General features: G+C 61.3%; 94 protein-coding genes and 10 pseudogenes (2 of these 104 only partly in view). 47 read left to right on the forward strand and 57 right to left on the reverse strand.

The window, feature by feature from the left end; translation table 11 throughout:
* A protein-coding gene (locus tag P5W98_RS26350; RefSeq protein WP_421027691.1) for an electron transfer flavoprotein subunit alpha/FixB family protein crosses the window boundary here: on the forward strand, positions 1-457 show its final stretch. 488 nt of this gene lie to the left of the window's left edge; 457 of the gene's 945 nt are visible here — the last part of the coding sequence; its start codon lies off the left edge, out of view; its stop codon occupies positions 455-457.
* A gap of 126 nt (positions 458-583) precedes the next feature.
* Here P5W98_RS26350 and P5W98_RS26355 read toward each other — a convergent pair whose 3' ends face one another.
* Positions 584-1918: a sensor histidine kinase gene (locus tag P5W98_RS26355; RefSeq protein WP_421027692.1), complete on the reverse strand. Its 1335-nt coding sequence runs from the start codon at positions 1916-1918 to the stop codon at positions 584-586.
* Between the two features lie 2 nt (positions 1919-1920).
* On the reverse strand, positions 1921-2580 hold the full coding sequence (locus P5W98_RS26360) for a response regulator (protein ID WP_421027693.1): 660 nt from the start codon (positions 2578-2580) through the stop codon (positions 1921-1923).
* A 143-nt stretch (positions 2581-2723) separates the two neighbouring features.
* Between P5W98_RS26360 and P5W98_RS26365 the strand changes: the two genes are divergently transcribed.
* From P5W98_RS26365 to P5W98_RS26380, 4 genes are all read left to right on the forward strand, one after another.
* Positions 2724-3173 (forward strand): PepSY domain-containing protein, encoded by a 450-nt coding sequence (locus tag P5W98_RS26365; protein WP_421028035.1) that lies wholly within the window; start codon positions 2724-2726, stop codon positions 3171-3173.
* Positions 3174-3237: 64 nt separating this feature from the next.
* Positions 3238-3705 (forward strand): DUF2271 domain-containing protein, encoded by a 468-nt coding sequence (locus tag P5W98_RS26370; RefSeq protein ID WP_421027694.1) that lies wholly within the window; start codon positions 3238-3240, stop codon positions 3703-3705.
* 12 nt (positions 3706-3717) lie between these two features.
* Entirely contained in the window at positions 3718-5940 is a 2223-nt protein-coding gene (locus tag P5W98_RS26375; protein WP_421027695.1) for a PepSY domain-containing protein, read from the forward strand.
* Positions 5921-6904, forward strand: a complete 984-nt coding sequence (locus tag P5W98_RS26380; protein WP_421027696.1) for an FAD:protein FMN transferase — start codon at positions 5921-5923, stop codon at positions 6902-6904. The genes P5W98_RS26375 and P5W98_RS26380 overlap by 20 nt, the downstream gene beginning before the upstream one ends.
* 122 nt (positions 6905-7026) lie before the next feature.
* Here the strand turns inward: P5W98_RS26380 and P5W98_RS26385 are convergent, their stop codons facing one another.
* The gene (locus tag P5W98_RS26385; RefSeq protein WP_421027697.1) at positions 7027-8097 is read right to left on the reverse strand and encodes an MBL fold metallo-hydrolase; all 1071 of its coding nucleotides are present in this window, start codon (positions 8095-8097) and stop codon (positions 7027-7029) included.
* 437 nt (positions 8098-8534) lie between these two features.
* On the reverse strand, positions 8535-9674 hold the full coding sequence (locus tag P5W98_RS26390; RefSeq protein ID WP_421027698.1) for an acyl-CoA dehydrogenase family protein: 1140 nt from the start codon (positions 9672-9674) through the stop codon (positions 8535-8537).
* A gap of 372 nt (positions 9675-10046) precedes the next feature.
* Between P5W98_RS26390 and P5W98_RS26395 the strand changes: the two genes are divergently transcribed.
* Together P5W98_RS26395 and P5W98_RS26400 are read left to right on the forward strand one after the other, a co-directional pair.
* Positions 10047-11273, forward strand: a complete 1227-nt coding sequence (locus tag P5W98_RS26395; protein WP_421027699.1) for a porin — start codon at positions 10047-10049, stop codon at positions 11271-11273.
* 94 nt (positions 11274-11367) lie between these two features.
* Entirely contained in the window at positions 11368-11733 is a 366-nt protein-coding gene (locus P5W98_RS26400) for a BON domain-containing protein (RefSeq protein ID WP_421027700.1), read from the forward strand.
* A 107-nt stretch (positions 11734-11840) separates the two neighbouring features.
* Here the strand turns inward: P5W98_RS26400 and P5W98_RS26405 are convergent, their stop codons facing one another.
* Entirely contained in the window at positions 11841-13178 is a 1338-nt protein-coding gene (locus P5W98_RS26405; RefSeq protein ID WP_421027701.1) for an MFS transporter, read from the reverse strand.
* 274 nt (positions 13179-13452) lie between these two features.
* On the opposite strand from P5W98_RS26405, the gene P5W98_RS26410 reads away from it, so the two are divergent.
* Both P5W98_RS26410 and P5W98_RS26415 read left to right on the forward strand, forming a co-directional pair.
* A complete protein-coding gene (locus P5W98_RS26410) occupies positions 13453-14814 on the forward strand; it encodes an amino acid permease (protein ID WP_421027702.1) in 1362 nt (453 codons plus the stop codon).
* Positions 14815-15027: 213 nt separating this feature from the next.
* Positions 15028-15195: pseudogene (locus tag P5W98_RS26415) on the forward strand (IS6 family transposase); the annotation flags it as partial.
* Between the two features lie 7 nt (positions 15196-15202).
* On the opposite strand, the pseudogene P5W98_RS26420 reads toward P5W98_RS26415, so the two are convergent.
* Positions 15203-15262: pseudogene (locus P5W98_RS26420) on the reverse strand (hypothetical protein); the annotation flags it as partial.
* Positions 15263-15855: 593 nt separating this feature from the next.
* On the opposite strand from P5W98_RS26420, the gene P5W98_RS26425 reads away from it, so the two are divergent.
* The gene (locus P5W98_RS26425; protein ID WP_421027703.1) at positions 15856-16494 is read left to right on the forward strand and encodes a hypothetical protein; all 639 of its coding nucleotides are present in this window, start codon (positions 15856-15858) and stop codon (positions 16492-16494) included.
* Positions 16494-17132 carry an RES family NAD+ phosphorylase gene (locus P5W98_RS26430; protein ID WP_421027704.1) on the forward strand — a complete coding sequence of 213 codons (639 nt, stop codon included), beginning with the start codon at positions 16494-16496 and terminating at the stop codon, positions 17130-17132. Before P5W98_RS26425 ends, P5W98_RS26430 begins: the two co-directional genes overlap by 1 nt.
* 337 nt (positions 17133-17469) lie before the next feature.
* On the opposite strand, the gene P5W98_RS26435 is transcribed toward P5W98_RS26430, so the two are convergent.
* Positions 17470-18072 carry a TetR/AcrR family transcriptional regulator gene (locus tag P5W98_RS26435; protein WP_421027705.1) on the reverse strand — a complete coding sequence of 201 codons (603 nt, stop codon included), beginning with the start codon at positions 18070-18072 and terminating at the stop codon, positions 17470-17472.
* 184 nt (positions 18073-18256) lie between these two features.
* Here P5W98_RS26435 and P5W98_RS26440 point away from each other — a divergent pair, with 184 nt between their 5' ends.
* From P5W98_RS26440 to P5W98_RS26455, 4 genes are all read left to right on the forward strand, one after another.
* Positions 18257-18970, forward strand: a complete 714-nt coding sequence (locus tag P5W98_RS26440) for a hypothetical protein (RefSeq protein WP_421027706.1) — start codon at positions 18257-18259, stop codon at positions 18968-18970.
* 72 nt (positions 18971-19042) lie between these two features.
* On the forward strand, positions 19043-19972 hold the full coding sequence (locus tag P5W98_RS26445; RefSeq protein ID WP_421027707.1) for a 3-keto-5-aminohexanoate cleavage protein: 930 nt from the start codon (positions 19043-19045) through the stop codon (positions 19970-19972).
* Positions 19973-20010: 38 nt separating this feature from the next.
* Positions 20011-20784 carry a cyclase family protein gene (locus P5W98_RS26450; RefSeq protein ID WP_421027708.1) on the forward strand — a complete coding sequence of 258 codons (774 nt, stop codon included), beginning with the start codon at positions 20011-20013 and terminating at the stop codon, positions 20782-20784.
* A 724-nt stretch (positions 20785-21508) separates the two neighbouring features.
* Positions 21509-22585, forward strand: coding sequence for a porin (locus P5W98_RS26455; protein ID WP_421073380.1), 1077 nt, complete (start codon positions 21509-21511; stop codon positions 22583-22585).
* 631 nt (positions 22586-23216) lie between these two features.
* Here P5W98_RS26455 and P5W98_RS26460 read toward each other — a convergent pair.
* The 4 genes from P5W98_RS26460 to P5W98_RS26475 all read right to left on the reverse strand — a co-directional run bounded on the left by P5W98_RS26460 (position 23217) and on the right by P5W98_RS26475 (position 27593).
* Entirely contained in the window at positions 23217-24488 is a 1272-nt protein-coding gene (locus tag P5W98_RS26460) for an IS256 family transposase (protein WP_421025294.1), read from the reverse strand.
* Positions 24489-24854: 366 nt separating this feature from the next.
* Positions 24855-25751: an amidohydrolase family protein gene (locus P5W98_RS26465; protein ID WP_421027710.1), complete on the reverse strand. Its 897-nt coding sequence runs from the start codon at positions 25749-25751 to the stop codon at positions 24855-24857.
* A 78-nt stretch (positions 25752-25829) separates the two neighbouring features.
* A complete protein-coding gene (locus P5W98_RS26470; protein WP_421073381.1) occupies positions 25830-26849 on the reverse strand; it encodes a substrate-binding domain-containing protein in 1020 nt (339 codons plus the stop codon).
* 30 nt (positions 26850-26879) lie between these two features.
* Positions 26880-27593, reverse strand: coding sequence for an ABC transporter permease (locus tag P5W98_RS26475; protein WP_421027712.1), 714 nt, complete (start codon positions 27591-27593; stop codon positions 26880-26882).
* 60 nt (positions 27594-27653) lie between these two features.
* Here P5W98_RS26475 and P5W98_RS26480 point away from each other — a divergent pair, with 60 nt between their 5' ends.
* Complete coding sequence (locus P5W98_RS26480; protein ID WP_421025294.1) at positions 27654-28925, forward strand: IS256 family transposase; 1272 nt, start codon at positions 27654-27656, stop codon at positions 28923-28925.
* Between the two features lie 8 nt (positions 28926-28933).
* Here the strand turns inward: P5W98_RS26480 and P5W98_RS26485 are convergent, their stop codons facing one another.
* Positions 28934-29254 carry a hypothetical protein gene (locus tag P5W98_RS26485; RefSeq protein ID WP_421027713.1) on the reverse strand — a complete coding sequence of 107 codons (321 nt, stop codon included), beginning with the start codon at positions 29252-29254 and terminating at the stop codon, positions 28934-28936.
* Between the two features lie 46 nt (positions 29255-29300).
* A complete protein-coding gene (locus P5W98_RS26490; RefSeq protein WP_421027714.1) occupies positions 29301-30833 on the reverse strand; it encodes a sugar ABC transporter ATP-binding protein in 1533 nt (510 codons plus the stop codon).
* A gap of 397 nt (positions 30834-31230) precedes the next feature.
* Here P5W98_RS26490 and P5W98_RS26495 point away from each other — a divergent pair, with 397 nt between their 5' ends.
* The 6 genes from P5W98_RS26495 to P5W98_RS26520 all read left to right on the forward strand — a co-directional run bounded on the left by P5W98_RS26495 (position 31231) and on the right by P5W98_RS26520 (position 37852).
* The gene (locus P5W98_RS26495) at positions 31231-32133 is read left to right on the forward strand and encodes a LysR substrate-binding domain-containing protein (protein ID WP_421028036.1); all 903 of its coding nucleotides are present in this window, start codon (positions 31231-31233) and stop codon (positions 32131-32133) included.
* Positions 32134-32242: 109 nt separating this feature from the next.
* The gene (locus P5W98_RS26500) at positions 32243-32992 is read left to right on the forward strand and encodes an SDR family NAD(P)-dependent oxidoreductase (RefSeq protein WP_421027715.1); all 750 of its coding nucleotides are present in this window, start codon (positions 32243-32245) and stop codon (positions 32990-32992) included.
* A 141-nt stretch (positions 32993-33133) separates the two neighbouring features.
* On the forward strand, positions 33134-34462 hold the full coding sequence (locus P5W98_RS26505; protein WP_421027716.1) for an MFS transporter: 1329 nt from the start codon (positions 33134-33136) through the stop codon (positions 34460-34462).
* Positions 34463-34488: 26 nt separating this feature from the next.
* Entirely contained in the window at positions 34489-35340 is an 852-nt protein-coding gene (locus tag P5W98_RS26510; protein ID WP_421027717.1) for a transketolase, read from the forward strand.
* Positions 35337-36338 carry a transketolase family protein gene (locus P5W98_RS26515; protein WP_421027718.1) on the forward strand — a complete coding sequence of 334 codons (1002 nt, stop codon included), beginning with the start codon at positions 35337-35339 and terminating at the stop codon, positions 36336-36338. Before P5W98_RS26510 ends, P5W98_RS26515 begins: the two co-directional genes overlap by 4 nt.
* 793 nt (positions 36339-37131) lie before the next feature.
* A protein-coding gene (locus tag P5W98_RS26520; RefSeq protein ID WP_421027719.1) for an IS6 family transposase occupies positions 37132-37852 on the forward strand; the annotation gives its coding sequence in 2 pieces (ribosomal slippage) (positions 37132-37398 and positions 37400-37852; 720 coding nt in all).
* Between the two features lie 169 nt (positions 37853-38021).
* Here P5W98_RS26520 and P5W98_RS26525 read toward each other — a convergent pair.
* On the reverse strand, positions 38022-38213 hold the full coding sequence (locus tag P5W98_RS26525; protein WP_421028058.1) for a hypothetical protein: 192 nt from the start codon (positions 38211-38213) through the stop codon (positions 38022-38024).
* On the opposite strand from P5W98_RS26525, the pseudogene P5W98_RS26530 reads away from it, so the two are divergent.
* Together P5W98_RS26530 and P5W98_RS26535 are read left to right on the forward strand one after the other, a co-directional pair.
* Positions 38155-38287: pseudogene (locus tag P5W98_RS26530) on the forward strand (DDE-type integrase/transposase/recombinase); the annotation flags it as partial. The gene P5W98_RS26525 and the pseudogene P5W98_RS26530 sit on opposite strands and share 59 nt — an antisense overlap.
* Before the next feature lie 288 nt (positions 38288-38575).
* Positions 38576-38791 (forward strand): annotated as a pseudogene (locus tag P5W98_RS26535) (glycoside hydrolase family 68 protein); the annotation flags it as partial.
* Between the two features lie 119 nt (positions 38792-38910).
* Here the strand turns inward: P5W98_RS26535 and P5W98_RS26540 are convergent.
* The 4 genes from P5W98_RS26540 to P5W98_RS26555 form a co-directional block, all read right to left on the reverse strand.
* Positions 38911-39483 carry a hypothetical protein gene (locus P5W98_RS26540; RefSeq protein ID WP_007180433.1) on the reverse strand — a complete coding sequence of 191 codons (573 nt, stop codon included), beginning with the start codon at positions 39481-39483 and terminating at the stop codon, positions 38911-38913.
* Between the two features lie 76 nt (positions 39484-39559).
* Positions 39560-39823: a hypothetical protein gene (locus tag P5W98_RS26545; RefSeq protein WP_007180432.1), complete on the reverse strand. Its 264-nt coding sequence runs from the start codon at positions 39821-39823 to the stop codon at positions 39560-39562.
* On the reverse strand, positions 39820-40182 hold the full coding sequence (locus tag P5W98_RS26550) for a hypothetical protein (protein ID WP_156903410.1): 363 nt from the start codon (positions 40180-40182) through the stop codon (positions 39820-39822). Before P5W98_RS26550 ends, P5W98_RS26545 begins: the two co-directional genes overlap by 4 nt.
* On the reverse strand, positions 40179-43205 hold the full coding sequence (locus P5W98_RS26555; protein WP_007181927.1) for a Tn3 family transposase: 3027 nt from the start codon (positions 43203-43205) through the stop codon (positions 40179-40181). Before P5W98_RS26555 ends, P5W98_RS26550 begins: the two co-directional genes overlap by 4 nt.
* Before the next feature lie 143 nt (positions 43206-43348).
* On the opposite strand from P5W98_RS26555, the gene P5W98_RS26560 reads away from it, so the two are divergent.
* From P5W98_RS26560 to P5W98_RS26575, 4 genes and pseudogenes are all read left to right on the forward strand, one after another.
* The gene (locus P5W98_RS26560) at positions 43349-45040 is read left to right on the forward strand and encodes a site-specific integrase (protein WP_007180429.1); all 1692 of its coding nucleotides are present in this window, start codon (positions 43349-43351) and stop codon (positions 45038-45040) included.
* An 81-nt stretch (positions 45041-45121) separates the two neighbouring features.
* Positions 45122-46501: pseudogene (locus P5W98_RS26565) on the forward strand (glycoside hydrolase family 68 protein); the annotation flags it as partial.
* A 100-nt stretch (positions 46502-46601) separates the two neighbouring features.
* A complete protein-coding gene (locus tag P5W98_RS26570) occupies positions 46602-46853 on the forward strand; it encodes a GntR family transcriptional regulator (protein WP_421027721.1) in 252 nt (83 codons plus the stop codon).
* A gap of 304 nt (positions 46854-47157) precedes the next feature.
* Complete coding sequence (locus tag P5W98_RS26575; protein ID WP_421027722.1) at positions 47158-48789, forward strand: glycoside hydrolase family 32 protein; 1632 nt, start codon at positions 47158-47160, stop codon at positions 48787-48789.
* A 556-nt stretch (positions 48790-49345) separates the two neighbouring features.
* Here the strand turns inward: P5W98_RS26575 and P5W98_RS26580 are convergent.
* Complete coding sequence (locus P5W98_RS26580; RefSeq protein WP_421027723.1) at positions 49346-50356, reverse strand: substrate-binding domain-containing protein; 1011 nt, start codon at positions 50354-50356, stop codon at positions 49346-49348.
* 193 nt (positions 50357-50549) lie between these two features.
* Between P5W98_RS26580 and P5W98_RS26585 the strand changes: the two genes are divergently transcribed.
* Positions 50550-50807 (forward strand): TetR/AcrR family transcriptional regulator, encoded by a 258-nt coding sequence (locus P5W98_RS26585; protein WP_421027724.1) that lies wholly within the window; start codon positions 50550-50552, stop codon positions 50805-50807.
* A gap of 60 nt (positions 50808-50867) precedes the next feature.
* Here the strand turns inward: P5W98_RS26585 and P5W98_RS26590 are convergent.
* Positions 50868-51098 (reverse strand): annotated as a pseudogene (locus tag P5W98_RS26590) (DDE-type integrase/transposase/recombinase); the annotation flags it as partial.
* A 198-nt stretch (positions 51099-51296) separates the two neighbouring features.
* On the opposite strand from P5W98_RS26590, the gene P5W98_RS26595 reads away from it, so the two are divergent.
* Positions 51297-52427, forward strand: coding sequence for an IS110 family transposase (locus P5W98_RS26595; RefSeq protein ID WP_421027725.1), 1131 nt, complete (start codon positions 51297-51299; stop codon positions 52425-52427).
* Positions 52428-52712: 285 nt separating this feature from the next.
* Here the strand turns inward: P5W98_RS26595 and P5W98_RS26600 are convergent.
* A pseudogene (locus tag P5W98_RS26600) lies at positions 52713-53138 on the reverse strand (IS6 family transposase); the annotation flags it as partial.
* Between the two features lie 69 nt (positions 53139-53207).
* Here P5W98_RS26600 and P5W98_RS26605 point away from each other — a divergent pair.
* Positions 53208-53645 carry a hypothetical protein gene (locus P5W98_RS26605; protein ID WP_421073382.1) on the forward strand — a complete coding sequence of 146 codons (438 nt, stop codon included), beginning with the start codon at positions 53208-53210 and terminating at the stop codon, positions 53643-53645.
* An 18-nt stretch (positions 53646-53663) separates the two neighbouring features.
* Here the strand turns inward: P5W98_RS26605 and P5W98_RS26610 are convergent, their stop codons facing one another.
* Positions 53664-56507 carry an AMP-binding protein gene (locus tag P5W98_RS26610; RefSeq protein ID WP_421027727.1) on the reverse strand — a complete coding sequence of 948 codons (2844 nt, stop codon included), beginning with the start codon at positions 56505-56507 and terminating at the stop codon, positions 53664-53666.
* 68 nt (positions 56508-56575) lie between these two features.
* The gene (locus tag P5W98_RS26615) at positions 56576-58234 is read right to left on the reverse strand and encodes an AMP-binding protein (protein ID WP_421027728.1); all 1659 of its coding nucleotides are present in this window, start codon (positions 58232-58234) and stop codon (positions 56576-56578) included.
* A 476-nt stretch (positions 58235-58710) separates the two neighbouring features.
* On the opposite strand from P5W98_RS26615, the gene P5W98_RS26620 reads away from it, so the two are divergent.
* Together P5W98_RS26620 and P5W98_RS26625 are read left to right on the forward strand one after the other, a co-directional pair.
* Entirely contained in the window at positions 58711-59049 is a 339-nt protein-coding gene (locus P5W98_RS26620) for a cupin domain-containing protein (RefSeq protein WP_421027729.1), read from the forward strand.
* A 102-nt stretch (positions 59050-59151) separates the two neighbouring features.
* Positions 59152-59562 (forward strand): hypothetical protein, encoded by a 411-nt coding sequence (locus P5W98_RS26625; protein WP_421027730.1) that lies wholly within the window; start codon positions 59152-59154, stop codon positions 59560-59562.
* A 304-nt stretch (positions 59563-59866) separates the two neighbouring features.
* Here the strand turns inward: P5W98_RS26625 and P5W98_RS26630 are convergent, their stop codons facing one another.
* From P5W98_RS26630 to P5W98_RS26645, 4 genes are all read right to left on the reverse strand, one after another.
* Complete coding sequence (locus P5W98_RS26630) at positions 59867-61378, reverse strand: CoA-acylating methylmalonate-semialdehyde dehydrogenase (protein WP_421027731.1); 1512 nt, start codon at positions 61376-61378, stop codon at positions 59867-59869.
* A 766-nt stretch (positions 61379-62144) separates the two neighbouring features.
* A complete protein-coding gene (locus P5W98_RS26635) occupies positions 62145-62690 on the reverse strand; it encodes a hypothetical protein (protein ID WP_421027732.1) in 546 nt (181 codons plus the stop codon).
* A gap of 192 nt (positions 62691-62882) precedes the next feature.
* Positions 62883-63596, reverse strand: a complete 714-nt coding sequence (locus P5W98_RS26640) for a hypothetical protein (RefSeq protein WP_421027733.1) — start codon at positions 63594-63596, stop codon at positions 62883-62885.
* Positions 63597-63851: 255 nt separating this feature from the next.
* Entirely contained in the window at positions 63852-64013 is a 162-nt protein-coding gene (locus P5W98_RS26645) for a DUF3563 family protein (RefSeq protein ID WP_421027734.1), read from the reverse strand.
* 185 nt (positions 64014-64198) lie between these two features.
* On the opposite strand from P5W98_RS26645, the gene P5W98_RS26650 reads away from it, so the two are divergent.
* Positions 64199-65086 (forward strand): LysR family transcriptional regulator, encoded by an 888-nt coding sequence (locus tag P5W98_RS26650; RefSeq protein ID WP_421027735.1) that lies wholly within the window; start codon positions 64199-64201, stop codon positions 65084-65086.
* A gap of 307 nt (positions 65087-65393) precedes the next feature.
* Here P5W98_RS26650 and P5W98_RS26655 read toward each other — a convergent pair.
* The 6 genes and pseudogenes from P5W98_RS26655 to sdhC all read right to left on the reverse strand — a co-directional run.
* Positions 65394-65585, reverse strand: a pseudogene (locus P5W98_RS26655) (IS6 family transposase); the annotation flags it as partial.
* 44 nt (positions 65586-65629) lie between these two features.
* Positions 65630-65869 (reverse strand): succinate dehydrogenase assembly factor 2, encoded by a 240-nt coding sequence (locus tag P5W98_RS26660; RefSeq protein WP_421027736.1) that lies wholly within the window; start codon positions 65867-65869, stop codon positions 65630-65632.
* A 24-nt stretch (positions 65870-65893) separates the two neighbouring features.
* Positions 65894-66595, reverse strand: a complete 702-nt coding sequence (locus tag P5W98_RS26665; RefSeq protein ID WP_035531265.1) for a succinate dehydrogenase iron-sulfur subunit — start codon at positions 66593-66595, stop codon at positions 65894-65896.
* 29 nt (positions 66596-66624) lie between these two features.
* A complete protein-coding gene (gene sdhA / locus P5W98_RS26670) occupies positions 66625-68400 on the reverse strand; it encodes a succinate dehydrogenase flavoprotein subunit (RefSeq protein ID WP_035531261.1) in 1776 nt (591 codons plus the stop codon).
* Positions 68401-68404: 4 nt separating this feature from the next.
* Positions 68405-68773 (reverse strand): succinate dehydrogenase, hydrophobic membrane anchor protein, encoded by a 369-nt coding sequence (gene sdhD, locus P5W98_RS26675; protein WP_035531259.1) that lies wholly within the window; start codon positions 68771-68773, stop codon positions 68405-68407.
* Positions 68774-68775: 2 nt separating this feature from the next.
* On the reverse strand, positions 68776-69192 hold the full coding sequence (gene sdhC / locus P5W98_RS26680) for a succinate dehydrogenase, cytochrome b556 subunit (RefSeq protein WP_421026021.1): 417 nt from the start codon (positions 69190-69192) through the stop codon (positions 68776-68778).
* A gap of 229 nt (positions 69193-69421) precedes the next feature.
* Between sdhC and P5W98_RS26685 the strand changes: the two genes are divergently transcribed.
* Positions 69422-70321, forward strand: a complete 900-nt coding sequence (locus tag P5W98_RS26685) for a LysR substrate-binding domain-containing protein (protein WP_421027737.1) — start codon at positions 69422-69424, stop codon at positions 70319-70321.
* Positions 70322-70741: 420 nt separating this feature from the next.
* On the opposite strand, the gene P5W98_RS26690 is transcribed toward P5W98_RS26685, so the two are convergent.
* The gene (locus tag P5W98_RS26690) at positions 70742-71029 is read right to left on the reverse strand and encodes a hypothetical protein (RefSeq protein ID WP_421027738.1); all 288 of its coding nucleotides are present in this window, start codon (positions 71027-71029) and stop codon (positions 70742-70744) included.
* A 464-nt stretch (positions 71030-71493) separates the two neighbouring features.
* Between P5W98_RS26690 and P5W98_RS26695 the strand changes: the two genes are divergently transcribed.
* Positions 71494-74853: an SNF2-related protein gene (locus P5W98_RS26695; RefSeq protein WP_421027739.1), complete on the forward strand. Its 3360-nt coding sequence runs from the start codon at positions 71494-71496 to the stop codon at positions 74851-74853.
* Between the two features lie 89 nt (positions 74854-74942).
* Here the strand turns inward: P5W98_RS26695 and P5W98_RS26700 are convergent, their stop codons facing one another.
* Positions 74943-75302 (reverse strand): type II toxin-antitoxin system HicB family antitoxin, encoded by a 360-nt coding sequence (locus P5W98_RS26700; protein WP_134759963.1) that lies wholly within the window; start codon positions 75300-75302, stop codon positions 74943-74945.
* Positions 75299-75553 carry a type II toxin-antitoxin system HicA family toxin gene (locus P5W98_RS26705; RefSeq protein WP_421027740.1) on the reverse strand — a complete coding sequence of 85 codons (255 nt, stop codon included), beginning with the start codon at positions 75551-75553 and terminating at the stop codon, positions 75299-75301. Before P5W98_RS26705 ends, P5W98_RS26700 begins: the two co-directional genes overlap by 4 nt.
* Positions 75554-75989: 436 nt before the next feature.
* On the opposite strand from P5W98_RS26705, the gene P5W98_RS26710 reads away from it, so the two are divergent.
* From P5W98_RS26710 to P5W98_RS26720, 3 genes and pseudogenes are all read left to right on the forward strand, one after another.
* The gene (locus P5W98_RS26710) at positions 75990-77189 is read left to right on the forward strand and encodes a tyrosine-type recombinase/integrase (protein ID WP_421027741.1); all 1200 of its coding nucleotides are present in this window, start codon (positions 75990-75992) and stop codon (positions 77187-77189) included.
* Positions 77190-77554: 365 nt separating this feature from the next.
* Complete coding sequence (locus tag P5W98_RS26715; protein WP_421027742.1) at positions 77555-78853, forward strand: collagen-like triple helix repeat-containing protein; 1299 nt, start codon at positions 77555-77557, stop codon at positions 78851-78853.
* Between the two features lie 160 nt (positions 78854-79013).
* A pseudogene (locus P5W98_RS26720) lies at positions 79014-80638 on the forward strand (ShlB/FhaC/HecB family hemolysin secretion/activation protein).
* 397 nt (positions 80639-81035) lie between these two features.
* Here the strand turns inward: P5W98_RS26720 and P5W98_RS26725 are convergent.
* The 4 genes and pseudogenes from P5W98_RS26725 to P5W98_RS26740 form a co-directional block, all read right to left on the reverse strand.
* A complete protein-coding gene (locus tag P5W98_RS26725; RefSeq protein ID WP_421027743.1) occupies positions 81036-81242 on the reverse strand; it encodes a transporter substrate-binding domain-containing protein in 207 nt (68 codons plus the stop codon).
* A gap of 141 nt (positions 81243-81383) precedes the next feature.
* Positions 81384-81665, reverse strand: a complete 282-nt coding sequence (locus P5W98_RS26730; RefSeq protein ID WP_421027744.1) for a hypothetical protein — start codon at positions 81663-81665, stop codon at positions 81384-81386.
* A gap of 213 nt (positions 81666-81878) precedes the next feature.
* A pseudogene (locus tag P5W98_RS26735) lies at positions 81879-82858 on the reverse strand (hypothetical protein).
* Positions 82859-83030: 172 nt separating this feature from the next.
* Complete coding sequence (locus P5W98_RS26740; protein WP_421027745.1) at positions 83031-84437, reverse strand: PLP-dependent aminotransferase family protein; 1407 nt, start codon at positions 84435-84437, stop codon at positions 83031-83033.
* 94 nt (positions 84438-84531) lie between these two features.
* On the opposite strand from P5W98_RS26740, the gene P5W98_RS26745 reads away from it, so the two are divergent.
* From P5W98_RS26745 to P5W98_RS26760, 4 genes are all read left to right on the forward strand, one after another.
* On the forward strand, positions 84532-84948 hold the full coding sequence (locus P5W98_RS26745; RefSeq protein ID WP_421027746.1) for a cupin domain-containing protein: 417 nt from the start codon (positions 84532-84534) through the stop codon (positions 84946-84948).
* Positions 84949-84977: 29 nt separating this feature from the next.
* Positions 84978-85433 carry a carboxymuconolactone decarboxylase family protein gene (locus P5W98_RS26750; RefSeq protein WP_421027747.1) on the forward strand — a complete coding sequence of 152 codons (456 nt, stop codon included), beginning with the start codon at positions 84978-84980 and terminating at the stop codon, positions 85431-85433.
* A 507-nt stretch (positions 85434-85940) separates the two neighbouring features.
* On the forward strand, positions 85941-87101 hold the full coding sequence (locus P5W98_RS26755) for a porin (protein ID WP_421027748.1): 1161 nt from the start codon (positions 85941-85943) through the stop codon (positions 87099-87101).
* A gap of 207 nt (positions 87102-87308) precedes the next feature.
* Positions 87309-89678 (forward strand): carbohydrate-binding family V/XII, encoded by a 2370-nt coding sequence (locus P5W98_RS26760; RefSeq protein ID WP_421027749.1) that lies wholly within the window; start codon positions 87309-87311, stop codon positions 89676-89678.
* A gap of 136 nt (positions 89679-89814) precedes the next feature.
* On the opposite strand, the gene P5W98_RS26765 is transcribed toward P5W98_RS26760, so the two are convergent.
* The 3 genes from P5W98_RS26765 to hpnI all read right to left on the reverse strand — a co-directional run bounded on the left by P5W98_RS26765 (position 89815) and on the right by hpnI (position 93987).
* Complete coding sequence (locus P5W98_RS26765) at positions 89815-91464, reverse strand: acyl-CoA dehydrogenase family protein (RefSeq protein ID WP_421027750.1); 1650 nt, start codon at positions 91462-91464, stop codon at positions 89815-89817.
* 285 nt (positions 91465-91749) lie between these two features.
* Positions 91750-92739, reverse strand: a complete 990-nt coding sequence (locus P5W98_RS26770; RefSeq protein ID WP_421027751.1) for a lysylphosphatidylglycerol synthase domain-containing protein — start codon at positions 92737-92739, stop codon at positions 91750-91752.
* Positions 92740-92760: 21 nt separating this feature from the next.
* A complete protein-coding gene (gene hpnI / locus P5W98_RS26775) occupies positions 92761-93987 on the reverse strand; it encodes a bacteriohopanetetrol glucosamine biosynthesis glycosyltransferase HpnI (protein WP_421027752.1) in 1227 nt (408 codons plus the stop codon).
* Between the two features lie 272 nt (positions 93988-94259).
* Here hpnI and P5W98_RS26780 point away from each other — a divergent pair, with 272 nt between their 5' ends.
* Complete coding sequence (locus P5W98_RS26780) at positions 94260-94793, forward strand: cytochrome b (RefSeq protein WP_421027753.1); 534 nt, start codon at positions 94260-94262, stop codon at positions 94791-94793.
* Positions 94794-94809: 16 nt separating this feature from the next.
* Here P5W98_RS26780 and P5W98_RS26785 read toward each other — a convergent pair whose 3' ends face one another.
* From P5W98_RS26785 to P5W98_RS26795, 3 genes are read right to left on the reverse strand one after another with little or no spacing between them, the layout of a single operon-like run.
* Complete coding sequence (locus P5W98_RS26785; protein WP_421027754.1) at positions 94810-95850, reverse strand: FAD-binding oxidoreductase; 1041 nt, start codon at positions 95848-95850, stop codon at positions 94810-94812.
* Entirely contained in the window at positions 95756-96247 is a 492-nt protein-coding gene (locus P5W98_RS26790; RefSeq protein WP_421027755.1) for a Rieske 2Fe-2S domain-containing protein, read from the reverse strand. The genes P5W98_RS26785 and P5W98_RS26790 overlap by 95 nt, the downstream gene beginning before the upstream one ends.
* A gap of 9 nt (positions 96248-96256) precedes the next feature.
* Entirely contained in the window at positions 96257-97135 is an 879-nt protein-coding gene (locus P5W98_RS26795; RefSeq protein ID WP_421027756.1) for an aromatic ring-hydroxylating dioxygenase subunit alpha, read from the reverse strand.
* 345 nt (positions 97136-97480) lie between these two features.
* Here P5W98_RS26795 and P5W98_RS26800 point away from each other — a divergent pair, with 345 nt between their 5' ends.
* Entirely contained in the window at positions 97481-97843 is a 363-nt protein-coding gene (locus tag P5W98_RS26800; RefSeq protein WP_421027757.1) for a COG4315 family predicted lipoprotein, read from the forward strand.
* Positions 97844-98022: 179 nt separating this feature from the next.
* On the opposite strand, the gene P5W98_RS26805 is transcribed toward P5W98_RS26800, so the two are convergent.
* The 3 genes from P5W98_RS26805 to P5W98_RS26815 are packed head-to-tail and all read right to left on the reverse strand — an operon-like array spanning position 98023 to position 101081.
* Positions 98023-99294 carry a Zn-dependent hydrolase gene (locus tag P5W98_RS26805; protein WP_421027758.1) on the reverse strand — a complete coding sequence of 424 codons (1272 nt, stop codon included), beginning with the start codon at positions 99292-99294 and terminating at the stop codon, positions 98023-98025.
* Positions 99287-99856, reverse strand: coding sequence for an L-2-amino-thiazoline-4-carboxylic acid hydrolase (locus P5W98_RS26810; RefSeq protein WP_421027759.1), 570 nt, complete (start codon positions 99854-99856; stop codon positions 99287-99289). Before P5W98_RS26810 ends, P5W98_RS26805 begins: the two co-directional genes overlap by 8 nt.
* 43 nt (positions 99857-99899) lie before the next feature.
* Positions 99900-101081, reverse strand: a complete 1182-nt coding sequence (locus P5W98_RS26815) for a branched-chain amino acid ABC transporter substrate-binding protein (protein WP_421027760.1) — start codon at positions 101079-101081, stop codon at positions 99900-99902.
* Between the two features lie 239 nt (positions 101082-101320).
* Here P5W98_RS26815 and P5W98_RS26820 point away from each other — a divergent pair, with 239 nt between their 5' ends.
* The gene (locus P5W98_RS26820; RefSeq protein WP_421027761.1) at positions 101321-102220 is read left to right on the forward strand and encodes a LysR substrate-binding domain-containing protein; all 900 of its coding nucleotides are present in this window, start codon (positions 101321-101323) and stop codon (positions 102218-102220) included.
* Positions 102221-102450: 230 nt separating this feature from the next.
* On the opposite strand, the gene P5W98_RS26825 is transcribed toward P5W98_RS26820, so the two are convergent.
* The 7 genes from P5W98_RS26825 to P5W98_RS26855 all read right to left on the reverse strand — a co-directional run bounded on the left by P5W98_RS26825 (position 102451) and on the right by P5W98_RS26855 (position 111986).
* Positions 102451-103098: a hypothetical protein gene (locus P5W98_RS26825; RefSeq protein ID WP_421027762.1), complete on the reverse strand. Its 648-nt coding sequence runs from the start codon at positions 103096-103098 to the stop codon at positions 102451-102453.
* Position 103099: 1 nt separating this feature from the next.
* The gene (locus P5W98_RS26830) at positions 103100-104299 is read right to left on the reverse strand and encodes a hypothetical protein (RefSeq protein ID WP_421027763.1); all 1200 of its coding nucleotides are present in this window, start codon (positions 104297-104299) and stop codon (positions 103100-103102) included.
* The gene (locus P5W98_RS26835) at positions 104296-107136 is read right to left on the reverse strand and encodes a type VI secretion system Vgr family protein (RefSeq protein ID WP_421027764.1); all 2841 of its coding nucleotides are present in this window, start codon (positions 107134-107136) and stop codon (positions 104296-104298) included. Before P5W98_RS26835 ends, P5W98_RS26830 begins: the two co-directional genes overlap by 4 nt.
* Positions 107137-107138: 2 nt before the next feature.
* The gene (locus tag P5W98_RS26840) at positions 107139-107396 is read right to left on the reverse strand and encodes a PAAR domain-containing protein (protein WP_421027765.1); all 258 of its coding nucleotides are present in this window, start codon (positions 107394-107396) and stop codon (positions 107139-107141) included.
* Positions 107397-107699: 303 nt separating this feature from the next.
* Positions 107700-109913: a penicillin-binding protein 1A gene (locus tag P5W98_RS26845; protein ID WP_421027766.1), complete on the reverse strand. Its 2214-nt coding sequence runs from the start codon at positions 109911-109913 to the stop codon at positions 107700-107702.
* A gap of 530 nt (positions 109914-110443) precedes the next feature.
* Complete coding sequence (locus P5W98_RS26850; RefSeq protein WP_421027767.1) at positions 110444-111526, reverse strand: TIGR03118 family protein; 1083 nt, start codon at positions 111524-111526, stop codon at positions 110444-110446.
* A gap of 43 nt (positions 111527-111569) precedes the next feature.
* Complete coding sequence (locus P5W98_RS26855) at positions 111570-111986, reverse strand: cupredoxin domain-containing protein (protein WP_421027768.1); 417 nt, start codon at positions 111984-111986, stop codon at positions 111570-111572.
* A gap of 355 nt (positions 111987-112341) precedes the next feature.
* Between P5W98_RS26855 and P5W98_RS26860 the strand changes: the two genes are divergently transcribed.
* Complete coding sequence (locus P5W98_RS26860) at positions 112342-113046, forward strand: glycine zipper 2TM domain-containing protein (RefSeq protein WP_421027769.1); 705 nt, start codon at positions 112342-112344, stop codon at positions 113044-113046.
* Between the two features lie 36 nt (positions 113047-113082).
* Here the strand turns inward: P5W98_RS26860 and dmeF are convergent, their stop codons facing one another.
* Positions 113083-114023: the 3' portion of a CDF family Co(II)/Ni(II) efflux transporter DmeF gene (gene dmeF / locus P5W98_RS26865; protein WP_421027770.1), read on the reverse strand. It continues 349 nt past the right edge of the window; only the last 941 of its 1290 coding nucleotides appear in the window; its start codon lies off the right edge, out of view — the gene reads right to left on this strand; it ends in the stop codon at positions 113083-113085.

The raw sequence follows: 114023 nt of genomic DNA on the forward strand, positions 1-114023 counted from the left end.
CGGCGCGGCAGCGGTGGAGCAGGTGGCTGCCGTGGCGGATACGGGCCTTGCGAGCTTTGTCGGGCGCGTGGTTGCGAGGAGCGACCGTCCGGAGCTTGCCGATGCCCGCATCATCGTGAGCGGCGGCCGCGCCATGGGCAGCAGCGAGCGGTTCAACGAAGTGCTCACTCCGCTTGCCGACAAGCTGGGCGCGGCGCTTGGCGCATCGCGCGCGGCAGTGGATGCGGGCTTTGCGCCGAACGACTGGCAGGTCGGGCAGACCGGCAAGATCGTCGCGCCCGAGCTTTATGTGGCATGCGGCATTTCGGGGGCGATCCAGCACCTTGCGGGGATGAAGGATTCCAAGGTGATCGTCGCCATCAACAAGGATGGTGAAGCACCGATATTTAGCGTTGCTGATTATGGGCTCGAGGCCGATCTTTTCTCGGCGGTGCCCGAGTTGATCGCCGCGATATAAGGTTCCGCCTGCTTCGTGCAATGGCTTCGTGAAACTGGCCGGCGCGCTCTTCAGGCGTGCCGGCCTTGTGCTTTTATCGCCCTGCCTTTGCATGCCACGTCGCGCCATCGTCGCGCAGCGCTCTCGCTAACTTAGCCCGAGCGTCAGTCCTTTGATCTCCACCTGAAAGCCGTCTGGCCATTCCGGTGCGGGCGAGCGCAGCGTGAGCGTCGCGCCTGCGGCTTTCACAATGGCATCGACGATCGCCAGCCCTAGCCCGCTGCCTTTCGCCACCGCTGCGCCACGCTCGAAGGGCGTAGTCAAACGTTCCAGCGTGTCGCCTTGTATTACAGGTCCACGATTCGCCACGCTGAACGTGCCATCGGACGACAGCGACACCCGTATGGATTCTTCCTGCGCGCCGTACTTCAGCGCGTTCTCGATCAGATTGCGCGCGACGATCGCGAACGCGTCCGGATCGATTCGTGAGCGCAGCGGATGCACCGGCAGGTCGAGCACGATTGCGTTCGCCCGCACGCCGCGTCGAAAGTCGTCGACGACGAGTGAGACGATGGGCCGCAAGTCCTGCGGCGTGTCCGCGAGCACGCGCCCGTCCTCGGCTCTTGCAAGCTGCATCAGCTTCTCGCTGATTCGCGACAAGGCGTGCAACGCGCTTTCCACATTGAGGGCGCGCTCACGCAGCGCTGCCGACGGTGCTTCGGCGATCAAACGTTGAGTCTGCGCGAGGGCGGCAGCAATCGGCGTACGAAGCTCATGCGCGCTGTTCGCAGTGATGCTGCGTTCGGCGGCCAGTGCGCGCTCGAGGCGTGCCATCAGATCGTTGACAGCGCTTGCAACCGGGACGATCTCGGTGGGCAGCGCACGCCTGTCGAGCGGTGACAAGTCGTTCTGGCCGCGTGCCGCGATGCTGCGGCAGAACCGGCGTATCGGTGTGAGCCCCGTGCGCACGATCAGCCAGATGCCAATGAGGCCGAGCGGCAGGAATACCGCAACGGCTCTGCCGACCGCCAGCGCGGCCTTGATTTGAGCGTGACGTCGCGCCGTGAGCGGTTCGGCCACCAGCAGCGACATCGTGCCCTGCAGCCCGGTTTCCGCGTAGACGCGATGCGTTGCGGTCGAGACGAACCCGGCCTTCAGGTTCGGAGGGAAAACCGTTTCGTCTGCGTCGTGCGAGCGCAGCAGTGTCTTGCCCGTTCCGTCGCGCACGACGTAAGTGAGCAGTTCGACGTGCGGGCGCACCGCAGCGGTGCGGTGGTTCTCGTCGCCATCGGAGTCGCGCCCGAGAATATCCACGACCGCGAGCGGCAGCAGACGTTGTGCGGTTTCCTGCAGCGCGCTGTCCGACATGCGGTCGATTTCCTTGCTCAGCACGTGAAACGCAGCGCCCGCAGCGGCAAGCGACAACCCGACGAGCCCCGTCACGAGCGCGCAGGCGAGGCGGCCCTGAAGGCTTTTCAGCATCGCTATTCCTGCTTGAGGCGATAACCGAGGCCGCGCACGGTCTCGATCAATTCGGCGCCGAGCTTCTTGCGCAAGCGGCTCATATGTACCTCGATCGTGTTGCTTCCGATTTCGTCGTTGAATGAATACAGACTTCCTTCGAGCTGCGATTTCGACACGATCACGCCACGACGCTGGATCAGTGCTTCCAGTATTGCCCATTCGCTCGCGGTCAGGTCGATGCGCACGCCTTCACGCATCACGTTGCGTGTAGCCGTATCGATGCGCAGGTCGCCGAGTTTCACCAGCGGATTCGGATTGCCCGCGTATCGGCGCGCGACCGCATTCACCCGAGCCGACAGCTCGGCAAGATCGAAGGGCTTCACGAGATAGTCGTCCGCGCCGGCGTTAAGCCCGGCGATCCGATTCGCCACCTGGTCGAGCGCAGTGAGGATGATGACCGACACCGTTGAGCCCGCCGCCCGCAGCTCGCGCAGAAAATCAAGCCCACGGCCGTCCGGAAGCAGTAAATCGAGCAGGACCAGGTCGTAGTTCGCGGCCACCAGATGGCGGCGTGCGTCGGCCAGCGTGCCGACGAAATCGGTCGGGTGACCATCCTTTTCGATCTGGTCGCGTACAGCTTCTCCGAGCCACCGGTCATCCTCGACAAGCAGAACTCTCATGGAATAGCCCTGGTAAACGTCCTCGACGATTTTGCCACGTCAACCTGAAGCGAACATGACGGAAATTCTGCATGTCTGCAAGCTTCACTTCAGGTTCAGCAGGCATCGTAGAGCGCAACTACCCGAACGAGAGAGGTCATGCAATGAATCGTTCCCGATTTGCGAAACGCTGCGCCCTGGCATTTTTCGTACTTGGCAGCGCGGCCGGCATTGGCGCTGCTTCGGCAGGCGAAAGTTGCAGCAAGCTGCTTGCCGACTGGAAGCCGGTCGATGCCGTCTACGCAATGGCAGGGCAAAAACGCTGGCACATCGACAAGCTGAAGGTCGACGACGGCTGCTACCAGATCAAAGGCTCCGACGCCGACGGTCGACGATTCAAGGCGAAGCTCGACCCCGTCACGCTTGACGTGGTTCGCATCAAGCGCGAAGGCGATCACGACGACGAGGGCAAAGGGCATGACGACGACAAACATCGTCAGCGCCGCGAGACACCCGACAGTGCAGCCAGTGCCGTTGCAGCGCCGCCGTCGGCTGGTGCGCCAAGCGGCGGATTATTGACGCCCGGATCGAAGCCCGACGTGCAAATTCGTTAAGCCAGGACAGGCTGCGGAAAGACGTTTACTCATGTCAACCGCCGCCATAACCAGGAGGTCACCAATGAAACAGACATTGCCGATTGCTGCGCTCGCAGGCGCGCTGGCCGCACCGTTGCCGGCGTTCGCCCGCCAGGTCACGTTCGAAACCCAACTCACCAACTACGGCGGCGACGGTGCGTATGTCGTGATGTACGTCACCGACCAGGCGGGCCGCTATCAGGGAACGCTCTGGATGGCGGGCCGCGAAGCCAAATACTACAGGCATCTCGGCGATTGGCATCGCGCCACGGGAGGAACAGCGCGCCTGGACGGGATCACGGGCGCCAGCGTCGGCTCAGGCAAGACGCTGCGCGCGACACTCGACCTGTCCGACGCACTGCTCGATGCCGGCTATCAGATTCGCATTGACACGGCGGTCGAGGATATGAATGCCAACCCGTCCGAAGTCATCGTGCCGCTGACCAGATCGGGGGCGGGCACGGCAACGAAAGGGCGTGGCTACGTGAAGACGTTCCGCTATTCGCTCTGATGGAGAGAGAAGGTGCTGCGCAAACTTCATTCGATTCCCGGTCTGATCGCGGCGCTGCTGTTCACGGTGATCACGTTGACGGGCGCGGCACTGTCGGTGATTCCCGCGCTCGAGCGTGCCAACGTCGCCGGCACGGCACATGCGCCAATGGATGTGGCGACACTCGCCGAGCGCACAAGCTCGCACGTGAAGGGGCTCACCAGGCTCGTGCGGCGGCCGTCGGGAGAATTCGTCGCCTATCACGAACTCGACGGCGAGCCGCAAGCGTCGGTCATCGACCCGTCGACGGGCCGCGCCATCGGCCCCTACCAGCCGTCGCCCGCAGTCCGCTGGCTCACGAACCTGCATCGCAAGCTATTGCTCGGTGACGCCGGCCGGATTGCCACGGGCGTAGCATCCGCCGCGATGCTGTTCGTCGGGTTGTCTGGCCTCGCCCTGCTGGCGCGCCGAATGGGCGGATGGAAACATCTGGGTGGACGGATTCGAGGCGATGCTTTGCAGCGCCTGCACAACGAAACGGCGCGAGTCGCCCTTGCGGGATTGACGCTTTCGTCCCTGACCGGGCTCGTGCTGTCGTTGACTACGTTTGGTGTGATCTCCGAGGGGGGCTCGACGAGTCCCGGGCTCGTCGCGCCGGCGCGTATCGTAGGCACGCAGCCGCCGTCACTCGGGCGGCTCGCAGCGCTCAAGGCCATCGACGTGTCCACGCTGCGCGAACTGACGCTTGCTGCGCCAGCCGAACCGGATGACGCCATCGCAGTCGCGACGACGCGAGGGGCGGGCCAGGTCGATCGATTCTCGGGTAAATGGCTCGTCTGGCACGCTGCGGATGGGTGGCAACGCCTGCACGGGCTGGTGCGGATGCTGCATACGGGGCAGGGATTGTGGTGGCTCGGACTCATTCTCGGCGCGTCGTCGCTGTCTGTACCCCTGCTTGCGGTGACAGGCGTCATGCTCTGGGCGCGCCGGCGGCGTGCGATGCCCCGGTTTGCCGGAGCCGTGTCGGCTCGGGAGGCGGACACCGTGCTGCTGGTCGGTAGCGAAGGCAACAGCACATGGCGCTTTGCGCTGGCTTTGCATCGAGCATTGACACAAGCAGGATTGCGCGTGCACGTTTCGGCGATGAACGACGTGTCGAATACTTATCGCGCTGCAAAGCGCCTTCTCGTGCTCACGGCCACCTACGGCGATGGCGGTGCGCCAGCGAGTGCCGCGCAGTTTCTGTCAAAATTTTCGCAGTTCTACGGAATGCACGATATTTCGTTTGCAGTGCTTGGATTTGGCGATCGACAGTTTCCCCAATTCTGCGGATATGCGCGGACGGTTCAGGACGCATTCGCTGCGAAGGGCCTCGATGAACTGCTCGAGATGGGCATGGTGGACCGGCAATCCGAGTCCGAGTTTCGCTCGTGGTGTGCGCGTCTCGGTGACGCGCTCGCTGTCGACCTCGATATCCACTACACGCCTTCGCTGCCGCGCACGATACTGCTCGAACTGATTGCTCGCGAGGATTACGGCATGGACCCGCAAACGGCGACATCGGTGCTGCGCTTTGTGCGCCCGGCATGCACCTCGATGCCGCGGGCGATGCTCGGGAGGCCCAGGCTACCGACATTCGAAACGGGCGATCTTCTTGGCATCGTGCCGCCGGGCGAAGCGGCGCCGCGCTACTACTCGCTTGCGAGCGCATCGTCGGACGCCGTCGTTGAGATCTGCGTGCGACGCCATCCCCACGGCGTGTGCTCGAACTATCTGACCGGTCTGAGCCCGGGGCAGACGATCGAAGCATTTTTCCGCCCGCACCCGCAGTTTCGGCCAGGCGAGGGCAGCACGCCCGTGATCCTGATCGGCGCCGGTACCGGCATTGGCCCCCTGATCGGCTTTGCGCGCCACAACGCCCGTTGCCGTCCGATGTACCTGTACTTCGGCGCACGCGACGAGGACGACGGCTTCCTCTATCGTGACGAATTCCCCGGTCTCATTCGCGACCGGCGGCTGTACGCGTTGAAGACAGCCTTCTCGCGCGCGGAACGGCGGGCATACGTGCAGGACCGCCTCATCGACGACGCGCAGCATCTCCTTGATCTCATCGCCCAGGGCGCGCAGATCGTGGTGTGCGGCGGGCGCGCGATGGCCCAGGGCGTCGCACACGCGTGGGAACGAATTCTGGACGGTTCCGATTTGTCCGTTTCACAACTGAGAGAGCAGGGACGCTATGTCGAAGATGTCTATTGAATGGTCGCCGGGCTCGCTGCTGAACCGATGCCGCGTCAGCGGAGCGACGATGGGGACTCGCTATGATGTGCAGTTCTACGCGCCCTTGCACACGGACCTGAAAACGCTCGCGGCAGAACTCGATGCGGCAGTCAGCGCAGTGGACGAGCAGATGTCGAACTGGAAGACGGACTCGAATCTGTCGCGGCTGAATCGGGCAGAGCCGGGCTGTTGGGTGCCCGTTTCGGCCAATCTCGCCGCAGTGCTGGTTCGTGCGCTGGAAATCGGTCGTGAAACGGATAACGCATTCAACATCGGCATAGGCGAACTGGTCCAGGCATGGGGCTTTGGTCCGGCGTCGCCGCTTCACGCCGACCATGGAGATGCCCGTGGCGCAGCGCCACTGCTTCCCGTCGGCGATCTGCTCGAGGTCGATGTGCAGCACGGCCATGCCCGAAAGCGTGCGAGCGTCGCGTTCGATCTGTGTGGCATCGCTAAGGGATTCGGCGTGGACGAGCTCGCACGCGTGCTCGATCGGCATCGTATCGGCGCCTGGCTCGTCGGTATAGATGGCGAGATGCGCTCCCGCGGCCGGAAGGCCGACGGGTCTGCGTGGGCAATCGCCGTGGAGGCGCCCGATGACGAGCGGCGCGATATATTCAGCGTGATCGAGCTGGGCGATGCGGCCGTGGCGACGTCAGGCGACTATCGGCATTGGAGAAACGTCGGTGGCACGCGTGTCTCGCATACGATGGACCCGCGCGCCGGCTTGCCGCTGTGCGGCGAGATCGCGTCGGTCACCGTCATCGCGCCTACTTGCATGGATGCGGACGCTTATGCGACGGCGTTGATGGTCCTGGGCATAGAGGCTGGAAGCGATTTTGCCCGGCGGCACAACCTCGACGCGTTCTTCATCGTGCGCGACGGCGACGCGTTTCGCGGAATCGGCACCGGCTGCTTTCTGGAAATGCAGCCAGCCGCCTGATTGACGGCGCGGATGTCATGCCGGCGTCGAAAGTTTCAGGCGCGCGTCCGGTCCTGATTGCGTACGACGTGCCGTTAGCGGACGGGGGCGATGTTCCACTTGCAACGCCGAAGTCCGGATTTTTATCGCCCCGCCATCGCATACCACATCGCGCCATCGTCGCGCAGCTCTCTCGTCACCTCCCCGCGGTGCATCAAGTAGTTCAGGCAAGCAAAACTCTCACCCGTTGCCAGGCCCATCTCGCCGATCTGCGCTTCGCCAATCGGCCGCGCGAACAGCGTCGGGAAGACATCCACCGCGCGCCTGGGCTCCGTCAGGCTGCGCCGCAACCGTTCGAGACTGCGTTGCTGCCCACGCTCCAGCCGATCGAGCCGCGCATGCAAGCCGCGAAAACAGTCGTTATGCGCCGGCAGCACCAGCACATCGTCAGGCACGTGCGCCTTGAACTTTTCGATCGACGCAAACCAGTCGGCCATCGGGTCGGCGTCCGGCTCGATGGGATATACCGAAACGTTCGATGAAATGCGAGGCAACACCTGGTCGCCCGAAATCACGAGATTGAGTTCGGGGCAGTAAAAACACGCATGTTCGGGCGAGTGCCCTGAGCCCGTGATCACGCGCCAGACATGCGCGCCGATTCTGATTTCCTCACCGTCGCGAAGGCGCCGGAAGCTCGCCGGCAGCGCGTGAACATGCTGGCCGAAGCGGCCAAAGCGCGCCCGATAGAGATCGATCGCGCGATTGCTCCATCCCGCTTGCCGATAAAAGCGGATCGCGTCGTCGGGCGCTTCGAGGCCTGTGTCGGCCATCGTCACTCTGCAGTTGTAGTACTCGCCGCGCGTCATCCAGAGGCGGCAGTCGTTCGTGCGCGTGAGCCACCCGGCCATGCCCACGTGGTCAGGATGCATGTGCGTGACGAACACACGCGTCACACGGCGTCGCTCGCCGCTGCGCTGGAGCCACTCGTTCCAGATGGCAGCGGCGGGGTCGGTGCGCAAGCCGGTGTCGACCACGGCCCACCCGCCATCCTCCGCGATCGCCCAGACATTGATGTGATCGAGCTCGTAAGGCATCGGCATGCGGATCCAGTGCACGCCGGGCGCGACTTCGAGCGTGCCGCCCGGCGCGGGCGGAGCGTCGAACGGATAGACGAGGGCGCCGGGCGCCGTGGGCGAAGCGGTATCGTCGTTCATCGCATGGTCATGATGGTTGTACGCGCATCGATCTGGAGCGTCCCGCAACAAGCCGGCAGACATCACGAGAACGGCCCGTGCAAGAACGCGGGAACATCCTTGCACGGGCCGGTTCACCGCCACGGGTCGCGAACCGCGTCGCGCCAGAAGGCGTGGAAGCGCGCCGAAACTTTACTGCACGTTGCCGGCCACGGCAATCGTCTGTGCGTGGAGGGCGTTCGACTCGGTCGTGCCTCCGCGGCAGGGCCACGCCATCGTGAGCATGCCGTGCGCAATCATGCCGGGCATGTTGAGCGCCGCATAGGCCAGCGGCTGCTGCGCCCATCGCGTCGCTGGTTTCGCTGGCGCCCGGCTTCCTGAACGGAATCATCCCGCCGGCAACGAAAACATTCCGGCCCATGCGCTGCCTACTTGATCAGTTATGCAGACATTTTGAATCAGAGCTTGCGTGAGATGAGGTCGCGCATCACTTCGCTCGTGCCGCCATAGATGCGGGTGACACGGGCGTCGGCGAACGCGCGGGCCACGTGATATTCGAGCATGTAGCCGTAGCCGCCGTGCAACTGCACCATCTCGTCGAGCGCCTTGCCGAGCGTTTCCGTGGCAAAGAGCTTGGCCACGGCTGCTTCTTCGAGGGTGAGGCGGCGGCTCATATGCTCGGCCAGATAGTGATCGACCATGAGGCGCACGGCGATGGCCTGGGCCTTGATGTCGGCCAGCTTGAATTTGGTGTTCTGGAAGTCCCACACGGTCTGGTTGAACGCGCGACGGTCCTTCACGTAGTGGATCGTGTGCTCGAGGCTCGCTTCGAGGCGCGCGGCCGCGCCGATCGCAATCGACAGACGCTCCTGCGGCAGCTCGCCCATCAGATAGGCGAAGCCCATGCCTTCTTCGCCGAGACGGTTCGAGACCGGCACGCGCACGTCATCGAAGAAGAGCTCGGCCGTGTCCTGCGCATGCTGGCCTACCTTTTCGAGCTTGCGTCCACGGCGGAAGCCCGCGCGGTTCCCTTCCACCACGATCAGGCTCACACCTTTCGCGCCGGCGTTGGGATCGGTCTTGCAAACGACGATGATCAGGTCGGCGTTCAGGCCGTTGCTGATGAAGGTCTTGCTGCCATTGATGACGTATTCGTCGCCATCGCGGATCGCGGTCGTGCGGACCGCTTTCAGGTCACTGCCAGTGCCGGGCTCGGTCATGGCGATCGCGAGAATGGTTTCGCCGCTGCAACAGCCGGGAAGCCACTTCTGCTTCTGCTCCTCGTTGCCGATGCGCGCGATGTACGGGGCGATGATGTCCGAGTGCACGCCAAAGCCGAGCCCGGAGAGGTTGAGCCGGTTGACTTCCTCGTTCATGACTGCGGCATGGCCGTAGTCGCCGCCGCCACCGCCGTACTCGGTGGGCAGCGTCAGGCACAGCAGGCCCTCGCGGCCGGCCTTCAGCCACGTTTCGCGGTCGACCTTGCCGGCCTTGTCCCATTCAGCCTGTTTCGGCAGGCATTCCTTTTCCAGAAAGCGGCGCGCAGTGGTGCGCAGCATTTCATGATCGTCACGAAAAACGGTACGGGTAATGTGCATTGCGGATGTCCTGAAGATTGGGCCAGCGTTCGTTCGCGCGGGGGCGCAGCCGCCTGCCTGCCCGGCTCGAACCCCATGAGCCAAGAATAGAGACTCTCAATCGGCCCAGGCACCACCCGCGCAAGGGGGGGAGTGCGCGCCCGAGAAGGGTGCGGGGTCCTTCATATCAAGCACGCACGCCGTTTCGCACGCGTTTATCGGGGTATTCCCGTCCCACTCCGGGTGGGGAGGTGTATCGCTGCCCGTCACCGGCACCATGAGGAAACCGACCAATTCATTCGGACAGGCCGACGAGCCGTGGGAGGGGGCTGCACTGGCCAGGTTTGACATTCCGCGTCCACTGGATGCGGCAAACATAATGAGGAGACGTGCATGCGGTTTGTAACCAGGAGCATTTACGGCGCTGCGCTGATACTGGCGGCGGGCAGCGCATCGGCACAGTCGAGCGTGACGCTGTACGGCGTCGTCGATGCGTTCGTGCAGTACTCGATGAACGGCTCCGGCACCAAAGGCGGCCCCGGCACGGCCTATGTGCCGGGCAGTCATACATACTCGGAGCGAAGCGGCGGCCAGAACCTGTCGATGTTCGGGCTCAAAGGCACCGAAGATCTCGGCGGCGGCCTGAAAGCCATCTTCGATGTGGAAAATGGCTTCAACGTCAACAACGGGACGTTCTTTGCCGACTCGACAGCGCTGTTCTATCGTCAGTCGTGGATCGGGCTCAAGGACGACGCCTGGGGGCAGCTTACGTTCGGCCGGCAATATCAGCCGAGCTTCATCGCGATCTATCCGTCTGATCCGTTCCGCGCCAACGAGCTCATTTCGCCGATCTCGGCCGTCGTCCTCGCTGGCGCGCGCGACCGGGCGACGCTCGCCACGCAATACGTGACGGGCCGCACCAGCAATTCGATCGTCTATCAGTCGCCGGATTGGCGCGGGTTGCGCTTCTACGGCATGTACGGGCTCGCCACCACGGTGACGCAGCCGATTGTGATGCGAACCGGCAACATGCTCGACCTCGCGGCCACGTATTCCGGATACGGGCTCTTCGTCGGCCTTGGCTACCAGTTCCAGCACGGCGGCCAGGAAACCGCTTCGCTTGGGACGTTCCCGGCCGGCACGCCGCTGGCCGGCCAGCCGCTGCCCGCGAGCACCTTCGATCTCGTCTCGACCGCGCACTATTCCGCAGCCATCGCGTATCGCATCGGCATCGTGAACCTGCAGTTCAACTACAGCTACAACAGCCCGAGCGATCCGCCGGCCGGCTCCCGCGTCACCGCGCCAGGCGTGGGCACGATCGCGCCGCTTGCCGCGCTGGTCCATCCGTACAGCATCATGGAGGCGGGCGCGACCATTCAGGCCACGCCGGTCGACGTGATCGAGATCGCCGGAATTTACCGCAACGTGCGAGGCGTGGACGACAACACGCCCGGCTTCGAGATCGGCGCGGAACACTTCTTGTCCAAGCGCACGAGCGTGTACATGCGCGCCGGATACATAAAGAACAACGGCATCGCGAATGTGAGCTGGCCCACGATCGCGGCCGCGAGCGGCTCGAAGCAGGTGCTCGCCTTGATGGGCATGACACACCGGTTCTGATACGGCGGCTGACGCGCGCGGCATGCTTCACGCGATGCCGCGCGCCACCTGCCGAGATGCGCGTTGCCGGACCCAACGACAATGGAGGACAACAATGAAGACAAATCATATGAAATATCTGGTTGCGGGATTTTTAATCGCGCTGACGTCGATTGGCGCCAATGCGCAAGACGGCGACACCGCGTCCCCGGCGACGGGGCCCGCTTCGGGAGCAGGGGCCGTCAGCGATGCCAAGGCCGCAAAGGCTGCCGACCGCGCGTTGCAGAAGGCCGTGATGCGCGCGCTGAGCAAGACCAAAGGCCTGCGTGTATCCACGATTTCGGTGCGCGCGCGCAACGGCATCGTGACGCTCGAAGGCCAGGTGCCCGAGCAATCGCAGGCCGAGCTGGCGACCAAGGTGGCCGAAGGCGTGCAGGGCGTCAAGCAGGTGAAGAATGCGCTTACGCTCTCGTCGATATAAGGGCGTTTCAGCGGTGGTGAGGTGAACTGAATGGAGGGATGAACGGGAACGTTCATCCCTCCATTTCTATGGGGCGATGAGTTGATGCGTGGCGCTCGGGTTGTGGCTCAAGCCGTAACAGCCGCCGCGGCGTCCTTCAATGCGTGTTGCGCACGCGCCGGGTGTAGCCACCTGAGCGCGCAGAGCGAAACCCCGATCATCAAGGCCGCGCCTACGACGAAACCGATCTCATAGGCGTGACTGGTCCCGCTGCCATACGCCTGCACGATGCGTCCCATGACACCGGGGCTGATGGCTGCACCAAGGCTCGCAACGGCGGTGTTGATGGCCACCATCGAAGCCCGTTGAGCCGTGGGCACCATTTCCGCGAGTAGAGCCGGCGTAACCGAGAGGCAGACGGCGGGCAGCGCGCCGGCCACGGCATACAGCACCACCTTCGCCGCAGCGGAAAGATCGACGAGCATGAGAGCGATCAGGAGCAGTGCGGCGACAATCATCGCTACGCAGATCAGTTGCACGCGCGCCTGACGCGAGGTCGCGCCGCCATTGAGCATCCGTTGCGAAAGCCAGCTCAAGCCGATATTGCCCATGGCAATGGCGAGGATCACCAGCGCGAAGCAGCGGCCAGCCGTAACGCCACTGAAGCCGAGCCCTTTTTCGAACCACGTGGGAAGCCACGTGATGGTCTGGCCCAGCAGCCAGTAGGCCGCAAAGCAGAGCAGAAAGACGCACAGCACGGAACGATCGGTGAGCATCCTGAGATAGGGCTGCCGTTGCGCGTCAGGCACGCCGGCCGCTTCGGCTTCGGCTTTGGTTTTGACTTTTGTGGCGGCTGCGGCGCCTGGCGCGCGCGGCGCGTCGTCGAGCGTGCCTTCGCGCCCGAAGCAGAGCCATAGCACACTCCACATCACGCCGATGGCGGTAAGCAGGAAGAAGTTCATGCGCCAGCCCCAGTGTTTCGTGATGAGCGGAATGGCCAGGCCCGCGAGGATCATGCCCATGGCCGCGCCCTGGTTGATGATCGCCACGGGCAGGTTGCGGTGCCGGTCCGGGAACCACTTGAAGATCGCATGCACCGAGGTCGGAAACGACGGCCCCTCGGCAGCGCCCAGCACCACACGGCAGACAAGCAACGCCACGGCGCTGCTTGCGAATGCCTGGGGCAATTGCAGCACGGCCCAGCTAACGCCCATGGCAAGCAGAATCCAGCGCGTGGGAAAACGGTTGGCGAGAAAGCCGACCAGGATAGCCGATACGGAGAACAACCAGAAGAAGCTGCCGGCCACTAAACCGAATTCCGCCGGAGACAAATGCAATTCGGCGATCAATGGCACGGCGACCATGCCAATCACGATCTTGTCGAGGAAGTTGATCATGGCGAGGGCGGTCAGCAGCGCGGTCATGATCCATGCGGACTTCGGGTTGTAGCGAGTGTGAATGGTCATCGAGAGCCTCGGTGGCATCGGATGTTATAGCGCGGAAAACGCCGGGATTGCCGCTCGAACGGCCGGATGCGATCACGGTACGGTGGCGGGAAACGGCGGGTACCACCCACACGGGGTGGGCAGGGAAATCCTGAGTCAGAGAGGGTTTCCGTGAGCTGCGCGCGCGCTGCGCGTAACGGATGGTGCGGGCCCGCCGCATCGCGCACACCAGTGTTTGCTCATGCGCCCTGCGATGCGGTAGGGCGCAGGTTTGTCTTCGCGAAAACGGTTGTCCATGAACACGACCGGATCGCGCAAGCTCTCAGACGGACTGAAGCAACGGCACGTAGTCACGCTCTCGATTGGCGGAAGCATTGGCGCGGGCCTGTTCGTTGGCTCGGGCCATGCCATCGCGGAAGCCGGGCCTGCCGCGGTGCTTGCGTATATCTTCGCGAGCCTGCTCGTCGTCACGGTCATGCGCATGCTTGGGGAGATGGCCTGCGCAATGCCCGATTCAGGCTCGTTTTCAACCTACGCGGACAAGGCCATTGGCCCTTGGGCCGGCTTTACGATCGGCTGGATGTACTGGTGGTTCTGGGTCCTCGTCGTCCCGCTCGAAGCGACTGCCGCCGCCAATATCCTGAACGGATGGCTCCCCCAGATCCCCATTTGGGAGCTTTCATTGTTCGTGACCGCTGTGCTCACGGTTGCGAATCTCGCTAGCGTGAAAAACTACGGCGAGCTGGAATTCTGGTTTGCCATTATCAAGGTGACGGGCATTCTGATGTTCATTGGATGCGGGGTCGCGGCGATGTCTGGGTGGATTCCGTCCGTGCACCTTACGCCCTGGCGCACGCTTACCGAACACGGAGGATTCGCCCCGCGTGGTATGGCACCGATCGCTGGCGCGCTGCTCACCACGATGTTTACCTTCCTGGGCACGGAAGTGGTGACGATCGCGGCAGCAGAGTCGGAAAACCCCGCAAGGGAGATCGGACGCGCGATCCCCTCCGTCGTCTGGCGTATTTCGCTTTTCTACATTGGTTCCATCGTGGTTATCATTTGCGTGATTCCGTGGAACGATCCTGATCTCACGCGTCTCGGCGCTTATCAAGCTGTACTTCGGGTATTTCATGTTCCCTATGCGCGCGTTATCACTGACGGCCTCATTCTTGTCGCAGTCGGAAGCTACCTGAATTCCGCGCTTTATACGGCATCGAGAATGATGTACTCGCTTGGCACAAGAGTTCAGGCTCCGGCTTTGGTGACGCGGACCACTTCGAGCGGTGTGCCGGCCAATGCGGTGATTGTGTCGAGTTGCGTCGCTTTTCTTGCCTGCGCTTCAAATTACCTTGCGCCAAAGTATGTTTTCGACGCCTTGCTGGCTACCACCGGCGCAATCGCGTTGCTCGTCTATCTTGTCATTACCGTGAGTCAACTGCGGCTACACAAGATGCTCGCCGCCAAGGGCCGCCTGAAGGTGAAAATGTGGCTGCATCCGGTCCTTGGAATCGTTGTGGTGGCGCTGATTGCGGGTGCGTTTGCCGTCATGATGTGTAGCCAGGATCATCGTCGCGAAGTCGTTGCCACGCTGGGCTCCGGAGCTGCACTCGCTGCTTTGGGCTATGTTCGTCAGCAGCGGTGTCGCGTGAAGTAGCACGTGGCGGGAGCGGGCGTTCGTGGCAGGACTTGACGTTGACGTCTACTCAGCCGACTGCGACGGCGAGCGGGGCGCCGCAATCATCGCCGCGAGTCGCCGGCCTATTGGGCTTCTCTGGAACAACGCATACGAGACAGCCACGCCGAGCACGGTTTTGTCGCGATAAGGCGAGCTGTTATGCTGGCAGCGTAAAGGCAAACGCTTTGATCGATGAAACGGAACCTGAATCCGGCCGTTGCAAAAGTGCTCAAGCGCTTGCACTACCCGCTCGACGTCATCTTGCTCTGCGTGCGGTGGTATGTGGCGTATCCGCTGAGCCTGCGCCATCTTGAACAAATGATGGCGGGCTGCAAAGCAACTCGTAGCGGCCGTCACCGGAGCCGCAGTGTATCGTGTCCCAGGGCGGCGTCAGGGTGCCACATTGTTCGCAACGCTCGTGTGCCATGTCGTGTTTGCTGTATCGGTGCTTCCTGCGATCGCGGGGGAGATGATGCCATCAGGTTGCCGGGAGCTGGTCATCGCACGCTGACGGCTATGAATTCATGTTGCCGTGGGTGAAAGCCGGGAGACCTGCCGCCATTGTGACACCCACTAGCCGGGTTGCAATCCAGCGATACGTGCGTGACACGGGGCTCCTGGACGTGCCGGTAGCGACTCGCTCGCCGATGAACATGGCGGCGAGGTTGTCGCCGGGCGCGGCGGAGAGTCGGACAGCCCCCCGCGCCGGCGCAATCTGCACACGTACTGGGGAGGTCAAAGCGCAGCGCAGAGGCCGCGCTTGCCCCGTCCCGGTGCTTCGGGCGGAGGTCCACCGCAGGGGAGCGTGGCGGGGCGCGAGACCCTGGAGCACGGCAGGTTCGCCCGTGCCGCCTGAGACGCTCATCTGCGCCTCGATGCGACGGGACCGTGGCAGGTTAATGGGACCACATATTGCCCTGGAGGACTCTCCATTGTTTCGCGGCTGGCCGAGCCCCCAAATTGCGATTTTGCCGATATTGTCTATAATGTTGGCAGATTCGCAAGCTGCAGGAGGAGGTCATGATTCAGGTTCATGGTGACGCAAACACAGATGTCGTGTTGAATTTGCCGCTCCCGCGGGGAACCGATCCGGCCGTCGCTTCCACCCTTAAAAAGGGCATGCAGGAGTTGCTGACCGTTCTTCTGGCCACGCCCCAGTGGGAGACACAGGTGTTCCTGCGCGCGGATGATCTTGCGCGTGCGATCACTGGCCTGGCAGCGCCGACGCCCGCGTTGATCGAGGAGCGCATCCGGCGCCAGAAGACCATGCGCGACGTTTTTGCGCGAGGCGACTGGCTGACGGCGGAGGAAATCAACCGGCTCCAGGTAACGCCGCCCACCAACAAGGCTCAGCCTGCGAGCGACTGGAAGCGCCGGGGGCGGATCTTCAGCGTGGCATTCAACGGCAAGGAATACTACGCAGGCTACCAGTTCGACGCGATGTTCCAGCCGCTGCCCGTTATCAAGGACATCCTCGAGGCGCTGGGCCCGGTCGCAGACAGCTGGAAGATTGCGGCCTGGTTTCATTTTCCGAACGGATGGATCGCAGGCACTGGCGACCAGGAGGCTGAACCTGTGGCTCCACGGGATGCCCTTGACCGGCACGACGAGGTGGTCGACGCGGCGGCGCGCCACGCCAGTCACGGGTACGTCGCCTGATGGCCGGTCCGCACTTGCCTGGCGGCGCGGAAGCCTTCACCGTCGTGTCCGTCACGTGGGAAGACGTGCCGGTCTGGTATCACGCGTACTGCACGCACCCCCATGCAACGACCGCGACGACCTTCGCGCAAGGCTGGGGCAATACCCGCTTTGCGCCGATTTCCTGTCCGGATGGCTCGCCGGTCCATACGTACTATGCGGCGAGCTCATTCGCCAGCGCTGTCATGGAGTCGCTGTTCCATGACTTGCCGTTGCGTCCGCCGGGCGTCTTTGACCTCGACCGGCTGAAGCACTTCCGGCTCGCGAGGCTCACCATTCCGGATCCGATCCAGTGCGTCAGTTTTCACACGCCACACCTTCCGGCCCTGGACCTCACACGGGCGGACCTGATAGACAGCCTGCCGGCCGTCTACGACTCGACACGGAAATGGTCTCAGGCGGCATACGACCAGTGCCCGGGCGCGCAGGCCATTGCCTACGGCTCGCGCAGGGATGATTCGGGCCGTTGCGTGATGCTGTTCGGCCAGCGGCTCCCATCCTCACGCCTCACTGTCGTCAGCGACGAGTCGATGGCTGTCGATCCGTTACGGACGAAGGTGCTGCAACTTGCAGATAGCCTGAGGCTTAACGTCATCTGATCTGACGACGCGTCCGGCGCTGGGCGGATATGCTCGTCGTACGACCAAATCGACGTTAGGATACATTTCATAAACTTCGATAATTATGCGGGGTTCTGTCAAATGATCCTCGGGGCGTGGTCAGCCGTCAGAAAGCAACTAACGGTCTAAAGTGCTCAGCACACCCAAGATGTCTTCAGGCGACGCAAGGGCTGTTGCCCATGCGAATGAAGGCGATGACCTCGGCTTGGCGCCTTTCAAGTTGACGTTACGTGCTGCGACTGCATCATCGCGGCCGTGCTTGTATGGTTGCGTGATACGTAGCGTGGCACAACGCGAAGGCCATGCCGGCGCACGTTCAGACTTCTCGCCCGCGAAGTAGCCAGACGGCCAGCTCCCGAAGCTGATGGGTCGTGAGGCGTTCGCGCAGCATAAACGTTCGCAGATAGATGGCACCAATGAGGCAGTGGAGCATCGGCATGGGATCCGCGCTCGGCGGCCATTCACCTCGTTGCGTGGCGCGTTCGAAAACGGGCTGGACCGACGAGAAACGGTCCGTCCACAACTTGCGCAATTCATCCGTCACGCCCGGGTCGCCATACGTGGCTAGCACGAACTGAATGGCGGCCCTGCCCACGCCCGTGCGCAAGTAGCGCGCAGTCGCTGACATGAGTGCGACGAGATCTGACTGTAGCGAGCCTCGATTGGGAATCGCGATGTTCTCGGCGAAGAGCTCGAAGACGGCCTCCATCATCAGCCCTTCCTTGCTCTTCCAGCGGCGGTAGATCGAAGTCTCGTTCACACCGGCGAGTTCGGCGACTGCCGCAATGGTGAGCCCCTCGAAACCCACCTCCTGCAACTGGGTAATCGTGGCCGATACCACCGCATCACGGACGCGGGCACTGCGGCCGCCCAGGCGGCGGCGCGGCGGCGGCGATTCTTGTTCGACTGACTTTGGCATAGGCCGATTTTACACGCGGAACCGGCGCCGGCCGGCCTGATCATCGGGGCCGATCTCGAATCAGGGGCTGCCCCGGCGACGAGTTCCGGGCAGGTACGTGGTAAACGCTAATGCAAGTATACTTGCGTTAGCGAGATGGATGAGGAACCATAGCGACTCGATCAATAGCCCTGTGGAGGCTCCAATGAAATCAGTGACGTTTTTCCGCTCCGGGACCGAAGTGGCCAGCCATGAGATTCTTCAGATCGAGGTAAAAAGGGCGCGGTACATGATGGCCATGCTGATGGAGAAACTGGGCGCCGAGGGCATGGCGGAATTGTTCGCGCCGGAGATTGCCGCGCACGAATCGGAAACGAAGGAATGGGCGCTGCGCGCGGATGGCCGTTTTACGCAGTCCGTTGCGCAAGCGCACATCGCGGCGGGAAACGGCGCCGAGTTCATCGACTGGTTCTGGAGTGCGTATGCCGGCCCGGACGGCCTCGCCATGCTGCGCGCGCACCCCGAGCACCTGGGGGCGCTATTGCTGCCCGATGGCCGCGTGGGCATTCTGGAGGTGCCGGGCCATACCACGTCGCCCGCGCTCCTGAGACTGCGCCGTCTCGATGAATGGAATGGCATCCCGATTGAGCTGGATTCCGGAATGCCGCATCGCATGATGGGGCGTGTTGAATCGGCAGACGGCGAGACCCTCGGATATTTGCTGCATCAGTTCAGGGACACGTCGGCAGGATTCGACGCGAAGCTCGAGATTTATTGGCCGTCGAGCGCGCCGGCGCAACTCATACGCGGCCACTCCGATCACCTGATCGTCGAGTGGAACAACTGGTTCGAACTGTACGTTCTCTCGAGAACACGCAAGACTGACCTGATGTCGCTGGCGCTCTGCGTCAACACATAACGGCGTGCGGCATCGTGGCTCACGCGAGTACGCCAATCAATTAGTAGTCCATTAAGTTGAGGAATTCTTTCAATGTCCAGAAAAGTCATCATCACATGTGCCGTGACCGGCGCTGTGCATACGCCGAGCATGTCGCCGCATCTTCCCCTGACGCCCGATCAGATCGCACAGGAGGCCATCGAGGCGGCCGAGGCGGGCGCGGCCATTCTTCACCTGCACGCGCGCGACCCGGCCGACGGCCGCCCACGCGCTGACCCGGACGTTTTCATGCAGTTTCTCCCGCAGATCAAGGCGCGCACGAACGCGATCATCAACCTGACTTCCGGCGGCAGTACGAAGATGACCCTCGAAGAGCGCCTGGCGCCGCCGCTGAGGGCGAGACCCGAGATGGCGTCGCTGAACATGGGGTCGATGAACTTCTCGATTCATACGGCGGCGCGCAAGATCGACACCTGGACGTACGACTGGGAAAAGCCCTATGTGGAGGGCACCGAGGACACGATCTTCAGAAACACGTTCAAGGACATCGCGCGGATCCTGAAGGAACTGGGCGAGGGCTGCGGGACGCGCTTCGAATTCGAGTGCTACGACGTGGGCCACCTGTACAACCTGGCTCACTTTGTCGACGCCGGCCTGGTGAAGCCGCCATTCCTGATTCAGACGATCTGCGGCATCCTCGGTGGCATCGGGCCCGAGCCGGACAACGTCGCCTATATGCGGCAAACGGCGAACCGCCTGTTCGGCAGGGACTATCACTGGTCGGTGCTGGGCGCGGGACGTCACCAGATGCCGCTGGCGACATACGGCGCGATCATGGGCGCGAACGTGCGCGTTGGGCTCGAGGACAGCCTGTTCCTTGCGCGCGGCGAACTGGCGAGGAGCAATGCCGATCAGGTCGGCAAAATCCGGCGCGTGCTCGACGAATTGTCGCTGGACATTGCAACACCTGAGGACGCACGGGCCATGCTCGGGCTCAAGGGTGCCCACGCCGTCGCATTCTGAGCGTGTTGCGCTTTACACAAAGAGGACGGATAGCTGCCATGAACAGGATAGTCGACCTTTCGATCTTTCTGGAAAACGACGTGGTGTCTGACCCGCCCGCGTTCGCGCCCAGGATTACGTATTTCGATCACCACGCGACCACGGGGCAGTTGCTGCCGTTTTTTCCGGGCCTCACTGAGCGCGATCTGCCCGATGGCGAAGCGTGGTCGATCGAGAAAGTCGAACTGGTTACGCACAATGGCACGCACCTGGACGCACCTTACCATTTTCATTCGACCATGAACAAGGGCGAGCGAGCCACCACGATCGACGAGGTGCCGCTCGACTGGTGTTTCCGGCCGGGCGTAAAACTGGACTTCAGGCATCTTCCGGACGGGCATGTCGTCAGCGCTGCAGAAGTGGAGGCTGAGATCGAACGGATCGGATACACGCTCAAGCCGCTCGATATCGTCGTCGTAAACACGCGTGCAGGCGCGCGGTATGGGGAGGACGATTACGTCGCCTCCGGGTGCGGGATGGGTTATGAGGCGACCCTGTACCTGCTCGAGCGCGGTGTGCGGCTGACGGGTACCGACGCCTGGAGCTGGGATGCACCCTTCGTTCATACGGCCAGGAAATACAGCGAGACGGGCAACGCGAGCCTGATTTGGGAAGGGCACAAGGCGGGGCGCGATATCGGTTACTTCCATCTGGAGAAGCTGCACGATCTCGAATCGCTGCCATCACATGGTTTTCGCATCGCCTGTTTCCCGGTGAAGATCCGGGGTGCTTCGGCCGGATGGACGCGCGCGGTGGCGATCTTCGACGAATGATCCGCGGTATCTGAGCCTGTTGTTGCGGCACGCTTCCCGAACACATGGAATCCGACAGAGGTTCCGGAATATCGATGAACAATGGGGTGCGCCAGCGGGATCGCGCTGTGCACAGCCCGAAGCGGGAATTGAAGTTGTTTGTCGCCGAAAAAGGCGTCTTTTATAAGAGCCGGCTCAAAAATCCCGCTCTGTACGCCTGTAGATGTTCCAGCAGACAAGAGAGTAGCCGAGTTTCGAAAGCGCTCCATGTATGTGTGCGCCCAGCTCGGGCTGGTGTGTTCAGCAGGAGTTAGTCCTGCCGGGGTAATAAGTCAGGCGACCCGTAGCCTGGATAGCAGGGCGGTGGGAAACCACGACCCTGAAGCCTATCGAAAAGTGGGACTTACACTGCGGTAATTTGTAAATTTGTAAAGTCAACATCGATCAATTCAACAATCAGGATACTGAGAATATGGATGCACAAATCGATCACGCAGCCGGGATGCCGATTGGCTTGCTCGACGAACTCCCACCGCGGGTTGATGCTACCGAGTCGCTATTTTCCGCACTACAACAACTGCTGACACAGGAAAATCCCTACAGGAGTAGTACTGGGTAACCTCCCCTCGGAGGGTGTGAACCGAGCTCCAGGTAAATGATGTCATTGAAGTCGGAGGGTATTCTTCATAGATTCAACCTAGAACGTTAGAATTCCGAAATTACAGGAAATGAGAGGAGACATAGGATGCGCTGGAAAGGGAAAATTGTCTGCAGGTTGAGCCTGTGTATGGCGAGCGTACTGTCGATGGGTGTCGTACATGCGCAGAGTGGCGTCACGCTCTATGGTCTGATGGATGGCGGGTTGTTATACACCAGCAAGACGGCTGGCGCGGGCGGTCAGAACGAAGGGCACCAGTTTTCGGCGATCGATTCAGGGGCGGAGCCGACGCAGTTTGGCCTCTATGGCACCGAAGACCTTGGTGGTGGTCTCAAAGCGAAGTTCAGGCTCGAAAGCGGCGTGAGCGTAATGAATGGAGCGTTCAACGATTCGAACGGCAACCTGTTCGGACGTCAGGCGTACGTCGCACTTTCTGGTCCGTATGGCGAGGCCACCATCGGCCTGCAGTTCTCTCCGTTTTTTCTTGCGCTTTACGAGACCGACGCGCGTGGCTTTTCCCAGTTTGGAAGTGGTGTCATCAATTATGCGGATGGCGTGCTCGCCACAGGAATATTCAATTCGAACGGCATTGCTTATACGAGCCCACGGATTTACGGGTTCCAGGGGAGTGCGCTATTTGCATTCGGCGGCAGGTCCGGCGATTTTCAGGCGGGGCGGCAATACTCAGCGAAACTCGAGTATGAGAACGGCACGCTGCTACTCAACGCCGCAGTTTATTCCGGCAATGGAGGTGGAGCGGTTCAGACGCCGGTTCCTTCCAATGTCGAATTCTGGGGGCGCACGTTCGGCGCGACCTGGAAGTTCGGCGTGGTTACGGCGAAGGTGCAGTTCGTAAACTACAAGGTGGCGCAATCGTTTAATTCCAATGTCTACAGCGGTGGTCTCGACTGGTATGCCGCGCCGCAGTTGGACGTGAACGGTGGCGTCTGGTACACGAGCGACCGAAACTACACTGAGAATCACTCGCTAATGGGCGCGGTCGGGGCGACGTATTTTGTTTCCAAACGTACGGCGCTATACGCGCAGGTGGCGGTCGTTAATAACCACGGTGCGATGGATACCGGTCTCTCGCTCAATGGTGCGCTGTATGGTGTTCGGGGCACCACGGCTGGCGCGAACATCGGCATGCGGCAAACCTTCTGACGGTTATGGTGCATGCAGTTATTTGATCTGCCCAAACGAACTATTGCTCGACATTTCGATGATTGGATATATGCCGTCTGTCCGCCGGTACGGTGGGCGCCCGGCGCTGACACGCAACTGACGGTTGCAGCAGGCCGTAAGGGAAAAACGCCGCCGCACATTAATGCGGCGGCTCGAATCCACGGGTGTTTGCGGTACTTCAAGCGAGAAGAACAGCTGACCAGAAGCCGTCGCGTCTTCGGGTAGCAGGAAAGAACCAATGGTGACTAAAATTTCGAATCACATAATGTTTCGTTATACTATATATGACGCAGTGATCTCGAAGGACTTTTTCCGGTACTAGGCTGATGTGATACGAACACTTATCATTACCGCATCGTTGCATGTCGGAGTCTCGGGAAAACTCGAGCGCATCGCGTAATCAACTTGGGAATCGAAGCATGTTGTATGGTCAAGCCCAGGATGCAAGGTTGGCGGCCCTGATTGATCAGGGCAAATCCGGTCCGGTTGGCAAACACGTGACAGACCTTACGCATATGCATTGCTGGTGCGCTATCTCGAAGCGAGACTCGCGCATGCCTGCACGCGGAACCTGTCCGCATTTTTGTGGGCGAGGCGGTTAAAGGAATCGTTACCCGCGCGCCTGCGTGAATCGATCACCAAACAGGATAGCAAACTGGTTCATGGCCGACTTCCAATCGAAGGCAGCGCGAACAGATTTTGCCAGGACATTGCGTAGCGCCAGCCAGAGCAGCTTGATGGCAGCCTCGTCGTTCGGGAAGTGGCCGCGGGTCTTGATGATCTTGCGTAGCTGCATGTTCAGACTCTCAATGGCGTTCGTTGTGTACACAACGCGCCGGATCTCCGGCGGAAACGCGAAGAACGGCGTGACGTGCTCCCACGCGCGCTGCCACGACTGCACGATCATCGGGTATCTGAGGCCCCAGGGACCATCAGCAAACGCCTGCAGCGCCTGCTGCGCGGCCTGCTCGCTGGCGGCGGAGTAGACCGGTCGCAGCGCCGCCGCAAGGGCCTTGCGGTCCTTGTAGCTGGCATAATCCAGGCTGTTGCGGATCAGGTGCACGATGCAGGTCTGCACGGCCGTGCGGGGGTAAGCGGTGCCGATTGCGTCGGCCAGTCCCTTCAGGCCGTCAACCACCGCAATCAGGATGTCCTGGCAGCCACGGGCCTTCAGTTCGTTGAACACCTTGAGCCAGAACTTCGCGCCTTCGGTCTGCTCGATCCACAGGCCCAGTACATCGCGCTGGCCATCGGCCTGAATGCCCAGTGCCAGATAGACCGCCTTGTTGCTGACCACGCCGTCGTCGCGGATCTTGACGCGCAGGGCGTCGAAGAACACCACCGGGTACATCGCATCGAGCGGACGGTTCTGCCAGGCCAGCGTTTCGGCCATCACCTCGTCGGTGACCGAGCTGATGAAATCAGGCGACACCTCGGTGCCGTAGCTTTCGGCCAGAAAGGCCTGAATCTCGCGCACGCTCATACCGCGCGCGTACATCGCGATGATGCGCTCGTCGAATCCGGTGAAGCGGCGTTCGTGTTTGGGGATCAGGATGGGTTCGAAGCTGCCGTCACGGTCGCGAGGCACCTCGACGCGCACGGGGCCGCGATCGGTGATGACTGTCTTGCCACTGGCGCCGTTGCGCTCGTTGGCTTGCCCGGCCGGTTTGGACTGGCCCGGTGGGTAGCCCAGATGCAGGTTCATCTCTGCACCCATTGCCCGCTCGATAACTGCCTTGTTGAACGCCAGCATCAGGTCCTGCACCTCGGCCGGCGTCATCGGCCCCTTGACCAGCTCGTCCAGCAGCGCCTTGGGCAGTTCAGGCAGCGGCCCTCGGGCCGCTGCCTGAGACGCCACCGTACGTTTCTTTTTCATTGGCATATCCATGACTTTTACCTCTCATGATATGCCTCACCCACAAAATGCCGGATAGGTCCGGAGGGGACGGCGATCGCCGTTTCCTACCCCTATCCCGCGAGCGCAAAGCGGTCATACTGTTGCCAGCCCACTGCCGCAGGAATCTTAGCCGTTCGGATTTATCGGCGACGGGGGGCGTTGTGAGGCGTGAAATCGAGTATGCTGCACCGGCAGTTGCGTGTGCATATTCTGCAGATCCTTGGCACGACGGTAGGCTGCAGCACATAATCCATCAACGTGCCTATAAGAAAGCGCCGGAACGTCTTTTTCTTCCACAAGAATGCGCCTACTCGACGCTCCCGACCGGGAGATACCATTAGCGTTCGAGCATCAAAGCCTGTAGACGCGCTCCGCATTGTCATGGAATAGCGCACGACGCTCAGATCCGGTGAACTCCTTCGTAATTGCCTTGAACGCGTCGAAGATTGCGTCGTAAGTGCTGAACAACTTGTCCACCGGGAAATTACTGGCGAACATGCATCGTCCGACGCCGAATGCATCGATTGCATCGAGTACGAACGGCCGAATGCTGTCGACCGTCCATTTCCAGTCCGCCATGCCAAGACCTGAAATCTTGCATGAAACATTTGGGGCAGAGGCCAGTAGTTTCATTCCTTTTCTCCAACCTTCTATTTCGGCAGGCGTGCGATCCACCGGCATGCCAGTATGGTTGAGAATGACAGGAGTATCGGGATAAGCCTGGGCCAGCGCCGTCGCTTCTTCCATCTGGGTGCAGTACAGTTGTAAGTCGAAAGACAGGTCGTACCGCCGGAGAAGGGAGTAGCCTGATCGCCATTGCGGGTCGCTCATGAGATGCGGATTGTCAATGAACGTCTTGACGGGGTCCCGATGGAAGTTAAGACACTGGCGAATTCCACGTACGTTAGGATACTCGAGGTGTGCTTCCAATACCTCCTGCACCTTCGGTGATGACAGGTCCGCAAAGCCGACAATTCCATGCGGGTACCCATGCTTGTCCGCAACGCTCTGTAGCCAACGCGTTTCCGCAACTGGGTCATTGTGATCATATTCAACCTGAAGATGAACCGTCTTGACGACATTCTGGTTCCTTATGTCCGCCAGGAAGTTTTCAATCAGATAGTCTTCGCGTATCGCCGAGTAATCACCGAAAACTCGCTCAAGCATGGGCCCCTGAAGCCACGGATAGTTGCCGTCCTTCAGGTCATAGAGGTGGTGGTGAGGGTCAATGATAGGGAGCTTTTCCACGATGTCTCCGGATGCTTTCAAGTTGAAGCACCAGGCCGCCGGCGCATCTGCAGGCGGCCTTGGCGCGCGCGATTGAGCTTAGTAGCTGCCTGCCGACGGCGGATACACGCGCTTCACGATACCCTGAGTCTCGGGCTGGTCAATCGTTTCCTTCGTCACGAGCGGCTCTTTGAGCGCCAACTCCTGAGTCGTCGGCTTTTTGTTCAATGCATTGTTCACTTGTGTTGTCGCGTCGATTCCCTGGCCGACGGCTTCCTGCAGGAAAATGCCCTGAATCGCGCCGTCACGCAGCAGTTTGATGGTGGTCGGGCTTCCATCAGCAGTCACAACGGCAACCTTCCCGGTGAGGCCGCGTGTCTGAAGCGCTTTGGCTGCGCCCGTAGCAGCTTCATCGTACATGCCGTAGATGGCCTTGACGTCCGGGTGGGCGGTCAGGATGTCGTTTGCCTGCGAAACAGCCTCATTGACAGTCAGACCGTGGGTCTCGAGAACCTGAACCAGGTCACAACCGTTCGCAGCGAACGACTCTTTCGCGCCTTTCATATATTTTTGCGCGTTCTCCCGGTCCTGCGGAAGTGACAGCATCGCAATCTTGTTACCACCGCGCTCCTTTGCAAGCTTGCAGACATATGTGCCCTGCGCCTTGCCGGTTTCGTAATTGTTGGCCGTGACCGCCGATGTGTAGTCTGTCTGCCCCGCCTGCGGACCGATACCAGCAAACGCGATAGGAACAGATTTATCCTTGAGCAGCCTCAATACAGGAGGCGTGCTCGTCGAGCTGACAGGCCCCATGACGATGGCAGAGACGCCTCGCGTCAGTGCCGTCTTCACATTGTCCATCTGCTTCGCGGGAGAATTCTCGGAGGTGAATTCCACGTAGTTCATGCCCAGTTCTTTTGCGCGTTCCTTGACCCCGTACGCAACCCATTGCCAGTACGAGATGTCCAGCGACGGCGCGATATAGGCAACCGTCTGCTTCGCCTGCGCGAGTGCCGGCTGTGAGACCATGGCGACGCAAGCCAGCGCGCTACACACGGCCATCGTGGTCAACGGCGTTCCACGGCGGCGGAATTTGGCGAATCGAAAAGCGTTCATCATTGTCTCCATGCTGGGTGTTGTAATGCCGGCTTATCGCCGTGCTTTGGTGACGCGGTCGACAAGGACCGCGATGAGAATCACGACACCTGTCACGGTGCCTTGCCAGAAACTGTTCACGCCAATGAGGTTTGCGCCGTTCTGGATAATCGTTATCATCAGTGCGCCGAGCAGCGCACCGATGGCCGAGCCGGTTCCACCGAAGAGGCTTGCGCCGCCGATAACCACCGCCGCGATTGCTTGCAGCATCAAGCTCGAGCCGGCCGTTGCTTCTGCGTTGCTGATGTACGAGATGCTTACGATGCCGGCGAATGACGCGAGTAATCCCGAAATGACATAAGCGGTTAAACGAACGCTGTTGACGGGGATGCCGATGACACGAGCCGAAGAGCTGCTGCTGCCCACCGCGTACAGCCATCTGCCGGCCACGACTTTGCGCAGACAGAACTCGATGACAATCAGAAGCAGCACGCACCAGAGCACGTAGTTGATGACACCGGGAATCAGCGTTCCGGAGTTGAGAAGCCAATAGTTCGGGTCGTTGACAGGAAGTGAGTGGCCGTCGGTGACGATGAACGACAGACTTCCAGCAATGGCATATGTACTGAGGGTCACGACGAATGGCGCGAGACCTACGAACGTCACCAGCGCACCATTAATCGAACCGATGATGAAACCGATAGCCAGGCCGGCGAGACTGCTCACAATGGCGCCATAACCATGCGACATAGCGAGTCCAGTCACCATGCCAGGACCTATCCGGCATTTTGTGGGTGAGGCATATCATGAGAGGTAAAAGTCATGGATATGCCAATGAAAAAGAAACGTACGGTGGCGTCTCAGGCAGCGGCCCGAGGGCCGCTGCCTGAACTGCCCAAGGCGCTGCTGGACGAGCTGGTCAAGGGGCCGATGACGCCGGCCGAGGTGCAGGACCTGATGCTGGCGTTCAACAAGGCAGTTATCGAGCGGGCAATGGGTGCAGAGATGAACCTGCATCTGGGCTACCCACCGGGCCAGTCCAAACCGGCCGGGCAAGCCAACGAGCGCAACGGCGCCAGTGGCAAGACAGTCATCACCGATCGCGGCCCCGTGCGCGTCGAGGTGCCTCGCGACCGTGACGGCAGCTTCGAACCCATCCTGATCCCCAAACACGAACGCCGCTTCACCGGATTCGACGAGCGCATCATCGCGATGTACGCGCGCGGTATGAGCGTGCGCGAGATTCAGGCCTTTCTGGCCGAAAGCTACGGCACCGAGGTGTCGCCTGATTTCATCAGCTCGGTCACCGACGAGGTGATGGCCGAAACGCTGGCCTGGCAGAACCGTCCGCTCGATGCGATGTACCCGGTGGTGTTCTTCGACGCCCTGCGCGTCAAGATCCGCGACGACGGCGTGGTCAGCAACAAGGCGGTCTATCTGGCACTGGGCATTCAGGCCGATGGCCAGCGCGATGTACTGGGCCTGTGGATCGAGCAGACCGAAGGCGCGAAGTTCTGGCTCAAGGTGTTCAACGAACTGAAGGCCCGTGGCTGCCAGGACATCCTGATTGCGGTGGTTGACGGCCTGAAGGGACTGGCCGACGCAATCGGCACCGCTTACCCCCGCACGGCCGTGCAGACCTGCATCGTGCACCTGATCCGCAACAGCCTGGATTATGCCAGCTACAAGGACCGCAAGGCCCTTGCGGCGGCGCTGCGACCGGTCTACTCCGCCGCCAGCGAGCAGGCCGCGCAGCAGGCGCTGCAGGCGTTTGCTGATGGTCCCTGGGGCCTCAGATACCCGATGATCGTGCAGTCGTGGCAGCGCGCGTGGGAGCACGTCACGCCGTTCTTCGCGTTTCCGCCGGAGATCCGGCGCGTTGTGTACACAACGAACGCCATTGAGAGTCTGAACATGCAGCTACGCAAGATCATCAAGACCCGCGGCCACTTCCCGAACGACGAGGCTGCCATCAAGCTGCTCTGGCTGGCGCTACGCAATGTCCTGGCAAAATCTGTTCGCGCTGCCTTCGATTGGAAGTCGGCCATGAACCAGTTTGCTATCCTGTTTGGTGATCGATTCACGCAGGCGCGCGGGTAACGATTCCTTTAACCGCCTCGCCCACAAAAATGCGGACAGGTTCCCATGCCAGTCAGGGAAAAGACTGAGCCGACTGACAGATCGATTCCACCCGTAATAATCACGAGTAGTACACCGAACGCCATGATGACCAGCGGCGCGGCGGCCTGGGTAACGTTCGCGAGATTTCCAATCGACAGCGCAGCGGGAACGACCATTCCGACGGCGAGTTCGATGACGACAATCGCAATAGCGATTGCAATTTCGGTACGATACGTTGACAGCAGGCGTCGAATACCACCGCCTGACTCCTTCGAGCTGCTCTGTATTGAGTGCGTCGCTGCTTTCATGCTCTGTCTCCTGGCTTAATCTTCGATTTCCGAAACGTCATGCGTTTCAGGCGGCCATCCCTGTAGCGCTGGCAAGGCTCTCCTCATTAACGTCTGAGTGACGAAGAATGCCGGTCGGCCGCCCGGAAAGGTCAAATGCGAGCACCGTGTCACAGAGTTCGACCAGTTCCACGTACTCGGTCGACCACCAGACGACTGCCGTACCCTGCCTGGCGAGCTTGCGAATGAGCGCGTAGATTTCCCGCTTTGTCCGAATGTCGACGCCGCGCGTGGGTTCTTCGAGCACCAGCAGTTGCGGTCTCAGATTCAGCCAGCGCGCAACTAGAATTTTCTGCTGCGTACCACCGCTCAAAGTTGAGGGGAGGTGCCATAGGGAACCGGCACGTATCTTGAGCGCGTCGAGGAGGGCTTGCCCATGCCGAAGCTCTTCGTCACGAGCTATCTTTTTTCGCTCGACGATGCGCCGCGCCGCCATCAGGTTGTCGATGATGGGAAGCGTTGCAAGAATGCCTTTGTTTGCACGGTCGCCAGATATGTAGCCGACCCCGGCGCGAGCTGCGCCTGACGGACCGCGATGCTTGACCTGCACCCCGGCGCGCTCGATATTCCATCGAGATTTTGTCCCGAGTCCCGTGAGTGCCTCAATGAGAGCCAGAGGGCCGGTCGGTGCGCCCGCGAGTCCGATAATGGCCCCCGGACGTATTTCGAGCTCGATATCGTCGAGGCGGACAACGATAGGCTTTTCCGCGGTGCTACCGTTGTCGTGACGCGCGTCGTGACCTTCCCGCAAATCCGATGCAGCTTCCAGGCTGACCTCGGGTTGCTGGTCTGGCTCGACGGATTGCCCCATATAGTCGACGATTTCGCGGTCCGTGATGGCATTGAGCGGCGCACGGTCGATGGCTGTTTTCCCGTCGCGAATGATGGTGCAGACGTCAGCAATCTGACGTATCTCGCGCATGCGATGGGATACGAACAGGACGGCGAGACTTGTCTCCGCGACCAGCCTTCGAATGACCGCAAACAGACGCCCGGTCTCGGCAGCAGTGAGATTCGCTGTCGGCTCGTCAAGCAGTAGCAGCCTCGCGCCAGAGCGGAGTGCTCGAGCGATTTCCACGAGCTGCCGCTCGTGAAGCGATAGCTCGCCCACCAGACGACTAACCGATTCCCGGGCGAACTGCGAGTCAATCAACGATAGAGCGTCAATCGCGAGCGCACGTGATACCCGCTCGCTATAGGTCCCGAGCGCGCGATGCATCCGGGGTATTGCGATATTTTCCGCGACCGACAGATGAGGCAACAGTGCCAGCTCCTGGTTCACAACCGCAATCTCTCCTGTGTCAGCGGGTGATGCTGAGGAGCCACCGAGGTCCCGTCCGGCAAACTGAAGCGTGCCCCCGTCCCGTTGATGCTGGCCAGAGATAATCTTGATGAACGTCGACTTCCCGGCTCCATTGCCACCAAGGAACGCGTGAACCTCTCCCGGACGGACAGACAGGTCGAAGCCCTTGAGGACGCTGGTAGCACCGAAACTTTTGACGATTGACTTCGCGAGCAACAACGCAGGTTGTTCAGACATAGCAAATCTCCGTCGCGAAAACTGCGAACGAACGTCTCCAACCGCAGGCCACAAGAGCCGCCTGCGGCGTGTCACATTTTCCGAAGGCTTAACCGGGTGGCAGCAAATACGACGCGCCGAATCCGGTGACGGCCGGTCGCCTTAGCGCTGGACGACCTTGTAGCGACGGGTGGATTGTTTGCGGGAAGGGGAGGTCAGGTTATCCATCAATGTCTCCTGTGCGGTTGCTGCACCGCGCAATCTTTATATGAGGCAAGACTTTAGGCCACCAGGCGGCCTGACACGGGGTAACATTTCGTCTGTTTTCGTGTCCGTATCGCTTGACGTCGAGGATGGCAGCGAGCACCGTCCGAAGGCAATGCAGTTTTGTTCAATCGCGACTGAAAAAAATTTGATCATGCGAATTCCTCCGTTGAAGGCCATCATTGCGTTCGAGTGCATTGCACGCACGAAGAGTGTGAATCGAGCAGCAGAAGAGCTCGACCTCACGGCTTCGGCAGTCAGCCATCAGCTAAGCAACCTCGAATCGATGATTGGCCAATCGCTGTTTCAACGGACTGGGCGTGGTCTCGTCCTGACGCCAACCGGTGAGCGCTATCTGGCGGATGTCACGGGGTCGCTGGCAGACCTCAGTCGGGCAACCGAGCGAGCCTCAAGCCAGAAAGAAGTCGACATCCTGCGCGTGCACTCGAGCCCGAGTTTCGGCCTGATGTGGCTATTGCCCCGGCTATCCTCGTTTCAGGAAGCAAATGGTGACGTTCAGCTGAACGTCGCCTGTTCGTACGAGAACGTTTCGTTTTCGAACGGGTATTACGACATCGACATTCGTCACGGCTATGGAGAATGGAGCAACCTTGAAGTACGTACGGTCCGGGGTGAATTCATTGCCCCGCTGGCGTCGCCGGCCTACCTCGAGCGGCATCCGGTGAAGACGCCGGAAGACCTTCTGGCGCAGCGGCTCATCTATTCGGAGACGCCGCTCGTTCAGTGGCGGCAATGGTTCGGACGGGTCGGGGTTGCCGGTGCGAACAAGACGTTCGATTTTTCATTCGACCGCTCGTACATGTCCATTGAGACAGCTTCGTTAGGGCTCGGAATTGCACTGGAAAGCGTAATGATGGCTTCGCAGAAAATAAAGGACGGCGCCCTCGTGCAGGTCTTCGACGATAGTCATTCGGTCGAGGTTGGGGCGCATCACATCGTTTACCCGAGCCAGAACGCTGAATTGCCTCGGGTTGCAAAGTTTTTGTCCTGGATTGAAGAAGAAATCGAGCGCTGCAAGCCGCGTACACAGGGATAACCCTGGGGGCTGAAAATTTCTCAGCTACGGTTGAAAGGAACTGCGTTGATGCAAGGCGCGCCGGCGGACAAACTTCGCCTACACCTAGTTCATCAACGGAGACACCCACATGTTGCTCGAGAATCAAGTCGTTATCGTCACGGGCGCGGCATCGGCGCGCGGCATCGGTAAAGCGACAGCAAAGGCGATGGCAGCGCAAGGAGCGCGCATCGCCATTCTGGACCTGAACCTGGCGGACGCGGAAAGCGCTGCGCGTGACCTAGGGGAAGGTCATCTTGGTCTGGCGTGCGACGTTACCGACAAGGAAGCCTGCGTCGCCGCAGCAGATGCAGTCGCTGCTAAATACGGCCGAATCGACGCGTTGATAAACAACGCGGGAATTACGCAGCCCATCAAGACACTCGAAATCTCCAAGAATAACTTCGACGCGGTTGTCGGCGTCAGCCTTCTGGGCACCCTGTACATGTCGCAGGCGGTCATTCCCCACATGAAAAAGCAGCAACGGGGCAGCATCGTGTGCATGTCATCCGTTTCCGCGCAACGCGGCGGCGGCATCTTTGGCGGCCCGCACTACAGCGCCGCAAAGGCAGGCGTTCTCGGCCTCGCGAAAGCTATGGCCCGTGAATTCGGCGGCGATCATATCCGCGTCAATTCCATTACGCCGGGTCTCATCCAGACGGACATCACGGGTGACAAGCTGACGCCCGAGATGCGTGCGGACATTATCAAGGGCATTCCGCTCGGGCGCCTCGGCGAGGCAAACGACATCGCCAATGCCTGCCTGTTCCTGGCAAGCGACCTCTCGTCGTACCTGACTGGCATTACGCTTGACGTCAACGGCGGCATGCTGATTCATTGAAGTGACGTGCCCGCGTTCGCTTCCGACATTGCATAACATACGACGCACTTGGACCAGCCGCGGCGTCTTGCAGCCAAAGCGGCACAGAGACATGGCACTGTGCCCGTCGCCGTGACGGGCTCAGATGACAGGAGACACCCCATGAAATCCAGACTGGCCACACCGGGAATCGGTGCAGACCTCTCGGCTTCGAGCGACTCATCAGACTTCGAAGCGCGAACCTACGCAAGAGTCGCTCGTCGCCTCATTCCCTTTCTGATGCTTTGTTACCTCGGCGCGTATCTCGACCGGGTGAACGTGGGCTTCGCAAAGCTGCAGATGCTCAACGACCTGCACTTCTCCGAAACCATTTATGGCATCGGTGCAGGAATTTTCTTCCTGGGTTACTTCCTCTTCGAAGTCCCAAGCAATCTCATTCTGCACAAAGTCGGCGCGCGAAATTGGCTCGCGCGAATCATGCTGACCTGGGCGGTTATTTCCGCGAGCTTTGTGTTCGTGAAGACGCCAACCACGTTTTATGTTCTGCGCTTTCTGCTCGGCGTTGCGGAAGCGGGCTTCGCCCCGGGCGTGATTCTGTACCTGACCTACTGGTTCCCGGCCGCCCGACGCGCAAAAGCGCTCTCGATGTTTTTCATGGCTATTCCGATGGCTGGCATCCTCGGCGGCCCGCTTTCCGGCTGGATTATGCATTCCTTCCAGGGCGCCCACGGACTTGCAGGATGGAAGTGGCTTTTCATGCTGGAGGCACTGCCGTCGTTGCTCCTGGGTGTCGCAATTTTTCTGTATCTCGACAATGGCATCGCCAGCGCCAAATGGCTCTCAGACGACGAAAAGGCGCTCCTCAAGCGCAACGTGGAAAGCGACCGTACAGCGACCACCGAACACGTGTCGATCCGTGCCTTCGTCCGCGACCGCCGTCTCTGGCTGATGGCTGGAATTTACTTTTGTGTCGTTCTCGGTCAATACGGCCTTACGTTCTGGCTGCCGACAATCATCCGCCGCACTGGTGTCGCCGACCCGCTGTGGGTGGGTGTCCTGACCGCGATTCCGTACATTTGCGCCATCGTCGCGTTGCCCTTGCTCGGAAGCAGCGCCGATAAGCGCCGCGAACGCCGTTTGCATCTCGCGATTCCGATGCTGGTTTCTGCCGCGGCATTCGCAACGCTGCCGACGCTGGGAAGCGTGGGTGCATCGATTATCTGCGTGAGCATCGCTGCTGCCGGCATCCTCGCCTCGTCGTCATTGTTCTGGGCGCTTCCCACGGCCGTTCTCAGCGGCATGTCCGCCGCGGCCGGAATCGCTGCGGTGAACTGCTTCGCCAATCTGGCCGGCTTTTTCTCGCCCGCCATCGTCGGGTGGCTGAATGACCTCACCGGCAAGGCGACAGCAGGCCTCATCTTCATTTCGACGGCCGTCGTGCTGGGCGCGGTGCTGGTGTTCTTCGTGCCCGCAAAGACGGTCAATCGCTGAACGAACTCTTTCAAGGAGACGAGTAAATGAGTACAACCGTCATCGAGGATGTGTCGCTCGCCGAGCGCGCATACCGCATCCGCCGCAACGCCCTGCTGATGGGCGAAGTACAGGGCCAAGGTTATATCGGACAGGCGCTCGACATCGCTGACGTTCTCGCTGTTTCGTATTTCAGCGCCATGAATTACCGCGCGGCCGAGCCAGACTGGGAGGACCGGGACCGCTTCCTGTTGTCGAACGGTCACTACGCTATCGCGCTATACGCCGCACTGTTCGAAGCCGGTATCCTTCCCGAAGAGGAGCTTGAGACCTACGGCAGCGACGACAGCCGTCTGCCGATGTCCGGGATGGCGAGCTACACACCGGGGATGGAGATGTCCGGCGGGTCGCTCGGCCAGGGGCTAACGATTGCTGTGGGCCGGTGTCTCGGACTCAAGCGCAAAGGCTCCAGGTCGTTCGTGTACACGCTCTTCTCGGACGGCGAACTCGACGAAGGCGCCATCTGGGAAGGTCTTCTCTCAGCGGCACACTGGACGCTGGACAACCTGATTGCGATGGTCGACGTCAATAACCAGCAGGCCGACGGCCCGTCGACGCAAATCATGGCCTTCGAGCCGCTCGTTCCGAAGCTCGAAGCGTTCGGCTGGTACGTGCAACGCGTGAACGGAAACGACATCGATGCCGTGAAGACGGCCTTCGACAACGCCCGCAACCTGAAGGAGCCGAAGCCCCGAATCATCGTGTGCGACACGAAGATGGGCTGTGGCGTGCCTTTCCTCGAGCAACGGGAAAAGAACCACTTCATCCGGGTGGACGCTCATGAATGGAAGCTGGCGCTGGATGCACTTGATGAAACTTTTGCAGGGATCAAAGCATGAACCCGGTAGTCGATAAAAAGCCGCGCCTGAAGACCTCCGCAATGATTGCGTCCATCGCCGGCGAAGGTCAGGTAACCCGCTCCGCTCCGTTCGGACATGCACTCGTCGAATTGGCTCGAGCGAAGACCAATGTCATTGGCATGACGGCCGACCTTGGCAAGTACACCGACCTTCATATCTTCTCGAAGGAATTTCCAGAGCGGTACTACCAGATGGGCATGGCAGAGCAACTTCTGATGGGCGCCGCTGCTGGCTTCGCCCACGAAGGAGCGCAGCCGTTCGTCACCACCTATGCAGTGTTCGCGACGCGGCGGGCGTACGACTTCATTCATCAGACCATCGCTGAGGACAACCTCGATGTCAAAATCGTTTGCGCCCTCCCGGGCCTGACGACCGGCTATGGGCCAAGCCACCAGGCCGCTGAAGACCTCGCGCTCATGCGCGCAATGCCGAACATGACGGTAATTGACCCGTGCGATGCGCTCGATATTGAACAGATGGTACCAGCCATCGCGGCGCATAAGGGTCCGGTCTATGCACGCCTTCTGCGTGGCAACGTTCCCGCGGTGCTCGACGAGTACAACTATCAGTTCGAACTCGGCAAAGCAAAAATGCTGCGCGATGGCAACGACGTTCTCATCATCGCGTCCGGCCTCATGACCATGAGGGCGCTGGAAACTGCGAAAGTGCTGGCGTCCGACAAGGTGGACGTCGCAGTGTTGCATGTTCCGACCATCAAGCCGCTCGATACAGAGACCATCATCCGCGAGGCAAAGCGGACGGGGCGCATGGTCGTCGTCGCTGAGAACCATACGGTTATCGGCGGTTTGGGTGAAGCTGTCGCAACCACGCTCTTGAGCGCCGGCGTTTCGTGTACGTTCAAACAGGTAGCGCTGCCCGACGAGTTTCTCGATGCAGGTGCACTGCCGACGCTCCACGACCGCTATGGTATTTCGACAAATGTCATGGCGGCCAACATCAAGCAGTGGCTGGCTTAAGCATCGGCTGGTCAACTGGCGTTCGCATGTAGAAGATGCGTACGCCAGCGACACTCCTTGGGCTGGCGCTACGCAAAGTCCTGGCAAAATCTGTTCGCGCTGCCTTCGACTGGAAGTCGGCCATGAACCAGTTTGCTATTCTGTTTGGTGATCGATTCACGCAGGCGCGCGGGTAACGATTCCTTTAACCGCCTCGCCCACAAAAATGCGGACAGGTTCGTACGCATCTGCTGCCAGTGAGACCCGACATTCACGGTCGTTGAGGTTCGATCGACGGGAGTACGACCTTAAGCTGCCTCATAAAGGGCGACACCTGAGCGTCAGCAATGGCCGATTGTGGGCGCAGCATCTCCTTCTGGTTGCGGAGTATTGCTGCCGTTCCAGCTGAAGTTTCCCGCTCGCTGAACGGCAGCTATGGACGTTTGTTCGACGAAAGCACCGGCTGTCTTGCTCCTCCCCAGCTATCCGCGGAACAAGATGCGGCTAGATCGTCAAAGCGTCTTTTGCTATCGACGTTACCCTTGGTCGAAACACGTGCTCGCTCAATACTCGGCCTCCAGGAGGCGAAGATAGCGGGGCGTTACGGGTTCATAGTTCGACGCGGACAGCCAGGCGCGCCCACCAGTGGCATTTGCGGCAGCGTAAGCCCATGCCGCGACGCGATTCGCTGTGATCCTGTCATTTGCCAGGCCCGCTAAAACGCCGATTTCGTTGAGTGCATCAGACGGTTGTGGTGAAAATAGCGATCGACGATTCGGTTAGAGTGGCGGGCTGACCAATTTGAGGGCCCGCGATGAGCAAACTGAAGAATCTGGACGGGCTGTTCGCTGGCCGTCACTTTGACCGTGACGTGATCATTCTTTGCGTGCGCTGGTATCTGCGCTACAAACTCAGCCTGCGCGATTTCGTCGAGATGATGGCTGAGCGAGGGTTGTCGCTTGCTCACACGACGATCCTGCGTTGGGTGCGGCGCTATACGCCCGAGTTCGTCAAGCGCTGGAACCACTTCGCCATGTCTGCGGGGCGGTCTTGGCGGGTTGACGAGACGTATCTCAAGATCCGGGGGTGAATGGGTTTATCTATATCGAGCGGTGGATCGGAGCGGCCAGACGGTAGACTTCATGCTCAGGGCAAAGCGCGATGTGGCTGCGGCAAAAGCCTTTTTCAGCAAGGCTATCAAGCATCAGAGGCGGCCACCGGAGACGCTCACGCTCGATGGGTATGCCGCGTCGCATCGAGCCGTGCGTGAGATGAAAATTGACGGCCTGCTTCCCGAGGACACGAAGGTGCGCTCCTCGAAGTACCTCAACAATCTGATCGAACAGGACCATCGCCACATCAAGTCCAGAACGAACGTGATGCTCGGGTTCAAACGATTCAGAAGTGCAGCGACCACGATTTCAGGCATCGAGTTGATGCATCGCATTCGCAAGGGGCAATTCGACCTATCCGCTATCGCGCGTGAGGACATCACTGCTTCCTCTGTCTGGAGTGCTGTCCTTTTCACTCGATAAGGTATCCATATTTATACGATGGATCGCAGACTTGCCATCTATTTGCACCAGATCCCCATGCATCTGGTTGATCGTTCTCGTACGGTCCCGCACCATCGATTCACGTACGCGGTGCGGTTGTTTCTCGATAGCGGAGTGGGCGAATAATGATCTAGTTAATCAGGATTCGTTATTTTGCAAGCGAGTAAAATTGCTCAGCGACGCTGCGACTATTATCTCCCTTCACCTGACCTTTGCGGATCATGTGCATGATCTCGATACCGGAGAGGATGATACGCGCACATCGGAAATCCTTGAAACCCATCATCGACCAGGACCATCGCGCGATCAAGCGACGCACGCGTCCCATGCTGGAGTTCAAGACTTTTCGGTGCGCCCGGATCCTCTCTGGCCGGCATTGAAGTGATGCACATGATCGAGAAAGGACAGATGAAGCGTGCTCGCGGACCTGGATTCTGGCTCAAAGAGGGAATGCGCCTCCAGGCGCACCGTCACGACCGTCCATTTGCGGACCGTGCAGCGCACTGGACGAAGCCGAGTGGGCATCAGAATCGGTCGTGGCCGTAATGCAAGTGTAATTCTCCGTCACGAAAGCATCATTTGTTTCCAAACCGGTTTTGGACTAGAATCCAAACCGGTTTGGAAGTGCTACTCCTACCTTTCCCACACTCACTGTGACATGGGGTTCGAATGCAAAATTTAAATTTCTCTCGTTCACGATTTATGCGCAAACGTTTGACGGCTGGGCTCGCTGCGGTTTGTGCAGTCGGCGCCTTGCCGGTTCATGCACAAACTTCGTCAGCGGGATCGGGTTTCCCCGCTCCAACTGCGCATACACAGCAGGCCTACGATCCCGAGGCCAACTTCACGATGCGCTGGACGCGAGCGGACATCCGGCAGATCCTCGCACAGTCCCATACTGGGGATCTACGCCGGAACCCCAGAAAATTCCGTCGTTCCACATTGTGAACATTAATCGGCTTATTCCAGCCGAAGAATGTTGGAGCGACGTCCGGTGAGTGACATGACGGTCTCGGTCACACGGACCATCAGGACCGTTACGCGGGGCCCAGTTCGATTACATTGTGGGACAGGTCGAGACAATCTTCGCAGTCCCGGCAAACCCAGTGCAGCATCGGCCCGACCGGATCTGGATGGTCGCTGAACGTTGTCAGCGCCGCGTCGTACTGAGCATCGGACGTGCTCGAGCGCAGTATCCGCTCGAGATTAGACTCGATGCTGTCCAGGCTGCATTCACCGATGCCGGACTTGAACACCGTCACACCGCCTGACGGGTTGACCGCGAAGAAGAAAAACGCCTTCGTGTCGACCATGTGCGACAGGATTGTCCTGGCGATGAAGTTGCTCGGATTGATCAGCGCATTGAAGATGCGGTAGCCGTAAAACTCTAAGCCGAAGTGTACGACCTCGAAGTCGTCGGTGCCGCGTATCGAGTGGCCAAAGTTGAAACCGCTGCGTGTTACGTCGTTCGGAATGTCATCCACCGGCCGCAGTGCCAGGCAAGCATAGTGCGTCTGGCCCTCGGCCACGAGTCCCATCGCAAAGCAGGGCGCGCGCTCGGCCAGCAAGGCCTCGACAAAATTCCGGTTCATGCGGAGCGTTGGCAGCATCGGGCATCCTTCATCGTGAATCAAATCAACATTTGCCGACCTGGCTGTGCGGTGCGTCGACGTCGAACATCAAAGGCTATACATCGTCGAGCTCGAACAGCGCGCGATCGGCGGGCCGCGACAGATAATCGTCCATCATCGCGCGGAAATCGGCTTCATCCCACTCGCCGCGATCGACACGCCGCAGCAACGCCTCGCCGGCCAGCATGATCTTTCGCTCGCGATCCGCGCGCGTTTGCTTGACCTGCTGGCGCTGCGCCTTAGCTGCCGCTTTGCGGGCTGTTTTCAGCTCCTGCAGCTTTTCGTCTGTCGCATCGAGACGACGTTTCAGCATGTTCATTCTGGCGTCCTGTTCGAAGAAGCGGTTTGCGCGGGAAACCGGCGCGCCGGCGTGCGCCGGTTCGTTACATTCGCGCCGTACTGTCGCGCCCAGGTGCGTACCGAGGGAGCGATATCGACTAACGTCGGCGGCATGTTCGGCAACACATCCATCGTCCAGCCACCCAGCCGCTTTGGCGCAATATACGCCGGTCGCCAGCTGCCGTCGGCCAGGATATCGATCACGAACAGCGACGTGCCGACGCTCAGTCGCCAGGTGTTGACCACGGCTGGGGGTAAAGGATTACCTGGTTGTGGCATCGTATTCCACCGTAACAGGAATAAGGGATTCCAAGCCAGAACCGCCGAAAATTCGATCACTCCAATTCGAGCCCTGCAATGAGCGCGTCCAGGTCGATTTTGTTGTCGCTTTGAAAAGTGTAGTGCCCGTTCAAAAGGATATGCCGCCAGGCTGCCGGTGATATCTGCGTAAGCCGCGCCAGCGCCTTGGCGTTGCCACTGGCCTCCCATTTCGTCAGTAGATGCGACAGAATCGCCGAGTTGTAAAAAATGATGACGTTGGCGATCAGCCGGGCGCACTGGTTGCTGATCTCGATTTCGATGTCGGTGCGGCCGGTCAATTCCTTCTTGCCGCCGACCTGGGCGATGGTCGAACGAAGCTGATGGTAAGACTCGAGGCGGTTTTGGGAGCGATGCACGTTTCGCTCGAGCTGCGGGTCGCGCAGGTAACGCAACGTGTAGATGGTACGAATGAGCTTATCGAACTCAAAAATCGCGCGACGTGTCGGGTTTTCCTGCGAGTACGTACATAGTTTGCGGATCAGCGAGCCCTGCGTGATCTCTTTGAGGCCCAGCGTGGCGACGATCTGATCGATATTTGTCTTCTCACTGGTGATGAGCTGCCGATCGATTTGTCCGATCGGCTGAATCAGGCATTTCTCGTACAGCGCCGGGTCGTCGATACAATACAATTCCTGCAACTGGTCATCGAGGTTTGTGAAGCGAGGCTCGAAGCGCAACCCGAACCAATACAGGATAGCGAAGTTGGCTTTGTTGATGCTGTGCATGTCGCCGGTGATCGCAGTCGGCACTATATCCGACGTGTTGCGATACCAGATGTCGAACACGTGATGCGCCTCGTACTCGTGCGCGCCGATTAGGTAGCCGTTCAACGGGACATGATTGCACAGCAGCGTGTAGGCGACGACGCCTTTGCCTCGTCCGAAGTATTTGCGCGAGTAACGCGCCTTCACGGTCGGTCGCTCGACGCCGAATTTCTGCCCATCGACGGCGCTGTACAGCGCATCGAGATCGAACGAGTAGTACGGGAAGATCGGCAGCGCGGCGATGGCGTTGCTGATGCAGTCGTTGGCCGCATGCAGCGTCGCCTGACGCAGATACTGCTGGTAGGTGCTATCCAGAACGTGGTACGGAATGTCGCTGGTGCGCGCCATGACATGGTTGCCATGGTTCATTGCCTGAGCGATGATAACCGCCATCAGGCTATCGGCGTCCGCTACCTTCTTCGCGTAGCGCGGCTGCAATGGCGTCAGCGCCGACAGGAACTGGCACTGGCCGTTGACGAAGCGGAACACGTCGGCAACATCGCAGAATGGCAGTTGCTCGTAGAATGCCTGCTCACGCACCTTCTGGTTCTCGGTTTTCGGTTTGCGCCAAATCAGCTTCTGCGTATCCTTGTCGTATTCCAGGTGCGTAAGCTTGCCCTGTTTCAGCTCTCGGTTGAAGGCCAGCCATTGTGCATGCAACTCGGCCGCTAACGCATCGAGTTGGGCATCGATTGGCTGCTGCAGGAACGGGATCTCCATCTGCGCCAGCGCGTCGGCCTTCTCGTTCATCGAAACAAGCTCGTCGGAGAAGTGACGATGTTGCAGACTGTCGTCGAGATAGATCTCTCCCGACTGGAAGCGCTTCCGGATCTGGCGGTACAACCAGAATTCGTAGCGATCGGCGTGCAAACCGGTCGGCTGACCATCAGCGCCGAAGATCAGCAGGTACGGTCGCAGGCGCTTCGGCAGCGTGGCCGCGGGACATTCGGCGAGCGGTCGTTGTGACAGGCGCTGCTGTTTGGCGAAGGCCCCCTTGACCCAAGCCAGCGCCGCGAGCCACGGGTTGTCTGGGGAGGTGCCGACGAAGTCGAGCTCGACGTACAAGGGGCGCAGGTGACGGCGAATACGTTTGGCTAGGCCGTCCACCGCCAACCAGTGTAGTGCCAGTTGACTCAGCGGCTTGACCGTCATGCGTTGCGCCGTGTTTTGTAGCACATCTTTGGCCATGATTTTATAGGCGCGCTGACGCACCTCGCCGAACGGCGTCGGATCGGCTACGCTGTCGTCCACATAGAGCGACAACAGGCGGCCGATCTGCGGCGTTTCCCGATGGCGTTTTACTTGCTCGGCGATGAGTGACTGTTTCGCGCCCGCGCTGCTTTCTTCCTCGAGCTGCTTCATGTGGAAGGCCATCGCATCGACCAGGTTGTCGGTGAGCTGTCGGAAGCGCACCCAGGCGTAACACAGCAGGTAGAGCTGCGCCTGATCCGCCTTCAGGTTGCGCAGGTCGTGGACGGTATAGAAGTTCGCCAGGCTTGCGTAGTACAGCACGTTCTGCTGCGAGATATCCAGCCGGGGCAGCAGCGTCCTGGCGATTTCGTGCAACGGCTGCAGCGTGCCGCGCTTTTCGCGTTCGCGGACCATCTGACGCCAGCCGAAATTCTTGGCATCCTGTTTCAGCGCCGCCAGTTTCGACAGAGTATCATCGCGCACCAGAAGTTGGTCTAGCGCGGTTTGGGTCAATTCGTCCAATACGCCGGTGAGCAGGTCGCCCAGCCGCCGACGTTCGACGGACAGGGCTTCGCTGACTAGCTCTTGCAAGGTCGTGTAGCCGGGCCGGATCATCTTGTGCTCATTGAGCCACACGATGAGCTCGGCGGCGACGAATCCCGGTGTCACGTCGCGACGTACGATCTGCGCGGCCTGCTGCATGAGTTGCGGCAGGAAGGCGGCCACCCACGGTCGATAGCCGTACAGTTCAGCGATCTGTTCGCGCTGGGCGTAGTACTCGTGCCGGGTGATCGGCTTGCGTTCGAACGGCTCGCCGTGGAAATAGCGGCTCAACACGAAATCGTAATCGTCCTCAACCTCGTCCCAATCGAAGCGGAAGAAGGCGTGCTTGGACTTGAAGTAGCCAATCTGCAAGATGCAATAGACCTGCGCGGGTATGGAGGGCCGGCTACTGGCGAGCGCCAGTTCGGATTCGGTCAATGCCAGGTATTCCAGCCGCTGCGCATCGTCGAAATCAGGCAGGCCATACAGGGCTTCCTGTTCGGCGTCGGAAAAGACGCTGAGCAGCTTATTCTTGTTGATCATCGACCATCCTCTCCACGCAACGTCAGATCCTTCAATTTTGTGATATCACGACATGGGGTACGACAGAAATATTGAACTCCCGCATTCTACAGAGATAAGCTTTATTATCTCTGTGGCATTGTTTCCATATTAAACTCGATGACATGAAAACGCGCCCCACGAGCCCGTCCGCCGCCGACATCCCGACCGACTTTCCTGATGCTGATGCACTGGCAGCGCTGCGTGCCTGGTACGAGGGCGCATCCTCGCGTGAGGCGGCACACCGGTACATGCAAGATCGGCTCAGCCACAGCCAGTCAGCCCGCGGCGTCATCGGCCAGATCCGCCGGCAACTGGCACTTTATGCCCGTAACCGACAGCGGGCAGATCTGGCCACGCTGTTCGAATGCCCGGCCCAAAAGCGTATGCATCATGCGCGCGCCACCACGCAGGCTGTCGAGCTACTGCGCATCATGCCTGCGCCAGCTCCGCAGATCGGCGACGACATTGCGCACTGGCTGCCGAATCGCGCTGCCCGCACCCTGCACGCGGCCGGCATCCGGACCCTGGCCGATCTCACGGTACGGATTCCGCGTCGCCGGCAGTGGTGGACCGTCATTCCGGGTCTCGGGCCGGCCAGTGCAAGAAGGATCGAGGCCTTCTTTGCCGCGTACCCGGCGCTCACGGAGCGGGCCCGCGCACTGATCATCGCGGATCGGCAGTCAGTCGTGACGCCTTGGGAGCAACTACGGCTACCGCACGAGATCGACGGATCCGCCGGCGCCTTCCGCGCACCGGTGTCGGCCTGCATCCTCGGCGTCGACAACGATTACGACGCTATCCAGGCATGGCTCGCGTTGCACGAATCCCCGGCCACGCAGCGGGCCTACCGCAAGGAAGCCGAACGGCTGATTCTCTGGGGCATCGTTGCTCGCGGCAAGGCGCTGTCTTCGCTGACCACCCGGGATGCCACCGACTACAGGGCGTTTCTGCGCAGACCTACACCGCGAGAACGCTGGGTCGGGCCACCGCGGCCGCGCACATCAACGGACTGGCGCCCGTTTGTCGACAACCTCTCGGCCCGTTCGATTGCGCATGCGCTTGCCGTGCTCAGCGCCATGTTCCGCTGGCTGGTCGAGCAGCGCTACGTCGTGGCCAACCCATTCTCCGGCATCAAGGTACGCGGCAGCAAGCGCGCCATGGCTCTTGAAACCTCGCACGCTTTCACCGAAGGAGAATGGATGCTGACGCGCACCATCGCCAACGGGCTCGAGTGGTCGTACGGCTGGCAGGCGCCCGCTGCGCAACGGTTGCGGTTCATGCTGGATTTCGGCTACGCAACGGGACTGCGGATCAGCGAACTGGCTGACGCCACACTGCGCAGCATCGAAGTCGACGCAGCCGGTGATCACTGGCTGCACGTGGTCGGCAAGGGCGGCAAGCCAGCCCGCGTTACCCTGACACCCCTAGCGCGCACAGCGCTGGACCGATATCTGCAGGAGCGGGGGCTTCCTGTCAGCCGTGCTCACTGGAATCCGACCACGTCCCTGATTGGCAGCCTTGACGACGCCGATGCCGGCATCAAGCCCTTGCGGCTGTGGGAAGTCATGCGCCGGTTTTTTCGGCTCGTCGCGCAGATTATCAAGAACGACCATCCGGTGCTGGCTGAAAAGCTGCATCGGGCCTCTCCGCACTGGATGCGGCACACCCATGCGACCCACGCGATCGCCAGAGGGGTTGAGCTGAGCGCCGTACGAGATAACCTGCGTCACGCGTCGATTTCGACCACGTCGATTTACTTGCATACCGACGATGTAAAGCGGGCACGGCAGTTCGGGCAGGCATTTACCGACTGAGTTACTCGCTCGGCACGTCAGGCAACAAACCGATTGACGTTCACAATGTGGAATGACGGAATTTTCTGGGGTTCCGGCGTAGAACCCCATACTGCGACGGCCGTGGACAAGAATTCGCTGCCGCAGGCGCTGACGATGCCTGATATTGCGCAGGACTTCCCGTTGATCAACCCGAACGTATGGGTGTGGGATACGTGGCCGCTTGCGGACGTTCACGCGCACCAGTTGAGTTACAAGGGCTGGGAAGTAATCTACTCGCTAACTGCGGACCCTCATGCCGGTTATACCTTCGACGACCGGCATGTACATGCGCGCATCGGCTTCTTCTATCGCCGCGCAGGCATACCCGCGTCGCAACGACCAGCAAACGGAGGATGGATCTGGGGCGGCCATCTGTTTCCGGACGGTGCGAGCGCGAAAGTATTCGGCACGGCGCCTATGACCAACAACGCTGAATGGTCGGGGTCTGCGCGCTTTACTGGGGGCGACAACGTGAGCCTTTACTACACGGCGCTGTCCTTCAATCGCTCGGCACCCGGTGGATCGGACATTACGCCGCCGATCGCGATCATCACCCGAGCGGATGGCCACATACATGCAGACGACAAGCACGTCTGGTTCACCGGGTTTGACGATCACAAGCCACTGCTGCAGCCCGATGGGGTGATGTACCAGACCGGCCAGCAGAATGACTACTTCTCCTTCCGCGATCCGTTCGTCTTCACCGATCCGGCACATCCAGGCAAGACGTATATGGTGTTTGAAGGCAACACGGGCGGCCCACGTGGCGCGCGCACCTGTACTCAAGCTGATCTTGGTTACGCGCCCAACGACCCGTACGGCGAAGACCTGAACACGGTGATGAACAGGGGCGCCGTTTACCAGAAGGCAAACGTGGGCCTCGCGGTCGCGACCGACAAGCAGCTAACCGAGTGGAAGTTCCTTCCGCCAATCCTCTCGGCGAACTGTGGGGACGACCAGACCGAGCGGCCGCAGATCTACATGAAGGACGGCAAATACTATCTGTTCACGATCAGCCATCGTGCGACCATGGCGGCTGGAGTGGACGGACCGGACGGCGTGTATGGATTCGTCGGCAACGGTATCCGCAGCGACTTCGAGCCGCTAAACAAGGGCAGTGGCCTTGTCCTCGGCAACCCGACCGACTTTAGCGCACCGGTGGGCGCACCCTATGCCGAGGATCCGAACCAGAATCCGCGTGCATTCCAGTCTTACTCGCACTACGTGATGCCAGGCGGCCTTGTCGAATCGTTCATCGACGCCATTGGGGCACGCCGTGGCGGCACGCTCGCTCCGACTGTGAAGGTGAACATCAGCGGCACTTCGACGGCAGTCGATCGCTCGTACGGCACGGGTGGTCTAGGCGGCTACGGAGATATCCCGGCGGACATGCCTGCTGTGGGCGATGGCCACGGTGAAGACGGCAACTCGAATCATTGAGGCCACAAGGCGGCAGCATGCATCCAACGATCTGCGGGCTGTGCTGCCGCCATCCGCCAGGGCTGAGCAACCGCTCAAGCCCAACATTGGGAGCGCAACAATGGTCTACTGGATAGCGAAATTGTCCACACACCTCGGGCCTTCATATCTCGCAATAGCCGATGAAATCGAAAAGGCTATTCGCGACGGGGCCCTCAAGAGCGGAAGCCGTCTACCGTCGCAACGCCTGCTCGCGGATTTTCTCGGTCTACATGTGAATACGGTCAACCGTGCCATGCGCGAGACCGCTCGTCGCGGACTCACGGCCGGCGCTACCCGCAGGGGCACCGTCGTTCTAGCACGTTCGCCCTAAGCAGCGCGCCGCGTTTCGCATATCGCATCACTGCGGCGCGCGAGAACAATGTTGCATGCTGCGTAATCGCGGGGAGACCACCCTGAACCAGCAAAGCGATGCCACGCCGTTGCGCTCGAAGAGGCCAACCAACAGCGCGAACATGCGATGGGCGGCGGGGAGATTAACTTTCAGTACACAAGAGGCCGCTTAGAGCGGACCACGACCGGAACACGGTCAATTTCAGTGGCTGCCTTCGTTCGTTGTAGCACGGTGGTGCGCGTGCACACTGCGCGTAGTGCTCACTTACCAAGGAGCGAACTTGATGCTTACCTTCGTGGACATCGATGAATTGTGTGGCCGCACTCTGCGCGTGTGGTTGCGTTGGTTTTTCGGCGCTCTTGTCGCCACAGTGGTGACAGCTGTGCCGCTTTGCGCAGCGGGGGCGGTGCAGGGCACACCACAGTGGCGTCCCGCGCTGCACTACTCGCCGCAACGCAACTGGATGAACGATCCAAACGGCCTTGTCTACTACAAGGGGATCTATCACCTGTTCTATCAGTACAACCCGAACGGGAATGTCTGGGGCAACATGTCGTGGGGTCATGCAACCAGCCGCGACCTGCTTCATTGGACGGAGCAGCCGGTCGCGCTCGACGCGAACCATACGGAGGAGGTGTTCTCTGGCTCCATCGTGCTCGATACCGACAACACGTCCGGCCTCGGCACGGCGGCGAAGCCACCGCTCGTTGCGCTCTATACGTCGGCGTACAAGGCAGGGTCCGGCCATAAGCCGGGCGTGCAGGCGCAATCGCTTGCCTGGAGCACCGACGCAGGCGAGACCTGGCAACGCTATGCACACAATCCGGTGCTTACACTCGACCCGGAGTCGAGCCATTTCCGCGACCCGAAGGTGTTTTGGTACGCACCCGGCGGCTACTGGTTGATGTGCGCCGTCGTTGCTGACGCGAATGTCGTAAAGTTTTACCGCTCAAACAACTTGATCGATTGGACGTTTCTCAGCGACTTCACTCTCCCGGACATTCCGCATAGCGGCGCGTTGTGGGAGATGCCGGACCTGTTCCCCTTGGCACTAGACGGTAACCCCGCGAACGAGAAATGGGTCATGCTGGTCAATGTGAATCCTTGGTCGATCGCTGGCGGTTCGGGGGCGATGTACTTCGTCGGCGATTTCGACGGCACGCGCTTTGTACCTGTGAACGTCGCGCCGGCGGGCTCCGACCCGGCTCGCTTCCAGTGGCTCGATCACGGCGCGGACTATTACGCTGCTGGGACTTTCTCGAATGCACCGGGCGGCAAGACCGTGGGGGTCGGATGGATGAGCAACTGGGACTACGCGAACGATGTGCCGACTTCGCCGTGGCGCGGGGCCATGGCGCTGCCGCGAGAACTCTCGCTGGCGACAGTCGACGGCCATCCGCAACTGGTTTTCGCGCCTGTCCGATCGTATGCATCGCTAGTGGAGCAGAGCCCGGCGACGCGTCTCGGAACCATCGATGTTGTATGGTCGACTAGGGCCTTACCCGCAACAACGAACGGAGTTATTCAGGATATCAAACTCACAATCGAGCCAGGCGACGCCAGCCGTGCCGGTCTGGTCGTTCGCGGCTCGGCGGAGGGCGAGACGGGCACGCGGATTATCTACGATACACGTGCGCAAACGCTCACGGTTGACCGTTCGCACTCGGGCGACACGTCGTTTTCGCGCGCCTACAGCGCGCAGCACATCGTGAACTTGCCTCTGCATGACGGCAGGTTGTACCTGCATATCATGGTCGATCGTGCGTCGGTTGAAGTATTCGTCGATCATGGTCGGTATGTCGTCACGGACGCCATCTTCCCTGCGCCTACGGACAACCGGCTGAGCCTCTTTGCCGAAGGCGGCGACGCTACGTTTAGAGATATTGTCGTGACCGATCTTTCGCACTCGCACTAAGGCCTGTTTTGCGCGGGACCTGGTGTGTCGCGCATTGCTTTCTGGGCTTTGATTAAGTCGCCGTTATGCAGCCGACCCGTTGATTGTCTGGGACTATCCTCTGATTCGTTCGCTGGCCGTGAGATTGGAGGCGATATGCGATGTCAAGCGGATCCCAGTGCGCGCAGAAAGTGACGCTGATACTCCACGTGCTGGATAGTCAGCATTTCCAGGAGAGGACAGGTTATCCACTCCGTGAGGGTCCGACCGAGGACAGAGAACTCGCTGCGAACCAGTCAGAGCGGCTGGAAGACTTCTTTGTGCCCGCTGGGATTGGCTCTGCAAACTTGACCAACGTTATCGTGTTGAGCCATTGGCCGGCCATAGGTTGCCGCTCGCCCATGCGACGAGCCCGCGTTGGCGGCACTATATGCTTAAGTTCGTTGAGCGCTAGAACCACTTCGCCATGTTTGCGGGACATTGCTGGAGATACGCTTCTGTGTACAAGAGGCACGCGCCGAGGCGACATTGCCGCCCGGTCTTGCGTTGTATGGCGTTGCGGATGTGAATGTACAGATTAGCCCCCCAAGGGACCGTCCGTGTCACCAGGTTCCAGGTGTGGCGAACACAGCCGATGCGCTGGCGGTTTCTGCCCATCGATCGCGGCGGCGATTAGTTCGGCGAGGGCATGGCCCGATTCTTGGCCGGTAGGCTGCGTAACTGATGTGACAGTGAATGGAGCGGCGATATCGGCGGGCACCCCATCGTAGACAATCAAGGAGACATCTTTGCCTGGTTTGTGCCCACTATCCAACAGCGCACGCAACGCGCCCACACCGGCGAGATTGTTGTCAACCAGAATGGCGGTGGGCGGATTGGCGCTCGATAGCAACGTGCGCACAGCCTCATAGCCGCTATTGCGCTCGAAAGCATTTTCCTTCATGAGCGCGCGCAACGGCTTGATTCCCGCCTTGCGCAAAGCGGCGAGATAGCCTGCGCGGCGTTGGGACGCAAAGGTCAGTGATAGCGGCGCGCCTACGAGGGCAATACGCCGATGACCGAAATCAATGAGTCGTTGCGTAGCAGCGTAGGCGCCAGCTTCATTGTCAAAGTCAAACCAGAAGTAAGGACGCTCCGTGCTCGTGCGTCCGTAGGCGACAAACGGGAAGTCACGTTCATGCAAAAACGCGATGCGCGAATCCTCAACAAGCGTCCGTGCGATTATGAAGCCATCGACCTGACGGTTGTCGACAAGCCTGCGGTAAGTCTCGAGTTCAGCGTTAGCGCGGGCAGACACGATGACGAGGTCCAGGTCGCCCAGTCCCTCTGTAATGCCGGCGATCACTTCGCAAAAGCGCGGGTCGCCGAGATCTCCAGCGGAGAACGGGTAGACGATACCGACTGCGTTGGCACGTCCCGTTGCGAGCTTTCGGGCCGTTGCATCCGCTTGATAGCTCATCGCCCGGGCGGCTGCGACGACCCGTGCACGGGTGGCTTCGCTAACATCGTCATAACCATTGAGCGCGCGGCTTACCGTTGTCTTTGAGAGGCCTAGAGAACTGGCCAATGCCTTCAGGCTGGTTTTCATGCTGGGCTTGCTTTCTTCTTCAGGCCAGGGATCAATCTTTCGATGATACTGCGATTGTGATTGGGTAACGATTTTTCGCGACGGGCTGGAGTGAGGCAAGGCAGTTCGTCGCCTTTGTCGAGGAAGAGTTTAGCGTAAGAGGTACACGGGGTGATTCTTGACTGCTGGCGAGTGAGAATTGACGGTCTGGCCAATGAGTTCCGAAGCGCACACAGGTATTTCTCTCATCCTTCGACCCAATCCGGCTGCATTTTCGCGTTGCCCAGACATTGGACGACCGCAGTCGACCGGACGCCACAGCAGATACGGCACGCCGCACATCGGCCAGGCATATGGGGTTGAGGCGTTCTCCTTACGCGAGGCGGCCCGAAACGTCGGGGTGTCAGCAAATGCGGCTTATCGTCATTTCGAGGACAAAGACGCGCTCCTGAGTGCGGTTGCGTCGAGTTGATTCGCCGGTTCTGGTGCAAATAGGTAAGCGGGTTGAGAAAAGCCATATTGGCAGGATACCTTATCTATCGGACACGACCGCAGTCCATACGGCGGGCGCAGCGGCATCCTTGAGATCGAGCTTCGCGAGATCGAACTGCCCCTTGCGAATTCGATGCGTCAACTCGATGCCTGAAATCGTGGTCGCGGCGCTCCTGAATCGCTTGAATCCAAGCATCACGTTCGTTCTGGATTTGATGTGGCGATGGTCCTGCTCGATCAGGTTGTTCAGATATTTTGAGGAGCGGACCTTCGTGTCTTCAGGCAACAGACCATCGGTCTTCATTTCGCGCACCGCGCGGTGCGAGGCAGCATAGCATAGTCAATATGACTCCCCGTGGGGCGGAGAGGCTGGCCTGCCGCGAAGGAATCAAACACGGGCTAGCATGACTGCCAGAGCCGCATGGTGTGGACAGGGCCACACCCGGCGGTTTCCGAGGCGGAGGCCAGCATGGAAAACGATAGCACGGTATACGCCGGACTGGATGTGCACAAGGAGTCGATCACGGTCGCTTACGCGATCGGAATGGGCGACGTCGAACTGTTAGGCAAGATCGGGACGACGAAGGCGGATATCGATCGCCTGTGCAGGCGCCTGCAATCGAAGGCGCGACGTATCTCCATCGTCTATGAGGCGGGTCCGTGCGGCTACGGACTTTACCGTCAGCTCCTGCAGAAGGGATTCGACTGCATGGTGTGCGCGCCGTCGCTGATTCCCAAAAAGCCCGGTGAGCGTGTCAAGACCGACCGCCGCGATGCGATCAAGCTCGTGCGCGCGCTACGCGCCAGGGATCTCTCGGCGGTATATGTGCCCGGCGTGGAGGACGAAGCCTTCCGCGATCTGGCCCGCGCGTGGGTCAGCGCCAAGGACGATCTCAAGCGTGCCCGACAACGGCTGAAGGCCTTTCTCCTCTCGCATGGCGTGCGCTATACCGGCTGCGCTGACTGGGGCCCGGCGCACCGGCGCTGGCTGAGCACACATGCTTTCGAGAGTGCGTGGCAGCAATTGGTGTTCGAGGAACAGCGGCGCGCGATCGAGGACCGGCTCGCGCAATGTGACCGGCTGGAATTCGCGCTGCGTGAGGCGGTCGGCAACTGGCGCTTCTATCCGGTCGTCCTGGGCCTTCAGGCAATGCGCGGCGTACAGTTCACCACTGCCGTGGGCATGATCGCCGAACTGGGAGATCTCTCACGCTTCGTGCACCCACGCCAGCTGATGGCCTGGCTGGGGGTGACGCCCTCCGAACACTCGTCGGGCGGGAAGCGCCGGCTGGGCAGCATCACGAAGAACGGCAACAGCTATGCGCGAAAGCTGCTCGTCGAAGCGGCCTGGAGCTACCAGCACCCGGCCCGTGTGAGCCGCGAGATCCAGCGCCGGCACGAGGGCATCCCGAAGCCCATTGTCGATCGGGCCTGGGACGCGCAAGTGCGCCTGTGCCAGCGCTACCGGAGGCTCGTCGCAAGGGGCAAGGAGAAGAACATCGCCGTGGTCGCGATCGCCCGCGAACTGGCGGGGTTCATCTGGGACATCAGCCAGCTCGCGATGTCGCTGGCCATGCCACGCGAGGTGTCAACAGCATGACACGCACGTGAGCAACCAATAACGACGGAGGGGAACACGAGTTTCCTGAAGGCGGCGTAGCCCGGCACAACCCGCGAGATGGTTAAGCAATCGATCTCATCGGACTTGCGGTCATAGATAGCGGCAGGCTCATTGGACGGACCACTGGAATGCGGTACCCAACCCGCGGATATCAGCGTGATTCACCGTCGAGACTTACTGCTACGTCGCCCTCAGGAAACTCGAACAACATGTCTTTAGCGAAAGCGAAAAAACGATCTCTTGTTGACACGGGGAGTCATATCAGCCATCGAGCGTGATGGTCTCTGGCGATTGGCCCTGACGCCTGATCGCCTTGCTGAAAAAGGCTTTGGCGGCGTCCACGTCGCGCCTCGCCCTGAGCATGAAGTCCACCGTCTGGCCAGCCCGATCGACCGCCCGGTACAGGTAGACCCACCTGCCTCGAATCTTCAGGTAGGTCTCATCGACGCGCCATGAGCGACCCGCAGGGATTGCGAAGCGGTTCCAGCGTTTGACGAACTCGGGCGTATAACGCCTCACCCAGCGCATGATCGTGGTGTGAGCCAGCGACAAACCCCGCTCGGCCATCATCTCGACCAGATCGCGCAGGCTGAACTTGTAGCGCAGGTACCAGCGAACACACAGAACGATGATCTCCCGATCAAAATGGCGTCCACCGAACAACCCCTCCAGACTCTTCAGCTTGCTCATCGCGGGGCATCAGTTCGTTTTGTTCCGACAACTCTAACCCATTCGCCGGCCCTTATTTGCACCAGAACCTTGGTGCAGAACTGGGGTGGAGCAGGCGCGATCGAGGCTACCGTCCGCACAGTTGAACCGGGCGCTTTCACGAAGATTTCGGCCTTGGGGGTAGAAGAACAGCGCGTGAATATCGTTGCGGACCTGAGCCGAAGACCGGAATCGTTGATAGACGGCTATCGTGTGGAAGGAAGAATCGTCATATGGGAGCGAGCCGACACATTGAAGTTGCCGGTCAGCGCGCTATTCCGGACAGAAGGGAAGTGGACGGTGTTCGCGATCGAACACGGTCGAGCCAGGCTTCGGCAAGTGGAAAATGGGCCGCGAAACGCGGAAGAGGCGGCGCTTCTCAATGGGCTATCGGATCAAGCGGTGGTCGTTCTTTATCCACCAAGTACGCTTATGGACAATGCCCGTGTCGAAGTCTCCGTCGCAAGACATGGTGTTGCGGATCGTTAGTTCTGGAATACCGCTGGCTCAAATGGTGGCGTGACGAGTGGGGACGTCCAGCGGGGAAATCTCACTGAGCGCCCGTTCCCCGCAATGACCAGCTATTGCGTCGCGTGCGGCGTCGCGTAGGACCGCAGCCGCTTTCATGTCTTCTCCTGATGGCTGCAGAGCGGGGAGCACGGTGACCGTCACGTCGGCTCGCGTTGGCAACCACTGTCCATCCGGAAGCACAACACGGGCGCCTGCGATTGCGACCGGCACGACCGGGCAGTGCGATGCACAGGCCACCACGAAGGCGCCGAGACGAAACTGCCGCAGCCCCGCGGATCTGACGAATGTTCCTTCTGGAAAGAGCAGCAGCGAGGTTCCAGACGTCGCGTGCTTCACCAGTTCGCGCTCGTCCTCGGTCATGCGCTGATAGTCGACGCGCTCGACGAAGCGCGTGCCGATTGCACGAAGGAGGGGACCCATCAGCCATCCGTCGGCCAGCTCACGTTTCGCGACCATGCCGATCGGCATGGGGATGGCCGCCAGCAGCACCAGGCCGTCAAGATAGCTCGCGTGATTCGCAACGAAGATGGCCGGCCGCGCTCTGTCGATGAGATCGACTCCGCGTACCGTCATGCGAATACCTGCGAGCTTCAGGGCGAGGCGTGCTGCGCGCGATGCAATCGTCCAGTTTCGCCCGGTGTCCGGATGACACAGGATCATCAACGTTGTCGGTATGGCAATCAGAATTACGATCAACCAGCACCATGCGCCGTAGGCGGCGTGCGTGGCGGCGGCCCGAATTCGTCGGGCAATCGGCCATACGGTGTTCACGCCGATGTCGAGCCACTGAAGCCACGCGGGGCGCGGCAGGAGATTGCCGCGATTGCGCAGGTACAAATCCAGTGTGGCCGCGTGGCGAATCTTGCCACTCGACGTCTTAAGAATGCTATGCGGCGGGACCAGAGCGACTTCTTCTGGCGGAGCGCCCAGCAGGGCCACGGAGGCTTCGTTAATGCCAGTGCGTATTGCCGCGAGTTCCTCGGGTGCGGTTTCGCGAGTCTCCGCAATCACGATCAGGCGGTCGGTGCCCGTCTCGACGTCAGGCGTTCCACACACTGCGACACAACCGTTGCGCACGTGAGGCAGATGCCCGACCGCGGCTTCCAGTTCATACGGGAAGAAGTGACGGCCAGCCCGAATCACCAGATCCTTCACGCGGCCCGTGATGAACAGATCTTCGTCGTTCATGTATCCTAGATCGCCGGTATCGAGCCAGCCGTCATGAATCAACCGCGCGGTCAGCGCCGGGTTCTGAAAATACCCACCGGTCGCGGACGGACTTCGGAATTCAATTCTGCCAATCGTTCTTTCGGATACCTCATTGCCCCCGGCGTCAACGATACGGATCTGGTTGCCGGGTAACGCGTGTCCGCATGAAACCAGTTCGAGTACGTCATCGGGCGACTCCGCTTGTGCTGCACGCTGCGAGTCCGCCAGCCGGCCACGACTGATATTGTCTGTCCGTACCCCTCGGCCGGGCTCCGAAAACGTCAGTCCAAGCGTGTTTTCCGCCAGACCGTAGACGGGGTTCAGTGCGTTCTCCCTGAAACCATGGCCGGCGAAGCGTGACGCGAATGCTCGCATGGTTGACGCGCTGACGGGTTCCGCGCCGCAGAATGCGAGGCGCAGCGAAGACAGATCGACGCCTTCGAGGTCGGCGTCGTCGATCCGGCGCGTGCATCGCTCGTAGGCGAAGTTGGGCGCTGCCGTAATGGTGGCATGGTAACGGCCGATCGCCTGCAACCAGCGCGCTGGGCGTGCGAGGAACGTCAGCGGGGACATCAGAATCAGCGGGATGCCAAAGTAGAGCGTACCGAACCATGCTCCGATCAAGCCCATGTCGTGGTACAGGGGGAGCCAGCTTGCGAAGACGTCGTGTGCCTCGATCCTGGCAGTCTGTCCCATTGCCCGGATATTGGCGAGCAGGTTGGCGTGGGTGAGCACCACGCCTTTTGGCGCGCCAGTACTGCCGGAAGTGTACTGAAGCAACGCGACGTCTTCCGGGAGCGAGACGTACCGTTCATTGTCCGATTCGCCCATGAGTTGATGCATTGCGACGATCTCACGTAACACCGGAATCCGGGCCTTGGCCAGAAGGCTTGCTCCGAGCGCATGGGAGGGCACGATCATCACGCGCGCACGCGCATCCGAGAGAATGGCCGCGTGGCGCCTCAAGTGATCGTCGATCCGCGCCGACTGCACTGGCGGATACACCGGCACGACGATTGCGCCGATCAGCATGATGCCCGCAAAGCACGCGAAATAGTCGCTGCCTGTGGGCAGCATCAGTGCGACGGTATCTCCGGGATTGACGCCGAGCCGGCGCAGCCCGCGCGATACCCGCAGGGCGGCCTCGTACAGCCCCGCATACGTCATCGTATGTGACGACGCGACTTCGTCGAGAAACACGATGTGAGTGTGCTCGGGTCGTCGGGACACGTGCCACTGCAGTGCGTCGACCAAGGTTTGTGCGTCAATCGGCAGGTCCAGCGCATCGCCCGGCGCTGGAAGCTCGACCGTGCCGATAGCGCCCTCAGATCGCCCGGATACTTCTCCTTCGAGTGCACGCAGTAAATCGGCGGGCGTCGTCGCCTGCCCGAATGATGCAAGCGGAAAATGCACGTCGAGCGTGTCCTCGATGCGGGTCAGCAGTTCTGCACGCGCAAGACTGTCCAGGCCAAGATCTCGTTCGAACTGGCTCCTCAACGTGACGTCCCGTGGCTTGTGTCCCGCTGGACTCATCTCCGCGGCGAAAGCGCCGACTATCTCGAGCAACTGCTGCGCGTGGACCGATGAACGGCGTGTAAGGTCATCACTCATATCACTTGACCGCTTCAGTGTCGGGATGCCAGCAGGGGCGCGAGAGCGAGAAGAACACTTCAGGTCCTTCAAGTCAGCGCGCGTCGGAGTACCTTGCCGAGCTGGTTCAGAGGCAGGGTGCCGCGGAACTCGATGAACCGGGGGATCTTGTAGGCGCTCAAATTGGCCCGGCAGTGCTGCAGGACGATTTCGGCAGTCATATCCTTCGAGGTTGGGACGACGAACAGCTTCACGGCCTGTCCGGTCCGTTCGTCCGGCACTCCGACTACCGCTGCGGCGCTGACGCCCGGAAGCGCGGACACCACGGCCTCGACTTCCGAGGGATAGACCTTGAAACCGGACACGATCACCACGTCTTTCTTGCGATCGACCAGCACGAGCGTGTGGGCGGGTGTGAGGTACCCAACGTCCCCCGTGCGAAGCCAGCCATCAATCGAGATGACCTCGTCGGTCTCCGCGGGGTTCATCCAGTAGCCGCGCATGACCTGAGGACCTCGGACCCACACTTCCCCGATCACACCCGCGTCGACCGGCGCATTGGCGTCATCGCGGATGCTGAGTTCGGTTAAAGGCAACGGATAACCCACTGATCCCGAGAAGTGCTTCGCATTGATCGGATTGGCACAGACGACCGGCGATGCTTCGGTCAGCCCATACCCTTCGATGAGCGGTACTCCCGTTGCTGTCTGCCATCGAGCTGCGACGCCAGCCTGAATCGGTGAGCCGCCGCCGATCACGAGGGTGAGGCGAGACCAGTCCACCGTCTTGAAACGTGGTGCGGCGAGAAGGGCATTGAAGAGCGTATTTACACCTAACAGGGCGGTGGGCCGCGTGCGGCGCAGCGTTCTTATGAGCCCGGCGAGATCGTGCGGATCGGTTATGAGAACATTGTGCGCGCCGATTTCGACAAACGTCAGCAGGCTGGCGGTCAACGCGAATATATGAAAGAGCGGTAGCGGCGTGAGAATGATCTGATGCGCGGAACAGAACGACTCACCAAGCCATGCGCAAATCTGCGCAACGTTCGAACTGAGGTTGCGGTGCGTGAGCATTGCGCACTTCGGCGTGCCCGTCGTTCCTCCGGTGTATTGCAGCAGTGCAACATCGTCGAGGCCGGCCGGGGGGAGATGTCGCTCGTTCGAGTCACGGCGCGAAAGAGTGGCTCTGAATGTCCGGTATTGCCTTTTAGTCGGTGGAATCGAGTGACGTACAACGCGCTGCAGAAAGTCGATCGCGGTGCGCGTGTGCAGCGGTAGCAGATCGCCCGCCGCGACGGATATGACCGCTTTCGCGAGCTTCGCATCAAGGATTTCGTCCAGTTTGCAGGCAAAATTCTCTAATACGACGATCGCTGAAACCGCCGCCGTGTCGAGCTGGATTTGAATCTCACGGGCTGTGGCCAGCGGGTTGACGTTGACGACAACGAGCCCAGCGTCGAGCACGCCATAGAAGGCCACGACATAGGGTAGGCCGTTCGGCAGGATGAGTGCCACGCGATCGAGGGACTCGAGCTTCAGTTCGTTGACCAGGAAGGCGGAAAAGCGGTGTACATAATGGGCGATGTCCCGGTATTCGAGAGTGTGCCTGAACGAGCTGAATGCGGGGCGTCCAGCGTAACGCGTGCATGCCGCCTCGAACATTTCCGGCAAGGTTCGAACGCTTCTCGCATCGATAGCTGTGACAGGCGGCTCGCAGGAGGGGATGTCCACTGCGTTGGGGCAGTTCATGGTCGATCGAGCCTTTACCGGATTGGGGCAGACGCGCGGACAACGAGATCTGCGCACTTAAAGACTACGTGTGTCCATCCAGCCCGGCAGACGTTCTCCTCTTGCGAAGGCGTGGACGAAGACAGACTGGGCCGGGAATGAGTAGCTCGCCCGGCCGCATCAAGAGACCAAGGAGTGCGGTGTTCCTCAACGTATTTCCTCTAGCACGTGATTCGTGTCGCTATGGATCGAGCATACGGTTCGTTTGCGATGGTAAATTGACGTGCATCAAGGCTACGGGACAGCCGCTTGCATTGATTCCGGTAGAGAGCTGCATTACGTCGGCGGTCCTGTCTGCGCGATCGGAACCTATGGGGGCGAACGACAATGCGAGGCATGAAGTGCCCTGTTCAGATATCGTCGAATAACAGCGATAGCCGCAGCCGAGAGCTTGATCTGGATCAAGGTGGAGGATGAGTCGGGGAATAGAGTGATTTGTGGCATTGTCAAAGGCCGTCGATCCGGATAGCGGTCGTCGACTCGGAACGGTAACCGACGGACTTGTTGAGGAACTGCTGTCGCCGAATATCGGTGGCGCCTTTGAGATGTTTCTGGGCACCTTTGAACCTGGCGCCGTCCTCGCGGAAGCGACATTGCGCGATACCGAGGAAGAAGGGTATCTGGTAAAGGGTGAGCTCGAAGTCTGGATTGGGGACAATGCGTTCAAACTGGCTGCGGGCGATAGCTTCCGTATCGCACACGAGCCGTTCCGTTGGGCAAACCATGGCGACACGGAAGCAGTCGTGGTCTGGGTAATTTCGCCGCCGGCGTACTGATCGCCTAATTGACCGTTCGAGCTCTACGGTCTCGGTCGGGCATGTTTCGAGTCGGAGCGCCAAACTCGTAGCTAGAGCACGGGCAGTTCGCGTCAAGATAAAATGCTGGACTACCAAGGACCTCGTTTCTTGCCGCAGATTGTTCTTGCGGGGCGGCCAGGTTATCTCGATTGCCACGCTCGCGTAGCAGCCGGGATGCGTGTTGAATTGCGTGCCTGCGATTCCAGCCGGGATGAGATCCTCAACGTCGTTGACGACAACTTGATGAGAGGTGCTCTAATTGAAATGCGCCCGCATCTTTCAAACGACGGCTGCGTGAGGGTTGCAACGGCGCTAGTTCCGCACAATGGCATTCGTGCGGCGCGGGTGACCATCTCCGATTCTTATATGGATCCTGGTTTGAAGGCACGGCCAGTGCATAGCGACCGCTGCACTGTGCTTCTGACGCCATGGGGTAAGGGTGTTCTCATGGGACCGCGCCGTGATCCCGCTCTCCGCGAATTTATCGAATAACCGGCATCGTTGTGACAACGCGACGCGGGATGCAAACTAGCCGAACAACAGAGAGGCGCCACGTTGGTTGGCACATTTACGCGTTGTGCCCGGGCGGTTGCACGCACCCGGGCGCCAAGTGCATCGGCTGATTTCGCTTATATCGACCAGGTTCCACGATGCCGATCACCTGCTGTCGTCTGATCTGAAGATAAAGAGCCAGCCCCAGGGCTAGCCACCGCCATGAGGTCGCAGGACGCAATTGCACCCCTGCCGGTGTGAAAGCGTAGCTGGGGTGCAGTCTCTTTTTATATCCTGATGCAAATTACCTGGCCACGGGCATCGTGAATTTCGCACCCTTTTCGGTGCTTTCCGGCCAGCGCTGCATGATCGACTTCTGCTTCGTGTAGAAGCGCACGCCTTCTTCGCCGTACGCGTGCATGTCGCCGAACAGGCTGCGCTTCCAGCCGCCGAAGCCGTGCCATGCCATCGGCACCGGAATCGGCACGTTGATGCCCACCATGCCCACTTCGATCTGGCGGCCGAACTCGCGTGCCACGTTGCCGTCGCGCGTGAAGCAGGCCACGCCGTTGCCGAATTCGTGATCGTTGATCAGTTGCACCGCTTCGGCGAAGTCCTTCACGCGCACGCAGGCCAGCACCGGACCGAAGATTTCTTCCTTGTAGATGCGCATCTCGGGCGTGACGTGGTCGAACAGTGTGCCGCCGGTGAAGAAGCCGTTTTCGTGACCCGGCACCTTGTGGCCGCGGCCGTCCACCACCAGCGTCGCGCCTTCTTCGACGCCGCTCGCGATATAGCCTTCGATGCGCTCCAGCGCCTGGCGCGTGACGATCGGGCCCATTTCGGCATCGGCTTCCATGCCGTTCTTGATGACGAGGCGCTTCGCGCGCTCGGCCAGCAACGGCACGACCTTGTCGGCCACGTCGCCCACCAGCACTGCGACCGAGATTGCCATGCAGCGTTCGCCCGCCGAGCCGTAACCGGCGCCGATCAGCGCGTCTACGGTCTTCTCGATGTCGGCATCGGGCATCACGACCATGTGGTTCTTCGCGCCGCCCAATGCCTGCACGCGCTTGCCGTGTTTTGCCCCCGTCTCGTAGATATAGTTCGCGATAGGCGTGGAGCCCACGAAGCTCACGGCCTTCACGTCGCGATGCGCGAGCAGCGCGTCAACTACGACCTTGTCTCCCTGCACGACGTTGAACACGCCGTCCGGCAGACCGGCTTCCTTGAGCAGGCGTGCCATGAACAGCGACGCCGAAGGGTCGCGCTCGCTCGGCTTGAGCACGAACGTGCAGCCCGCGGCCAGCGCGACCGGGAACATCCAGCACGGCACCATGCACGGGAAGTTGAACGGCGTGATCCCGGCCACGACGCCCAGCGGCTGGCGCACGGTCCAGTTGTCCATGCCGGTGGAGACCTGCTCCGTGTAATCGCCCTTGAGGAGTTGCGGGATGCCACAAGCGAATTCGATGACGTCGATACCGCGAGCGACTTCGCCCTGCGCATCGGTAAAGACCTTGCCGTGCTCGGCCGTAATGATCGCCGCGAGTTCGTCGGCGTGACGGTTCATCAGTTCGAGAAAGCGCAGCATGACGCGCGCGCGGCGAATCGGCGGCGTGTCGCGCCAGGCCGGGAACGCGGCTTTCGCGCTGGCCACGGCGGCGTCGACGTCGGCGGCTTCGCCCAGCACCAGGCGGCGCGCGGTGGCGCCCGTGGCCGGATTGAACACCGGCTGGGTACGGTCGCCCGTGCCGCGCTCGGTCTCGCCGCCAATGAAGTGGACCACGTCTGCAATATCAGTGTAGGTCTGCATCTCATCTCCTCAATAGGTTGAACACTGGTAACTGGTACTCAGTGTACGGAGGCCCCTGCCTGCGGGAAAGATGCCTGGACTTAATTGATTGTTTTCATACGCAAACAATCATTGTTATAAATCATGGACGATAGCCGGACCAGCAATGATTGTTGGCAACGCTGGGAGGGAAAGGAAGAGGCAAGTGCGTCGGAATGTGAGTAGAGGCACGCATGAATGACATCGGTGTCAAGCAGACGCTTGTACAACGCCGCTACCCCGACGCTGGTTCAGCGTGCCGCGCGAGAGATCGCCCAAAATGTGGCGAAGCATGCTGTTATGTAATACGGTGCCGGCGCATCAGTCCCCGCTTCTGAAATTTCAATTTTGTTGGTTATATTGATTGCGCGAGTCGGTGAACATTCCCGTTGATGAAATCACCGCAAGGGTATGGCATTCGGCAGACATATTCTGCGGCGTATATCCGCGCCTCATCCTGGAGACAGTAAGACGAGACCGAGCGTCGTTGACGGCTTCGGTTTTGTTGGAATCGGCATTTGTCGTGAAACGCGGATCCTCGCGAGGGCATGCCGAGGGTGCCGGTCAGGTTGCAGATGCAGAATCTAGCTAACAGCTCCGCCGAAACGTCGGGTTGTGAAGATTGACTCTTCTATCTTTCCGTGACTTTCGGCATTCCGCACATCGAAGGTGTGCGAGTGCCTTTGAAACCATCTCTCATGGACAGGACATCAAGGGTTAGCACTTCATGAGGGGCATCTTTTTATTTTTAGCTGCCGGTGTAGTTGCGAATAGGTCCCGCGAGTTCAAGGGCAGGTACGTATCCTGTGTTTTTGCCGAAAGCGCGACGCATCCATTTGTACGTGACGATGCTCACACAACCGATGCTGATTGAAGCCAGAAACCTGCGGAGGTGCCGAATAGCAGAATTTTTGCTCCATAACGTTTTACTGGCGCGAAACCACTGCGCTTGCGGCGGTTCCGGCTGCAAGGTCTGCTCGCCTTTCTGGGGATTCCCGGTGACCTGCTGGGAATCGCTTGTAGCCGACTGATGACGGAGGCGATAATTTGAACCCCCGGATCGATGGCCTTGTCGGATGTTCGATACGTGACTGAGTGCGCTTTCGGCCAAAGCAAAGGCACGAATATCAAACGCGCGACGCGCGCTGACAAGCCACAACGGGTTCCAGTCCCGAGGTGGTTGCTTGTGTGAACCAATAGTTTCACATAAATTTAATGGTCGAACTTTAAATAAGGATTGCGAAGGTGTTTCGTGTTTAGCTTCTTGAGCCGTGACAGTGCACATGTCATCCATGCTGAGCACATTTTCGTCACATCAAGACGTCTCTGATCCGCCGCGAAGGAGAGGCGCTGCTCGCGCGGCGCCTTCAGGTTGACTACCAGCCGAAGCAGGGACTCGGTGGAAAAGCGTGTGTGGCTTTGCTCGAGAGAAACCGGTAGAAGCACGATCTGAAGGCCGCCGTCAACACAGGCCGTGACGTCGATATCAGCTAACGTGGAGCCAGCGACCAGATTCCGGGCACACGGCGGCGGGTGAACCGTTGAACCAGACTTGCTCTTTCTCGAGATGCTGAGACGTCGAGGGGGCGATATCGAAGACGACCTTTAGCGCGCTTCCAATATTGGCGTCTTCGATGGGGAGTTCCCACGTCAGGAAAATCTGGTCGAAGTCCCGGTCCGGGGCGAAATCGGTCGCAGAAAAACTGTCGCTGCCGCGCTGAATGACGCCGTGGGGCTGAACCGGATCGAAAATCACTGCAGTTCCCCGCTTCAATGGAATGCGTTGGCCTGTAAAGGGAAAGTGCAAGTCCAGACCCTTGTCTTCACTCACGAAGAGATTGCAGAAAGCCATACCGCCGTATTGTTCGCCATCGTGGTGATACCTCGCGCCACGACAGGCCATCAGCGCCATGTTGCTGTCGGCAAGGACCGCGGGCAGTCCGAGGGCGTCCGTCCAGTCGGACATGGCCTGCACGCAGCGCCTGTAGTCTGGCCAGCGTATTTGCGTGCGCGGCAGATGCATCGCCTCGACATCCCCAGGTTCCAGGGCGAGCCGCGCCGCCGTCTCTATTTGCCAATCCGCAAGCACGGCCGCAGAAGGCGCGGGCAGATCGAGCGTTCCGGATAAAACGACGTCACTCACGCGTCGACTGCGGATGGCGTCGCCGCTCCAGAAAATGGAGGTCAGGATATTTCGCATTTGATGCTGTGGAAGGGAACTCGTCGAGGCATTGTAACGATTGATCCTGGGCATCCCGACAGAGATCGGGCCGACATCGGACCGCGGACCGGTGCGTCAGCCCATCGCCAAGCGTAGTCCAGTGAAATCGTGCTTCGCTACCTTCGCAGTCAGCGTCCGAGGACCGCTCTCAAGGCGCGTGTGGGAGCGTCGAGTCGAATATCGACGTGTGAGCGCGCCAGCCAACCACACGATTTAGCGCAAGCCTGACATCAGTTAGCGGCCGCTTTCCAGCGAGCGCATCCGGTGTTCGAGCTCGGCAATGTCTCGTGCACCTGCAAGGTACTCGTCATTGCGGCTTTGTTCAGCGCGCTCGAACCAGCGGCTAATCCGTGTAAGGAGGAAGGCAAACATAATAATCTCCAGAAAGTTGTTCACCAGTGACGCTGGTCGGACTCGACACTACGCATGTGCCTTGCGGCGCGTTCTCTTGCGCCGCTCGACGATTCAATCTTAGGCGGCTAGTATGCTTACGTATACTTATCGATTTTGACGTAATACATTAACCATTCTGTTGAATCGGTCTGTTCGTTCGGGAGGTACCTGCCTTGGAGCTCGGTCGAATGCGGGCGCTCTTGGAACTGGCGCGATGTGGCACGATTGCCGCCGCCGCTGAGGCTCTGTTCCTGACGCCCTCAGCGGTTTCACAGCAGATCGCACAACTTGAAGATGAGGCGGGCGTCACGCTCACGGAGCGCATCGGCCGCAGGGTCAGGCTTACGCCCGCGGGCCACGCACTGGTGGGCTACGCCGAGCGGCTGATGGTTGTGCTGGACGAAGCTCGCTCGGAGATGGCAGAGCTTCGGCGTGAGATCGCCGGCGAGCTGCGCGTCGCCGCGTTTCAGTCGATCGCCTCGGTTGTCCTCCCTGACACGGTCAAGACGCTGCAGCACGCGTATCCGCGTCTGGCGATCGCAATCGAAGAATTGGAGGCAATTGATGGGGTCGCGGCACTGCGGTCCTGGAGGACGGACATCGCCTTGATCGACGATCTCTCAATCGTGGCGGGCGAGAATCGGGAAAACATTGCGATTGTGCCGCTGGCCGAGGATGTCTGGTACGTGACACTGTCGACTGACCATCCGCTGGGCAAAAAGCCGTCGCTCAGCCTGGCCGATCTCAGGGACGAAACGTGGGCGATCGAATCAAGCGGTGGACCCTTTGGCAGCTTCGTCGCCGATTTGTGCCGCCGCGCCGGGTACCAGCCTCGGACCAACGCCACATGCCGTGGATCGGAGATGATCGAAGCGATGGTGGCCTCCGGCTGCTCCGTGTCAATCGTCCCCGGACTCAGGAAGCTACGCTCACCTCCCGGCGTCGCTTGGGTAAAGCTGAGGCCGGAGCTTCGCCGAAAAATCTACGTCGCTTATCGCCGCGGCGAACGAAACCATCCAATGGTCAAAGTGTTCGTCGCGGAAATCGTGCGGACGGCCGCTAAACTCCTCAGTTAGCAAGCGCGCGGTCGGAGTTTGGCCAATTCATCACATTTTATGGATGTTTCTGAACGTTGATTTCACGCTTTGGCCAGCAGGTCATCGAGCGAAGAGAGCTTGGACTCGGCCCACGCATTAAAGTCCTCGACCTCGCCGATCACCGCGCGGAGTTGGTGCTCGCTCGAGATATCCACTGATATCGTCGTGGCGCCGGTCGGTCAATTCGGAACGGGTGTCGAGAAAATCACCACTACACTTGACGGCAGTCTTCGGACACGAGAACCGGGCGTATGCGAGGCGAAAGTCATGAGCACCCGTTGGGATCCAACAGCTTCATGGCCCAGCGGTGCACGGTCGAATGATCAACCGCAATGCCCCGCTCGGACATCATCTGTTCAAGATGACGCAGGCTCGACGGATACGCCACGTACCACCGCACACACAGCAGGTAGACGTCGAGCGGGTAGTGCAGGCGCTTGAGCACCTTTGCAACGGCCGGATTCAGGTTCGGTTTCATCGAGCAAAGCGTTTGCCTTTACGCTGCCAGCAGAGCAGCTCGCCTTATTGCGACAAAACCTCGGCAAGGTCGCCTTCTGGTTCCTTGCGCGCAAGCAGCAAGTCCATCAGGTCGTTATCGCTCAGCTCGAGCAGGCGTGTGAGAGCACCCACGTCGGCGTCGCTGAGGTCATGCTCGTAGCGGTCGAAAAAACGCTCGAAAATCAGATCGTTTTCGAGCAGACCGCGCCGTGCGCGCCAGCGAAGGCGCGCGCGGCGATGGGGGTCAGACTGATGCGATTCCATTTCGCTTATTTCAGGTACGCAGCGTCAAACCGCGCGGCGAACCATCAGTTCCTTGATCTTGCCGATCGCCTTCGTCGGGTTCAGCCCCTTCGGGCAAACGTCGACGCAGTTCATGATCGTGTGGCAACGGAACAGGCGGTACGGGTCTTCGAGGTTGTCGAGACGCTCGCCAGTGGCTTCGTCGCGGCTGTCCGCGATGAAGCGGTAAGCCTGCAGCAGACCTGCCGGGCCGACGAACTTGTCCGGATTCCACCAGAAGCTCGGGCACGACGTCGAGCAGCTCGCACACAGAATACACTCGTACACGCCGTCGAGCTCGTCGCGCTGTTCGGGCGACTGCAGACGCTCCTTCTCGGGCGGCGGCGTGTCGTTGATCAGGTACGGCTTGATCGAGTGGTACTGGTTGAAGAAGTGCGTCATGTCGACGATCAGGTCGCGCACGACAGGCAGGCCCGGCAGCGGACGCAGCACGATCTTCTGCGGCAGCTCGTTCAGGTTCGTGAGGCACGCCAGTCCGTTCTTGCCGTTGATGTTCATGGCGTCCGAACCACACACGCCTTCGCGGCACGAGCGGCGGAACGACAGCGTCTCGTCCAGTTCCTTGAGCTTGACCAGCGCGTCGAGCAGCATGCGCTCGTGCGTGATTTCCAGCTCGTACGACTGCATGCGCGGCGCCGCGTCCTTGTCCGGGTCGTAGCGGTAGACTTCAAAAATACGTTTGGCCATTTCCAAATTCCTTTTGACTGGCGTGTGCCTTAGAACGTACGCGCCTTCGGCGGCACGGACTCGACGGTCAGCGGCTTCATGTGAACCGGCTTGTATTCAAGACGGTTGCCTTCGCTGAACCACAGCGTATGGCGCAGCCAGTTTTCGTCGTCGCGGTGTTCGTAGTCGCTTTGTGCATGCGCGCCGCGGCTTTCCTTGCGGGCTTCCGCCGACACCATCGTTGCTTGCGCAACTTCTACGAGGTTCGCCACTTCGAGCGCTTCGACGCGCGCGGTGTTGAACACCTTCGACTTGTCCTTCAGGTGGATATGCTTCGCCTGCTCGGTAACCTGCGCGATGTCCTTGACACCTTCCGCAAGCAGCGCCGAGGTACGGAACACGCCAGCGTGCTTCTGCATCGAGCCGCGGATCTGGTTCGCGACGGACTGCGCGTACTCGCCCGAGGTCGAGTTGTCGAGCTTCGCGAGGCGCGCGAGCGAGAAGTCGGCGGCATCTGCCGGCAACGGCTTGTGCTCCTTGAGCTCCTTCACGTGCTTGACGATGTGGTTGCCGGCAGCGCGGCCGAACACCACGAGGTCGAGCAGCGAGTTCGTGCCCAGACGGTTTGCACCGTGCACCGAGACGCACGAGCATTCGCCCACGGCGTAGAAGCCGTTGACGACTTCTTCGTGGCCCTTCGGCGTGCCGACGACCTGACCATTGATGTTGGTCGGGATGCCGCCCATCTGGTAGTGAATCGTCGGAACGACCGGGATCGGTTCCTTGATGCAGTCCACGTTCGCGAACTTGAGCGCGATTTCGCGGATCGACGGCAGACGCTTCATGATCGTCTCGGCGCCGATGTGCGAGAGGTCGAGCAGCACGTGGTCCTTGTGCGCGCCGACACCGCGGCCTTCCTTGATTTCCTGGTCCATCGAGCGCGAGACGAAGTCACGCGGCGCGAGGTCCTTGAGCGTGGGCGCATAGCGCTCCATGAAGCGCTCGCCGTTCGAGTTGCGCAGAATGCCGCCTTCGCCGCGCACGCCCTCGGTGATCAGCACGCCCGCGCCGGCCACGCCGGTCGGGTGGAACTGCCAGAACTCCATGTCCTGCAGCGCGATGCCCGAGCGGGCCGCCATGCCGAGGCCGTCACCGGTATTGATGAACGCGTTCGTGGAAGCTGCGAAGATACGGCCCGCGCCGCCCGTGGCGAACAGCGTGGTCTTGCCTTCGAGGATGTAGACGTCGCCCGTTTCCATTTCGAGCGCGGTCACGCCGAGCACGTCGCCTTCGGCGTCGCGGATCAGATCCAGCGCCATCCATTCGACGAAGAACGTGGTCTTCGCTGCAACGTTCTGCTGGTACAGCGTGTGCAGCAGCGCATGACCGGTACGGTCAGCGGCCGCGCAAGCGCGTTGCACCGGCTTTTCGCCGTAGTTGGCCGTGTGGCCGCCGAACGGACGCTGGTAGATCGTGCCGTCCGCATTGCGGTCGAACGGCATGCCCATGTGTTCGAGTTCGTAGACGGCGTTCGGTGCTTCACGGCACATGAACTCGATCGCGTCCTGGTCGCCGAGCCAGTCGGAACCCTTGATCGTGTCGTAGAAGTGATAGTGCCAGTTGTCTTCGCTCATGTTGCCGAGCGAAGCGCCGATGCCGCCTTGCGCCGCAACCGTGTGCGAACGCGTCGGGAACACCTTCGAGAGCACGCAGACCGAGAGGCCAGCACGCGCCAGTTGCAGCGAAGCGCGCATCCCCGAACCGCCCGCGCCGACGATGACCACGTCGAATTTGCGACGCGGCAGAGAATTCTTGATTGCAGCCATTCTTTTACACTCTCCAGAGAATCTGAGCGGCGTAGCCGAGGCTGCCCAGCAGCCATGCGATCGTGAGGACGTCCAGCGTGATGCGCAGGCCGACCGGCTTGATGTAGTCCATCCAGATGTCGCGCACGCCAACCCAGGCGTGATAGAACAGCGCGAGCAGCGTGACGAACGTGGCGAGCTTCATCCACTGCGCGGAGAAGATCGAGGCCCAGCCGTCGTACGAAAAATCGTGTGCGCCGAAGAACAGCGCGAGCAGCACGACCGTGTAGATCGCCATGATCACGGCGGTGGCGCGCTGGGCAATCCAGTCGCGCAGGCCGTAGTGAGCGCCCACGACGAGACGCTTCGGACCGATACCGTTTTTAGCCGACATTATTAGAACGCTCCGAAGAGTTTGGCCGCGAAGGCGATCGTGAGAACCGTGGAGATGACAACGACCACGAGCGAGGTCGACTTGCCCTTTTCCTTGCTCACGAGGTCATGGCTGAAGTCCATGAACAGATGGCGTACGCCGGCGCAGAAGTGAAACAGGAACGCCCATCCGAGGACCAGCACGATGAGCTTGACGACGATGTTGGAGAGGAAGCCCTTGAAGACCTCGAAGCTGAGCTCCGAAGTGAGGCTCTGGTCAAACAGGAACAGCAGGAAAGGCAAGAACAGGAACAGCAGCGCACCGCTCACGCGGTGGCCGATCGACACGCGCCCCGCGAGTGGCAGGCGGTATGCGAACAATATTTGCCCAAGCCCGATGTTCCGGTATTCCGGCCTCGGTTTTTTTGTGGCTTCAGCCATGCTAGACCCCTTCACTGATTAGACAACAGAACACATCCACTGCCGTGATCTGGCGCCAAGGTGAATGGGCCGCCCGCATTGTTGCGAGCCACTGGGGAAAGGAGCACGGCACAGCGCAGATGACTGCCGGCGCTCGATGCGCCGGCGGTTTTACATCATCTTCATCCAATGATGATATTCTGTCCAATATCTATCTCGTCTTTCTGAAATACGTTTTACAGATATCACAATGGAACTCCGGCACATCCGTTATTTCATGGCAGTAGCAGACGAGCGCAACGTCACGCGCGCCGCCGAGAAGCTGGGCATTGGCCAGCCACCTTTAAGTCAGCAGATTCATGCGCTGGAGGACGAACTGGGCGTCCGGCTGTTTCGTCGTACCGGTCATGGAGTAGTTCTTACGGAAGCCGGCGAAGCGTTCGCAACCGACGCGAAGCGTTTGCTAGATAACGCACAGCAAGCGATCAAGAACGCACAGAGCGCAGGACGCGGCGAGGTGGGACAACTGAACATCGGCTTTACTGGATCTGCGGCGTTCAATCCGGTCGTGGCGATGCTGATCCGTAAGTTCCGCCAGACCTATCCTGCTGTTTCACTGACACTGGTAGAAGGGAATACGGCACAGCTACTTTCATATCTGGACGATGGCCGGCTCGATGTCACCTTCGTGCGCCTTGGAAATCAATCGCCAGCTGGAGTTGCGTTCCATCACATTGCGGTTGAGCCCATGAAGCTCGTCTTGCCAACTACTCATCCCCTGGCGAAGAAACGAAAAATTCCGCTTATTGCACTTGCTCAGGACTCTTTTGTTCTACTTCCTCGCGAAGCAAGTCCAACTTTGCATGACGTGATCGTTGGAGCGTGCGGGGACGCTGGCTTCACTCCACTAATGGGTCAACAAGCCCCGCAACTCTCGTCTGTCGTCAATCTGGTCGCGGCTGAATTCGGTGTATCACTGGTACCAGCATCGGTATGTCAGATTCGCGTTGAGGGTGTTGTCTATGCTGACGTTCTCGGTGGAAACATTTCGATCCGCCTCGCACTCGCTTCGCGCAAGGACGCAACGACCGCAAAAGTCGCAAACTTCCTTGCGATTGCGAACGATCCATCCATGCATCCGTCCGGCTGAGTTGCTCGGAATTGACATGTGAGACGGCCTAGTCGCTGTCTGCGCTGGAAACCTAAATTTTATATAATTCTATTGATCAATTTTGTGTAGGAGTGCTATTCATCCATCGAAGCAATGCCGACATCAGTAGGTTCAATAGCATTGTCGCGCGATGCGCGTGCCTGCCCGAGCCCGCGCTCCATCCCAGCAGGGCGTTCAAGCGATTCAAGCGCGTCGCTTCTGCAGGAGTGGGCGTTTTCGTCCGGCACGGCATACGAAATCGATACGAAGCCGGCATAACCGGCAACAGGCAATTCGATGAAATGGCGGCCGCCCGAACGCCAGCGATCACCTTTTTCGCCGTTGATTGAGCCGTCGACAGAACGACGGCGCTTCCGACAGATGGAGACTCCGATCCCGCCAGTCGAAGCGGAGTTGTCGCTAGCCTGAAACGACCGGGCGTGCGACCGTCAAAGCCATGCGCGCGGCGAGAATGCTCCGGATGGTCGCCAGGCATTGCTCTGCCACCGGACTCGTGCTCTCCCGCCGCGCCAAATGAAATTCGGGCGTCTTGACGCCCAGTTGTCTGCAGACAGCGGACAGGTACGGTTTGCCCGACCCCGCACATCGTTCGACGGCGGCAGCAAGCGCTGCGTCTCCGACGTGCCGGCGCAGCCATTCGAGCGTTTGCCGGTCCTTTTCGTTGTAGACCCTGACCAGATGCTCCATTGTCGCCTCCCGATCATACTGTATAAAAATACACTGTAAATTTATACAGCTTTTGAGCTGATTGCAACCGCCACGGATTCACGTGATGACGGACGAAGAATGTGTCTCACTTGCGCAGGCTGAGCTTAGCGCCGGGCGGTAACGAAAATATGAAATGCCCCGGCCGCGGTGCGTTGAGAACGTATCCCGGGATTCGAGCCATCGAATGCCCCAGGTCGCTCTCCAGAATGCCCGTGCGCCATGCGGCAGCCACCGGCGCGCACGCTGCGCGCGTTGCTCATGGAGGCGTCTCGTCCGGCGCCGCGGGACCCCGCGCGTGAAGGGCCCAAGACGCCGCTCCGCGATGTGCGGCAGCAGGGGCAGTCCTGATCCGGATTCTCGACGCTGCGGGCGCCGGGCAGCGCCGTGCGGCGAGCGCTCCGCGTAAAATGCGGCCTGCGTTGTTAACCTGACACCTACGGCCGATGTCTGTCTTCTACGATCGCAAGCAAATCACGGCATGGCTGGATCCCTACACCGTGTCCAAGGCGCGGGACTACGCGAATGCCATCTCGGAACTGCGCTGGATTGCCGACGATACCCTGGGTGGTCTGGTGCAGGGCACACGCAGCCGGCCGTATGACGTGCGCGTCTATTTCCACGATGTCGGCGAAGACATGTGGGTTGAAGGGGAATGTACCTGTCCGGTCGAAGTCGGCTGCAAGCATGTGGCAGCGCTCCTGATCGCCGGTCTTGCGCATCTGCCGAAGCAGGCCGCCACCGGCGTGCGCCCCGAGCTGCTGCGCTGGCTCGAAGGCTTTCGAACCAGACACTCCGCGACGCCCGCCAGTGGCAAAAAGCCCGCGGCCACCCGATCCACGCATGCGCTGGCCTATGTGATTGCCGGATCGTATCGCGGAAGCCCGGAGATTTTTCTCTACAAGGCCCGCGTCAGCACCGATGGCTCGATCCGTGCGCTCGACGACGCATGGCAGAACGTAGAAAAAGCGCTGGTCCAGCCACCGAAGTTTGTGAGCGAGGAGGATCTGCCGATCCTGCGCGGGTTGTGGCTGGGCCGCTCGCGCAACTACACGGGCAGCTTCGGGCTGGAGGGCACCACCGGCGCCGCGGTCATGGAAAAGCTCGTCGCGACGGGCCGCGCATTCGTCTCGCCGGCGGCGAATGCCATGCATTCCGGCGAACCGTGTGCCTTGCGCCCTGGCCCGTCGCGTACCGGAGACATTGCGTGGCGCACCCAGCCGGATATGCGTGTGCGGCCGGTACTGCAGACCGAGCCGTCCGCGACCGTGCTCCTGAGCGCAACCCAGCCGTGCTGGTATCTGGACGCGCATTCGGGGGAAGCCGGCCCCGTTGACGTGCCCTGGCCGGCCGGGCAGCTCAACGAGTACCTCTCGATGCCCTCCATCACGCTCGATGAGGCCGCCGTCGTCAGCGAGGTGCTGCGCGAGGTGTCGCCGGATCTGCCGCTGCCGCCCGGACAGGGCGCGTCAACCTTGCGCGTGATCGACACCGTGCCGGTCCCCATGCTGTCGCTTGATACGCTCTCGACCTGGAGTTCGGGCTGGTCATCGCCGGGTGCGCAGAACGCACTGGATTTTGCGACCGTCAGGTTTGCTTACGCAGGTGAGCGCATTGACGCCCAGAGCAACACCACGCTCGTACGCACCGCGGATGGCGAAGTGCTCCAGCTCAAACGTCAGCTCGAGATCGAGCAGCAGCGCCTGAAGGAACTGCACAGGGCTGGGCTTAGAAAGATTCCGGCCACCCGCGCCCACGGTCCGCGGCCGTTTCCGGACGGCGTGCTGGGACTGCAGGATGCCGATGACTGGTCCGCCTTCACCCGGCTCATCGTCCCCGCGCTACGCAGGAACGGCTGGCAGGTGACGATGACCGAGGCGTTCCGGTTCAATGTCATCGAGATCGAGACCATCGACGGCAGCCTGCGGCAGGCGGGCGACGGCTGGTTCGATGTCGAGATGGGGATCACTGTCAACGACCGGACGGTGCGCCTTGAACCGCTGCTGGCTGACCTGTTCCGGCGCGATCCGCGGTGGCTTTCTGGCGGGCTCGATGCCATCGCCGACGATGAAGCGGTCGAGCTGAAGACCGAACGGAACGAGCGCTTGCGCCTGCGCGCAGAGCGCCTGAAGCCTGTCGTGCGCGTGCTGATCGATCTGTTCGATCACGTCGGCGAGGGCGGCCTGCGCCTGTCGGAATGGGACGCGGCCAGGCTCGACGCACTGGAGCAGACCGGGCGATGGCAATTCCATGGCGACGCGTCGGTCCGGCAACTTGCCCGGCGCCTGATGGCGGGGCCCGGTGTGGGTGATGCACGCGTGCCGCGCGGGCTGCAGGCCGAACTGCGCACCTACCAGCGCCAGGGGCTCAGCTGGATGCAGTTTCTGCGCGAACACAACCTGTCGGGTGTCCTTGCCGACGACATGGGCCTTGGCAAGACGATCCAGACACTCGCACACATCCTCGCCGAAAAGGAAGCCGGCCGGCTTGACCGGCCCGCATTGATCGTCGTGCCCACCACGCTCAGGCACAACTGGTGCGAGGAAGCGCGGCGTTTCACGCCGGACCTGCGCGTGCTCGACCTCCACGGTCCCCAGCGCCATGAGCGCTTCGATGAAATTGGCCAGCACGACCTGATTCTTACCACCTATGCGCTGCTGTGGCGCGACCAGGCGATGCTCGTGCAGCACGCCTGGCACCTGCTGATTCTCGACGAAGCGCAGTACGTGAAGAACGCTGCGACGAGAGCCGCCACCACGATCCGCGCGCTGCAGGCCCGGCACCGGCTGTGCCTCACCGGCACGCCGCTTGAAAATCACCTTGGCGAGCTATGGGCCCAGTTCGATTTCCTGCTGCCCGGTTTCCTGGGCACCCGCCAGGACTTTACGCGCCGCTGGCGTACTCCGATCGAGAAAAGCGGTGACCACGTGCGCCGCGACCTGCTTGCGCGGCGTATTCGCCCGTTCATGCTGCGCCGTCGCAAGGACGAGGTGGCCACCGAACTGCCGCCCAAAACCACGATCGTGCGCACCGTCGAACTCGACGGCGCGCAGCGCGACCTCTATGAAACCGTGCGCGCCGCGATGCAGGAAAAGGTCCGCGCGGCCGTCACCGCAAAGGGCCTCGCCCGTAGCCACATCATCGTGCTGGAGGCACTCCTGAAGCTGCGCCAGGTCTGCTGCGACCCGCGGCTCGTCAAGCTCGGCCAGGCAGGCCAGATCCGCGAATCGGCCAAACTGGAACTGCTGCTCGGGATGTTGCCCGAACTGATCGAGGAAGGGCGGCGCATCCTGCTGTTTTCGCAGTTCACCGGCATGCTGGATCTGATCACCGCCACGCTCAACGAGGCCGGCATTCCCTATGTGATGCTGACGGGTGACACCACCGATCGCGTCACCCCGGTCACGCGCTTCCAGCGGGGCGAAGTCCCGCTCTTCCTGATCAGCCTCAAGGCTGGAGGCGTTGGCCTGAACCTGACTGCGGCCGACACCGTGATTCACTACGATCCGTGGTGGAATCCCGCCGTCGAGAACCAGGCCACCGACCGCGCACACCGTCTCGGACAGGACAAGCCCGTGTTCGTCTGCAAGCTGATCACGGCCGGCAGCGTGGAAGAAAAAATCGTCGCCATGCAGGAACGGAAGGCCGCGCTCGCCGACGCGATCCTGTCCGAGGATGCCGCGGGGGCCGTCAAGTTCTCGGAAGACGATCTGGAGGCGCTCTTTGAGCCGCTCCCGACTGCGGCCACGGTGGCGCCCCAGCCCAAGGCGCGCCCGCGGGCCAGATCAGCCACGCGCGCCCGGTGAGTGTCCGGCGTACGCCGACCTCCGCAGGGGCCGCGCCCAACTGCCTGGGCGCGCACGGCGCCAGCCGTTTCGTCAGGGCGAACCGGATTTCAGGCGTGCGCGGCGCGCTCCAGCACTTCGCGCGCGGCGCGGCCCAGCACTTCCTCTGACCACTGGTTGACGCTCTCGCCGGAGACAGCCGCCGCAATGCCCACGCGGGCATGCACGTCAGGATCAATGCGGAGCATGAGTTTGCCCGACGCGGGTTTTTGTGGCTTGCGGCCGGCCTGCTCGCAGTCCGTCAGGTAATGATCGACCGCCGCATGAAAATCGACGGTGAGCTCGTCAACGGTCGAGCCGTGAAAGCTGATCCGGTCGTCCACGCCGAGGACATGTCCGACGAAAATGTTGTCGCGCCCGTCGAAGTCGATGCGGGCGAAATAGCCCTTGTAGGTCATTGCATTGCTCATGGCATGATCCCCATTTCGCTGAACCAGTCGCGCAAGTCTTCCACCTGATACCGCTTCGCCTCTTTGCCCGGGTGCGGGCGGTGATGGTAGCGGCGCTGGCCGTTCAGCGCGAAGGCGACGCGCGACCCCGCGCCTTCGTGGATTTCGCCGCCCAGGGCGACGACGAGCGCTTCAATGTCCGAAAACACGATGCCACCCGGGGTCGGTTTTGTATAGATCGCGGCGAGGGTGCGGGCGTGTTTCGTCTTCATGCCCAATGATAGCAAAAAGTGATATCCATGTGCTATCAAAAAATGATAGCACATACGGGGCGACGGTTCGTCGTTCCCGGTGGCGCGACCCTCTGGGAGCTTGGCGTGGCCTGGGGTGCGGCGCGGGCGTATGCCCACCTGTTCGGGGCCGCCCCAGACCGCAGGGGGTGCCACACTGGTGGCGCTGGCGATACCACGATCGCGGCATCGCCAGCCGGTCTGACGGGACCGCCCGGAGCCGCCGCATCAGATCGCGCGAGAACGCGTTCCGGAATGGCAGAAAGGCTCAGTTTGGCCAGGGTCGTTAAATTTACAACGTAATACGCTATATATTTTGCTACTTTAGCACTATACACGACATTAGTACTATAATGTCGTGTATAGTAGTATCAGCCAAATTAGCAGCCTGCGCATACCCAGCCGGAGCCTTCCAGCCGTGAAAAACACCGATCTCGCCACCATTCAGCCTGTCGAATCGCTCATTGTGCCGTCCGCGCTCGATGGCCGCGACGGCAGCAACCGTGGCGTTGCCGGAAACAGCCAGCTTTCGGCGGACAACGATCTGGATGCCTTGCGCGCGTGGCTCTCGAACTATGCGGATACCAAAACCACGTTCGACAACTATCGCAAGGAAGCCGAGCGTTTGCTGCTTTGGGCCGTCGTGCAGCTGGGCAAGCCGTTTTCCTCGCTCACGCACGAGGATCTGCTGCTATACAAGACGTTCCTCGCCGACCCGCAGCCGGCCAGCCGCTGGGTTTCTGCGAACGGCGGCAAATATGCGCGCAGCGACGAACGCTGGCGTCCGTTCAACGGCCCGCTTTCGCCGGCCAGCCAGCGTCAGGCGCTCATCATCCTCAACGCGATGTTCACCTGGCTCGTCAACGCGGGCTACCTGCGCGGCAATCCCATGGCGCTGCTGCGGCAGCGCGCGAAGCGTTCGGCGCCACGTGTGACGCGCTATCTGTCCACATCGCTGTGGGACGAAGTCAAGGTGTGGGTCGAGCAACTGCCGCTGGAGTCCGAAGCCGAACGCAAATATCACGCGCGCTGCCGCTGGCTCACTACGCTGTTCTATCTCCAGGGCATGCGCATTTCGGAAGTCGCGGGTGGGCGGATGGGCGACTTCTTCCGGCGCCTCGGCGCCGACGGCCAGGAGCAGTGGTGGCTGGAAACCGTGGGCAAAGGCGACAAGGCGCGCATCGTCCCCGCTTCGCCCGAATTGATTGCCGAGCTGCGTAGGTACCGGGTCGCGAATGGGCTGTCTGCGCTGCCCACGCGCGCCGAGGAACTGCCGCTCATTCTTCCGTTCAAGGGCACGGCTCGCTGCCTGTCGCGCTCGGCGGTTCACGACGCCATCAAGGGCATTTTCGGGGGCGCTGCCGGGTGGCTGCGCGACAAGGGCCCGGAATTCTCCGATCGCGCCGACGAACTCGACCGCGCCTCGGCGCACTGGCTCAGGCACACCGCCGGTTCGCACCAGGCGGACGGCGGCGTGGACCTGCGCACGATCCGCGACAATCTCGGCCATGTATCGCTCAACACCACCAGCCTTTATCTGCATGCCGAAGACGATGAACGCCATCGCGAGACTGTGGAGCGACATCGGATGAACTGGAACGAGCGTGACAAGAAGTGAGAACGGCGCAATAGCCGGCGCTATGAGCTTTTGACTGTTCAGTCGTAAAAGGCCGTTTAATTCCGGAATGCGATTCCAGCCGCTATTGGAACGGCTGAAAAATATCGTTCAATCAATTCCCCTCCAGCTTTTTAATGGCCGGACTTCTTTCCAGATCCTTTCTAATTTGGCACTCGATAGCGGTTATTTTTAAATATTGTCAAATCGCCGATTATTTATTGAGAGTTGTGCTTCGGTGAACTATAAAAACGCGACATGAGCGCTCGATAAAAATACGTTAATTGAATCGCGGCAATTGCCATGCGTGCCGCGCTAAACAACAGCGCACAGATCGGGGCCATACCTATCGGAGAGGAGGACACACCATGGACCAAAAGCGCATTGCACAAGCCGCCCGCTTGACGGCCATAGCCGCGACCACCGCCGCTCTGCTGTCGCTGAGCGCATGCGGCGGCTCGGGCTCGCTCAGCAGCGGAACCGGCAGCGGCGGCGCCTTGCAGACGACGGGTGGCGCGGGCGGAGGCACCAACGGCGGCGGGTCGGATGGAGGCACTTCAGCGGGCACCTCGTCAGGCAGCGGTGGCACGACCACCGGGGACAATGGCGGCGTGGGCGGCAACGGCAATAGCGCCAGCAACAATGGTGGAAACAACGGCGGCCAGGCCGTCGCTGCCAATGCCGTGGGCCAGCTCGTGCAGCCAGTGGGCAACGTCGTTAGCGACGCCGGCTCGACTGTCTCGGGCGTCGGCAGCACCATCGCTGCGCAAACGCTGCCCGGCACGAACCCGCAAACCACTCAGGCCGCAGGCGGTGTCGTTCAGAATGTGGGCGGCGCGATCTCCACACTCGGCGACGGCATATCCCAGGGGCTTGGCCAGATCGGTGCGAGCAGCAACCCGGCAGGCACCACGCTCGCTAGCACCGGCGGTGTCGTGAGCGATGCAGGCAAGGCCGTCACCAGCACAGGCCAGCTCGTTACGAGCGTCGGCAGCGGCCCGCTTGCGCCCCTCGCCGCCGTTACCACGCCCGTCGGCGGCACGGTCGGTACGGTTGGCACCACCGTCACCGGCACGGGCAACTCGCTCACGAACACATTCACGCAGGGCCCGGTGCAGCAATCCACGGCACAAATGAGCGCGACCATCACGCCCATCACCTCGACACTTGCTGCCACCACGCAAACGGTAGGGAATACAACAGGCGTTGGTGCACCAACTTCGGGTCTGCTGCAAACACTCGGCGGTGAGCTACAGAAAAGTGGCGCACTGGTGGCGCAAACCGGCGGCGCGAATCCGGTCACGGCGGGCGCAGGCAACCTCGTCGCCGACACGGGCAAGACCGTCGCCAGCGCCGGGAATCTGCTGTCCGGCGGCAGCACGAACGGCGCAGGTTCACCGCTCGCAGCGGTCACGGGCATCCTGAGCGGCGCGACAGGTGGAACGGGCGGAACCAATGGCGGCAGCGCGGCCGTCGGCGTTGGAGCAGGCGTGGGTGTCGGCGCCGGCGTCAGGACCGCGAGCACTTCCGGCACATCGAGCACAGGTGGCGCCGCGCCGGGCCTTTCACTCATTTCGTTGACGGACGACAGCTCCGGCAGCAATACGGCCGCCCCGCTCAATAGCCTCACGTCACTTACTGGCAGCCTGCTCGGCGCGAAAAAATAATCTTCCCCGCCGGCTTCATATTGTCGTTTGCATGCCGTAATAAAAAATACAGGCAATCAGGAGCCGCATAAAGACCGCCACAAAGGCGGCATAAAGAGACGGACACGCCGGAGGACCGAGGCAACCGGCGTGCGCCGCCCGACAAGTCGAGGGTAGTTCAATGAAAGGCGCACCATGGGCCGTGCTCGCCACGGCGGGGATCATCGCGAGCGCGGGCTTGACGAGAGTCGCGCTCGCACAGCAGAACCGGCCGGTATCGGCGGGTGGTTTGCAGGGCGGCAATCCCCTGGATGCCCTGCCCCAAATCAACGCGCCAAGGTCGAGGGCGTGAAATCGATTCCGTTCGACGAGGTCGCCCGCCGCTTCGCGCCGCTCGCGAATCACGACATCACGATCGGCCAGCTCATCGAAACCGCCAATGGCGTGACGAAGCTCTATCAGGACCGGGGCTATGCGCTCTCGTTCGCATTCGTGCCCGCGCAGGACTTCGCGGGCGGCGTGGTGCGCATCACGGTCGTGGAAGGCTACGTGAAAGACGTGAAGATCACAGGCAAGCCCGGCGCGCTCGAGGGCAGGATGCGCGCGATCGCTGCGCACATCGCCGAAGACCGGCCGCTGCGCACCGCCACGTTCCAGCGCCACATCAACGTGCTCGGCATGCTGCCGGGCCTCAAGGTGAAGGCGAACGTGCCACCGCCCACGACCACCGACGGCGCCACCACGCTCGAACTCGACGCCACGCAAAAGCCCTGGGACGTGAGCACCGGCATCGACTTCAATCACCCCGGCGTGCAGGGCCTCCTCACGCTCACCGAAAACGGCCTCACGCCGTTTGGCGAGCAGTTGAGCTTCTCCGCACTGTTGCCCAAAGGACGCGACAACGTCACGTACCTCGCCGCACACGCGGCCGTGCCGATCGCGAGCGACGGCCTCGCCGCGAAGCTCGACGCCTCGCACTATCGCGGCAACCCGGTCGACAACCCGGGCCTGCCGGCTTACGTGGAGCGCACCGTCATCAGCGACAAGCTCACGGGCTCGCTCTCGTATCCGCTGCTGCTGGGCAATACACGCAGCCTCATCGGCACCGCGAGCGCCTACGCAGCACACGACGAGGACCGCTACCGCAACACCCTCAACGGACTGCAATACGACCTGAGTTCACAGGTGCGCGTGCTGCAGCTGCAAGCCGATTACACCGAGGTGAAGCCGGGCCAGGTGCGCAAGGCGAGCCTCGTGGTGGCGAAGGCCTTCGACATTCTCGGCACGTCGAAGTCGGCCCAAACGAATATTCCCGGTCTCTCGCTGCATAATCCGGTGTCGCTGAATTTCGTGCGCACCGATGCCTCGTATTCGCAGAGCAACGACTGGCCGATGGGCTTTGGCACGTCCGTCGCCGCAACCGGGCAATACAGCCCGAACACGCTGCCGACTTCCGAGCAGATCTCGTTCGGCGCGCAGCGCTTCGCGGCGGGCTATCAGCCCGGCGAGGCATCGGGTGATTCGGGCTGGGCCTTCGTGCTCGAGCTCAATCATCCATTCAGGCTGGGCAAGGTATGGCTGCAGTCGATCACGCCGTATGTTTCGTTCGACATGGCGCGCGTGTACCTGCATGCGGGCACGCCCTCGCCTTCGCGGCTTTCATCGGCTTCGGCGGGGTTCCGGATCACGGACGGCAAGTACTACAGCCTCGATCTCTCGGTGGCGAAGGCGCTGGCCGATGCGCCCGTAGAAAGCGCGTCGCGCAGCCCGCGCGTGAATGCGACGTTCTCGTATCAGCTCAATTGAGCGGCGCAGATGATTAGCATATCAAATCACTTGGCACCGACGTGCTGCCGACAGTCGGAATGTCATGAGGTGGCGCGGTCTTGAGCACGACCATGAGCGTCACGAGTAGTATGACCGCAATGGTCAGCAGGATTGTCATCGCGAACCGCTTCATCGTTCCATCCCCTTCGAATCGAACTCGTGGCTCACGAGTCTCGTCAATTCGAGATCGTATCAAGGACGGTTCCGGAAGAGAGTCAAAGATAGTCAAGTGTGCTTCAGGGCGCGACGTGATCGGTTCGCGCGGCATAGATCATCTCGCCCAGAACCGATCGCCGAGATCACCGGCGTATCCTTGAGCAACGAAATCACATTGTTCAGGGTGAGCGCCGCCCCCTAGATTCGACTCTGTTTGCGCTTATCGCTGATCATGACGCCGGAGATGGACGAAATTCATGCCGTCATCGTCGGTCGACGCGAAGATGCTGGTGAACTGCGTATTTACAATACGCAGTTTCAAATGCTGCTGCCTGGCGATCACATCGATAATGTCGATGTCGAAGTCAACACTCTGCTTGTCCTTGTTTTCAAACGCGAACGGAGTGTCCGTGGCGCTCGATGCCACGACCAGTTCCCGGTCGTTTGGATGGACGGTGGCGGACCAGACGGCGCAAGCGGCCGCCGAGGCGGCCAGGGTAAGTATGAATTTTTTTACAGTGGCATTGCCCCGGGAGACTGGTAAAGTCGGAAAAGGATATTCGTTCGTTTATGCCTGCTGGGAGGTCGTCAGCTTTAAATTCGGCCGCAATTCCTGCGTGACGGACTCATGTTGTCCCTTGCGGTGATCCGAAACCTGTTCGATCCCCGTCTTCAAGACCTCTTCGCAGAACGCAATGCGCAAACGATAATATTCGGCCTGCAATTGCGCATCCAATACCCTCTGCTCGGCCTGAAACAGCGCCATGCGCAATTCGCCCAGCGCCCGTTCGGCCTGCTTCTCCGGCGTTGCGGCATGATGGGCGATCAAGTTTGAAAGCCAGTGCAACATGGATAAGCCCTCCTGTCTTCGATTCGACAATCGCGCGTTTCGGGGCGCGGATCAGCCCGAATTGGTCCTGCAGAAAAGGCTAACAGAGTCGAATGAAAGCAGTGAGTGCACTAACGAACATGTTGTATAAACGATGAAAGTTATTTAAAGGCGCATCGTTGAACCGGTAATTCGGGCCGCAACGAGCCAGACAGCCCGTGTCGGCCCACAGGGTCACCACCGATAGCCGATACCGCCCAAAATGATGTCGGTGTCGCGGTTATAGCTCGTCACCACGCGATTCCACTCCAGCCGCGCATCCCAGTGCTGGCTGAAACGATACGAGCCGGCAATCGTGACGATCCCAGAGAATGTCCCCGCGCCCGGCCCCGGCGAGCGGCTGTTCTCGTGCTCATCGATCGCATAGTACGCACCTGCGCCCACACCCAGCGTCACGGCGTCGTTGAGGAACGCACGCGTGAGCCAAAGCTGGCTGGCAATGCCGTCGCGGCGGGCGACCGCGCTGCTGCCTTCGTGGATGTAGCCGACCGTCCAGTCCACATACTTTGCGAGGCCCCGCCGATATTCGATGGCACCGCCAAATGCGCCCGGCGAGCTGGTCGAGTTGACGATGGTTTTGCCGAGGTACACGGCAACTTCGTTATGGGTCGTTTTCTTTGTCGAGCCGACCGCCCAGTCGCGCGGCCCCGGCGTATCGGGCGCGTCGAGCTGATAACCGACACCGAGCATCACGCCGGTGGAGTCCGGGCCGCGCTGCACGTGCACACGGTTCAACTGCAATTGCGTGACCCATCGGTTGGATGCGTACCAGGACCCGCGCAGGCTGTACACCACGCCCCAGCCGTGCACGTCCGAATAGCTGCCGCCCTGGTCGGCGGTAGTCGTATCGAAGTAGCGATACGGCCCAATGCCGGCCTGCACCACGAACTGCGGGCTGCCGACCGGCATCGGCGCCCAGAGCTGAACCAGTTGGCCATCGCGATGGTGATTCGGATGTGCCCTTCGTTGAGCCACGTGAAGCTTGCCGCGAAGTACTTGCCGAGCCCCTCTTGATAGTTGAAGGCCCACGTATAGGTATTGATGTCGCTGGCACGCGAACCGCCGCCAAACAGTGAGAATTCCTGCGCTTGCGCCTGGGTCGGAAGGGCCAGCCAGGCAAACGCGAGCGCTATCGACGCAGCAGGACACGCCATGCGTGCGCGTTGGTGCATGCGCGGCCGGTTCCCATCGATCGACTCGAAGGGTTTCATCAACGTGGACTCCATGAATTCCTTGCAATAAAAAATGCATCGCCCTGCGGACGGCTTACAAAAATATGCGCGCAGAGTAGCACGGCACACCGGCCAATGGCGTCTACGCTGCCACTCACGCGTGCCGTCGGATCACGTCCAGCAGCCGATCGCAGTTTCGGGCGAGGTTGCGCTCCGGCGATGTCGCAATACCCAGCAGCAGGCCGGATCGCGCACTCGCCGGCGACATATACCAGGGCGACAACGGTGCGGGACCCAATCCGAAAGCCAGCGATTCTCTGAAGATGGACACATCAGGCGCGCCGTCGGGCAGACGCACGAGCACCGCGAGGCCCGCCGCCCGGGTCTCGAAGCCGCGTTCTTCGAGGCATGCGAGCAAGCTATCGCGCTGCGTGCAATAGAGCCGCTTCAGGCGGCGCAGATGGCGCAAGTAGTGGCCCTCGCGCATGTACTGCGCCGTTGCGAGCTGCACCGAGGGCCACGGTGCCGGCGCGAGACAGGCCGCCACCTCCGCGAACCGCGACGCGAGCAGCATGGGCGCGACGACGAATCCCAGCCGCAAGGCCGGGCTGAGCGTCTTGCTGAAGGAGCCGATATGGATGACGTGCTGGCTGCGATCGAGCGACGCGAGCGCGGGCGCCGCGCGCGCATTCAGTTGCAGTTCACTTAGATAGTCATCCTCAACGATCCATGCGCCCTGCTTCGCTGCCCAATCGAGCAGTTGCAGCCGTCTTGCCAGAGACAGCGTGGGCCCGAGCGGCGCCTGCTGCCCAGGTGTCACGACGGCAAGCGCCGCGTCGGATGCATGCCTCATGCCGTAATCGACGTCGATGCCTTCCATGTCCACCGGCACCGGGGCAAGCTCGAGCCTCGCGAGTTCCAGGCCATGCCGCGTGAACGGAAAACCGGGGTCTTCGAACCAGGCTTTATGTCCATCGAGGGCGAGCCCGCGCAGCGCCAGCCCGAGACCACCGCTGAACCCGCTCGTGACGATGATCTGCGCGGGCGAACAGGTCATGCCGCGCGCAATGGCCAGATACGCGGCGATTTCCCGCCGCAATTCCGGCTCGCCACGCGGGTCGGGATAGCCAACCGAGGCGCTCGACTCCGCGCGCAGCGCGAACGAGCGTACCTTGGTGAAGAGCCGCGCGGGAAGCGTTTCCTGGGCAGGCACGCCCATCTGGAAGATAGCCGGGCCGGAGGTGAGTTCCCGATACATTTCCATGAACGAGCCCGGATCGCTGCGCTCGTGCACGACTGGCGCGGCGGGCGGCCGGTCCGCCACGCGCGTTCCAGCGGCCCGGGAAGCGACGATCAGTTGAGCGTCGGAGAGCCGCTCGTAGGCGAGGCGCACCGTGCCCCGCGCCACGCCCAGCTGCGCGGCAAGATCGAGCCACGAAGGCAGACGGGCGCCGGGCGCGAGCACGCCGCCCTCGATGGCAGCACTGATTGCGGTGCGGATCTGCTCGGCCAAAGGCGTCTTCGCAGACCGGTCGAGTTCGATTTTGAGCGGCTGGGACATGCGCTCATGGTACATAAAGAATGTTCATTTCTGGTGCTTTCTTGTGGCCCAGCATCCCGCCACAATAGCTCTGGTCACAAGGAGAAAACCTGTCATGAAGATTCGAATCGCACTCGGCGCGGCCTGCGCGGCGCTTGCCCTCAGCGTCGCCGCGCCCGCCATCGCGCATGACGGCGGTGCAGCCGTCACGCCCAATTTCGAGCACGCCCTTCCCAACCTGCCCGGCAAGTCGTTGACGGCCGTGGTGGTCGACTATGCCCCTGGCGGCGCCTCGCCGCCGCACGAGCATGCCAGGTCGGCATTTATTTATGCGTATGTCGTTTCGGGCGCGATCGAGTCGCAAGTGGACGACGGCCCCAAGCGCGTCTATCACGCCGGCGAAAACTTCTTCGAAACACCGGGCGCCATTCACCGCGTCAGCCGCAATGCGAGCACGACCGCCCCAGCGAAGCTGCTTGCAGTGTTCGTCGTCGATACCGGAGACAAGGTTCTGACCACGCCGGTCAAGTAAGCCAGCCCAGCAAACACAGGAGAACACTCATGAGCAAACGTCTCGATTACAACCAGATCGCGCCCGCAGGCGCCAAGGCGCTTGGCGGCGTCTATGGCTACCTCATGCAAAGCGGGCTCTCGCCCGTTCTCGTCGATCTGGTGTACTTGCGCATCTCGCAGATCAACAACTGCGCCTATTGCCTCGACATGCACACACGCGACCTGCTGAAAAAAGGTGTGAAAGTGGAAAAGCTGGCGCTGGTGCAGGCCTGGAGGGAAGCCGGCCATCTATTCGATCCGCGCGAGCGTGCGGCGCTTGCCTGGGCCGAGTCGGTCACGCTCGTCGCCCAGACCGGCGTTCCGGACGCGGCATACGAGGAAGTTCGCGCGGTATTCGAGGAGCGCGAGCTCGTGGACCTCACGATCGCCATCGGCCTGATGAACACCTACAACCGCATGGCGATCAGCTTCCGCAACACGCCTCAAGCCATACAGGAGCAGTGAGCGTCCGCAACGCCTGTGCAAGACATGCGCAGCCGCCACGGCCGTCCCGGCAGCGCACATCAACGCGAGTCAACCGGGCGGCCGTTTGTTGCTAGATATATAAATATTTTCCGGAATCTTTGACAGGAATTCGTATTTCATTCATCGAATTAGCCGGAATCAGGTGCCGCAAAAAATCAGAATCATGCAAACACATTACAGGTAGTGATTTAAGTCAAAACCCTCAAGCATCGATTCTCAATCTTGAGGTAAAGGCGTTGAGAGCGCACTCCCGGCAGACGCGCTCGTTTTGAAAAAATGTCTTTTAGAATTAGATGTCTGTGCGCTGCTACGTCAGCCCCTCCGGATGTGCCTATCACCAATATTCATCTCTTTAAATTAGCGCAGAGAAAAAATCATCGACGCTCCGTGGCTGTCATTTCAAGGGATATGTATAGTCCGTTCCCGCACAAACGCGCTATGTGCTTATTTCCCATTCGTCAGTCGTAGTTCAGATAAGAGCGATCCATGAAAAAGACCTATATTCTTGCCGCCACAGTCGCCGCAGCCGCTGGCAGCGCCCATGCTCAAAGCAACGTCACGCTATACGGCCTCATCGATGCAGGTTTGACTTACGTGAGCAACGAGGCGAGCACTTCCTCGCCGATGTCGCCGAACGGCCTGACCGGTGGCAAAGCCGTGTTCGGCATGACTGGCGGTAACATCCAGCAAAGCCGCTGGGGCCTGCGTGGCGTCGAGGATCTCGGCGGCGGCCTGAAGACGGTCTTCAACCTCGAAAGCGGCTTCAACGTGACGAACGGCAGCACCGTGAACAGCTCGCTGTTCAACCGCCAGGCCTATGTCGGCCTTTCGAGCCAATACGGCACGGTGACACTGGGCCGCCAGTACGATTCCATGGTCGATTACGTCGCGCCGATGTCGGCAACCGGTACGTGGGGCGGCACCTACTTCGCTCACCCGGGCGACGACGACAACCTCAATGGCTCGTTCAGCCTCAGCAATACGATCAAGTATCAGAGTGCGAACTACGCTGGCTTCTCGGCGAGCGCCCTGTATGGCTTCTCCAACAGTGCGGGCTTTGCCGACAACCGCGCCTATAGCGCGGGCATGGGTTACGCCAATGGCGGCTTGCGTCTGGGCGCGGCCTACCTGCAGCTTCAGGGCCTCGACTCCAGTAACGCTAACGGCGCGGTGCAGAATCTGCCGGCGTTCACGACGGCCAATCTGCCCGGCGTCCAGAATCAGCGCACCTGGGGTCTCGGCGCGAGCTATGCGTTCGGCCCGATGATCGTCGGCACCGTGTTCACGCAGACCCGCTTGCAGGACAAGCTCGCGGATGCGTCGGTGCGCTACAACAATTATGAAGTCAACGCTCGCTACAACCTGACGCCGGCCTTCTACGTGGGCGCGGCCTATACCTATACGCAAGGTCTGCGCAACACGCCGGGAAGCGGCGCCTCGGACAATCGCTCGGCGCATTGGAACCAGTTCGGTCTTCAGGCTGACTACTCGCTGTCCAAGCGCACGGACCTCTACGCGCAGAGCGTCTTCCAGATCGGCGCCAACAATGCGGAAGGCACGAATGCGGCGCAAATCAACGGTACCGGCGCGCCTTCCACGAGCCGCAGCCAGGTTGTGGTGACCACGGGGATCCGCCATCGCTTCTAAGCGTTGACCCGCCGTTACCTCCCGCCCGACGTGGAGGCGGCAACCCGGCCGCCGCCACGTCTCACACCCCAACGACAATCGGCAGTTGCGCTTGCCCCTGCCGCTATTGCGATGCCAGCTCAGGAGCACCCGTTGATGTCACCACGAGCGAGTCGAGTAGTTGAGCCACACCGTGTAAAACCCGCATGCGCCACAGTTGTGGCCGCGATGCTGTCGATCACTGCGCTGATGTGGAATGCGCCTGCCGCCCGTGCGGCCGACGCGCCGGCAACCCAGGCGCAATCCGCCGATCAGCGCGGCTGGCCGCGCATGCTGGAGAACGGCACCGAACGCGTCGAGATGTTCCAGCCGCAAATCGAGCAATGGACCGGCAACCGCATCGCAGGCCGCGCGGCGATTGCCGTTGGCGCGTCGAACGGCACCCCCACCTACGGCATCGCCCACTTCTCGGCGCAGGCCGATATCGACAAGGCCGCCGGTCTTGTGCAGTTGACGCAAATCCAGATCGCCTCGGTCGAGGTGCCGACGGACACGAGCCTGGCCGGGCGCGTCAAGGGTGCCCTGGTCGCCCACATTCCCTCCAGCGGCATGACCGTTTCGCTCGACCAGCTGCAAACGAGCTACGCCGCGTCGCAAGGGCTCGATCGCTCCATGCGCATTGCGGTCAAGAACGACGTGCCGCAGATCGTCTTCAAGGACACGCCTACGGTGCTGGTCCTCGTCGATGGCGCACCGGCCTGGCGCCCGATCGCCGGCACCGGCTTCTCGCGCGCGATCAACAGCCGCGCGTTGCTGATGCGCGATGCAAACGGCGCGGTCTACGTGCATGCCGCGGGTTACTGGTACACGGCGCGGGGCCTGAGCGGGCCATGGCAGCAAGTGGCTGGTCCGCAGCAGGCGCTGCTTGCGGCGGCGCAAACGAGCGAAAAACACACGGCCGCCGACGCCATGCTGCCGTCGGACGGCAAGCCGGTCGTGCCGGCGCCGGCCTTGATGCTCGCCACGCAGCCCACCGAGCTGGTCGTGACCCAGGGCGCCGCGCAGATCTCGCCGGTCGCGGGAACCAACCTGCTGACGATCACCAATACCGATCACGCCGTCTTCGTCTATCCGTCCACGAATACGTATTACCTGCTGATTTCGGGCCGCTGGTTCCGCGCGGCCTCCACGAGCGGTCCATGGCGCTGGGTGGCCGGCAGCGACCTGCCACCCGACTTCGCGAAGATATCGACGCACGACCCGAAGGCCAACGTGCTGGTCTCCGTGCCCAACACCCCGGAAGCGAAAGAGGCCGAAATAGCCGCGACGATTCCGCAGACAGCAACGGTATCGCGTTCGCAGGCCAGGCTGACAGTGAATTACGACGGCGCGCCCCGCTTCCAGCCGGTATCGGGCACCTCGCTTAACTACGCCGTCAACACGGCCACGCCCGTGATCGAAGTCGATGCGTCGAACTTCTACGCCGTGTCCAATGGCGTGTGGTTCGTTTCGGGCTCGGCGCTCGGGCCCTGGACGGTTGCGACTTCGGTGCCGGGCGTCATCTACACGATACCGGTCAGCAGTCCGATTCATTATGTGACGTACGTGCAGATCTATTCGTACACGCCCGATACGGTCGTGGTGGGCTACACACCTGGTTACATGGGGGTGGTGATCAGCCCGGACGGCACTGTGGTTTACGGCACCGGCTATGTCTATCCGGCGTATGTGGGCGACGTCTACTACGGCTATCCCGCCACCTATGGCTACGGCGCCGGCTTCGCGCTGGGCGCAGCGGAAGGATTCGCATTCGGCTTCGCCGCCGGCGCGATCTGGGGCTGCGCATCGCCTTACTGGGGGCCGTATTGGGGCGGCTACTGGGGCGGCGGGGGCTGGGGCAGCGTCAATATCAACCAGACGAACTTCTACGGCCGCTGGGGGCAAGGCACCGTGACCCATGCGTCGGGATGGAACGGCTGGACCGGCACGCAGTGGCGCGGCGCAGCAGGCGCGGGCTACAACCCGGTAACCGGCGCCCACTATCGGGGTGCCGCGGGCGGCGCGTTCAATCCGTACTCGGGCAATTACGCGGCGGGGCACCAGGGCGCTTACGGCAACCCGGTGACCGGGCGCCAGGCAGCGGGCCGGGGCGGCGTCGTCGGCAATCAGTACAACGGCAACTACGCGGGCGGGCGCGAGGTCGGGGGCTACAACCCGAACACCGGGCGTTCGGGCGCCGCGGAGTTCGGCGTGGCGGGCAATATCCAAACCGGCCAGCATGAGGCAGGAAGCCGGGGTTACGTGACGAACCACAACAACGGCAACTCAGTCGCCTGGAACAACGGTGACGTTTATGCGGGCCACGACGGCAACGTTTACCGGCACACCGCCGACAACGGCTGGCAACAGCACACGTCAAACGGCTGGCAATCGGCACAACCGGGCGGCGACCTGGGCAACGACCTCAATCGCCAGCAAGGCGCGCGCTCGCTCGGCGAGCAGCGCTTCGGCGGCGGTTTCGGCTCGCGCGGGGGATGGAGTGGAGGCGGCATGGGCGGCCGATTCGGCGGCGGCTTTCACGGCGGCTTCCGGCGCTGAACGGGTCACTTCGTAGACGCGAACCGGCGGGCCGGCGCGCCAATGGCAGCGGCCCGCCCTGGCGCCATCACCGCGACGCGCAGGGTGCCGATGCGCTCGGCGAAAACGCATCGGCCAACTGGTGCAACCCGAGCGGTCACGCGAGCGGAAGCGCGCGCTCCAGAATCGCGTCCACCTCCACGCCGGCGGGCAGCGTGCCGAACACGCGGCCCCACTGGTCGTCGAAGCGGCTGGCGATGAACGCGTCCGCCACCGGAGCGGGCGCGAATTCGTGCAGCAAACGCGCCTGCACCAGCAGAATCAGACGTTGCGCCTCGCGCCGTGCGAGGAATTCGAGCGTATCGCCGTCTTGCCGGAACGCGCGCGCAATGGCTTCGAGGCTCGGGCGCAAACGCGCGTCGCCGCTGCACACCGAGGCCAGATCGCCCATCAGCGCTTCGAGCGCGTCCGGCTCGCGGCCGATCGCACGCAGCATGTCGAGCGCCATCACGTTGCCGGATCCCTCCCAGATCGAGATGACCGGCGCCTCGCGATACAGGCGCCCCATCGGACCTTCGTCCATATAGCCATTGCCGCCGAACACTTCCATCGCTTCACCGGTCAGCTCGATGCTGCGCTTGGCAATCCAGTACTTGGACGCCGGCGTCACGATCCGCTTGTAGGCGCGCTGAAGCGGCGAGTCTTCCGCGCGCGCGAACGCTTCGGTGAGGCGCATCATCAATTGCGTCGCGGCCTCGCTTTCCAGCGCCAGGTCGGCCAGCACGTTGCGCATCAGCGGCTGGTCGACGAGGTATTTGCCGAATGCCTGGCGACCGCGTGCATGGTGAATCGACTGCACGAGCGCCTGGCGGATCGTGCCGGTGCTGCCCATGACGCAATTCAGGCGCGTATAGGACGCCATTTCGATGATGGTCGGGATGCCGCGCCCTTCCTCGCCAACCATGCGCCCCCAGGCCCCCAGGAATTCGACCTCGCTGCTGGAGTTCGAGCGGTTGCCGACCTTTTCCTTCAAGCGCTGGATATGAATGGCGTTCTTGCTGCCGTCAGGACGCCAGCGCGGCACGAAGAAGCACGAAAGGCCGTTCTCCGTGCGCGCGAGCACGAGGTGCGCATCGCACATGGGCGCGGAGAAGAACCACTTGTGGCCCGTAATCTCGTACTCCGCGCCGCGCCCCTGGCCGCGCAGCGGCGTGGCGCGCGTGCTATTGGCGCGCAAGTCGGAGCCGCCCTGCTTCTCCGTCATGCCCATGCCGACCAGCATCGACGATTTTTGCTCGAACGGAATATCGCGGGCGTCGTAGCTGCGCGAATAGAGCTTCGGCGCAAGCTGAACGAATAGTTCGGGCTCCTTCTGAAGCACCGGAATGCATGCGAAAGTCATCGAGTTCGGGCATTGCGATCCCGCCTCGATCTGGCCATGCATCGAAAATCCCGCCGCATACGCCGCCCATGCGCCCGGCCGCAAATCGCTGAATGGCCGCGAGACCAGGTCATACTCGCGCGCCATTTTCATGAAGCCGTGCCAGGCGGGGTGGAATTCCACACGGTCGATGCGATTACCCTGGCGATCGAAGGTATGGAGTTCGGGTTTGAAGTGGTTGGCGTCATCAGCCATTTGCACCATTTCTTCGCTGCCGAGCAGCGCGCCATGGCGTGTCAATTCCTCTTCATAGGCTGCGCCGCCGCCGCGCTGGACCGCCTCCTGCAGCACGATATCGGTGCTGTAGAGGTTGTAATTTTTCAGTTCCGGCACGACATTCGTGACTTCGTGGGTTGTCCAGTTCATATCGCAATGTCCCTTTCCTGTTCCATTATCTTGCGCCGATACCCACTGGCACGCGAATTGCCCTGCCAGCGGCCGACGCGGGATACACATAACAGTGTAGGGAGGAATGCTCGCGGGAGTGTCCGGTTTGAAAAACGTCAGGCCGCCCACGCCTGGCGCAATCGCAACGGCGGCAGGCTACGGCGCGGTGTCGATTCGCCAGATCGTGGCGCTGGCGGGCGTGGGCGTGGGATAGCGCACATACGCGCGAGATCGGATGCGTATTCCCGCCCCAGGGTTTGCTGATTACTGCACGCCCTCTGCCCGGCGCGATGGCAGCGCATACTCCGCGGCCTGCCAGGCGAGCAAACCAGGCACATAAAACAGCAGATCGCGCACGCGCCGCGCGCCGGCGAGCGCGAGACACGTGGGCGCGTCGAAACCAAGCAGCCCGCCAATCAGCACGAAGCCGCCCTCCTGCACCCCCAGGCCGCCCGGCACCAGAAACGCAGCACTACTGACAAGCTGAATCAGCGCCTCGATCACGAACGCCTGAGCAAAGCTCGCCTGCGCGCCGAGCACGTGCAGCGCGCCCCAGATCTCAAGTGCGTAGCCCGCGCACTGCAGCGTCTGCCAGATGAGCAGATAGCCGACGACCACACCCGTCTGCCGCCAGATCAGCTTGACCGACTGGTCGACGCGCACCGACTTGCCCACCAGATCGACCACCTTGCCGCTCGTGACCCGGTTGATGACGTGAGCGGCCCGCTCGAATGGCCGCGCATGCTGAACGAGTGCGAACAGCACCAGCACCGGCGCGATTACGGCGATGCCCCACGCCAGCCGCCCTGCCACGCGCGCGGCATCGGAATTCGAATGTTCGAGCAGATAGCCGGCGGCGATCAGCCCAAAGACGAGCTGGCTGATCAAGGTGAGCTGCATGTCGACGACGAGGCTCGCCGCCGCCGTCGCGGGACGCACGCCGGCGCGCCCGAGCAGGCGGAACGAGACGATTTCCCCGCCGATGCGCGCGACTGGCAATAGATTGTTGATGGACTCGCGAATCCACACGAACCGAAGCATGGTCGCGAACGACGGTCGCTGCGCCCTGCGAATCAGGGTGCGCCAGTCCCAGGCGTTCGCGGCCATCGGCACGATATGCAGCAAGGCGGCCAGCACGAGGCCCATGCCTGCGCCTTGCAGGAGTTGCAGCACGGCTGCGGGATGGTCGCGCCATACGAGCCACGCGGCAACCGCGAGACCGCACAGCGCAGCAATACGCCCAAGGTGTTTCATCCGCTGATATCGTTGATCTACTCATTTGTCTTGAACGGGTGACAGCATCCCGTTCGCGTCGACGCGAAAACGCGTCCCGCGCCACACCACGCCCGACGAGCAAAAGCTCGCCGCATAAATCGCGAACTGGGCCGCATCCCAAAGCGGCAGGCACAACAGCCCGCTGCACTTTTTCCCGGTGGCGCGATCGGTCCTCCAGACCAGCAGCGCGCGGGCGCACAACGCAACACCGGCCAGCGCCCAGGCGGGGATCGCGCCGCCCGACATCGCCACCGCAAGCAGCGCGAGCGGCAACGGATGCATGAGCACCGCGCCCAGATGCCCCGAGCGGTCCGCCGCTCGGATGGTGCGGCTCCAGCGCAATTCGTGCGCGAACACCCTGGAAAACGTATTCTCCGCGCAAGCGTGCTCCACCACAATGGGCGGAATGGCGACGGTGGCGCCCGCGCGCCGCACGGCCTCGCCCACCGCATGGTCCTCCGCAAGGTGATGCGCGAACTGGGCCAGACCGCCAATGCGCGCGAGCATCTCGCGAGTCATGGCGATGGACTGGCCGAAACACGGCCGGGCGCGCCCGAGCGCGAGCCCCGTGACCACGCCAGGCAGAAAATGATAATTGGTCAGCGCGGCGGCAAGGCGCGGCCAGAATCCCGTCGCATGGCGGCCGCGATAAACCGTCGTCACGAGCCCCACGCCCGGTTGCTGCAGCGTCCCGACGATATGGCGCAAATAATTCCGCTCGACGCAGACATCGCTGTCGGCGAAACACAGCACCTCGTGCTCGGCCTTTTCGAGCATGTTCACGAGATTCGCGATCTTTCGGTTGGGCCCGTACAGGCGCGCATCGGCCACCACGGTGATATGCGCGCCGGGATAGCGAACCCGCAGCCTTTCGACGGCCAGGAGCGCTGCATCGTGCGCATCATGAACGCCAAAAAGATACTGCACCGGCCCCGGATAATCCTGCTCGAAGAAACTGGCGAGATGCGCTTCGAGTTGCCATTCGTCGCCGTGCAGCGGCTTGACGATGGTGACGGCGGGAAAGCGCTGCGGCGCAGCCACGTCGCGCGCAAAAAAGCGGCCTATCAGCCAGCTTGCCACCACCGTATAGACAATGCCGAAGATGGCGCCAAGGCCGCACAGGATCGCAAGGCATTGCGCAACCATGTGAGTAATGGTCAGCAGCGCGACATGCCCCGGCAGAAGCGCAACCGAAGCGATATCGACAGAAGCGGCGGCCGCTACCATGACGCCTCCCAGGCGCGCCGTCGCCCGGCAGAAAGGCAAAGCTGCAAAAGCCAAGGTTGCAAAAACCAGGGTTGCAAAAACATTACATGCCCCTTCGAGTGCCCATCTGGTTCGTCCGCGGTTCGTTCGCCATTCGCCGGTTAACCGAGCGTAGCAGTGTTTTCTGACGAAAAGATTAACTTCTTACTAACGGTTCGTCCCCTCTTAATCTTTAGTTAACGGTCGGCGGCTACAATTGGTGCTCGAATTCACTCTCTTGCGTCGAGGTCTCCATGCATACCCCATTACGATACGATGCGCCCGCGCGTCTTCTTCACTGGCTCGTCGTGGCGCTCGTGGGCGCACAGTTCGTGCTGGGCTGGACGATGCCCGACGTTCACCGCGATACCCAGCCGGTCGGTCTGATTGCGGCGCACCTGATCGTCGGCACCACGCTGGTCGCCGCCATGGCGCTGCGTATCCTCTGGCGCGCCACGCATCGCCCGCCCCCGCCCGCAAGCGAACTCTCGCAGCCGCTGCGCACCATTTCCACGCTCACGCATATTGCACTTTACGCGTTGCTGGTGGCCGTGCCGGTGCTCGGCTGGATCAATGCGTCGTCGCGGGCCTGGCCGCTGACGCTGTTCGGCGTGGCGCCGCTGCCCGCGCTCTCGCCTGCGGGGTCGTCCTTCGGGCATGCCATGGGCGACGTTCACAGCGTTCTCGCGTGGGCCTTGTTCGCGCTGATCTGCCTGCATGTCGCGGCCGCGCTGCTGCATCGCTTCGTGATTCGCGATCGCGTGGTGCAACGCATGGCGTTGTGGTGAGCGGCGGGCCCAGGCTTCATGCGGCGGCGGCCAATTGCTGAGTCAATTGTCCGGCTGCCGCCGCGATTTCCCCGCGCAGCCATCGATGCGCGCCCGACGTATGGCGGCGCGCGTGCCAGACCGCCGATACGGTGAACGGCGCCATTTCCACGGGCGGCTGGAGCACCTGCAGCGGCAGATTGCCGACGATGCGCCGCGCAGTCAGTTCGGCAAGCCGGCTCGCAAACGCCATGTGCTCGCGGCTACGCACGAAATCGTGCAGCCGGTACGGCACACCCGCATGCTGCAATGCGCCCGCCATGGCGAGAATCGGCGTGATGCCGATGCCGCCCGCTATCAGCACGGCAGGCGTTCCCCCCACGAGGCGGAAATGCGCCTTGGGCGGCGAAACGAGAATCTGCGCGCCCACCTCCAGCACATCGTGCAGCGAGCGCGATCCACCGCGAGAGACGGGTTCGCGCTTCACGCCGATCACGAAGCGGTCGCGCTCGCCCGGTGCGTTGACGAGCGAGTATTGGCGCACGCAGCCCGCGGGCGTCTGTACGTCGATGTGCGCGCCGGGCTCCATCGGCAACGAGGCGATATCGGGCACGCTCAACTCGAACGCGACGATGTCCTGCGCGGTTACCTCGCGCCTCAGCACCGTTGCGCTCAGCCAGCGCTTTACAGCACCCCGCGCGCCCGCACGCACCGTGATCGGAATAACACGTTGCTCGCGCAACGATGCCGTCGCGTGCGTGTTGCGCTCCACCGTGCGGCGCAGCGCATTCAGCAAACGGTTGTGAAAGCGCGGTAGATCGATCTGCGCCGTTGCGGTGAAAGCCGCGTTGCCGTGCACGATCGTTCGCGCATCGCTGGCCAGTTGCAGCCAGAACTGGACCGAATGCGCACCATCGGCGTTCTGCCACGCAATGCCGACGCGCTCGCCGCTCCGGCGCACGGAAACGCTCGCGTGCACGGCTTCACCATCCGCAAGCGCGTAGGCGGCGAGCGCGTCCGCCACGGCCTGGAGCGGCGCATTGAACGGCAGGCTGCGCAGCGCCACGCGCGGCGACATGATCGAGGCTATCGGTCACGACGTCTTTCGCTGCTGGATCGAAGTTGACCCATAGCCCGTTGTCTTTCTCCGCAACGGCGAACGTGCGCGCGCACAGGCTCGCCGGAGGCTGCCCCTGCAAGGATGCGGGAATATGCGTGCAGCGCCCGTCGCCCGCGCGGTATTGCCAGCCGTGGTATTGGCAGCGCAAGGTCGCGCCGGTGTTCGTGCCCAGCGTGAAGCGCACGCTGCGATGGGGACAGCGGTTTTCCCAGGCGTTGAGCGTGCCGTTGTCGGCACGCCAGAGCGCAAGCTCCACGCCGTGCAACTGGGTGTGAAAGACGTGCCGCAACGGCACGTCGGCGGCGCGGCCCACCATGTGCCAGCCGCGCGGGAGCAAGGTTATCGTTTGATCCATGATCGAAGTTCAATGCCCAGCGGATGAAGAGATGCCCAAAGCGCCGGTCGCGCTGAACGTGCCGTAAGCAACACCGCGCTCGCGCAGCCAGCGCCGGTAGGCGACCGACATGGCATCGGCGCGCGTGGGCATTTCGAACGCGAGATCGAGCGGCAGCGTGCGCGGCACGTGATTGGACAGGATCATCAGGTCCTGCCCGAAGATGGTTTGCTGAAAGAGCCTCAGGCCGCTGTCCGAGGTGGAGTCGTCGAGATAGACCAGCACCGTATGGGCGATGCAGCGGCTCTCGTCGACCGGCTGCACGAACAGGCAAATGACGTCGCGCCGCGCAGGCTGCTGCGGGCTGGTCTTGTACAGCATCGCCGTGAACGGACGCGCGACGCGGTACACATAGTGAGCGTCGATGCCCGTTTGCGCGGAAGCCGCGCTCATCGGCTGATAAAAGCGGCAGTCGCGCGCGAATAGTTCGCCGCTTTCGTGTTCGACGCGGTAAGGCGCGACCTCGGTATGCGGCTCTTCGCCCAGCAGTCCCGTGTGCACATAGGGAAAATGCGCCATGTCGAGAAAATTCTCGATCACGCGCAGCCCGGACGCATGTACGGCGAACGAGCCTGCGCCCAGAATGCGCCGGCCGGGTTCGTCGAATTCGGGGAGCGCAAACGTGTCCGCTGGCGGTTCGCCCAGCGAGAGCCACACGGTATGCAGCCGCTGGCGTACCTGGCAAGGGCTGCCCGTGTCCGTGCGCGTTGCGCGCACGGCGCCCATGTCGTCGAGCGCGTAGTTGACCGGCGTGCCGAGCAGGCGCGTCGGGTACGTGACGCCGGGTTCGACATCCTCTATTACCGCTACCGGATACCACTCGTCCAGAACGGACGATTCAATGGCCATCTGTTGTTCTCCCATCGAGGTCGCGCGATGCATGCGCCGTGGGGGAACGGTAGTGGCTTCAAAAAGCCGCAGCCAACGCTATTCCTTCATGCGAGGTATGAATGATTTCGATGGGTTCGGAAAAGGCCGCCCAGTGGCGAGCGGGTCATCGTCGAGCGGGTGATCGTCTTTTGCCAGCCGCGAAAAAGATTCGCCCGATGCATGGAATAGTTCGCGCCGGCAACCGTTTATCACTTGCCGCAGTCAGGGAGGAACCTTCTCTTGCAGCAGTGCCCCGCTTGCGGCTTTCATACTGCGTGGTCGCGCGGTGATGCCGCGCGCCGCGCCTATAAAAGGAGTAAAAACATGAACAAAACTCTGTTGTGCATCCTGGCTTGTACTTTGCCGGTTGTGTCGACATACGCCGAGACGCCAAAAATTTCGAACGGGATGGTGGTCGACGACAACGGGATGACGCTCTACGCATTCGACAAGGATACGGTGCCGGGCAAGAGCGCCTGCGTGGGTGCCTGCGCCTCGCTGTGGCCGGCAGCCGTTGCGGATTCATACGACAAACCGGGCGGCGACTGGGGGTTCATCGACTCCGGCTCGGGCAAGCATCAGTGGACCTACAAGGGACGCCCGCTGTATCGCTTTGCAAACGACAAGCAACCTGGTCAAATGAACGGTGACGGGGTCAAGGGTATTTGGCATATCGTGAAGCCTTAAACCCCTTGCTAACCTTATCCTGCCGGGGGGCTTCCCCCCGGCAGGATGGTCCATGCAGGTGGCGAGAACGTTGAATATGCAGCGCTCCGCAAAACACCGCAAAGATGGCACGCACTGATGACATCAATCGCGTAAGCGCGCACGCGACAGCCTGCTACCCCGCCCGCGCGAGCAACCACTCAACCGCCCGCCAACGCACTCTCCATCACCACCTGCAGCAGCACGTTCGCGCCGGCCTCGGCCCGTTCAGGCGTGATCGCCTCGCCTTCGTTGTGACTGAGTCCGTCGATGCACGGCACGAAGATCATGCCCGTGGGCGCGACGCGCGCGAGATAGCACGCATCGTGGCCCGCGCCCGAGACGATATCGGCATGCGGCAAACCCAGCGTCACCGCCGCACGCCGAACGGCGTCGATGCACGCGGGTGCGAACGGTACCGGCGCGTAGTCGAAGATCTGCGTGATCGTGTGGCCAAGCTGTGCTTCCTGCGCCACGCGCGCAAGCTCGGCGCGCAATTGCGCATCGAGCTCGGCTAGCACGCCCGAGTCCGGATGACGAAACTCCACCGTGAAAAAGCAGCGCCCCGGCACCGTGTTGCGCGAGTTGGGCTTCGCCTCGATCATGCCGACCGTGGCGCGCCCATACGGCGCATACTTGCGCCCCAGCGACTCGACGAACGTGATCATGCGCGCCGCCCCGGCCAGCGCGTCGCGGCGCAGGTCCATCGGCGTAGTGCCCGCGTGCGCGTCCACGCCCACGAGTTCGATCTCGTACCAGCGCTGCCCCTGGCCGGCCGTCACGACGCCAATGGTCGTGCCGCTGCGCTCGAGAATCGCGCCCTGCTCGATATGCAGTTCATACGCGGCGTGCACCGGCGTGCCGCCCACCGGCTCATCGCCCGCATAACCGATCTGCTCGAGCGCCTCGCCTATCGTCGTACCCGATGCGTCGGTGCGCGAGAGCCCGTATTCGAGCGCATACACGCCCGCATAGACGCCCGACGCGATCATCGCCGGCGCAAAGCGCGAGCCTTCCTCGTTGGTCCAGATCACCGCTTCGATGGGGTACTCGGTCTGCACGCCGGCGTCGTTGAGCGCACGGATCACTTCGAGCCCGCCCAGCACGCCATAAATGCCGTCGTAGCGGCCGCCGGTCGGCTGGGTGTCGGCATGCGAGCCGATCAGCACGGGCGCGGCATCGGGATTGCGGCCCGCGCGGCGCGCGAACACGTTGCCCATCTTGTCGACGCGAATCGTGCAGCCCGCCTCGCGCGCCCACTGCACGAACAGGTCGCGCCCTTCGCGGTCGAGCCCGGTGAGCGCAAGGCGGCACACGCCGCCCTTCTGCGTCGCGCCAATTTGCGCCATGCGTTCGAGCGAATCCCACAGCCGCGCGCCATTCACACGCAACGCGCCCAGCTCCGATGCCCTATGTTGCGAGCGTTCAGTCATCGGAACGCTCCTCGGCCGAACTGGCGGATTGAGCGGCTTCGGCCGGCTTCGCATCGTGCATGCGGTAGCGGAAATCGCAGCGCTTGCCGCCCTGCATGATGGTGCTCGTGCGCGTGAGTTCGACGCGCGGATCGTAGCCCGAGATGAATTCGGCATCGCGCGCGCAGCTCAGCAGGTGGCCGATCTCGCCGAGGCCCATCGCGTGATACATCTCCGCGTAGGCGCAGCGATGCACGTTGTAATCGTAGGCTTCGTCGTCGGCGCGCAGGGTTTCCACTTCGAGCGCATCGTCCTTTTCCCAGAGCACCTGCAGCGCGACGAACGACGCGATGCTCGTGCCGTTCGGTTCGCGCGCCGCGAACTGGCGGCCCGCATCGATCGCCGCGCCGCGCACGGCTTCGGCAATCACGGCCTGGGCGCGCTCGATACCGAAATCGCGCTTGAGGATCTCGTAGATCGGCTTGATGATTTCCGCTTCGATGCGCCGGCGCGCAAGAATGCCGAGTGTCTCGCCGTTCACGCCAGTCTCGTCCGCGACGCTTTCGCGTTGTTGCTGTGTCATCTTTGTCTCCTCGTTACATCGTCACATCGTCACATCATCGCGTTCAGCGGGCAGCGGCCTTCGCGAGCGTCTTCGTGGCCGCGCCGCCGCCAAGCACATCCACCACGGCCCATTTGCCATTCTTCACCTGATAGATCGTATAGGCGGGATCCACGAGATTGCCTTGCGCATCGAAGCCAATCGTGCCGGTCACGCCATCACGATGAATCGCATGCAGCGCCGCGACAATCTTTTTCGGTGCAACAGAATTGGCCTGCTGGGTAGCGGCGATCAGCGTCGCCGCCGCGTCATAGGCGAACGGTGCGTGCAGTTCGATCGGCGCGTGCCAGCGCGCACGGTATTGCGCATCGAACGCCGCGCCGCCCGGCATGCGATCGAGCGGACGGCCCGGCTCCAGCGCCGTCACGCCGTCGCCCGCGGGCCCGGACAGCGTGAGGAAGGTCTGGCTCACGAAGCCGCCCGCGCCGAGCAGCGGCGCCTGGATATGCAACTGGCGCATGCGGCGCGCGAGCGGCGCAGCCTGGGCATCGAGGCCGCCGAAGAAGATCAGGTCGGGACGCTTCGCCTTGATGGCCGTGAGCACGCCGCTGAAATCGAGCGTCTTGTCGGTCACATACTGATGATCGACCACCGTGCCACCGTTGGCCTGCACACCCTTGATGAACTGGTTCGCGAGCCCTGCGCCAAATGCGGTCTGATCGTCGATCACGGCAACGCGCTGCGCCTTCAGCGTTTTCACGGCATACGCGACGGTGTACGCGCCGCCATCGTCGTCGTGGCCCATGATGCGAAACGCGGTATCGAAGCCTTGCTGCGTGTATTGATGGCCCGTCGAGGCTGGCGCGATCTGCGCGATGCCCGCATCGTGATAGACGCGCGCGGCCGGCACGCTGCAGCCGGTGTTCCAGTGGCCGACCACGCCAACCACGTGGCGGTCGACGAGTTGCTGCGCGACCGTGACAGCCGTGCGCGGGTCCGACTGATCGTCGGCGCTCACGAGCTTGTAGACCACGGACTTGCCCGCGATGGTCGGATGTTTCGCATTGGCGTCGTCGACGGCGAGCTGCGCGCCGTTTTCCAGATCCCTGCCGATGCGCGCCGACGCGCCGGTCAGCGGCGCGGCAAGCCCGATCAGCACCACCTGTTCGTCCTGGGCGTGCGCGACGCCCGTGAAAAGCGACGCCGCAAGCGCGGCGGCCGGCAACAGCATAGCTTTCTTTTTCATGTCGACCGATCCTGATAAGCCCGTGTGTTGAGGCGCTATTGAGGCGCATGCCTGCCCATCCCGGGGTCTATGGCGCGCAACCTTGAATAGTGAAAAAGATTAGTCTGTTGTGTTCCGTGGTCTAAATTACGTTTGGTTCGATCAATATGCCGGCGCCCTATAACTTCGATTAAATCCCTGCTTTACAACGGTAAACTGGATTCCATCCGTTCCGCGCACCTTTCGATATAATTCGACACATGAATAAAATTCAGCGAATTGCCGATGATCCGCCGCTGCGGGCGGTGCGCGCATTCGAGTCGTTCGCGCGTCATGGCTCGGTCGCGGCCGCCGCGCGCGAGCTCGACATCACGGCCTCGGCGGTGAGCCATCAACTGCAATTGCTCGAATCGTTCGTGCAAACGCCGCTGACGATTCGCCGTGGCCGCGCGCTCGTGCTCACCGACGAAGGCCGCGACTACTATCGCTCGATCAGTGCGGCGTTTTCGGTGCTGCGCAGCGCCACGGGCTTCGTGCGCGAGCGCTCGTCGCGGCGGCAGATCACGATCAGTCTGATTCCGCTCTTTGGCATGGGCTGGTTCATTCCCCGGCTGCATGACTTTCTCGCGGCGAATGAAGACGTGGACGTGACAGTGCTCTACGCGAATCACCGCAATTACCGCAGCGACGCCGCCGATTTATCGATCCGCTTCGGCACTGGCGACTGGATCGGTTATACGAGCACGCCGCTCATGTCGGGCGCGGTTGTGCCGGTCTGCACGCCGCGCTTTTTGCAGCGCTATGGACCGCTGCGCAAGCCCGCCGATCTCGCGGGCGTGCCGCTCGTTCACGATGAGGACCGCAGCACGTGGGCGAACTGGCTGCAAAGCATGGGCGTGCGCCACGTCGCGCGCACCGAGGGACCGCTCTTCGAAGACGGCCAGCTGACCTTGAGTGCCACGCTCGCCGATCTGGGCGCGGCGCTCATGCGCGCGCCGCTGGTCTCGCGCGAGCTTGCGTCGGGTGCGTTGCGCAAGCTGTTCGACCACGAACTCGACGATGGTCGGCACTACTACCTCTGCTGGCGCGCCGATGCCGAAATGCCGGACGGCGCACAGCGGCTCGCGCAATGGCTGCTGGAGTCGGTGAAGGCGCGTTAATCGCGCCAAAAGACCTCAGAAGCTCAAGAAGAGGAAATGATGTCGCGGCCGTGGACGGATTGATCCGCGCTATTGATGCGGATTGCGTTATGGTGCATCCCCTACGCGGAAAGCGTAACGACGCGCCCGCCCTGCCAGGTATGGATACGCGAGCATGAAACGCAAACGCATGAATGACGTACGGGGCGAATACGTTCGATTTTATGTTCCAACCGGCTCCAACCGTTTTGTCATTGCGTGGTCCACGGACTTGCGCTTTTGCGATTATCCAGCTCCTCAGGCGTTAGATAGTGACGAAAGATTTCGACCTCGCGCAAATCCACTGCCCTGCGAACATTGCGTATATCCCACGGTCCTTTTTCACTTGCTAGTTCGGCAAGATATCGAATGTTGGCCTCAATATCGTAGGGGGAGTCATCCGCCAATGGCAGGCGATAGCCAAAAACAACCGTATTAATCGGCGTGCCGCCAAAGATGTCGAAAAGATATGGATATCCAACGAAATCGCTTTGTTCGACGCGAAAATTATCGATGCGCTCTCCACGCTCAATACGTTTCATTCCTATCTCATCGAAGTTCTGGTAGAGAATATTTGTTGAGACGTCATCCTCAATTTGGATGTTGAATTCGCTCACGCATGGCGTTCCATCCGTAGAATTTCGCGTATCAAATATAAAGCTCACCGACATTACTTTTTCTGGAAACCACGCGTATTCTATTTTTCCATCTTGGTCGGAGTGAAATTGGGGAATCCCCATATTTTTGATGACATTATCAAGCGAGATTTCTCCACGAACCCAACGAAGCCCAATTTTTGTATACCGGAGAAGCGCTTCCTGTTGCTCCGGTGTCATCGGTTTTTGTTGTGAATACGTCATGTTATTGACCTCCGCTCGTGCGACTGGAGGAAAACTCGCAGCGGTCACTGTGGCCATAATCAAACTCGTAAGCGCGGCTACACTGGTCTGCCGGGAAAGTCTTGAGAAGCAAACCCATCTTCGCTTTCCAGTAGGCTGTAGCCATGTCGCCACAGAAGAATGCATCATTCTCCCAGGGTCTCCCGCTGTAGTCGCGTCGGCAGCCAGACGGCGTTTCCACCATTGCATCGATATCAATTGGAGTTCCTCCCAAACCTACGTGTTGCAAAAGATTCTTGGCCACCGTGCGCGCACGCTGGTATTCAGCTTCCAAAGCAGCCATGTCCGCAAGATAGGGCGGAATATAGGGCGTCTTTCGCCATAACACCAACGTTTGCAGATACATGCCAACAGCCATCCGCTTGAGGCTAATGAGCGCTGCCGTATCTTCCGGTACCGGTTGCTGCGCCGCCAGGCGGACGGCCGCGCGAGCGAGTTCGGATGATTTCGCCTGCGTTCCGCTCGTAAGATCCGGCCACTTTGAAATATTCGGAATATCCTCGAAGTTATCAGGGTGCCGGGCGATCAGTGCGTAAATCCAGAAATTTTGCTGACAATGCCGGGATTCGTGGTAAATCGTATCAGCGAATTCAGCGATTTCTTTAGTTTGGCTAACGCGCCCCGCAACATCGGTCGCCACCTGCTTTATCTTGAATGTATCTTCCAGTGATGAAAGATTTAATTGCATGGTCCACGCGGAAGGCGAGAACGAACCCCGCTCAAGAGAATTCTCAGGTCGATACGAAATAATTTGTGGTACTGTTTCAGATGGAATTCCAAATCCACCAGCCGGATTAGTCAGCGGGCCAGTCATAACAGGTTTGATCAGGGTGTGGAAATTCTTGAATTGCTCTTTATCTATTGGCCACGTCAGTTTAAGCGCAGGCGCTATATCGGTCGGCCCGAAATAGGCGCCACCCCACTGAATTTGATTGAGCAGCAGGGAATGCATCGCTTTCGCGTAGTCGCGCGCGAGCGGATACATAAGCTGTCCCTTTCGCTCAGGGTCACGGTCGGAGTAGCGCATGCCCCATCTTTCCGGCGTGCACGTGGCATAGGTCGGTTCAATTCCGGCGGAAGTTACCCCTGGCTTCACCTTTTCCAGTGTGTACGGACCTACTTTCTGAACTACCGCGTTGTCTGCGTTGCGGTCGTTGCTCATGACTGTGTGCTCCCTGAAGAATTAAAAGCGGTCTTCACTGTCTTTGCCAGCATGGGACGGTAAGCCGACAATAACGAGCCATCCTTTCGCAAGAGTTCAATTTCTGCGATCTGCATTTCATCGCCTAATACCAATGAAGTTTCGCCTTTCTCGCTGGAGGTTCCTTCGATGAGTTGTCCATCCTGAAGCGTGATCCGGTAGCGTTGGTGCGCTATCGGCAGGCCGGAACCATCGTCAGGCAAGACGTAGTGGTCGACGACTTTTGCGTCGGCGATATTCGTAATCGGCGTTTTGACTGGTACGTCCTGCGGATCATCCGTAGCGTGAGAAGCCGCATGAACAAGAAATGCCCCATTCGTCTTCCCGATTACGCCTTCCGAGCCGATCACTAGTTGCGAGCCACCACCGTTGAACACAAGGCGTCTTGCTGTAAGCCAGATTTCGTCCTGCTCGCTCAGGATCGTGATGACCTTCCGGGCGATCATGTCCAGGGTGTCGGTCTGTGACGTGATACGCACAGACCCCGGCGTGACAAGCGATATGGCTTTCTGCGCGTAGAACGCGATGGTCTCGCGCACCGATGCAAAGAACGATTTGCCCGTGGCGATGGAAACATGCCCGCCCGCGGTGAGCGCGGTGTTTTCGTCGCTCGCGATGTGCGTGCTGCCTGCCGCCGCTGTCTGAATACCCGCCCCGCTCGAAATCGTCAGGTGCGGCGCTTCGAACTCGGGGAAATCGTCCCCGCCCGGGCGCGTGCTGACCGAAGGCTTGCCGCGCAATTCGGCGTTGTCGCGCTGCATGTTCGCAGTCACGCCGGACTGATCGCTGCCAGCGTCCTGCGCGCCATGTCGCTGCGCCTGCTGCGCCAGGCGCTCGTGAATGTCGCGCGCACGCGTGAGGCGGGCGATGGTCTCACGCATGTCCAGTATCTTGCCCGCTGCGCCAAGCTTCGCGATGGTTGTGATAATCAGGCCCAACCCTGCGCGCACCGCGCCCCGCATGTCCGTGCGCAGTTCGAAGCCTTCGCCGCGCGCATCCTGCCGCCCCTCATTGCCTGCGATGCGCGTGACATAGCCCAGACTCAGGCTGCTCTTGCCATGATCCGATGCCAGTTGCGCCTGCTGACGATTGTCCGTGTCGTCCAGTGCAAGATGGTTTGATGCGCCGCCGTTGCCGAGCGTGCGGCTCACGATGCCGGTGAGCGCACGATTATCCGGCAGTTTCCACGGCGGCATGTTGTCCTGATTCGGCACGAACGCCGCAACGACAGGGCGGTCAGGATCGCCGTTGACGTACGCGACCAGCACTTCCTGACCGGGCCGCCCGTGCATGACGACGCCCATGCCGTCCCCCTGCCAGGGCAGCGCGAGGCGCACCCAGATGGACGTATTCCCGTGATGGTTGCCCTCGCGGTCCCACGCGTACTGGATGCGCACACGGTTATAGGCATCGACCGTCATCGGATGCTGTTCCCATCCGACAATCACCGCATGTTCGTACCCGTCGATGCGTGGACGCGGCGTGACCTGCGGCATGCGATACGGCTCGCGCGTCGGGTGCAGTTCGAACTGCGCTTCAAACTCATACTTCGCTGCTGCGCCGTCCAGCTTCGACGACCGTCCCTGGGTGTTGCGGATATCGATCCGGCAATCCAGCACGAAATACGTGTCGTTCGCTCCGGCGTGTGGGTGATCCGTCAACGTGAACGTCCTGCCGGCTTCGATGCCGCGCAGCGCGCCGCGGCCCTTCGCACGCATGCGCCCGCAGCGTGCGGCTTCGAGCTTCACGCGGGCGAGATGCTGCGCTTCCTCGCGCCAAACCTTCGCTTCCTGGGGTCCCGGACTTTCCACCGGCTCTGTGCGGTAGTGGGTGGTCTCCGGCTGTGCGTACTCCGCCGGCTCGTAGGATTCGATTCGTTCACAGTCGAAGACGTACTCTTGTCCGTCTCCATGCCTGATGCTGTGCTGCTCGCGATACGGCGCGCTGTTCGCGCTCAGTCGCGGCGAAATATAACTGTGGTCGTGGACCACGACCCTGTTAAGCGCAACCGACGTGCGCCAGGACAGATGCGTGACATATTCCCTGTCGAGATGCCCGCCTTTGGGACGGTAAGACAATGTCGCGTAGGGCGGGGTCTGCGCCTTGCAGGCACGGATACTGTCGGCAATGACAAGGAAATGGCGGCCTTCACGGTGTTCGAACCAGATCAGATAGCCGAATTCCTCGCACAGGCGCATGCAGAAGTCCCAGTCCGTCTCCCATGCCTGCCGGATGAAATCGCGCCGGGGAGTTGGGTGCTCGCCGCAGCGAAAATCGATATCGTGGCTGTACGACTTAAGGATGGTGCAGAGGATATTGGTGATATCCGTGTGGATGAAGATGCGCGAGTTCTTGCGCAGCGTCGCGCACCACCATTGCGGGCGCAATACGAATTCATAGACGACATCGTTTCCTTCGATGTCCAGAATTCCGGCCTCTGCGACCATACCGGTGATTTCGCGCAGGCCCGTGCGTTCACGGTCACGGGGCTCACGCCAGTCACGTGTCCGTGTGAAAACATCCTTGAACGTCAGCGTGATGGCCGAGCCCTTGATGGCATCGAGATCGACTTCGAATTCGTCGGTTGCAAACCACTCCGGGTGGGGAACGGATCTGACCGCTTCGATGCGATATTCGAAAAGCTGGCCGATAGCTTCATGGCCTGTAATGCGTCGCGGCAGCAGGACATCCTCGCGGTAATCCTGTTCCCGCCTGCGGTGTTGCAGGGTGATTTCCCGTACGGGCAATGCGTGGCCGTGCATGCGTACGGGGGTGTTGTACTTCCTGGGGAACCACATGCTCAGGTTCCCTTCTGCAATGTCGCGCCGCACGTTGTGGTGTCACCGATGAACGCCACCGGTACGCCGCCGTGCGTGCGCCCGCCCGTCGCGACAATTGCAAAGTCGCCACCGCACTTCGGGCAGCGCACAAGGTGGCCGTCGAGCGCGACGGGTATGCCCTGGTGTGTGAGGTTGGGCGCGGCCTGAATGACTTCGCCGCCGTGGTCTGTGGTATCGCCCAGGCGCGCGACATCGCGCCCCGTTGTTGCGTCTCTCATCGGCTCCGGCCTCCAAAGGACAAGGAATGGCGGCAACTTGCGTTGTCGGCAGACGCTTATCCTTTACGAGCTATTTTTCGCCTGGAACACGAAAAATCCGAAAATCGGCCGAACTAAAACTCAGGGCGCGTAAATGCCCGTGAAATGTCTCCCTCCTCTGACATTCCACAAAATGATCGTCATCGCACAGCCGAGGCGCATCCGGTGTCAGCTCAACCGCCTCGAATCGGTGCCGGAGGGCGCACAGCGGCTCGCGCAATGGCTGCTGGAGTCGGTGAAGGCGCGTTGGTCGCGCGAAGAACCTCAGAAACTCCAGAACAGGAAATGATGTCGCGGCCGTGGCCTGCTCTGGCGCGCTACCTTGCGCGGCGGCGCAAGCTGCGCGTGCGAATCGACCACCTGCGCACGTAGCGCCATGTCGTAGAACGCCCCCACCATCGGCAACGCGCTATGCGCGCCTTCACCCCAATAATCGTTGCGCAGCGTCACGCGCGCGTCGTCGAATCCCACCCATGCTCCCGCAACCAGTTCGGGATGGATCAGGATGAACCAGCTATCCGTATTGTCCTGGGTGGTGCCGGTCTTGCCGGCCACGTCCGCGCGAATGCCGAAGTGGCTCCGAATATCGGTACCGGTGCCTCGGTCCACGACATCGCGCATCACATCCACGAGCTTCAGTGCCGCGCTGGCGGGCAGCGCCCGCTCCGGCCGCGCTGCCGGGAAATCGGCGAGCACGTTGCCCTCGCGGTCCTCGATGCGCGTCACCATGCGCGGCTCGATATACGCGCCACGATTTTCGATCGTGCAGTACGCCGACACCATTTCCTTGAGCGTGACCGGGCTCGTGCCCAGCGCAAGCGACGGCACCGCATCGAGCGGGCTTTCGCGCACGCCCATCGCGCGCGCCAACGCCACGACCTTCGCAGGGCCTTCGCGCTGCATGAGCTGCGCCGTTACGCGGTTGCGCGACAAAGCCAGCGCGTCGCGCAGCGACATCGGCCGGCCGGTGGGCGGCTCGGCGTCGGTCGGCCGCCACACCGCATTGCCCTTCGACGCAATGGTCACATTGCGATCGACGATCGTGTCGCCCGGCTGCGCGCCATCGGCAAACGCCGCGCCGTAGACAAACGGCTTGAACGTCGAGCCCGGTTGACGCCGCGCCTGCTGCACGTGATCGAACGGCTCGTCGCGGAAGTCGCGGCTCCCGACCCACGCCTTGATGTCGCCGTTGCGCGGGTCAATCGCTAGAAACCCGGCCTGAATCTGCGTCTTGCTGTGGCACAACGCATCGACGAACGGGCCGTCCATCGCGAGCTTTCTGATCGCCGCCGGATCGGAGAGCCCCGCGTCGCGCGCACTGCGGTATTCCGGGGTCTGCCTGATGAACGACTGGAACAGGCCATTGCCCGGCCAGCATCCCGTGCGCGTATTCCAGGCGGCGTTGGCGATCGATTGCAACTGGCTCGTCTGCCAGGCAAGCGCCTGGTTGGCCATGTCCTGAAGCCGTGAATCGATGGTTGTCCGCACAACTAGCCCATCGGAGTAAATATCGTAGCCGTTGCGGTCGGCCCAGCCGATCAGCCAGCGGCGCAATTGCGCCGCGAAATGCGGCGCGGCGCCCGTGGGTTCAGACTGGATTTCGAAGTTCACACCAAGCGGCTGACGCTTGAGCCATGCGCAGTCGGACGGCTTGAGCTTGCCGAACTTCACCATCTGCCCGAGCACCGTATTGCGCCGCTCCAGCGCGCGCTCGGGATTGAGCACCGGGTTATAGGCGCTATTGGCCTTCAGCATGCCAACCAGTGTTGCGCTTTCCAGAATATTGAGCTGTGCGGCAGACTTGCCGAAGTACGTGCGTGCGGCCATTTCCACGCCATAGGCGTTGTAGAGAAATGGCACGGTGTTCAGGTACGTCTCGAGAATCTGGTCCTTGCTGTAGACGGATTCGATCTTGAGCGCGGTAATGGCTTCCTTGAGCTTGCGCGTCAAGGTGGGCGCGCGGCCCACTTCATCGGGGTACAGATTGCGCGCGAGCTGCTGCGTGATGGTCGAGCCACCCTGCCGCGTGCCGGAGAACGTATGCAGCGCCGCAGGCGCCACACGCAGGATGTCAATGCCGTGATGCTGATAGAAACGGCGGTCCTCGGTCGCGATCAGCGCCTGCACCACGTATGGCGAGATTTGCGCGAGCGTCACCCATTCGCGATTGACGGGCTTGAACTCGGCGAGGCGATCGCCATCGGCGGACACGATCAGTGCGGGACGATCGACGCGGGCCTTGCGAATATCGCCGATGTTCGGCGTGAGCGGGATGAGCGCGAGCACATACGCGAGCAGCAGCAAAGGCACGGCGGCGAGCGCCAGCACAACGCCACGGCGCGTCGGGTGGCGCAGGCCGTGCAACGCGGCCGCAAACACGCCGCGAGCTTTTACGCCGGCGCGAGCGGCAAGCGACTGACCACGCTTGAGCCATCGCGCGCAGAGGTCACGAAAAAACGATCCAGGCGGGGGATTCACGGTGACTGAATGAAGAACTGCGCGAAGATCGGCGCGATAAACGAAAGGCGGGATCGTACCAAAGCGAAAACGGGGCACTGACGCTAAAACAGCAGTTTGCGAGGGCCGCTAACAGATGATTACATTTGTTTCCATTCCGGTTTCAATGGCGCAACGCCGGTTGCGCGCGGAATATTCGACACCTCGTTTCGTTTACGCAGCACGCGAGGCGCGCGAGGTCATGCAGGCTCGATGCCGGCGCGATTCGCTCTGGCGGCCGACACCACGCGTGCATGAAGGAGGTGTCAAATAGAAACCTCGCGTTTGTTGTCTGCATTCGATTCATACATGGGGTTCGGCGGGCGCATGAAAGGTGCGCGCATCGCGTTTCGTGCGGCGCGCGGTATGTGCTGGGCTAACGTGAACGGACGAGGCTCGCTGCTCGTTACCAATCCGCAAGGACGGCTGGTCATGGATTGAGCGAACGCACTGCAAGCTTGCCTGCTCCAGCGCCCGATGCTGGAGCAGGCAAGCTTGCCCGGCGACGGCGTTCACTTGCCGACATCGATGCGGCCGTAGAGTCCGTCGGCTTCGTCGTTGAGTCCGGCCGCGAAAAACAGCGTGTTGGCGGGTTGACTGTCGAGGCCATTGCCGAATGCCATGCCCCACAGCCCCGGCTCGACGATCGGCGTACCTTCATGCTGCTCCAGGGACCCGAGCATGACTCCAGTGGTCGGGTCGAACGCATGAATCATGCCGTCACCAAAGTTGCCGATCAAAACGGCATGACTGAAGCGGCCGAAATCCCCGGGCGACAATGCCATGCCCCACGGCGCATTCAGCACCCCACCGGTAGCGAAGCGCTGAATGAATTGCCCCGACGGGCTGAACACGTCGATCAAGCCCATGCCCGCGCCCGCAACGTCGTCGTGCGCGGCTGCATCCTGCTTCGCGTACGAAACGAACAGCTTCGAATCGATCACCTGGATGCCAAATGGCGCGAATCCAGCCGGTAATGTGGGATCCTGAAATGTGCCGGCCAGCGTGACCTTCGTGAAGGTCCGGTCGAACACGTCGATCCTGTTGTTGTGAAAGTCGGTGGCGTACAAGAAGTTCGCGCCGTTATTGCTGGCCATGGCGAGCCCCTTGTAGACTGCGCTGCCGCCGCTGTCGAACACCGTGATAGCCGATGTCGGGTTCACCGTGGGCGACCACGCCGTCATGGTCCCGCCCTCGCCCACGAAGATAAACGCCGCAGGGCCCGATTTTGCCCCTTGGGTCACCACGAAGTCCGTCGTTCCATTGAACACGATGCCCGTTGGATCGGCGTCGCCGCTCTTGCCAGCGGGAATCGTGACCACGAGAGACTGCGGCACGCCATTGCCGTCGTAGAGTGTCGCGCGCTGGGTACCGTTATCGGCGACCCAGGCAAAGCCCTTGGGATTGAAGGCGACGCCCCACGGATTTTTCAGGTTGGCGTCTACGTGCGCCGCCGCGACGGCGCCATCGGAAACCAGTGCGCTAACCTGATACTGCATCGATTGCATGCTGTGGGATGAACCTCCACACGCTGCAACGCTCGCCAGCACCACAGCCGCCAACAGCGCGCCGAGCGGCACATCAGCCTGTTTCATGATTGCACTCCTGACACGAAATCATTGAGATTCGCCGGGAGATTCACGGCGTCACGACAAGCGCCGTATGCATCCCCATTGCATAGTGCCCTGGCTTGTTGCAAATCAGCGCGTAATGGCCAGGCGCAAGCGTGAGCGACGCGCGCTTGCTCTTGCCCGGCGCGATATCCTCGACTTCCCCGATCTTTTTCAGCTTGTGCTCCAGCACCTGCCCCATACCGACGGGCAGCGCATCGTCCGGGAGATTCGTCTTGAGCACGACGAGTTCGTGCGCCATGGTGTTGCTGGCGTCATTCCTGATATCGAGCGTGAGGCGCCCTGCCTTCACGCTGTGCGTTTCGAGCTGGATCGAATCCGATAGCAGGGTTGCGTTGACGGTTTGCTGGGCCCAACTCGCGTGCGGTGTCATGCCGGACGCGACCACGATGGCGATGATGGCAATTCTGTGAGTGGCATGCACGGCCGCCTCCCTTGCGTCGAGACCTCGCGCTTGCCGGACATCGCGCCATTGCCATGCGCGCTTCACATTTCGCAGGCGCGCGAATACCCCTGCCTGCGCGATGGCATGACTGCGTTGAGCGGCACACGATACGTGGTGTAAACGTGTGCCGTTGGCGGCATATTCCGGCGCCGTTCAGGATCTATCCGGGCCTCTGGAATCATTGCCCATCGCGCTCGTCGCTCGCATCCGCAACATTTGCTTGCATAACTCACAAGTGTTGCGTAATCCGCGCCGTTCATTGCGCCGTTGAGGATGCAGGCGGCACACGAGCGTGCCGCCACCCCTTGCACCCCATGCTCAACGGAGCTTGCACATGAACACGATCCCGGGTCCTGATACGTCGCCGCGCGCCCGCATTCATCCTCTCGTCGCGGGGGCAGCCGTCGCTGTGATTCTCGCGAGCGCCACCGGCATCGCCGCCATGACGGGATGGCTGCCCACCACGCATGCGAGCACGGCACCCGTTGCCGCGCCCGCCGTTGCCGCGCAAGCCGGCACCGCGGCGTCGGGCGGCGTGCAGACGATCACCCATCAGCCCGTTAATCAGCCGGCCATCGCGCAAGAGCCCGTGCGGCGCGAGCCCGTTCATCATTACCACGCCGCCCCGGCCGCGCCTCACTATGCAAATGCCAACGCCTACCCGGTGAGAAGCGAACCCAGAAGCGAACCCAGAAGCGAGGCCGTGGATCCGAACTCAGGCTCGGTCGTTGCCATCAATGCGATTCAGGCGCCCGAGCCCACTACGGGAATCGGCGCGGTGGGCGGGGCCGTCGCGGGCGGGCTGCTAGGCAACCAGATCGGCGGGGGACGCGGCCGCACGATTGCCACCATCGCGGGCGCGATTGGCGGCGGGCTCGCAGGCAACGGCATCGAACACGAGGTGCGCAAGGCCACCACGTACCAGGTTCAGGTGCGCATGGCCGATGGCAGCTACCGGAACTTCACCTACTCGACGCCGCCTCAGTTCGCGATCGGCGAGCGCGTTCATGTCGATGGTGGTGCGTTGAATGCGGCATGAGCATTTCTGGCGGTCGAGCGCGCCGACCGCCCTCGCTCACGACACCGACCGAACCTGATTGATCTCGACCGTAATGTGTGAAAGACCTTTGAAACGCTTTAGCGCCGCACGATAAAAACCCGGACTGCGCTGCGCATCACCGGTAGCCACCGATATCACCGCGCTCATGTGCCCCGGACCCACGCGCCAGACGTGAAGATCGAGCACGGCGTCGCCATGCTTCTCCACGACGCCGCGAACGTTTTCAGCCAGGCGCCGGTCCGCGTTCATGTCGAGCAGAATGGCTCCCGTATCGCGCATCAAGCCCCATGACCAGTTCGCAATCACGAGTGCGCCAATCACGCCCGCAAGCGGATCCATCCAGACCCAGCCGAAAGTGCGGGCCAGCAGCAGGCCGACGATCGCCAGCACCGAAACCGCAGCATCCGCAATGACGTGAATGTAGGCCGAGCGAATGTTGTGATCGCGATGCAACGCGGCGTGGGCCTCGTCGTGCCCGTGCTCGTGTTCTTCGAACTCGATCCGGTGCTCGCCATCGGGCAGACCGACAACGGCCACGAATGCATGCGGCTCGGGAATGTCGTCCACCGATTCCAGATAAGCGCCACGGTCCGCGAATGCAAAGGTCTGGCGCACGCCGTCGCGGCGAATCGTCGTGACCGAAACCGCATCGGCAGTCAGCTTCGCAGCCGAGGCTTCCAGCGTAATCCGGAATACAGGCGGCACGCCGTCTTCGAAGATCGACACGGCGAATGCCCCTGCGCCACCGACGATGCGATGCCCCTCTTCTTCATGATCGTGTCCATCGTCGTGACCGTGGCCATGGCTATGACCATGGCCGTGACCGTGGCTATGGCCATGATGATCGCCGCTCAGCAGCCAGACGCTCGCCAGATTGACCAGCAACCCCAGCACCGCAATAGGAATCGCCTGGCCGAACTGAATCGGCACGGGCGCGAGAAAACGCGAAATGGCTT

The sequence above is a fragment of the Paraburkholderia sp. A1BS-2L genome, from assembly GCF_051125205.1.
Taxonomy (GTDB): Bacteria; Pseudomonadota; Gammaproteobacteria; order Burkholderiales; family Burkholderiaceae; genus Paraburkholderia.

What these genes read in the sequence shown, in the direction of transcription:
- P5W98_RS26495 (WP_421028036.1), top strand. Translation starts at nt 31,231, where the DNA reads ATGCGAATTCCTCCGTTGAAGGCCATCATTGCGTTCGAGTGCATTGCA.
- P5W98_RS26460 (WP_421025294.1), bottom strand. Translation starts at nt 24,488, where the DNA reads ATGCCAATGAAAAAGAAACGTACGGTGGCGTCTCAGGCAGCGGCCCGA.
- P5W98_RS26805 (WP_421027758.1), bottom strand. Translation starts at nt 99,294, where the DNA reads ATGACTGAACGCTCGCAACATAGGGCATCGGAGCTGGGCGCGTTGCGT.
- sdhA (WP_035531261.1), bottom strand. Translation starts at nt 68,400, where the DNA reads ATGGCTGCAATCAAGAATTCTCTGCCGCGTCGCAAATTCGACGTGGTC.
- P5W98_RS26485 (WP_421027713.1), bottom strand. Translation starts at nt 29,254, where the DNA reads ATGAAAGCAGCGACGCACTCAATACAGAGCAGCTCGAAGGAGTCAGGC.
- P5W98_RS26760 (WP_421027749.1), top strand. Translation starts at nt 87,309, where the DNA reads ATGCTGTCGATCACTGCGCTGATGTGGAATGCGCCTGCCGCCCGTGCG.
- P5W98_RS26480 (WP_421025294.1), top strand. Translation starts at nt 27,654, where the DNA reads ATGCCAATGAAAAAGAAACGTACGGTGGCGTCTCAGGCAGCGGCCCGA.
- P5W98_RS26430 (WP_421027704.1), top strand. Translation starts at nt 16,494, where the DNA reads ATGGCCGGTCCGCACTTGCCTGGCGGCGCGGAAGCCTTCACCGTCGTG.
- P5W98_RS26770 (WP_421027751.1), bottom strand. Translation starts at nt 92,739, where the DNA reads ATGAAACACCTTGGGCGTATTGCTGCGCTGTGCGGTCTCGCGGTTGCC.
- P5W98_RS26470 (WP_421073381.1), bottom strand. Translation starts at nt 26,849, where the DNA reads ATGATGAACGCTTTTCGATTCGCCAAATTCCGCCGCCGTGGAACGCCG.
- P5W98_RS26490 (WP_421027714.1), bottom strand. Translation starts at nt 30,833, where the DNA reads ATGTCTGAACAACCTGCGTTGTTGCTCGCGAAGTCAATCGTCAAAAGT.
- P5W98_RS26555 (WP_007181927.1), bottom strand. Translation starts at nt 43,205, where the DNA reads ATGATCAACAAGAATAAGCTGCTCAGCGTCTTTTCCGACGCCGAACAG.
- P5W98_RS26835 (WP_421027764.1), bottom strand. Translation starts at nt 107,136, where the DNA reads ATGTGGTTCCCCAGGAAGTACAACACCCCCGTACGCATGCACGGCCAC.
- P5W98_RS26475 (WP_421027712.1), bottom strand. Translation starts at nt 27,593, where the DNA reads ATGGTGACTGGACTCGCTATGTCGCATGGTTATGGCGCCATTGTGAGC.
- P5W98_RS26450 (WP_421027708.1), top strand. Translation starts at nt 20,011, where the DNA reads ATGAACAGGATAGTCGACCTTTCGATCTTTCTGGAAAACGACGTGGTG.
- P5W98_RS26630 (WP_421027731.1), bottom strand. Translation starts at nt 61,378, where the DNA reads ATGCAGACCTACACTGATATTGCAGACGTGGTCCACTTCATTGGCGGC.
- P5W98_RS26665 (WP_035531265.1), bottom strand. Translation starts at nt 66,595, where the DNA reads ATGGCCAAACGTATTTTTGAAGTCTACCGCTACGACCCGGACAAGGAC.
- P5W98_RS26740 (WP_421027745.1), bottom strand. Translation starts at nt 84,437, where the DNA reads ATGTCCCAGCCGCTCAAAATCGAACTCGACCGGTCTGCGAAGACGCCT.
- P5W98_RS26585 (WP_421027724.1), top strand. Translation starts at nt 50,550, where the DNA reads ATGAGTTCCGAAGCGCACACAGGTATTTCTCTCATCCTTCGACCCAAT.
- P5W98_RS26815 (WP_421027760.1), bottom strand. Translation starts at nt 101,081, where the DNA reads ATGAAAAAGAAAGCTATGCTGTTGCCGGCCGCCGCGCTTGCGGCGTCG.
- P5W98_RS26610 (WP_421027727.1), bottom strand. Translation starts at nt 56,507, where the DNA reads ATGAGTGATGACCTTACACGCCGTTCATCGGTCCACGCGCAGCAGTTG.
- P5W98_RS26390 (WP_421027698.1), bottom strand. Translation starts at nt 9,674, where the DNA reads ATGCACATTACCCGTACCGTTTTTCGTGACGATCATGAAATGCTGCGC.
- P5W98_RS26765 (WP_421027750.1), bottom strand. Translation starts at nt 91,464, where the DNA reads ATGAACTGGACAACCCACGAAGTCACGAATGTCGTGCCGGAACTGAAA.
- P5W98_RS26850 (WP_421027767.1), bottom strand. Translation starts at nt 111,526, where the DNA reads ATGAAACAGGCTGATGTGCCGCTCGGCGCGCTGTTGGCGGCTGTGGTG.
- P5W98_RS26560 (WP_007180429.1), top strand. Translation starts at nt 43,349, where the DNA reads ATGAAAACGCGCCCCACGAGCCCGTCCGCCGCCGACATCCCGACCGAC.
- P5W98_RS26455 (WP_421073380.1), top strand. Translation starts at nt 21,509, where the DNA reads ATGCGCTGGAAAGGGAAAATTGTCTGCAGGTTGAGCCTGTGTATGGCG.
- P5W98_RS26615 (WP_421027728.1), bottom strand. Translation starts at nt 58,234, where the DNA reads ATGAACTGCCCCAACGCAGTGGACATCCCCTCCTGCGAGCCGCCTGTC.
- P5W98_RS26580 (WP_421027723.1), bottom strand. Translation starts at nt 50,356, where the DNA reads ATGAAAACCAGCCTGAAGGCATTGGCCAGTTCTCTAGGCCTCTCAAAG.
- P5W98_RS26405 (WP_421027701.1), bottom strand. Translation starts at nt 13,178, where the DNA reads ATGACCATTCACACTCGCTACAACCCGAAGTCCGCATGGATCATGACC.
- P5W98_RS26810 (WP_421027759.1), bottom strand. Translation starts at nt 99,856, where the DNA reads ATGACACAGCAACAACGCGAAAGCGTCGCGGACGAGACTGGCGTGAAC.
- P5W98_RS26625 (WP_421027730.1), top strand. Translation starts at nt 59,152, where the DNA reads ATGCTGGACTACCAAGGACCTCGTTTCTTGCCGCAGATTGTTCTTGCG.
- P5W98_RS26545 (WP_007180432.1), bottom strand. Translation starts at nt 39,823, where the DNA reads ATGAACATGCTGAAACGTCGTCTCGATGCGACAGACGAAAAGCTGCAG.
- P5W98_RS26715 (WP_421027742.1), top strand. Translation starts at nt 77,555, where the DNA reads ATGGACCAAAAGCGCATTGCACAAGCCGCCCGCTTGACGGCCATAGCC.
- P5W98_RS26745 (WP_421027746.1), top strand. Translation starts at nt 84,532, where the DNA reads ATGAAGATTCGAATCGCACTCGGCGCGGCCTGCGCGGCGCTTGCCCTC.
- P5W98_RS26575 (WP_421027722.1), top strand. Translation starts at nt 47,158, where the DNA reads ATGCTTACCTTCGTGGACATCGATGAATTGTGTGGCCGCACTCTGCGC.
- P5W98_RS26800 (WP_421027757.1), top strand. Translation starts at nt 97,481, where the DNA reads ATGAACAAAACTCTGTTGTGCATCCTGGCTTGTACTTTGCCGGTTGTG.
- P5W98_RS26685 (WP_421027737.1), top strand. Translation starts at nt 69,422, where the DNA reads ATGGAACTCCGGCACATCCGTTATTTCATGGCAGTAGCAGACGAGCGC.
- sdhC (WP_421026021.1), bottom strand. Translation starts at nt 69,192, where the DNA reads ATGGCTGAAGCCACAAAAAAACCGAGGCCGGAATACCGGAACATCGGG.
- P5W98_RS26830 (WP_421027763.1), bottom strand. Translation starts at nt 104,299, where the DNA reads ATGAGCAACGACCGCAACGCAGACAACGCGGTAGTTCAGAAAGTAGGT.
- P5W98_RS26640 (WP_421027733.1), bottom strand. Translation starts at nt 63,596, where the DNA reads ATGCGAAATATCCTGACCTCCATTTTCTGGAGCGGCGACGCCATCCGC.
- P5W98_RS26690 (WP_421027738.1), bottom strand. Translation starts at nt 71,029, where the DNA reads ATGGAGCATCTGGTCAGGGTCTACAACGAAAAGGACCGGCAAACGCTC.
- sdhD (WP_035531259.1), bottom strand. Translation starts at nt 68,773, where the DNA reads ATGTCGGCTAAAAACGGTATCGGTCCGAAGCGTCTCGTCGTGGGCGCT.
- P5W98_RS26380 (WP_421027696.1), top strand. Translation starts at nt 5,921, where the DNA reads ATGTCGAAGATGTCTATTGAATGGTCGCCGGGCTCGCTGCTGAACCGA.
- P5W98_RS26820 (WP_421027761.1), top strand. Translation starts at nt 101,321, where the DNA reads ATGAATAAAATTCAGCGAATTGCCGATGATCCGCCGCTGCGGGCGGTG.
- P5W98_RS26360 (WP_421027693.1), bottom strand. Translation starts at nt 2,580, where the DNA reads ATGAGAGTTCTGCTTGTCGAGGATGACCGGTGGCTCGGAGAAGCTGTA.
- P5W98_RS26570 (WP_421027721.1), top strand. Translation starts at nt 46,602, where the DNA reads ATGGTCTACTGGATAGCGAAATTGTCCACACACCTCGGGCCTTCATAT.
- P5W98_RS26385 (WP_421027697.1), bottom strand. Translation starts at nt 8,097, where the DNA reads ATGAACGACGATACCGCTTCGCCCACGGCGCCCGGCGCCCTCGTCTAT.
- hpnI (WP_421027752.1), bottom strand. Translation starts at nt 93,987, where the DNA reads ATGGTAGCGGCCGCCGCTTCTGTCGATATCGCTTCGGTTGCGCTTCTG.
- P5W98_RS26500 (WP_421027715.1), top strand. Translation starts at nt 32,243, where the DNA reads ATGTTGCTCGAGAATCAAGTCGTTATCGTCACGGGCGCGGCATCGGCG.
- P5W98_RS26695 (WP_421027739.1), top strand. Translation starts at nt 71,494, where the DNA reads ATGTCTGTCTTCTACGATCGCAAGCAAATCACGGCATGGCTGGATCCC.
- P5W98_RS26435 (WP_421027705.1), bottom strand. Translation starts at nt 18,072, where the DNA reads ATGCCAAAGTCAGTCGAACAAGAATCGCCGCCGCCGCGCCGCCGCCTG.
- P5W98_RS26750 (WP_421027747.1), top strand. Translation starts at nt 84,978, where the DNA reads ATGAGCAAACGTCTCGATTACAACCAGATCGCGCCCGCAGGCGCCAAG.
- P5W98_RS26510 (WP_421027717.1), top strand. Translation starts at nt 34,489, where the DNA reads ATGAGTACAACCGTCATCGAGGATGTGTCGCTCGCCGAGCGCGCATAC.
- P5W98_RS26840 (WP_421027765.1), bottom strand. Translation starts at nt 107,396, where the DNA reads ATGAGAGACGCAACAACGGGGCGCGATGTCGCGCGCCTGGGCGATACC.
- P5W98_RS26400 (WP_421027700.1), top strand. Translation starts at nt 11,368, where the DNA reads ATGAAGACAAATCATATGAAATATCTGGTTGCGGGATTTTTAATCGCG.
- P5W98_RS26730 (WP_421027744.1), bottom strand. Translation starts at nt 81,665, where the DNA reads ATGTTGCACTGGCTTTCAAACTTGATCGCCCATCATGCCGCAACGCCG.
- P5W98_RS26440 (WP_421027706.1), top strand. Translation starts at nt 18,257, where the DNA reads ATGAAATCAGTGACGTTTTTCCGCTCCGGGACCGAAGTGGCCAGCCAT.
- P5W98_RS26540 (WP_007180433.1), bottom strand. Translation starts at nt 39,483, where the DNA reads ATGCTGCCAACGCTCCGCATGAACCGGAATTTTGTCGAGGCCTTGCTG.
- P5W98_RS26410 (WP_421027702.1), top strand. Translation starts at nt 13,453, where the DNA reads ATGAACACGACCGGATCGCGCAAGCTCTCAGACGGACTGAAGCAACGG.
- P5W98_RS26795 (WP_421027756.1), bottom strand. Translation starts at nt 97,135, where the DNA reads ATGGCCATTGAATCGTCCGTTCTGGACGAGTGGTATCCGGTAGCGGTA.
- P5W98_RS26785 (WP_421027754.1), bottom strand. Translation starts at nt 95,850, where the DNA reads ATGTCGCCGCGCGTGGCGCTGCGCAGCCTGCCGTTCAATGCGCCGCTC.
- P5W98_RS26780 (WP_421027753.1), top strand. Translation starts at nt 94,260, where the DNA reads ATGCATACCCCATTACGATACGATGCGCCCGCGCGTCTTCTTCACTGG.
- P5W98_RS26705 (WP_421027740.1), bottom strand. Translation starts at nt 75,553, where the DNA reads ATGAAGACGAAACACGCCCGCACCCTCGCCGCGATCTATACAAAACCG.
- P5W98_RS26650 (WP_421027735.1), top strand. Translation starts at nt 64,199, where the DNA reads ATGCGGGCGCTCTTGGAACTGGCGCGATGTGGCACGATTGCCGCCGCC.
- P5W98_RS26445 (WP_421027707.1), top strand. Translation starts at nt 19,043, where the DNA reads ATGTCCAGAAAAGTCATCATCACATGTGCCGTGACCGGCGCTGTGCAT.
- P5W98_RS26635 (WP_421027732.1), bottom strand. Translation starts at nt 62,690, where the DNA reads ATGGATGACATGTGCACTGTCACGGCTCAAGAAGCTAAACACGAAACA.
- P5W98_RS26425 (WP_421027703.1), top strand. Translation starts at nt 15,856, where the DNA reads ATGATTCAGGTTCATGGTGACGCAAACACAGATGTCGTGTTGAATTTG.
- P5W98_RS26860 (WP_421027769.1), top strand. Translation starts at nt 112,342, where the DNA reads ATGAACACGATCCCGGGTCCTGATACGTCGCCGCGCGCCCGCATTCAT.
- P5W98_RS26595 (WP_421027725.1), top strand. Translation starts at nt 51,297, where the DNA reads ATGGAAAACGATAGCACGGTATACGCCGGACTGGATGTGCACAAGGAG.
- P5W98_RS26505 (WP_421027716.1), top strand. Translation starts at nt 33,134, where the DNA reads ATGAAATCCAGACTGGCCACACCGGGAATCGGTGCAGACCTCTCGGCT.
- P5W98_RS26700 (WP_134759963.1), bottom strand. Translation starts at nt 75,302, where the DNA reads ATGAGCAATGCAATGACCTACAAGGGCTATTTCGCCCGCATCGACTTC.
- P5W98_RS26395 (WP_421027699.1), top strand. Translation starts at nt 10,047, where the DNA reads ATGCGGTTTGTAACCAGGAGCATTTACGGCGCTGCGCTGATACTGGCG.
- P5W98_RS26355 (WP_421027692.1), bottom strand. Translation starts at nt 1,918, where the DNA reads ATGCTGAAAAGCCTTCAGGGCCGCCTCGCCTGCGCGCTCGTGACGGGG.
- P5W98_RS26790 (WP_421027755.1), bottom strand. Translation starts at nt 96,247, where the DNA reads ATGGATCAAACGATAACCTTGCTCCCGCGCGGCTGGCACATGGTGGGC.
- P5W98_RS26825 (WP_421027762.1), bottom strand. Translation starts at nt 103,098, where the DNA reads ATGACGTATTCACAACAAAAACCGATGACACCGGAGCAACAGGAAGCG.
- P5W98_RS26660 (WP_421027736.1), bottom strand. Translation starts at nt 65,869, where the DNA reads ATGGAATCGCATCAGTCTGACCCCCATCGCCGCGCGCGCCTTCGCTGG.
- P5W98_RS26515 (WP_421027718.1), top strand. Translation starts at nt 35,337, where the DNA reads ATGAACCCGGTAGTCGATAAAAAGCCGCGCCTGAAGACCTCCGCAATG.
- P5W98_RS26365 (WP_421028035.1), top strand. Translation starts at nt 2,724, where the DNA reads ATGAATCGTTCCCGATTTGCGAAACGCTGCGCCCTGGCATTTTTCGTA.
- P5W98_RS26755 (WP_421027748.1), top strand. Translation starts at nt 85,941, where the DNA reads ATGAAAAAGACCTATATTCTTGCCGCCACAGTCGCCGCAGCCGCTGGC.
- P5W98_RS26370 (WP_421027694.1), top strand. Translation starts at nt 3,238, where the DNA reads ATGAAACAGACATTGCCGATTGCTGCGCTCGCAGGCGCGCTGGCCGCA.